The 114,967-nt window shown below is 59.6% G+C and carries 107 protein-coding genes, 3 tRNA genes and 1 pseudogene (1 of these 111 cut by a window edge); 76 read left to right on the forward strand and 35 right to left on the reverse strand.

Features of this window, described 5'->3' with window-relative positions; translation table 11 throughout:
• Positions 1–145 precede the first annotated feature (145 nt).
• Positions 146–736, reverse strand: coding sequence for a hypothetical protein (locus tag EII30_RS02215; RefSeq protein ID WP_124885712.1), 591 nt, complete (start codon positions 734–736; stop codon positions 146–148).
• A 51-nt stretch (positions 737–787) separates the two neighbouring features.
• Between EII30_RS02215 and EII30_RS02220 the strand changes: the two genes are divergently transcribed.
• The 4 genes from EII30_RS02220 (at position 788) to EII30_RS02240 (ending at position 7,702) form a co-directional block, all read left to right on the forward strand.
• A complete protein-coding gene (locus EII30_RS02220; RefSeq protein ID WP_124885713.1) occupies positions 788–1,606 on the forward strand; it encodes a CYTH domain-containing protein in 819 nt (272 codons plus the stop codon).
• 41 nt (positions 1,607–1,647) lie between these two features.
• Entirely contained in the window at positions 1,648–2,955 is a 1,308-nt protein-coding gene (locus EII30_RS02225; RefSeq protein ID WP_124885714.1) for a uracil-xanthine permease family protein, read from the forward strand.
• A 74-nt stretch (positions 2,956–3,029) separates the two neighbouring features.
• A complete protein-coding gene (locus EII30_RS02235; RefSeq protein ID WP_199731546.1) occupies positions 3,030–7,400 on the forward strand; it encodes an AAA family ATPase in 4,371 nt (1,456 codons plus the stop codon).
• Between the two features lie 26 nt (positions 7,401–7,426).
• Positions 7,427–7,702 carry a hypothetical protein gene (locus EII30_RS02240; protein ID WP_124885715.1) on the forward strand — a complete coding sequence of 92 codons (276 nt, stop codon included), beginning with the start codon at positions 7,427–7,429 and terminating at the stop codon, positions 7,700–7,702.
• A 109-nt stretch (positions 7,703–7,811) separates the two neighbouring features.
• Here EII30_RS02240 and EII30_RS02245 read toward each other — a convergent pair whose 3' ends face one another.
• The 4 genes from EII30_RS02245 to EII30_RS02260 form a co-directional block, all read right to left on the reverse strand.
• The gene (locus tag EII30_RS02245; protein ID WP_124885716.1) at positions 7,812–8,258 is read right to left on the reverse strand and encodes a hypothetical protein; all 447 of its coding nucleotides are present in this window, start codon (positions 8,256–8,258) and stop codon (positions 7,812–7,814) included.
• A 13-nt stretch (positions 8,259–8,271) separates the two neighbouring features.
• On the reverse strand, positions 8,272–9,651 hold the full coding sequence (locus tag EII30_RS02250) for a hypothetical protein (RefSeq protein ID WP_124885717.1): 1,380 nt from the start codon (positions 9,649–9,651) through the stop codon (positions 8,272–8,274).
• 158 nt (positions 9,652–9,809) lie between these two features.
• The gene (locus EII30_RS02255; RefSeq protein WP_233569245.1) at positions 9,810–10,166 is read right to left on the reverse strand and encodes a hypothetical protein; all 357 of its coding nucleotides are present in this window, start codon (positions 10,164–10,166) and stop codon (positions 9,810–9,812) included.
• 35 nt (positions 10,167–10,201) lie between these two features.
• A complete protein-coding gene (locus tag EII30_RS02260) occupies positions 10,202–11,782 on the reverse strand; it encodes an acyl-CoA carboxylase subunit beta (protein ID WP_124885718.1) in 1,581 nt (526 codons plus the stop codon).
• A gap of 52 nt (positions 11,783–11,834) precedes the next feature.
• On the opposite strand from EII30_RS02260, the gene EII30_RS02265 reads away from it, so the two are divergent.
• Both EII30_RS02265 and EII30_RS02270 read left to right on the forward strand, forming a co-directional pair.
• Entirely contained in the window at positions 11,835–12,665 is an 831-nt protein-coding gene (locus tag EII30_RS02265; protein WP_124885719.1) for a biotin--[acetyl-CoA-carboxylase] ligase, read from the forward strand.
• 4 nt (positions 12,666–12,669) lie between these two features.
• Positions 12,670–13,350 carry a PH domain-containing protein gene (locus tag EII30_RS02270; RefSeq protein ID WP_124885720.1) on the forward strand — a complete coding sequence of 227 codons (681 nt, stop codon included), beginning with the start codon at positions 12,670–12,672 and terminating at the stop codon, positions 13,348–13,350.
• A gap of 35 nt (positions 13,351–13,385) precedes the next feature.
• On the opposite strand, the gene EII30_RS02275 is transcribed toward EII30_RS02270, so the two are convergent.
• Positions 13,386–13,973: a YqaJ viral recombinase family protein gene (locus tag EII30_RS02275; RefSeq protein WP_124885721.1), complete on the reverse strand. Its 588-nt coding sequence runs from the start codon at positions 13,971–13,973 to the stop codon at positions 13,386–13,388.
• Between the two features lie 144 nt (positions 13,974–14,117).
• Here EII30_RS02275 and EII30_RS02280 point away from each other — a divergent pair, with 144 nt between their 5' ends.
• The 8 genes from EII30_RS02280 (at position 14,118) to EII30_RS02315 (ending at position 19,771) form a co-directional block, all read left to right on the forward strand.
• Entirely contained in the window at positions 14,118–14,831 is a 714-nt protein-coding gene (locus tag EII30_RS02280) for a response regulator transcription factor (protein WP_124885722.1), read from the forward strand.
• A 218-nt stretch (positions 14,832–15,049) separates the two neighbouring features.
• The gene (locus tag EII30_RS02285) at positions 15,050–16,003 is read left to right on the forward strand and encodes a diacylglycerol kinase family protein (RefSeq protein ID WP_158608636.1); all 954 of its coding nucleotides are present in this window, start codon (positions 15,050–15,052) and stop codon (positions 16,001–16,003) included.
• 376 nt (positions 16,004–16,379) lie between these two features.
• A complete protein-coding gene (rplJ, locus tag EII30_RS02290) occupies positions 16,380–16,895 on the forward strand; it encodes a 50S ribosomal protein L10 (RefSeq protein ID WP_124885724.1) in 516 nt (171 codons plus the stop codon).
• A 107-nt stretch (positions 16,896–17,002) separates the two neighbouring features.
• A complete protein-coding gene (rplL, locus tag EII30_RS02295; RefSeq protein WP_124885725.1) occupies positions 17,003–17,392 on the forward strand; it encodes a 50S ribosomal protein L7/L12 in 390 nt (129 codons plus the stop codon).
• Between the two features lie 253 nt (positions 17,393–17,645).
• Positions 17,646–18,038 (forward strand): large conductance mechanosensitive channel protein MscL, encoded by a 393-nt coding sequence (gene mscL, locus EII30_RS02300; RefSeq protein ID WP_124885726.1) that lies wholly within the window; start codon positions 17,646–17,648, stop codon positions 18,036–18,038.
• A 276-nt stretch (positions 18,039–18,314) separates the two neighbouring features.
• A complete protein-coding gene (locus EII30_RS02305) occupies positions 18,315–18,806 on the forward strand; it encodes a hypothetical protein (RefSeq protein ID WP_124885727.1) in 492 nt (163 codons plus the stop codon).
• Positions 18,807–19,184, forward strand: coding sequence for a hypothetical protein (locus EII30_RS02310; protein ID WP_199731547.1), 378 nt, complete (start codon positions 18,807–18,809; stop codon positions 19,182–19,184).
• A 104-nt stretch (positions 19,185–19,288) separates the two neighbouring features.
• Positions 19,289–19,771 (forward strand): hypothetical protein, encoded by a 483-nt coding sequence (locus EII30_RS02315; RefSeq protein WP_124885728.1) that lies wholly within the window; start codon positions 19,289–19,291, stop codon positions 19,769–19,771.
• Positions 19,772–19,948: 177 nt separating this feature from the next.
• On the opposite strand, the gene EII30_RS02320 is transcribed toward EII30_RS02315, so the two are convergent.
• From EII30_RS02320 to pta, 3 genes are read right to left on the reverse strand one after another with little or no spacing between them, the layout of a single operon-like run.
• Positions 19,949–20,872: a DUF808 domain-containing protein gene (locus EII30_RS02320; RefSeq protein WP_124885729.1), complete on the reverse strand. Its 924-nt coding sequence runs from the start codon at positions 20,870–20,872 to the stop codon at positions 19,949–19,951.
• Positions 20,873–20,916: 44 nt separating this feature from the next.
• Positions 20,917–22,110, reverse strand: coding sequence for an acetate/propionate family kinase (locus EII30_RS02325; RefSeq protein WP_124885730.1), 1,194 nt, complete (start codon positions 22,108–22,110; stop codon positions 20,917–20,919).
• 5 nt (positions 22,111–22,115) lie between these two features.
• Positions 22,116–24,251: a phosphate acetyltransferase gene (gene pta, locus EII30_RS02330; protein ID WP_124885731.1), complete on the reverse strand. Its 2,136-nt coding sequence runs from the start codon at positions 24,249–24,251 to the stop codon at positions 22,116–22,118.
• A 125-nt stretch (positions 24,252–24,376) separates the two neighbouring features.
• Here pta and EII30_RS08955 point away from each other — a divergent pair, with 125 nt between their 5' ends.
• The 4 genes from EII30_RS08955 to EII30_RS02350 all read left to right on the forward strand — a co-directional run bounded on the left by EII30_RS08955 (position 24,377) and on the right by EII30_RS02350 (position 30,463).
• The gene (locus EII30_RS08955) at positions 24,377–27,199 is read left to right on the forward strand and encodes a DNA polymerase III subunit gamma and tau (RefSeq protein ID WP_199731548.1); all 2,823 of its coding nucleotides are present in this window, start codon (positions 24,377–24,379) and stop codon (positions 27,197–27,199) included.
• A 138-nt stretch (positions 27,200–27,337) separates the two neighbouring features.
• Positions 27,338–27,934 (forward strand): recombination mediator RecR, encoded by a 597-nt coding sequence (recR, locus tag EII30_RS02340; RefSeq protein WP_124885732.1) that lies wholly within the window; start codon positions 27,338–27,340, stop codon positions 27,932–27,934.
• 95 nt (positions 27,935–28,029) lie between these two features.
• Positions 28,030–29,307, forward strand: a complete 1,278-nt coding sequence (locus tag EII30_RS02345; RefSeq protein WP_124885733.1) for an aspartate kinase — start codon at positions 28,030–28,032, stop codon at positions 29,305–29,307.
• Positions 29,308–29,416: 109 nt separating this feature from the next.
• Complete coding sequence (locus EII30_RS02350; RefSeq protein ID WP_124885734.1) at positions 29,417–30,463, forward strand: aspartate-semialdehyde dehydrogenase; 1,047 nt, start codon at positions 29,417–29,419, stop codon at positions 30,461–30,463.
• Between the two features lie 75 nt (positions 30,464–30,538).
• Here the strand turns inward: EII30_RS02350 and EII30_RS02355 are convergent, their stop codons facing one another.
• Together EII30_RS02355 and EII30_RS02360 are read right to left on the reverse strand one after the other, a co-directional pair.
• Positions 30,539–31,465, reverse strand: a complete 927-nt coding sequence (locus EII30_RS02355) for a metallophosphoesterase (RefSeq protein WP_124885735.1) — start codon at positions 31,463–31,465, stop codon at positions 30,539–30,541.
• Positions 31,462–33,972, reverse strand: a complete 2,511-nt coding sequence (locus tag EII30_RS02360) for a transglycosylase domain-containing protein (RefSeq protein WP_233569246.1) — start codon at positions 33,970–33,972, stop codon at positions 31,462–31,464. The genes EII30_RS02355 and EII30_RS02360 overlap by 4 nt, the downstream gene beginning before the upstream one ends.
• Positions 33,973–34,068: 96 nt before the next feature.
• Between EII30_RS02360 and EII30_RS09155 the strand changes: the two genes are divergently transcribed.
• Both EII30_RS09155 and EII30_RS02370 read left to right on the forward strand, forming a co-directional pair.
• Positions 34,069–34,314, forward strand: coding sequence for a hypothetical protein (locus tag EII30_RS09155; protein WP_370266879.1), 246 nt, complete (start codon positions 34,069–34,071; stop codon positions 34,312–34,314).
• Positions 34,315–34,785 carry a RidA family protein gene (locus tag EII30_RS02370; protein WP_124885736.1) on the forward strand — a complete coding sequence of 157 codons (471 nt, stop codon included), beginning with the start codon at positions 34,315–34,317 and terminating at the stop codon, positions 34,783–34,785.
• A gap of 10 nt (positions 34,786–34,795) precedes the next feature.
• Here EII30_RS02370 and EII30_RS02375 read toward each other — a convergent pair whose 3' ends face one another.
• The 5 genes from EII30_RS02375 to EII30_RS02395 all read right to left on the reverse strand — a co-directional run bounded on the left by EII30_RS02375 (position 34,796) and on the right by EII30_RS02395 (position 38,466).
• Positions 34,796–35,503 (reverse strand): response regulator transcription factor, encoded by a 708-nt coding sequence (locus tag EII30_RS02375; RefSeq protein WP_124885737.1) that lies wholly within the window; start codon positions 35,501–35,503, stop codon positions 34,796–34,798.
• Positions 35,500–35,820: a hypothetical protein gene (locus EII30_RS02380; RefSeq protein ID WP_148090560.1), complete on the reverse strand. Its 321-nt coding sequence runs from the start codon at positions 35,818–35,820 to the stop codon at positions 35,500–35,502. Before EII30_RS02380 ends, EII30_RS02375 begins: the two co-directional genes overlap by 4 nt.
• Positions 35,817–36,611, reverse strand: a complete 795-nt coding sequence (locus tag EII30_RS02385) for a sensor histidine kinase (RefSeq protein ID WP_124885739.1) — start codon at positions 36,609–36,611, stop codon at positions 35,817–35,819. Before EII30_RS02385 ends, EII30_RS02380 begins: the two co-directional genes overlap by 4 nt.
• Positions 36,612–36,643: 32 nt before the next feature.
• Positions 36,644–37,447 carry an ABC transporter permease gene (locus EII30_RS02390; protein WP_124885740.1) on the reverse strand — a complete coding sequence of 268 codons (804 nt, stop codon included), beginning with the start codon at positions 37,445–37,447 and terminating at the stop codon, positions 36,644–36,646.
• Between the two features lie 116 nt (positions 37,448–37,563).
• Positions 37,564–38,466 (reverse strand): ABC transporter ATP-binding protein, encoded by a 903-nt coding sequence (locus EII30_RS02395; RefSeq protein ID WP_233569247.1) that lies wholly within the window; start codon positions 38,464–38,466, stop codon positions 37,564–37,566.
• A gap of 236 nt (positions 38,467–38,702) precedes the next feature.
• On the opposite strand from EII30_RS02395, the gene EII30_RS02400 reads away from it, so the two are divergent.
• The 7 genes and pseudogenes from EII30_RS02400 (at position 38,703) to tmk (ending at position 45,576) form a co-directional block, all read left to right on the forward strand.
• A complete protein-coding gene (locus tag EII30_RS02400; protein ID WP_124885742.1) occupies positions 38,703–39,767 on the forward strand; it encodes a CpaF family protein in 1,065 nt (354 codons plus the stop codon).
• The gene (locus tag EII30_RS02405; protein ID WP_124885743.1) at positions 39,767–40,675 is read left to right on the forward strand and encodes a type II secretion system F family protein; all 909 of its coding nucleotides are present in this window, start codon (positions 39,767–39,769) and stop codon (positions 40,673–40,675) included. The genes EII30_RS02400 and EII30_RS02405 overlap by 1 nt, the downstream gene beginning before the upstream one ends.
• A 307-nt stretch (positions 40,676–40,982) precedes the next feature.
• Positions 40,983–41,132, forward strand: a pseudogene (locus EII30_RS02410) (DUF4244 domain-containing protein); the annotation flags it as partial.
• A 23-nt stretch (positions 41,133–41,155) separates the two neighbouring features.
• The gene (locus tag EII30_RS02415; protein WP_124885744.1) at positions 41,156–41,500 is read left to right on the forward strand and encodes a TadE/TadG family type IV pilus assembly protein; all 345 of its coding nucleotides are present in this window, start codon (positions 41,156–41,158) and stop codon (positions 41,498–41,500) included.
• Positions 41,501–41,531: 31 nt separating this feature from the next.
• Positions 41,532–41,855: an Rv3654c family TadE-like protein gene (locus tag EII30_RS02420; protein WP_124885745.1), complete on the forward strand. Its 324-nt coding sequence runs from the start codon at positions 41,532–41,534 to the stop codon at positions 41,853–41,855.
• A 239-nt stretch (positions 41,856–42,094) separates the two neighbouring features.
• The gene (topA, locus tag EII30_RS02425) at positions 42,095–44,875 is read left to right on the forward strand and encodes a type I DNA topoisomerase (protein WP_124885746.1); all 2,781 of its coding nucleotides are present in this window, start codon (positions 42,095–42,097) and stop codon (positions 44,873–44,875) included.
• Between the two features lie 38 nt (positions 44,876–44,913).
• Positions 44,914–45,576 (forward strand): dTMP kinase, encoded by a 663-nt coding sequence (gene tmk / locus EII30_RS02430; RefSeq protein WP_124885747.1) that lies wholly within the window; start codon positions 44,914–44,916, stop codon positions 45,574–45,576.
• A 68-nt stretch (positions 45,577–45,644) separates the two neighbouring features.
• Here tmk and purL read toward each other — a convergent pair whose 3' ends face one another.
• Positions 45,645–47,957 carry a phosphoribosylformylglycinamidine synthase subunit PurL gene (gene purL / locus EII30_RS02435; protein ID WP_233569248.1) on the reverse strand — a complete coding sequence of 771 codons (2,313 nt, stop codon included), beginning with the start codon at positions 47,955–47,957 and terminating at the stop codon, positions 45,645–45,647.
• A 71-nt stretch (positions 47,958–48,028) separates the two neighbouring features.
• Here purL and EII30_RS02440 point away from each other — a divergent pair, with 71 nt between their 5' ends.
• Positions 48,029–49,135, forward strand: a complete 1,107-nt coding sequence (locus EII30_RS02440; RefSeq protein WP_124885749.1) for a hypothetical protein — start codon at positions 48,029–48,031, stop codon at positions 49,133–49,135.
• Between the two features lie 71 nt (positions 49,136–49,206).
• On the opposite strand, the gene purQ is transcribed toward EII30_RS02440, so the two are convergent.
• The 3 genes from purQ to EII30_RS02455 all read right to left on the reverse strand — a co-directional run bounded on the left by purQ (position 49,207) and on the right by EII30_RS02455 (position 51,154).
• Positions 49,207–49,908 carry a phosphoribosylformylglycinamidine synthase subunit PurQ gene (purQ, locus tag EII30_RS02445; protein WP_124885750.1) on the reverse strand — a complete coding sequence of 234 codons (702 nt, stop codon included), beginning with the start codon at positions 49,906–49,908 and terminating at the stop codon, positions 49,207–49,209.
• A complete protein-coding gene (locus tag EII30_RS02450) occupies positions 49,908–50,159 on the reverse strand; it encodes a phosphoribosylformylglycinamidine synthase subunit PurS (RefSeq protein ID WP_124885751.1) in 252 nt (83 codons plus the stop codon). The genes purQ and EII30_RS02450 overlap by 1 nt, the downstream gene beginning before the upstream one ends.
• 98 nt (positions 50,160–50,257) lie before the next feature.
• Positions 50,258–51,154, reverse strand: coding sequence for a phosphoribosylaminoimidazolesuccinocarboxamide synthase (locus EII30_RS02455; protein WP_124885752.1), 897 nt, complete (start codon positions 51,152–51,154; stop codon positions 50,258–50,260).
• 142 nt (positions 51,155–51,296) lie between these two features.
• Between EII30_RS02455 and EII30_RS02460 the strand changes: the two genes are divergently transcribed.
• On the forward strand, positions 51,297–52,562 hold the full coding sequence (locus EII30_RS02460; protein ID WP_124885753.1) for an SRPBCC domain-containing protein: 1,266 nt from the start codon (positions 51,297–51,299) through the stop codon (positions 52,560–52,562).
• A 147-nt stretch (positions 52,563–52,709) separates the two neighbouring features.
• Here EII30_RS02460 and purD read toward each other — a convergent pair whose 3' ends face one another.
• Positions 52,710–53,963, reverse strand: a complete 1,254-nt coding sequence (purD, locus tag EII30_RS02465; protein ID WP_124885754.1) for a phosphoribosylamine--glycine ligase — start codon at positions 53,961–53,963, stop codon at positions 52,710–52,712.
• Positions 53,964–53,997: 34 nt separating this feature from the next.
• Between purD and EII30_RS02470 the strand changes: the two genes are divergently transcribed.
• Genes EII30_RS02470 through tatA form a run of 3 tightly spaced genes read left to right on the forward strand, consistent with a single transcriptional unit; the run spans position 53,998 to position 55,169 of the window.
• Positions 53,998–54,471 carry a sterol carrier family protein gene (locus EII30_RS02470; protein ID WP_124885755.1) on the forward strand — a complete coding sequence of 158 codons (474 nt, stop codon included), beginning with the start codon at positions 53,998–54,000 and terminating at the stop codon, positions 54,469–54,471.
• A 32-nt stretch (positions 54,472–54,503) separates the two neighbouring features.
• Complete coding sequence (locus EII30_RS02475) at positions 54,504–54,818, forward strand: hypothetical protein (RefSeq protein ID WP_124885756.1); 315 nt, start codon at positions 54,504–54,506, stop codon at positions 54,816–54,818.
• A 30-nt stretch (positions 54,819–54,848) separates the two neighbouring features.
• Complete coding sequence (gene tatA / locus EII30_RS02480) at positions 54,849–55,169, forward strand: Sec-independent protein translocase subunit TatA (protein ID WP_124885757.1); 321 nt, start codon at positions 54,849–54,851, stop codon at positions 55,167–55,169.
• Between the two features lie 111 nt (positions 55,170–55,280).
• Here tatA and purF read toward each other — a convergent pair whose 3' ends face one another.
• Complete coding sequence (gene purF / locus EII30_RS02485) at positions 55,281–56,744, reverse strand: amidophosphoribosyltransferase (RefSeq protein WP_124885758.1); 1,464 nt, start codon at positions 56,742–56,744, stop codon at positions 55,281–55,283.
• Between the two features lie 101 nt (positions 56,745–56,845).
• Here purF and purM point away from each other — a divergent pair, with 101 nt between their 5' ends.
• Positions 56,846–57,946: a phosphoribosylformylglycinamidine cyclo-ligase gene (gene purM / locus EII30_RS02490; RefSeq protein ID WP_124885759.1), complete on the forward strand. Its 1,101-nt coding sequence runs from the start codon at positions 56,846–56,848 to the stop codon at positions 57,944–57,946.
• A gap of 68 nt (positions 57,947–58,014) precedes the next feature.
• On the opposite strand, the gene EII30_RS02495 is transcribed toward purM, so the two are convergent.
• Positions 58,015–58,266: a DUF3073 domain-containing protein gene (locus EII30_RS02495; protein ID WP_124885760.1), complete on the reverse strand. Its 252-nt coding sequence runs from the start codon at positions 58,264–58,266 to the stop codon at positions 58,015–58,017.
• A 120-nt stretch (positions 58,267–58,386) separates the two neighbouring features.
• On the opposite strand from EII30_RS02495, the gene EII30_RS02500 reads away from it, so the two are divergent.
• The 4 genes from EII30_RS02500 to pip all read left to right on the forward strand — a co-directional run bounded on the left by EII30_RS02500 (position 58,387) and on the right by pip (position 64,656).
• Positions 58,387–59,007 carry a hypothetical protein gene (locus tag EII30_RS02500; RefSeq protein WP_124885761.1) on the forward strand — a complete coding sequence of 207 codons (621 nt, stop codon included), beginning with the start codon at positions 58,387–58,389 and terminating at the stop codon, positions 59,005–59,007.
• 242 nt (positions 59,008–59,249) lie between these two features.
• A complete protein-coding gene (locus tag EII30_RS02505; RefSeq protein WP_233569249.1) occupies positions 59,250–61,256 on the forward strand; it encodes a DEAD/DEAH box helicase in 2,007 nt (668 codons plus the stop codon).
• Between the two features lie 221 nt (positions 61,257–61,477).
• Positions 61,478–63,535: an acyl-CoA dehydrogenase gene (locus EII30_RS02510; RefSeq protein ID WP_124885763.1), complete on the forward strand. Its 2,058-nt coding sequence runs from the start codon at positions 61,478–61,480 to the stop codon at positions 63,533–63,535.
• A 149-nt stretch (positions 63,536–63,684) separates the two neighbouring features.
• Entirely contained in the window at positions 63,685–64,656 is a 972-nt protein-coding gene (gene pip / locus EII30_RS02515) for a prolyl aminopeptidase (protein WP_124885764.1), read from the forward strand.
• Here the strand turns inward: pip and EII30_RS02520 are convergent.
• Together EII30_RS02520 and EII30_RS02525 are read right to left on the reverse strand one after the other, a co-directional pair.
• Positions 64,619–65,440 carry a LysR family transcriptional regulator gene (locus EII30_RS02520; RefSeq protein WP_124885765.1) on the reverse strand — a complete coding sequence of 274 codons (822 nt, stop codon included), beginning with the start codon at positions 65,438–65,440 and terminating at the stop codon, positions 64,619–64,621. The genes pip and EII30_RS02520 overlap by 38 nt on opposite strands.
• Positions 65,430–66,152 carry a VIT1/CCC1 transporter family protein gene (locus EII30_RS02525; protein WP_124885766.1) on the reverse strand — a complete coding sequence of 241 codons (723 nt, stop codon included), beginning with the start codon at positions 66,150–66,152 and terminating at the stop codon, positions 65,430–65,432. The genes EII30_RS02520 and EII30_RS02525 overlap by 11 nt, the downstream gene beginning before the upstream one ends.
• Before the next feature lie 82 nt (positions 66,153–66,234).
• Between EII30_RS02525 and EII30_RS02530 the strand changes: the two genes are divergently transcribed.
• The 11 genes from EII30_RS02530 (at position 66,235) to EII30_RS02585 (ending at position 75,171) form a co-directional block, all read left to right on the forward strand.
• Complete coding sequence (locus EII30_RS02530; protein ID WP_124885767.1) at positions 66,235–67,764, forward strand: M17 family metallopeptidase; 1,530 nt, start codon at positions 66,235–66,237, stop codon at positions 67,762–67,764.
• Positions 67,765–67,773: 9 nt separating this feature from the next.
• On the forward strand, positions 67,774–69,081 hold the full coding sequence (locus EII30_RS02540; RefSeq protein ID WP_199731549.1) for a M18 family aminopeptidase: 1,308 nt from the start codon (positions 67,774–67,776) through the stop codon (positions 69,079–69,081).
• A 102-nt stretch (positions 69,082–69,183) separates the two neighbouring features.
• Positions 69,184–69,477 carry a hypothetical protein gene (locus EII30_RS02545; protein ID WP_124885768.1) on the forward strand — a complete coding sequence of 98 codons (294 nt, stop codon included), beginning with the start codon at positions 69,184–69,186 and terminating at the stop codon, positions 69,475–69,477.
• 152 nt (positions 69,478–69,629) lie between these two features.
• A tRNA-Glu gene (locus EII30_RS02550) sits at positions 69,630–69,702 on the forward strand.
• Between the two features lie 38 nt (positions 69,703–69,740).
• Positions 69,741–69,814 (forward strand) — tRNA-Asp (locus tag EII30_RS02555).
• A gap of 56 nt (positions 69,815–69,870) precedes the next feature.
• Positions 69,871–69,943 (forward strand) — tRNA-Phe (locus EII30_RS02560).
• A gap of 189 nt (positions 69,944–70,132) precedes the next feature.
• Positions 70,133–71,038 (forward strand): ABC transporter ATP-binding protein, encoded by a 906-nt coding sequence (locus tag EII30_RS02565; protein WP_124885769.1) that lies wholly within the window; start codon positions 70,133–70,135, stop codon positions 71,036–71,038.
• Positions 71,038–71,838: an ABC transporter permease gene (locus EII30_RS02570; RefSeq protein ID WP_124885770.1), complete on the forward strand. Its 801-nt coding sequence runs from the start codon at positions 71,038–71,040 to the stop codon at positions 71,836–71,838. Before EII30_RS02565 ends, EII30_RS02570 begins: the two co-directional genes overlap by 1 nt.
• Positions 71,835–72,500: an ABC transporter permease gene (locus EII30_RS02575; RefSeq protein WP_124885771.1), complete on the forward strand. Its 666-nt coding sequence runs from the start codon at positions 71,835–71,837 to the stop codon at positions 72,498–72,500. Before EII30_RS02570 ends, EII30_RS02575 begins: the two co-directional genes overlap by 4 nt.
• 106 nt (positions 72,501–72,606) lie before the next feature.
• Entirely contained in the window at positions 72,607–73,518 is a 912-nt protein-coding gene (locus tag EII30_RS02580) for a glycine betaine ABC transporter substrate-binding protein (RefSeq protein WP_370266890.1), read from the forward strand.
• A 318-nt stretch (positions 73,519–73,836) separates the two neighbouring features.
• Positions 73,837–75,171 (forward strand): M23 family metallopeptidase, encoded by a 1,335-nt coding sequence (locus tag EII30_RS02585; RefSeq protein WP_124885772.1) that lies wholly within the window; start codon positions 73,837–73,839, stop codon positions 75,169–75,171.
• A 168-nt stretch (positions 75,172–75,339) separates the two neighbouring features.
• Here the strand turns inward: EII30_RS02585 and ppa are convergent, their stop codons facing one another.
• Entirely contained in the window at positions 75,340–75,831 is a 492-nt protein-coding gene (gene ppa, locus EII30_RS02590; RefSeq protein WP_124885773.1) for an inorganic diphosphatase, read from the reverse strand.
• A 121-nt stretch (positions 75,832–75,952) separates the two neighbouring features.
• Here ppa and tilS point away from each other — a divergent pair, with 121 nt between their 5' ends.
• From tilS to EII30_RS02660, 14 genes are all read left to right on the forward strand, one after another.
• The gene (gene tilS / locus EII30_RS02595; RefSeq protein WP_124885774.1) at positions 75,953–76,987 is read left to right on the forward strand and encodes a tRNA lysidine(34) synthetase TilS; all 1,035 of its coding nucleotides are present in this window, start codon (positions 75,953–75,955) and stop codon (positions 76,985–76,987) included.
• A 33-nt stretch (positions 76,988–77,020) separates the two neighbouring features.
• Positions 77,021–77,575: a hypoxanthine phosphoribosyltransferase gene (hpt, locus tag EII30_RS02600; RefSeq protein WP_124885775.1), complete on the forward strand. Its 555-nt coding sequence runs from the start codon at positions 77,021–77,023 to the stop codon at positions 77,573–77,575.
• Between the two features lie 37 nt (positions 77,576–77,612).
• Positions 77,613–79,670 (forward strand): ATP-dependent zinc metalloprotease FtsH, encoded by a 2,058-nt coding sequence (gene ftsH, locus EII30_RS02605; protein ID WP_233569250.1) that lies wholly within the window; start codon positions 77,613–77,615, stop codon positions 79,668–79,670.
• A gap of 1 nt (position 79,671) precedes the next feature.
• Positions 79,672–80,262, forward strand: coding sequence for a GTP cyclohydrolase I (gene folE / locus EII30_RS02610; RefSeq protein ID WP_124885776.1), 591 nt, complete (start codon positions 79,672–79,674; stop codon positions 80,260–80,262).
• A gap of 23 nt (positions 80,263–80,285) precedes the next feature.
• Positions 80,286–81,647, forward strand: a complete 1,362-nt coding sequence (folP, locus tag EII30_RS02615; protein ID WP_124885777.1) for a dihydropteroate synthase — start codon at positions 80,286–80,288, stop codon at positions 81,645–81,647.
• On the forward strand, positions 81,644–82,183 hold the full coding sequence (folK, locus tag EII30_RS02620) for a 2-amino-4-hydroxy-6-hydroxymethyldihydropteridine diphosphokinase (protein ID WP_124885778.1): 540 nt from the start codon (positions 81,644–81,646) through the stop codon (positions 82,181–82,183). Before folP ends, folK begins: the two co-directional genes overlap by 4 nt.
• Entirely contained in the window at positions 82,173–82,661 is a 489-nt protein-coding gene (locus EII30_RS02625; protein ID WP_124885779.1) for a DUF3180 family protein, read from the forward strand. The genes folK and EII30_RS02625 overlap by 11 nt, the downstream gene beginning before the upstream one ends.
• Before the next feature lie 45 nt (positions 82,662–82,706).
• On the forward strand, positions 82,707–83,243 hold the full coding sequence (locus tag EII30_RS02630; RefSeq protein ID WP_124885780.1) for a PH domain-containing protein: 537 nt from the start codon (positions 82,707–82,709) through the stop codon (positions 83,241–83,243).
• Positions 83,243–85,186 (forward strand): PH domain-containing protein, encoded by a 1,944-nt coding sequence (locus EII30_RS02635; protein WP_124885781.1) that lies wholly within the window; start codon positions 83,243–83,245, stop codon positions 85,184–85,186. The genes EII30_RS02630 and EII30_RS02635 overlap by 1 nt, the downstream gene beginning before the upstream one ends.
• Positions 85,167–85,853 carry a DUF2520 domain-containing protein gene (locus tag EII30_RS02640; RefSeq protein ID WP_124885782.1) on the forward strand — a complete coding sequence of 229 codons (687 nt, stop codon included), beginning with the start codon at positions 85,167–85,169 and terminating at the stop codon, positions 85,851–85,853. The genes EII30_RS02635 and EII30_RS02640 overlap by 20 nt, the downstream gene beginning before the upstream one ends.
• A gap of 62 nt (positions 85,854–85,915) precedes the next feature.
• Positions 85,916–87,457 carry a lysine--tRNA ligase gene (gene lysS / locus EII30_RS02645; protein ID WP_124885783.1) on the forward strand — a complete coding sequence of 514 codons (1,542 nt, stop codon included), beginning with the start codon at positions 85,916–85,918 and terminating at the stop codon, positions 87,455–87,457.
• 9 nt (positions 87,458–87,466) lie between these two features.
• Positions 87,467–87,676, forward strand: a complete 210-nt coding sequence (locus EII30_RS02650; protein WP_124885784.1) for a hypothetical protein — start codon at positions 87,467–87,469, stop codon at positions 87,674–87,676.
• A gap of 26 nt (positions 87,677–87,702) precedes the next feature.
• On the forward strand, positions 87,703–89,190 hold the full coding sequence (cls, locus tag EII30_RS02655; RefSeq protein ID WP_370266898.1) for a cardiolipin synthase: 1,488 nt from the start codon (positions 87,703–87,705) through the stop codon (positions 89,188–89,190).
• Positions 89,191–89,402: 212 nt separating this feature from the next.
• Positions 89,403–91,916 carry an ATP-dependent Clp protease ATP-binding subunit gene (locus EII30_RS02660; RefSeq protein ID WP_124885785.1) on the forward strand — a complete coding sequence of 838 codons (2,514 nt, stop codon included), beginning with the start codon at positions 89,403–89,405 and terminating at the stop codon, positions 91,914–91,916.
• A 224-nt stretch (positions 91,917–92,140) separates the two neighbouring features.
• Here the strand turns inward: EII30_RS02660 and EII30_RS02665 are convergent, their stop codons facing one another.
• Genes EII30_RS02665 through EII30_RS02670 form a run of 3 tightly spaced genes read right to left on the reverse strand, consistent with a single transcriptional unit; the run spans position 92,141 to position 94,752 of the window.
• On the reverse strand, positions 92,141–93,280 hold the full coding sequence (locus EII30_RS02665) for an O-acetylhomoserine aminocarboxypropyltransferase/cysteine synthase family protein (protein WP_370266918.1): 1,140 nt from the start codon (positions 93,278–93,280) through the stop codon (positions 92,141–92,143).
• A gap of 27 nt (positions 93,281–93,307) precedes the next feature.
• Complete coding sequence (locus tag EII30_RS09060) at positions 93,308–93,502, reverse strand: hypothetical protein (protein WP_233569251.1); 195 nt, start codon at positions 93,500–93,502, stop codon at positions 93,308–93,310.
• Between the two features lie 35 nt (positions 93,503–93,537).
• Complete coding sequence (locus EII30_RS02670; RefSeq protein WP_124885786.1) at positions 93,538–94,752, reverse strand: MalY/PatB family protein; 1,215 nt, start codon at positions 94,750–94,752, stop codon at positions 93,538–93,540.
• Positions 94,753–94,802: 50 nt separating this feature from the next.
• On the opposite strand from EII30_RS02670, the gene EII30_RS02675 reads away from it, so the two are divergent.
• Positions 94,803–95,444 (forward strand): class II aldolase/adducin family protein, encoded by a 642-nt coding sequence (locus EII30_RS02675; protein WP_124885787.1) that lies wholly within the window; start codon positions 94,803–94,805, stop codon positions 95,442–95,444.
• A gap of 107 nt (positions 95,445–95,551) precedes the next feature.
• Here EII30_RS02675 and EII30_RS02680 read toward each other — a convergent pair whose 3' ends face one another.
• Positions 95,552–96,253, reverse strand: coding sequence for a CoA pyrophosphatase (locus EII30_RS02680; RefSeq protein WP_233569256.1), 702 nt, complete (start codon positions 96,251–96,253; stop codon positions 95,552–95,554).
• Positions 96,254–96,260: 7 nt separating this feature from the next.
• Positions 96,261–96,932: a 5-formyltetrahydrofolate cyclo-ligase gene (locus EII30_RS02685; protein WP_124885789.1), complete on the reverse strand. Its 672-nt coding sequence runs from the start codon at positions 96,930–96,932 to the stop codon at positions 96,261–96,263.
• A gap of 68 nt (positions 96,933–97,000) precedes the next feature.
• On the opposite strand from EII30_RS02685, the gene galU reads away from it, so the two are divergent.
• The 5 genes from galU (at position 97,001) to EII30_RS02710 (ending at position 102,630) form a co-directional block, all read left to right on the forward strand.
• Positions 97,001–97,909, forward strand: coding sequence for a UTP--glucose-1-phosphate uridylyltransferase GalU (galU, locus tag EII30_RS02690; protein WP_124885790.1), 909 nt, complete (start codon positions 97,001–97,003; stop codon positions 97,907–97,909).
• A 37-nt stretch (positions 97,910–97,946) separates the two neighbouring features.
• The gene (locus tag EII30_RS02695; RefSeq protein ID WP_158608637.1) at positions 97,947–98,519 is read left to right on the forward strand and encodes a GNAT family N-acetyltransferase; all 573 of its coding nucleotides are present in this window, start codon (positions 97,947–97,949) and stop codon (positions 98,517–98,519) included.
• A gap of 73 nt (positions 98,520–98,592) precedes the next feature.
• Entirely contained in the window at positions 98,593–99,615 is a 1,023-nt protein-coding gene (locus EII30_RS02700) for a hypothetical protein (protein ID WP_124885792.1), read from the forward strand.
• 202 nt (positions 99,616–99,817) lie between these two features.
• The gene (locus EII30_RS08855; RefSeq protein WP_158608638.1) at positions 99,818–101,596 is read left to right on the forward strand and encodes a primosomal protein; all 1,779 of its coding nucleotides are present in this window, start codon (positions 99,818–99,820) and stop codon (positions 101,594–101,596) included.
• 23 nt (positions 101,597–101,619) lie between these two features.
• A complete protein-coding gene (locus EII30_RS02710; protein ID WP_124885866.1) occupies positions 101,620–102,630 on the forward strand; it encodes an HAD-IIA family hydrolase in 1,011 nt (336 codons plus the stop codon).
• Positions 102,631–102,752: 122 nt separating this feature from the next.
• Here the strand turns inward: EII30_RS02710 and EII30_RS02715 are convergent, their stop codons facing one another.
• Positions 102,753–103,043: a hypothetical protein gene (locus tag EII30_RS02715; protein ID WP_124885793.1), complete on the reverse strand. Its 291-nt coding sequence runs from the start codon at positions 103,041–103,043 to the stop codon at positions 102,753–102,755.
• A 113-nt stretch (positions 103,044–103,156) separates the two neighbouring features.
• On the opposite strand from EII30_RS02715, the gene EII30_RS02720 reads away from it, so the two are divergent.
• From EII30_RS02720 to xerD, 7 genes are all read left to right on the forward strand, one after another.
• Positions 103,157–103,408 carry a hypothetical protein gene (locus tag EII30_RS02720; protein ID WP_124885794.1) on the forward strand — a complete coding sequence of 84 codons (252 nt, stop codon included), beginning with the start codon at positions 103,157–103,159 and terminating at the stop codon, positions 103,406–103,408.
• Between the two features lie 18 nt (positions 103,409–103,426).
• The gene (locus EII30_RS02725) at positions 103,427–104,302 is read left to right on the forward strand and encodes a TlyA family RNA methyltransferase (protein ID WP_124885795.1); all 876 of its coding nucleotides are present in this window, start codon (positions 103,427–103,429) and stop codon (positions 104,300–104,302) included.
• A gap of 12 nt (positions 104,303–104,314) precedes the next feature.
• Entirely contained in the window at positions 104,315–105,220 is a 906-nt protein-coding gene (locus tag EII30_RS02730; protein WP_124885796.1) for an NAD kinase, read from the forward strand.
• A complete protein-coding gene (gene recN, locus EII30_RS02735; RefSeq protein ID WP_124885797.1) occupies positions 105,217–106,917 on the forward strand; it encodes a DNA repair protein RecN in 1,701 nt (566 codons plus the stop codon). Before EII30_RS02730 ends, recN begins: the two co-directional genes overlap by 4 nt.
• Before the next feature lie 94 nt (positions 106,918–107,011).
• On the forward strand, positions 107,012–108,250 hold the full coding sequence (locus tag EII30_RS02740; protein ID WP_124885798.1) for an AI-2E family transporter: 1,239 nt from the start codon (positions 107,012–107,014) through the stop codon (positions 108,248–108,250).
• Positions 108,251–108,281: 31 nt separating this feature from the next.
• Positions 108,282–109,955, forward strand: coding sequence for a CTP synthase (locus tag EII30_RS02745; RefSeq protein ID WP_199731550.1), 1,674 nt, complete (start codon positions 108,282–108,284; stop codon positions 109,953–109,955).
• 12 nt (positions 109,956–109,967) lie between these two features.
• Positions 109,968–110,912: a site-specific tyrosine recombinase XerD gene (gene xerD, locus EII30_RS02750; RefSeq protein ID WP_124885800.1), complete on the forward strand. Its 945-nt coding sequence runs from the start codon at positions 109,968–109,970 to the stop codon at positions 110,910–110,912.
• Between the two features lie 55 nt (positions 110,913–110,967).
• Here xerD and EII30_RS02755 read toward each other — a convergent pair whose 3' ends face one another.
• Genes EII30_RS02755 through EII30_RS02765 form a run of 3 tightly spaced genes read right to left on the reverse strand, consistent with a single transcriptional unit; the run spans position 110,968 to position 114,250 of the window.
• On the reverse strand, positions 110,968–112,293 hold the full coding sequence (locus EII30_RS02755) for a hypothetical protein (protein ID WP_124885801.1): 1,326 nt from the start codon (positions 112,291–112,293) through the stop codon (positions 110,968–110,970).
• Positions 112,294–113,148: a TIGR03943 family protein gene (locus tag EII30_RS02760; protein ID WP_124885802.1), complete on the reverse strand. Its 855-nt coding sequence runs from the start codon at positions 113,146–113,148 to the stop codon at positions 112,294–112,296. It abuts the gene before it with no gap.
• A complete protein-coding gene (locus tag EII30_RS02765; protein WP_233569252.1) occupies positions 113,141–114,250 on the reverse strand; it encodes a permease in 1,110 nt (369 codons plus the stop codon). The genes EII30_RS02760 and EII30_RS02765 overlap by 8 nt, the downstream gene beginning before the upstream one ends.
• A 137-nt stretch (positions 114,251–114,387) precedes the next feature.
• Here EII30_RS02765 and EII30_RS02770 point away from each other — a divergent pair, with 137 nt between their 5' ends.
• Positions 114,388–114,967: the 5' portion of a ParA family protein gene (locus tag EII30_RS02770; protein ID WP_124885803.1), read on the forward strand. The gene runs 272 nt beyond the window's last position; only the first 580 of its 852 coding nucleotides appear in the window; the start codon lies at positions 114,388–114,390; its stop codon lies off the right edge, out of view.

Here is a 114,967-nt window from a genome sequence, read left to right on the forward strand (position 1 = left end):
TCTGAGTTGCCGGAGTTTCCTTGGTGGGTTGTTGTGCTTGGTGGGGGTGTTGTGGCTGCTGGTGTGTATTTGTGGTGGACCGGACGCCAACCAGTGGGGCCGGCGAAGCCAGCCAAACCAGGCACCGCCGACCGGGGCGGTGAAGCTACTTAAACTCGGTGATTAGCTCGATCCGCTCACGCAAATAGTCTTTAAGCTGCGGCGCGGTTGCTGCGGCGGCGCTCGGGTTCCAAAGCACCCGCACAGTGCCGTCAACAATCACCAGCCGCGACGGCTCCCCACTAGGCACCTGCAACGCTGGCTGCTGCGCTGGATCAAACAGCAGCGGCGCATCGTAGTTCACCTGGGTTCCCTGCGCGAAACCGCTTTTGAACGCGAAACCGGCAAGATCGCGGCGCAGCTCCTGGTCAACCGACTGGATGCCCAGCCGTTCACGTTTGGCAGCGCGGGTGGTTTTCGCGGTCGCCCACACCCTGCCGTCCGCGGCAATCAGCAGGCAGCCGACCCGCCAAACCGGGGCAATCTCGGTGAACTTTGGTGCGATCCGCACAAACAGGCGGCGGCGTTCCGGGGTGAGGGAGGCGAGCTGCTCCCGCGGGATATCAGCGCCGGTCAGCAGGCGCACGGCATCAGACACAGCGCTGGCGACAGCGTCAGACACAGCGCTGGCAACGGTATTAGACACCGCCTCTGAGGCACCTCCCGCGCCCGCTTCCGAGCTGACACTCTGACACATAAAAAATATATTAGTCGCAAAACCACAGCAGCAGGCTTTAGGCTTATTAGTATGAACGAAATGGTTGCAACCAGTCATTTGGAGACAGAACTCAAGTACGAGGTCAGAGCTGACATCAAACTTCCTGTCACGCTGAGCGGTGCAGACAGCGAGACAGAGATCGAGCGGGTGGGCGGATCCACCGAAACAGGCCTGAAACACCACAGCAGCAGCGTTTATGAGCTCGCGGCGCACTACTACGACACACCCCAGCGGGAACTCGCGAAGAACGGGATCGCGCTCAGACTGCGCAGCGGCGGCGCCGACGAGGGATGGCACCTGAAACGGCGGGTTGACGCGCGCACCCAGCACGAAACCACCTGGCCGTATGAGGAGGAGCTGCCGGCGGGCGTGAGCGCGACGGTTGACGAGATTATTAGCGAGGCATCCACGCGGTTGGAGATTATCGCCGCGATTAAAACCACGCGAACCGTGCATCGGATCAGCGACAGTACCGGGCGAATCGTCGCCGAAATCTGTGACGACCAGGTGAGCACCGTTGACAACAGCACCGGCATTAAACGCGTCTGGCGTGAGTGGGAGGCGGAGCTGGTTGAAACCGAAACCGGTGAGGTGTCGGAGCATCTGCTGAAAACCCTTGACGGGCTGCTGATTGAGGCGGGGGCAACGCCGTCGCTCGCCGACTCGAAGATTGCGCGCGCGGTTGGGGCGCTGCTGCCGGGGGCGTTAAAAAAATCGGCACCGCCCGCGACCATTGCGGCGCTGACGCTGCTGGAAACAGCCGATATTTTGCAGGCGGAGAGCCCGGGAGACCCGCGAATTGACCGGATCCGCACTATAATCGAACGGGTTCGAAATATGCGCGGCTAACCCGTTTTGGGTCGGGCGGCGATAACACAGCAAAGGAAAACATGGCGCTCTGGCAAAAGCACGGTAACGGCAAAACTATTGAGCCCGGGGCGATTGTGCTCCCCGAAGAGCGGCTCACCTGGGGTCGCACCATCGGGTTCGGCGCCCAGCACGTTGTGGCGATGTTCGGCGCAACCTTCCTCGTCCCGATCATCACCGGTTTTTCACCGACCGCGACACTGTTCTTCTCCGGCCTCGGGACGCTGCTGTTCCTGCTGATAACCGGCAACCGGCTCCCCAGCTACCTCGGTTCGTCGTTCGCGTTTATTGCGCCGATCGGTGTTGCAACCGCCGCGCACGGGGACCTCTCGGCGGCAAGCTTCGGCCTGTTCGCAACCGGTCTGCTGCTGTTCGCGGTCGGCCTGGTTGTGCACTTCTTTGGCGCGGGGTGGATCAACGCCCTCATGCCGCCAGTCGTTATGGGTGCAATTGTCGCGCTGATCGGTTTTAACCTCGCGCCAGCGGTAAAAACCAACTTCAGCCTGCAGCCGATTATCGGCCTCATCACAATCACCTCGATCCTCGTCATCACCGTTGTTTTCAAGGGTCTGATCGGGCGTTTAGCCATTGTGCTCGGCGTTATGGTGGGCTACATTGCGGCGCTTGTTGGCAACCTGCTGGTGCCGGCGGGGGAGGATCCGCTGGTTAACACGAAAGCGATTGAGGAGGCCGCCTGGTTCGGCCTGCCAGAGTTCCACCTGATGGGCAACCCCTTCGAGACACCCGCGCTGTGGGGGCTTCTGCCCGCCTTCCTACCGGTGGTTTTGGTGCTCATCGCCGAGAATGTTGGGCACGTTAAAAGCGTTGGTCTGATGCTCGGGCGGGATCTGGATCCGCTCACCGGCCGCGCCCTGTTTGCTGACGGCCTGAGCACCATGCTCGCCGGTTTCGGGGGTGGATCCGGCACCACAACATACGGCGAGAACATCGGCGTTATGGCTGCGACCCGGGTGTTTTCAACCGCCGCCTACTGGGTCGCCGGAATTGCCGCGCTGCTTTTGAGCTTCTCGCCAAAGATCGGGGCGGTGATTAACTCGATTCCGCCCGGAGTGCTCGGCGGCGTCACCGTGGCCCTCTATGGTCTTATCGGTTTGATCGGTGTGAAAATCTGGATCGACAACCGGGTTGATTTTAATAAACCGATTAACCAGTTTTCGGCAGCGGTTGCGCTGATCGTCGGTATCGCCGATTTCCTGATTGTGTCAGGCGACCTGCACTTCAACGGCATCGCGCTCGGATCGGTTGCGGCGATCGCTGTTTACCATCTGATGCGGGTAATTCAGAAGCTGCGCGGTTCGTCTGAAGCCTGAAAAACCCCTGGCTAGTGTCTGAAACTCCGGCAATTATCATCGCAAATTCACCAAAGGTCGCGTAGTCTGACGGTGTGTGGAGTGTAGATTGGCGTAAGAACGCAAAAAAGAAAGCAGCCGAGGCGGCCGCTCGGGCAGAGCATGCCGACCAGGATCAGATTGCGACGCAGGCACACTCGGATGTGCGTGACCGGTTAGCGGACGGATACCAGCCGACCGAGCCGGTTAGTCGCGCTGACTCCGCGTCCCGTCACTCCGGCGGCGCAGCCGGTTACGACGACACCAGCGGTGACAACTCCACAGATGATTCAGCGGATCGCGCGGGTGCGCGTCCTGCGGGCTCCCCACACGGCTCAGCGGGCGCGGGTTCGGGCTCCGGCTCGGGCTCGGGCGGCTCCGGCTCCGGCGGTTCGGGCTCCGGCTTCGGCGGCGGATCGGGCTCGGGCTCTGGCGGCCGTCGGAACGGTGTTTCCGCGAGCGACGAGGTTGTCACCGACGACGTTGTTGCGGACGCTCAGGCGCAGGCGGCCGCACACGACGCGGCAAACGTCAAGGCGGCGCACGCAGCCTGGGCGAAAGAGCTGCGAAACATCGGCGGCCGCAACCCGCTGCTGCACTTTGATGACAGACTGCGCAACCGGGTGGACCTATCAACCACCCACCCCGGCGGCCTCGCCCAGTTTATTACCGGTCAAAAGATTCTGCTCTCGGCGCTGATCCGCGACGACCAGGCACTGCGGCACGCAAAAGTTGCCGCCGCCCGCGTCACCGACAAAGCAACCGAGCTGCGTAACGTGCGCGGGCTTGAAACCACCTACCTCGGCGTGGGCATCGCAACCTGGGAGTTTGAGGGCGACAGTTTCTGCGCGCCCGTGCTGCTCAGGCCGCTCGCGCTGCGCCGCTACGGCCGCGACTTCGAACTGAAACTAAAAAACGGCGGCTTCGTCAACCCCGACCTGGTGCGGGCACTGCGCGAACAGTTCGGCATAACCGTTGACGCCCGCGCGCTGCTGCAACTCTCACAGGCGGAGGGCGTCTTCAAACCTCAGCCGGTTATCGACCGTCTCCGCTACATGGCCGCTGGCGTCGCCGACTTCAGCGTGCAACCGCGACTGGTTGTTTCAACCTTCGCCGGTATCTCACACAGCATGCTCAGTGACCTGGTGGATCTCGACACCCCGCTGCTCAACGCGGTTGCAGGCAGCAGCGAGTCCCGCGCGCTGCTGCGCGAAAGCTACCACCCGGTTGACGGTGTGCCACTCAACAAGCGCACCCCCGAAACCGACCGGGTGCTCTACGACACCGACGCAGAGCAGGACGATGTTTTAACCCAGATCAACGCCGGCCACTCACTGACGGTGCGCACACTGCCGGGAACCGGTGGCACTCAGACCGTAGTGAACGCGATCGGGGAACTTGTGCGCTCCGGCAAGCGTGTGCTCGTTGTCTCGCCACGGCACGCCACAATCGAGGGGATCTCTTACCGACTCGCGCGGATCGGACTGCCCGGCCTCGCTGTCACCCCAAACGGCCTGCGTCGCAGCCTGGTTGAGGCGATCCGTCGCAACGAACAGAGCCATAATCGGCTTAGCAGCGAGATTGATCAGGCGCTGGTGCGACTGCGCAGTGTGCTGCTTGATTATCGGGAGGCGCTTGATAAAACCGATGATAGGTTAGGGATCTCGCCGATTCAGGCGCTGCGCGAGCTGGTGAAGCTGTCGTTGCTTGCGGATCCGCCCCAGACAACCGTGCGATTAAGCGAGAAAGCGCTGCTGTCACTCGCGATTGACCGCAGTGATATTGCGCAGCTGCTCACCGAGGTTGCTAGGCTCGGGCAGTTCCAGTACGGGCCGGACGATTCGCCCTGGTACGGGGTCACCTTCAACACAACCGAGGAGGCGCGGGTTGCTTACGCTCGGGCGGTTGATGTTGCTGAAACGAAACTGCAGCGGCTGATTACCAGCGCCGGAGAACTGATTGAGCAAACCTCACTCAGGCCGTTTGAAACGATTGCGGAACTGGGTGTCTATCTGCGACTGCTCGGCGGTATTCGTGAAACCCTCGACCGTTTCAACCCCGAGGTTTACGACCGGTCACTGACCGAGGTGATTGCGGCGCACGCGCCACGGTCGGCCAGTGACACCATGTCGTCAGCGAATCGTCGCCGCCTAAAGAAACTCGCGCGCGAGTATGTCCGCCCGGGCGTGCAGATTGACGACATGTATTCCCGGCTGATGCAGATTCAGCAGCAGCGTGTGCTGTGGCACAGATACTGCACTGTCGCCGGCACCCGACCCGAAATCCCGATCGGGCTGGAAGAGGTAACAACCCAGTTCAAGGCGCTGTTTGATGATATTGAGGCGCTCGATAAAACCCTCGACGTGACGGTTGATGAGCAGCCGATGCGTAATCTGCCGTTGCCGGAGTTGAACAGCCGAATCGCCGCGCTCGCCGAAGAGTCAGAGGTTTTGCAGAATATTCAGGAGCGCACCAGCATTATTGAGCGGCTGCGTGAGGCAGACCTGGAAGCACTGCTCGCGGACCTGTCGAACCGGCATGTTTCGGCGGATCAGGTCGGTCCGGAGCTTGAACAGGCGTGGTGGCAGACCGCGCTAGAGTCGCTGCTGCAACACAATAAGGCGCTGCTCGCCGCCAACATGCCTGTGATTGAGCGGCTCGAATCTGATTTTAGGCTCGTCGATGACGCACACGCTGGCGCCAACGGCACAGTGCTCGCAGCCCAGCTCGCTGACGCTTGGCGGGTTGCGATCCTCGACAGTCGCGCTGAGGCGCAGGCGCTGCGTGACCTGCTGCGGGCTGGCACGCCTAGCCCGGAGGCACTGTTCCAGGTTGCACCAAACCTGGTGAACACGCTCGCGCCGGTGTGGGCGATGAGCCCGTACGAGGTGCCGCTGATGCCTCGCCACCTAAAGTTTGACGCGGTGCTGTTGGTTGACGCCGCCGCGATCAGCACCGCCGAGGCAGCTCCGGCGCTCCGTCGCGCACGGCAGGTTGTTGCCTTCGGTGACCCGGTTATTCAGCATCCCGCGCCATTCGAGGTTGCGGTGCTGGATCCGCACGCCTCAGGCCCGGCGAAGCCGCGTGACAAGAAAGCGGAACCGGTTTCAGCGGTGCGCACGGTCGCAGACCTGCCCAAGCCGGTTAAGCAGGCGGATCCATCAAAGCTCAAGAGCGTTTATGCGGCCCTCACCGACGTGCTGCCGGAGCTACAGCTCACCCACAGCTACCGTGCTGGCGGCGCCGACCTCACCCACCTGGTTAACACTCGTTTCTACGACGGCAAGATTAAATCGCTGCCGTGGGCGGGCACCTTCCTTGGCAGGTCAAGCCTCAGCTACGAGTTTGTGCGTGCCGGGCAGGGGGTTGTGGATCACAGCACCGGCGCCGTAGAAAGCACCGACGCCGAGGTGGAGCGCGTTATCCGACTGGTTTTGGAGCACGCAACCGAGCGGCCAAACGAGTCACTGATGGTTATCACCGCGAGCCACAAACACGCGGTTCGTGTCTGGCAGTCAGTGCTTGCGGCGTTTGCGAAACGACAGGATCTGCGGAACTTCCTACTCGGTGAGCACGCGGAACCGTTTGTTGTTGTAACCCTCGAAGAAGCCACCGCTTTAAGCCGTGACCGGGTTATATTCTCCATCGGGTATGGACGCACTCCGCACGGTCGAGTGCTCTCAAACTTTGGTGCGCTGAGCGAGCCGGGTGGTGAGCGACTAATCGCGGTCGCCATGACCCGCGCGCGCCGGGCGATGACTATTGTCAGCTGCTTCAGGCCAGAACACCTCGACCAGACACGGATTGAGCACGGCGTTGCCGAGCTGTCCGCGGTGCTCGCCGCCGACAGTCCCGAGGTGCTGCCGGAGGTGCTGCCCGAGGAGCAGGAGGCGATGGTCGGTGAACTGGCTGAACGCCTGACCGCGCTCGGTCTGACAACCGCGCTCAACTACGGCGGCGCCATCCCGCTCGCCGCCTCTTATGGCGATCGCGCTGTTGCCGTGGATATTGACTTTAGCGGCGAAGATGACAGCCTGCGCCACACCCTGCGGCTGCGGCCGGCTGTGCTGCGCCGCCTCGGCTGGCACTACCAGCGGGTGCAGAGCTTCGACCTGTTCGCTGACCCGGGCGAGGTGGCTTTGCGGATCGCCCGCATTGTCGGCTACGAACCCAACAGCGTAGACGCGGCTGGCGTGGGTGACCCTGCTGATTCCGCCGACGCTGCTGCTAACGAGACTCGACATGTTGAGGTGGATCGCGCTGCTGCGGGTGCTGATGAGACCGTGCCGGTTGATGAGCGGGTGCGGAAACAGTATCGCGCTAAAGCGGCGGCTAAGGCGAAACAGGCTGGCTCGAACGCTGACACCCGAGCCAGTGCTGAGGCTGAGGATGCCGCAGCTGCCGGTGCTGATGCCGATTGTTGCTGATGCAGGGGACGGCACTGAGGAGACTCGTGACAAGTGATAGTGGCCGGCTGCAGCGGCTTGGTGCTCGGAGAGTGCGCCGCTGCAGTGAGGTTACTGAAACTGCTGAACCAGCGAGCAATATTTTCGACGAGACGGTGAAGGGTGTGGACGCTTCACACACCACCACACCTGACACCGTCTCTCGAACAGTTGGGGGAACAGCGAAGCAGCGTGCAAGACGCACGAGTAAACCTCGTCGGGAGCTAACCCCTGATGAGCAGCGGCTAATTCAGGATGTTCCGCCGCACTGGGGTAAAACCTAACTCGCTCAACGGCGCCGACAGGCTAGAGTTTCCCCTGCGCAGCGGGTAAACAGAAACCGCTTGGGTGACCAAACAGTCGGGCACCCAAGCGACTCTGTCGGGGGGAGTGTTAAGGAAGTTTGTTCGACTTAGTCCATTCCTCTTCTGTTGACTCTTTGAAGATGAATTTTTCCCCTGTCTCCTCGCTAACCAGCTCCGCCTTACCGTCAGGCAGTAGCATCATGGAATTTATATAGAGCGATGCCTCGCTAAAATCGTCGGGGCAGTTTGCAACATATATATCTGTTCTGCCCTGGGAATGCAGGTCAATTATGTCTCCTTTTCTGCTCCATAAGCCAGTGGTAGTACACGGCGAATAAGCATAATATTGTTCGCCACCTTCGTCTACTAAGCGCAAGAACAATTGCGGATAATCCTCAGAAACCCAGAACTCTGCTAGCTCTTTATCCTCAGATACTGCACCCGGGGTTGCTGAACAGCCAACGGCAATCCAACCGACCACAGTGAGCACGACAGCAACCTTGAGAAAACTACGATTTTGCCACTTGCTGAGCATGCCGAATGCCTCCTTATTGTATGTAAATTGTTGCTTGGAGAGCCCTAGAGATTCGGTTTACATCGACGAAAGAAGAGTACCAGCCAATTCCAGGGATCTTTCCCCTGCCGTAATGCATGCCGTGAGCATAGGCGTTATTATACTCATCGGAAGTTATCCATATCCCACCAGAATCCCCTCCGTCCGTGCTCCTAGACCAAGTTGCGGTCAAGCCGCGAACTGTTACCTTACCTACGTATGGTGATGTATAACTCCCCGCTGCATTCAATGATGCTACAGAGGTGACATGAGTTCCTGTTGTAGCACCACTAAAGCCAACAGCGTTGCCGACACTTAAGACCGAAGCTCCGCGTAATGGATAGATTGTGCTGCTATTTGGTGGGCCAACCAACACATAGGTTGACGGTTCAATGCCTGCAGGAGGTGTCAAGAGCATGGCATCGTCAGTAACACTGGTCGTATATCTCGTTCCAAGTAAGGTTCCGTTGTTGTAAAAATTGTTAATACCAGTTTGTGACCAACAATGGGCAGCAGTAGAGTTGTACAATCTGTTGTTACTCCACTTTCTCCAGCCAAAACCAAGCGTGCATTGAGGGGTGCCCGAACCGTCGTAGATTCGTGCACCAGGGCTAAAAGGGTTGGTGTCATGAGTTCTAGACTCTGTTACAAACACAGGTTCATCACTGACAGTAATCGAAATTTGAGCGTTGAATAATTCCGACAGTTTGTCGGACAGGGCTTTAACAGCAGCGCTGTCAGTATCGCTCTCAATGCCAATCCTGATAACACCGTCACCGAGGAAGTCTGGTGCTCCGCTGAGCGACTTAACGGGAACCGGGCTGTCGGACGATGATAGGTAGTCAAGTACCTTATCAAAGACCGCAGTATTGTGGGCGAGTGTGTACGTGGCTGGATTATAAACTACCTCAGCGCCGTTAGCGGCAAACAGTTCGTTTATTTCACCCATGTATCCGGCTACCCGGTCTTTGTCAGCAGTTTGTAGGTAACTCAGCTCATAAACCCCGGCTTCCTCGTTAGCGAACGTTCTCGCGTGAACGTCTGAGTAACGCTCGGTAATGTCAGCTAGCTTTTGATTAACTTGCAGGCCGAGAGCAGAAAGCGGTGTTGCTGTGGCCGCTAGCGGGTTGACGTGGTTTGGGTCAGCCTGTTGAGCCAAGAATTGCGCTTCTTTAGCTTTCTCGCCAAGTACGGGATCCATAACCTCATGCCCCGACAGAGTGGCTGCTGGAGTCCCTGCAATTTGAGACTCTACGTTAGTTGAGTCAAGTAAGTTAGTTTCATCGTGCGCGGTAGCGCTCTGTGCCGAAGTGGTGAAAACAGCTGCCAGCAGAGCAACTGCAGCAGCGGCGGGGAGGGTAAGTTGCTTCCTCATGATTCTCTCCTGTGAGATAGCTAACTTGTGCAATAGAGAGGGGTGATAGCAGTCTAGCTGCCCTTGCTGGTGCGTTGCTGCCTGTCTGCAGCGGTTAGTGTGCAACCAATGCTAAATAGCTAAGTTTAGAAATCTCTGAGAGTTTAATAGTAGACGGACTAGAGCAGATCCTCGATGCGACGCGGAGTGCGCTGTGACCTGCGCCACGGCTCGCGTTCGATCCGCTCAACGTGTTTAACCCGCTGGGTCTCCTCGGTGCGCTCAGCGGTTAAAACAGCAATCACAGCCGCTTTCTCGGTCGCACTCACCTGTTTTGTGACGAACACAAAATCGTCGCCGGAGACGGTGTCATCGGTTTCGATCAGTTGACGCCTGGCTTCGTCGCGCGCCAGCGCGCCAGGCGGTAGTTTGCTCGCCTGCGGATCCACCACCTGCTCAGTAGCTGGAGCCCCAGCAGTATCTTTAACCTCTGGGATAGCATCGTGCCCTGCGCTGCCGTTCTGAGTCTCAGCCATAACGAACCCCTCACACAACCAAAATCGGTATATTCCTAAAGCGGAATATTACCGTGTTTCTTAGCCGGACCGCTGACTCGCTTGCCGCGGAGACCACGCAGCGCCTTAATCACTGCGAGCCTGGTGCCAGCTGGCTCCAGCACATTGTCGATCTCACCACGCTCTGCAGCGAGGAACGGGCTGGTAACCTCGGCAGCGTATTTAGCGGCGAGCTCGGCACGTAGCGCATCAACGTCCTCTCCGCGCTCTGCGGCTGCGGCGAGCTCCTTACGATAGAGAATGTTGATAGCACCCTGACCACCCATAACCGCGATCTCGGCGGTTGGCCAGGCGATATTGAAGTCAGCGCCCATCTCCTTTGAACCCATCACAATGTAAGCGCCGCCGTATGCCTTGCGGGTAATGATGGTGACAAGCGGAACAGTTGCCTCCGCGTAAGCGTAAAGCAGTTTCGCGCCACGACGAATCACGCCGTTGTATTCTTGCTCTGTGCCGGGCAGATAACCGGGCACGTCAACAAGCGTTAGAATCGGGATATTAAACGAGTCACAGAACCGCACAAACCGTGCCGCCTTCTCGGAGGCATAAATGTTTAAGGTGCCGGCCATCTGGTTTGGCTGGTTTGCGATAATACCAACGCTGCGCCCCTCAACACGGCCGAAACCGATCAGAATGTTTGGCGCAAACAGCGGCTGCACCTCCAGGAACTCACCCGAATCGAGGATCGCCTCAATAATCACCTTCATATCGTAAGGCTGGTTCGGGCTGTCTGGGATAACCGAGTTGAGTTTATGATCCTCAGCGGTAATCTGCAGCGCCGTCTCGGTGTCGTAGATCGGTGCCTCCGCCAGGTTGTTGTCAGGCAGATAGCTGATTAACGCCCTCGCGTAGTCGAGTGCGTCATGCTCGTCACTCGCGAGGTAGTGAGAAACACCGCTCGTCTGGTTGTGGGTTAGGCCACCACCCAGCTCCTCAAACCCGACCTCCTCGCCGGTTACGGTTTTAATCACGTCAGGACCGGTAACGAACATGTGGCTTGACTTGTCGACCATAATCACAAAGTCGGTGAGCGCCGGAGAGTACACTGCGCCACCAGCTGAGGGGCCCATAACAATCGAGATTTGCGGAATAACGCCCGAACACATGGTGTTTCGCTTAAAGATTTGAGCGTATTTGCTGAGCGCCACAACACCCTCTTGGATACGCGCACCGCCGGAGTCGAGGATGCCGATAACCGGCACACCGGTTTTCAGTGCGAACTCCATAACCTTCACGATCTTCTCGCCGGCAACCTCGCCGAGTGAACCACCGAAGGTTGTGAAGTCCTGTGAAAAAACCGCCACCTGGCGGCCGTGAATCTCACCCGCACCGGTGATAACGGCATCGCCAAAAGGACGTGACTTCTCCATTCCGAAGCTGTGAGTCCGGTGCCTAACATACTTGTCGAACTCAACAAACGAGCCCGGATCCAAAAGCTCGGTAATGCGCTCCCGCGCAGTCAGCTTGCCGCGCGCGTGCTGTTTAGCGGCGGCGGCAGCGTCACGATCACCAACCGCCTCTTGATACTTACGGCGGTGGTCAGCAATTCTTGCAGCGGTTGTGTTTAGTTCAGTCACGCCCTAAATAATACCCTGGCAGACTTAAAACAAGGCGCATAAACTTAGTGTTGTGAAGTTAGTAGAGACATCAAAATTGTGCAGTGTGCTGTGGGAGACCGAAACCGAGTCAACGAACACGCGACTGCGGGAACTTGCAAACCAGTCATATCTCAGCGATTACACCCTGGTGGTGACGGCAAATCAAACCGCGGGACGCGGCCGGCTGACGCGCAGCTGGGTCACCCCGGCTGGGCAGGCACTTGCAACCTCGCTGCTGTTGCCGAAGTGGGAGAGCACCCAAATCGCTGCCTCCTGGGCGCCGTTGCTGGTTGGTGCGGCGCTGCAACACTCCCTCACAGCGCTGCTGCCGGTTTCGCTGAAGTGGCCAAACGATATCCTGGCTGTTGGCGGATCGGCCAACGGTAAAAAACTCTGCGGCATTCTCTGCGAAACGCTGCCAGACGGGCGGATCATCGCGGGTGCCGGTATCAACCTGTTTATCGGCGAGGCGGATCTGCCAACCCCGCAGGCAACCTCGCTCACAGCCAGCGGGGTTGCGGCAGCGGTGGCGGTGAGCGAGCAGGGGCAGACGGTGGCGGATCCACCAGGAACTGTGCTCGCCGATGCGATCCTCGCGAGCTATGTTGCTGAGCTGAAGCGGCTGTTCACGCTGGCGCGGACGGATCCTGCACGGCTGTACCAAACGGTGACCGAGCGCATGCAGACAATCGGGCAGAGTGTGCGGGCAGAATTGCCCGATGGCACAGCGGTAATTGGCACCGCAACCGGGATCGGGGACGCCGGTGAACTCACAATTAAGGGCGGTGACGGGCTTTTAACGAGTGTTGCCGCGGGCGATGTGTGGCACCTGCGGCCGGTGGCAGAAACTGCAATAGAATAGGGTTATGAGTTTCTTGTCGTCTGGCCCCGCCGGTGGATACCCGTATCCGCCGCAGCAAGAGACTCCTGAACAGATCGTCACCAGGTTTCGCGCGCACGGTCGCAAACTCGCGCTGCCCGTGATTGCGCTGCTGCTGCTTGCCGGGCTCGGCGGCTACTTCATCGGCTTTTTTGAACAGCTGTGGCTGAACATCCTGATCGCGGTTTTGGTTGCCGTGGCGCTAATCTTCGCGGTGATTATGCCGCTGCTCAGTTGGCTTGCGACCCGCACAACCATCACAACTAAGCGTGTCATCGTGCGGTCGGGGTTGATGACGCGCAGTCGCAGCGAGGTTGCGCTGACCAGACTCCGCACGATTAGCAGCCACCGCTCACTCGGGCAGCGACTGGTTGGCGCGGGCGATATTGAGCTGACGGTCGCGGGCGGCGAGCCGGCGCTCTACCTGCTGGACGTGCCAGCGGCGAAAGAGACGGCGGAGCTGCTGCAGTTCCTGCTGGAACGCTGCTACAGCGCAAACGGCTACGGAGCAGCGGGCTACGGCACCGGCGGTTACGGCCCAGCGGGCTACAGCGGCGACTACGGCAGCGGGCCCGCGAGACATACCGGTTTCTATACACAGCCTCCGCAGGCTCAGCAGGCGGATCCGCAGGGGCGGGGTGGTTTCACCGCTCGGCGCCGTATGTAGCGCTGCCCTGCCGTGTTAGCTGCGCCTCTGTCGCGTTAGCGGCGGCCCTGCGTCATCTCGCGCAGCGTCTCCACGAGCTTGTCGGCTAGGAACACAAGCTGTTCGATCTGCTCCTCATCGCGCTCGATCCACTTGTACTGTGGTGCGGCGGTGGGAACAAAGTCCTGATGCTGCTCCCAGACGAGGAGGGTGCGATCCGCCCCCAGCACATACTGCTGCCAGAAAATCTGCCGCATATAGTTGCGTGGGACGGTGCTCCACACCTTGTTGGTGGTTTTAATCTCGGCGAGCACAAGCGATCCGTCACTAGCCTCGGCGATGCCGTCGGGGGTTGCCAGGTGGAAGCGGTTCTCTGCCGCACAAAACAGTGCGTTGGAGGGGTTAATGCCGAAGTGGGTTTGCACCCAGTCAGCGATCAGCGGTTCACGCTGTCTGCCGTAGGCGGTGAAGGAGTTGCCGGTGAACTGCAGCGGGCTGAGTTTCTGTTTAGCAACCGAGGGGATTGACTTCAGGCTTGAAAGCTTCGCAACATCGGTTGCGGTGACACCGCCGGCGCGCGCCTGCAGCCACTGATCTCGATCAGAACCGTCGGAGATAACACGCTGCCACACAGAATTTGCCATAACTCAAACTATTTTGTCAGTTTCGTTTCCTGAAGGCACGAAATTACAGCGATTCGCGGAAATTCCTGAGAAAAAATGAAAATTTATGCGAAAATCTACCGCTTTGTAAGCCTATTCATAGCTAGTGTATTCATAATAATACTTATGGACAACGGACTGAGACAGGTAAACGGCGATAAACTGCGGGCACTGGTGGTCGATGATGAGGACTCGATCAGCACGCTCGTTTCCATGGCACTGCGCTATGACGGATGGGAAGTGGAGGTTGCTGAGCGCGGCTCAGAAGTTCTTGACCTTGTGCGAGACTTCAACCCCAACGTCATCGTGCTAGATATTATGCTCCCCGACTTTGATGGGATGCAGGTGCTTTCACGTCTTCGCTCAGAGGGCTTCTTGGTGCCAGTGCTCTTCCTAACCGCCCTCGATTCGGTTGATGACCGGGTGAAAGGCTTAACCGCTGGCGGTGACGACTACGTCACTAAACCGTTCAGCCTAGAGGAACTTGTTGCTAGGCTACGCAGTCTGGTGAGGCGCTCACAGGTCGTGGTTGAGGCAACGCCCGACCCTGTGCTGCGCGTTGGCGACCTTGTCCTAAACGAGGACAGCTACGAGGTGGAGCGCGACGGCGAACCAATCGAGCTGACCACAACCGAGTTTGAACTGCTGCGCTACATGATGCGTAATCCCCGCCGTGTGCTCTCAAAGGCGCAGATCCTGGACCGAGTCTGGAGCTACGACTTTAACGGCAAACCATCCGTTGTTGAGCTCTACATCTCGTATCTGCGACGCAAAATCGACGGCTCCGGCAAACCAAAGATGATTCACACGGTGCGCGGCGTGGGCTACATGCTGAAGTAGCGGGCCACACCCCAATAATCCAGCACCCCGGTTAATCGCCGGGGTGTTTTGGTTTGTTTACCGAGGTGTTTGAGCTTGTTGACCGAGGTGTTTTGGCTTGTTTAGGCGGGTGCGCGGATCCGTCCAAACGGCGCCGGAGCGAGACGGATCCACGCCCCTGAACACCCCGCAACAGCGGTTTTGGCGCGTCAGCATAGGGATTTTGTTATATTTGTGTGGTGAGCGCGTCCCATACCGAGTCAGACCAAAAGCTTGTGCTTGTGCTCAGTAACCGTAATTCCAAACAGCATCACCACAGCGACACAGTCGGCGCCATCACCGCCTCGGTCACCGCGCTCACCAGCCGTTACGCCTTCCAAGTCCTCACCGCCCCCAGCCGCACCGCGTTGATCGCCGACGCGGAACGGCTGCTTGAACGAGAGGGTGACAGAATCGCCGCCGTGATCGTCTGCGGCGGTGACGGGATGGTCAACATCGGCGCAAACCTCGCGATCAAAGCAGATTTACCCCTCGGTATTGTGCCGCTCGGCAGCGGCAACGATTTTGCGCGAGGGATGCGGATCCGCCGCGGCACGCGAGCAATAAACGGGATCGCCAGGGCGCTCGCCGCCACACCCGAGCCGGTAACAACCGCAGCGGATGCACTGCTGGTGCGCGTTGAAAACCATCAGTTTTACGCGGCAAACTCGGTTAATTTCGGGTTTGACTCGCAGATTAACGAGATCGCAAACGCCCGATTCGCCTGGCTTGGTGGAGCCCGCTACCTCGCCTCGCTGGTGCGTTTAATCCCGCGCTTCAAACCGACGAGGATGCGCGTCAGCTACGAAGGACCCGCCAGAAAAGCGAGCCTGGACGGTAGTTTTACGCTGGTTTCGCTGCTCAACACGGCCGCTGTTGGCGGCGGAATCAGGCTCGCGCCGGGCGCCGCCGCGGGCGATGGTGAACTGGATGCGGTGATTATTCGGGGGATCAGCAGGGCGCTTTTGAGCGCCGTGTTTCCGCTCGCGACCGTGGGGCTGCACCCGTGGCTGTCGCCGGTTAAACTGGTGCGGATCCGCGAGCTCACCGCCACGGGCCCGGCTGAGCTGCCGGTCTATGTTGACGGGGACCTGGTTGGTTTTGGCGGCTACACCGCCGAGGTTGCGCCCGGTGTCCTGCGGTTGTTGATTTAGTGGGTGTAACCCGCCCCCGGGGTATCACTTCCGCGGATCCACTCGCGGGGTTATATCGGCGGGCGCTTAGCCGGGGCGTTGCTGTCGGGATCCACCCCGCGAGAGCGTTTTGGCGTGATATTTGCGAAACGCGAGAATCCGTGGCAGAATAGAACCTGGCCAAAGACCGCCGGTAGTAAGTTTTAACTTTCGTAACGTGCTTTTAGCAGACCTGCGCAGGTACGAGTTTTACTCCGAAATGAGTTTCTAGCTCCGTGCGTGCGCGCCGGGGCTTTTTGTTTTGTTTGAGGGACTCTCTCTGAAGCGGGGCAGATAGCCGAGGGTGTGCGGCCCCCGATGGCAACCGCTATCGGGTCAGACAATCATAGGGAGAGCCATGGCGACGAAGGACGCTACGGTAGCCGACCTTCAAAAACAGTTTGAAGGTTCGACAGCCGTTCTGCTGACCGAGTACCGCGGTCTCACAGTGGGAGAGCTGCGCAAGCTGCGTAACTCTATCCGTGAGCACGCGACGTACGCCGTGGCGAAGAACACGCTTACCAAGATTGCTGCAAACAACGCAGGCATCACCGCCTTCGACGAGCACCTCGCAGGTCCTTCTGCGATCGCTTTCGTACACGGTGATCCGGTTGCTGTGGCAAAGGGTCTGCGTGACTTCGCTAAGGCAAACCCTCTGCTCGTGGTAAAGGCAGGCTTCTTCGACGGCAAGCCACTTACCGCAGCTGAGGTTCAGAAGCTCGCTGACCTTGAGAGCCGTGAGGTACTGCTTGCTAAGGCAGCTGGTGCTATGAAGGCTTCTCTGTTCAGCGCAGCACAGCTGTTCAACGCACTGCCAAGCGGGGTTGCCCGTGCCGCTGGTGCGCTGCGCGACAAGCAAGAGGCAGCAAACTAGTTTTGTTCGCGGTGCCGCACAGGTGCCGCAGCTTAACAGCTTCACAAAACAAAAAACTTTATCGGCCGCGAGCCCGCGACCGGTGTTAAAAACTCAAGGAGATTACAATGGCTAAGCTTTCAACTGAAGAGCTTATTGAGCAGTTCAAAGAGCTGACACTCATCGAACTCAGCGAGTTCGTTAAGGCATTCGAGGAGACCTTCGAGGTTTCAGCAGCTGCTCCAGTTGCTGTTGCTGCTGCAGCTCCAGCTGCTGGTGGCGACGCTGCTGCAGCTGAGGAGAAGACCGAGTTCGACGTTGTGCTTGAGAGCGCTGGCGACAAGAAGATCGGTGTTATCAAGGCTGTTCGCGAGATCATCCCAGGTCTCGGCCTGGGTGAGGCAAAGGCTCTCGTAGAGGAGGCTCCAAAGGCTGTTCTCGAGGGTGCTAAGAAAGAGGACGCTGAGGCTGCTAAGGCTAAGCTCGAGGAAGCAGGCGCAACCGTTAAGCTTGCTTAATTGTGTTGCAGCGCTGACGCTAACCAGTTAGCGTTGATGCTTAATAAATAGTCGCCAGGCCGGTGTATATTTCACCGGTCTGGCACTATTTTTGCCTAGATTACTGAAATAATGTGGCAATTCCCACAAAGATTCACTAGAATATAGTCTGCGGTTTATCAATTGTGCTACCTAAAACACAATCTCGCGGTATCAATCACAGCACACAACCCTAAGCGGGTTGGGCTAAAACAAGAAACAAGGGGGAGGCTTTATGCTTAAGGGCTTTAAAGACTTTATTATGCGGGGTAACGTAATCGAACTCGCTGTTGCGGTTGTCATCGGTGCTGCGTTCAACGCGGTTGTCGACAAGGTTGTTGCCTCAATCTTCAACCCACTGATCAGCGCACTCTTCAAGGCTGACTCGCTCGACAACGCACTCGTTGTGCAGATCGGTGAGGCGAAGCTGCTGTTCGGCGCAGTAATCGGTGCCGTAATCAACTTCCTGATCGTTGCAGCGGTTGTTTACTTCGTTTTCGTGCTGCCGATTAACAAGATGAAGGAGCGCGCAGACCGCAAGCGTGCGGCTGAGCCAGTTGAGCTCGCGCCAAGCCAGGAGGATCTGCTGACCGAGATCCGCGACCTGCTGAAGGCTCAGGCGAAATAACTCGACTGCCTGCGGATCACCGCAGCGGTCGTAACCGACAATGCTGGCTGTGCCGGCACACAAGGTTCGGGAGGACGGGACAATTAAACTCGGCCTCCCGAACCTTTTTCATTGGGCGGATCTTGGAGAAGCGGTAGGGTACGCCGCAAGCTTGCTTTCTGGGCAGCAGGTTATGTATTCTCTCAGTAACACTTATTTTCAAAGGAGAAACAATGAAAATGAGCTTTACCCTACTGGGCGCTACTGCGGCGGTTCTATCAAACAGGATGTCAAGAAATGTCAGACCTCAATAACATAAGCTCGCCGCTTGTTGCCCAGGACGAGTGGCAGGAACCCATCCCCGAGCTAACGGTTGCCGATGCGGCTGTGCCCGCCTACAACTTGAACTGGCGTTCCCTAACCGCGAGCGAAACCGTCGACCGGGGCACGGCTGCGCCCGAAACCGTTGTGACCGCCACCGCTGACTCGTTTAGCGCGCGGATCCAGGCCGATGCGCCGCCTCTCAGCATGCAGGCCACGGTCTTCCCCGGCGGTATCGCGGAACTAGACCCGGCTAGCTCGCCCACACCCGCCCACGTCTACGACTGTCTGAACGAGGGGCTGCTGCGGCAGACGGGCGAGGGTTTCGAGCTTGAGCTGGACAGCAGCGCTTGGGGTGGATCCGCCGTCGTCGCAATCTTCGCAGAATACTGGCGCAACCCCACCGTCGCCCCCGAGGAAGGGCCAACGAACCTGATCAGCTGGGTGTTCGAGTATCGGCAGGCTTAGATGAGCAGTAGGGGTAAAGCAGCAAAGCGGTTGGCGGCCGTGGTCGGCGCGTGTGCGATGCTGTGCGGGTGTGTTAGCAGCGGATCCGCAATGCGCCATGAGGGGATAAGCCACTGGTCGAGCTACGAGGTCACCGGGACACACGAGCTGACTTTCACCGTTGTCACTGGCTCGCCCAGGTGCTATGGCTTACGATCCGTGGTAGAAGAGGACGGCGATACTCTGTGGGTAGCACTGGTTGAGGGCGTTTTGCCTGAAGCAGGGGATGAATGCACTATGGAGGCGATGTACAACAAAATCAAGGTGACCACTGAATCCCCGGCGGCGGATCTGACCGTGATCCCTCTACCAGCGGACGAGGTTGAGCTGAATCGCTAGCCTTCTGAGTGTGGTAGATACGCCTCGAACGCTGGTCACGCACCCGCTAAACATCTCCGCCTGAGTTGTAGAATAGGTAACCTACACTTTTTAAGTTGGGTTTTATGCTTTCAACAGCTGAAGTTATCTCTGACATTTTTGAATCGGCGATGGCCGACGATAGCGGCTGCGTGAAAAGCAACAGGCTCGTGCACACCGCGGTAAGCAACGCGGAGGTGATTACCGAGCTCGCCGGCGATAAAGACGCTCTGAGCCTGGCATGGCGTTTCATCGTGCTGCAAACGATCGACACCTACCGGTTGGCAAAACAGCGGGGCGGGTCCGAGCTTGCTCAGCGGGTGTTTACTGAGGAACCGAAACCAACGGGATACCCCGCCATCGACACAGCTCTCGCGGCGCTGGCTGAGTGGTTCGCAAACCAGGACGGTTGGCAGGTGCCTGCTTGGGCGGCGGATCGGAAACGCACCGTGGTTGGGTGGTTCCCGCTTGTGCTGGAGTTCGAGCGTGCAAGGGCGTTAAACGATTCACCGCAGGAGTTCAAAAAGCGGGGGATTTTTGTTACCCCGGAGGGGTTAGCGAGAGCATGAACCCTAACCCTGCTCGGCTGACTATGCTTGCTGCAGGCAACTCTTAAATAGTGGCTTTGATCGCGGGTTTATCTATTTTACCCAACTTTAACAAAAACGCTAAAGTGTGAATACTTTGATAAACCTGGGTAAAACAGATAAAGTAAGGGCCGGCACCGGCACCCGCAACCGCGATTTTTAGTGGTGAGCGGATCCACCCCGCGCCCGCACAATCGCGTGGTGCACGGCGACGATAATGCCGCCCGCAACAATCCCGAAGAGCAGTGAGCAGAGCGTCTCGATTAGCCAGCTGAGCGGTGCAATATGCACCAGGTGGCTGAGTGTGTGCACGAGCTCGTACGGGGCGTGCCAGCCGAGTGTGTCGGCGCCGGAGATGAGGATGTGGCCGCCAACCCAGAGCATCGCAAAAATACCGACGATTGAGATGATGTTCAGCAGCACCGGCATACCCTTAACGAGGGCGACACCGAGTGAGCGAGCGCCGGAGGATTTGCGGCGGCTAAGGTGCAGGCCGATGTCGTCCATTTTCACGATCAGCGCAACAACGCCGTAAACACCGAGGGTGACGGCAATGGCGACGACGATGAGGGTGCCGAGGCGGATCCAAAACGGCTGCGATGCAACCTCGTTCAGCGAGATAACCATGATCTCCGCGCTGAGGATGAAATCGGTTTTAATGGCGCCGCGCACGAGTTTCTTCTCGGCGTCGGGACCCTCCGCAACAGCGGCGGTTTCGTGTTTAGCGCCGGTCACCAGTTCCCACAGTTTTTCTGCGCCCTCGTAGCAGAGGTAGAGGCCGCCGAGCATCAGCAGGGGTGTGAGGATCCACGGCGCAAACTGGCTGAGCAGAATCGCCGCGGGCAGAATGAAAAGCAGCTTATTGGCGAGCGAGCCAGCCATGATTTTCATCACGATCGGTAGTTCTCGCTTGGGGGTTACCCCGTCGACAAAGCGCGGCGCAACCGCGGCATCGTCCACAACAACACCCGCAGCCTTCGCGGTCGCCTTACCAGCGGCGGCGGTGATATCGTCCACGCTCGCCGCAGCGGCCTTCGCAATCACGGCAATATCGTCTAACAGGGCGGCTAATCCAGATGCCATACGCTTCTTTCTTTTGGTGTGATAGGCGGTTTTATCCGCAAAAACTAGGCCGCGGCGATCAGTGACCGGGTTTGGCGGGAAATCTCAAGCTCCTCATCGGTTGGTATAACAAGAAGCTTAACAGCTGAGTCGTCGGCGCTAATCTCGTAACGGCCCCGCTGCCCGGACTCGTTCCGGTCACTGTCGAGCTTAATCCCGAACGGTTCCAGCCCCTCGCAAACAAGCTTGCGCACCAGGTGGCTGTTCTCGCCAACACCGGCGGTGAACGTGATCACGTCAAGGCCACCGAGAGCGACCATGTAGGCACCAATATAGTGGCGGATCCGGTAGGCATAAGCGTCGAGGGCGAGTTTCGCGTCCGGGTCACCCGCTGCGCGGCGGGCGGTGACGTCGCGCACATCACTGTCGCCGGTTAGCCCGAGCAGGCCAGAACGCTTGTTTAACAGCTCGTCAAGCTGGTCGATGGACAGCCCCGCCTGGCGGTGCAGGTGAAACAGCACAGACGGATCAATGTCTCCCGAGCGGGTTCCCATGATGAGACCCTGCAGCGGGGTCAGCCCCATGGAGGTGTCGACGGAGATGCCGCCGTCAACCGCGCACACTGACGCACCACTGCCGAGGTGCAGGACAATCTGTTTCAGGTCGGTGAGGGGACGTTTTAGGAACTGTGCCGCACGCTCTGAAACAATCTGGTGGGAGGTGCCGTGAAAACCGTAGCGCCGCACCCGGAACTCTTTTGCGAGGTTCGCGTCAATCGCGTAAGTGTGAGCCGCCGCCGGAATTGTCTGGTGAAAAGCGGTGTCAAACACGGCAACGTGCGGGAGCTGCGGGAACATCTGACGTGCCGCAACAATCCCCTGATACTGGCCAGGATTGTGCAGCGGGGCGAGAACCGACAGCTCGTTAATGTCCTCAGCAACCTGGTCGGTTATCAGCGTCGGCGCAAAAAACCTTGAACCGCCCTGCACAACCCGGTGCCCGATCGCAGTCACCTCGAGGGTTGCAAGCGGCTCCCCGGCGTCACTGAACGCGGTCTCCATCGCCTCAAACGCAGCGGTGTGGTCGGTGATTTCACGCTCCAGGGTGACGGATTTGCCGTGCTGACTGTGCGTTAAAATACTGTCTTCATGGCCGATCCGCTCAATAATGCCGCTGGCAATGCGAGACTCGTCTGCGTTGCTGATCAGCTGATACTTCAACGATGAAGAACCGCTGTTAATAACCAGTGTTGCGCTCATTTTTGTTAACCGTCCTCATCGGGGTTGTTTGTTGTCGCATCAGCCATTCCCGCCTGCACCGCGGTGATTGCGACAGTGTTTAGAATATCGACAACCGTCGCACCGCGCGACAGGTCATTAACCGGTTTGTTAAGACCCTGCAAAACCGGGCCGACCGCGATGGCTCCCGCCGCCCGCTGCACAGCCTTGTAGGTGTTGTTGCCGGTGTTCAGGTCAGGGAAAATAAACACGGTGGCGCGGCCAGCAACCTCAGACCCGGGCAGTTTCGCCGCTCCGGTTTGTGGATCGCTCGCCGCATCGTACTGAATAGGTCCCTCAATCAGCAGGTCAGGGCGCGATTTTTGTGCGATCAGGGTTGCTTTGCGCACCTTATCAACGTCGGCTCCGGTGCCGGAGTCGCCGGTTGAGTAGGAGAGCATCGCGATCCGGGGCTCAACCCCGAACTGCTGGCTTGTGAGCGCCGACGAGATCGCAATATCGGCGAGCTGTTCGGCGGTTGGATCCGGATTCACCGCGCAGTCACCATAGACAAGCACCCGGTCAGACAGCGCCATAAAGAACACGCTGGAGACAACGCTAACGCCCGGGCGGGTTTTAATGATCTCGAAGCTTGGGCGGATCGTGTGCGCGGTTGTGTGCGCCGCACCGGACACCATGCCGTCCGCGAGCCCGAGGTGCACCATCATGGTGCCGAAGTAGCTGACGTCAACCATGCGCTCACGCGCCTGCTCAACCGTCACACCCTTGTGGGCGCGCAGTCTCGCATACTCGGAGGCAAAAGAGTCCAGCTGCTCAGAGGTTTTCGGGTTAATAATCGTTGCCGCGCTAATATCGAGGCCGAGCTCACCGGCGCGTTTACGAACACTGGTTTCTTCGCCGAGGATTGTCAGGCGGGCAATGCCGCGAGCGAGAATCGTGTTGGCGGCGCGCAGGATCCGATCATCCTCACCCTCCGGCAGCACAATGTGCGAGTTGGCGGCTTTCGCCTTGTCGAACAGCTCGTGCGCAAACATTGCCGGGGTGCGGACATCGCCGCTGTCAATCGCCAGGTGCTCACGTAGCTCAGCGGTGTCAACGTTGTCGTTAAACATCGCCATAACCGTGTCGTATTTGCGCTGTGTGAACTTGGTGAGCAGCCCGCGAGCGCCCATGATCCGCTGCACGCTCGCGAAGGTTCCGAGGTTGACTCGGATCACCGGCAGGCTCGAATCAATACCGTCAAGCAGTTTCTCAATCTGCGGAGCCAGCTCGAAATGCCCGTTCAACACGATAGCTGAAATGGTTGGGAAGGTTGCAGCCTCGTGCGCCATTGTGATGGCGATCAGGGTTTCGGTGCGATCCGCCGCGATCACAACCATCGCGCCCTCGGTGAGACGAGGCAGCACGTTCTCCATGCGCATGCCAGCAACAATCAGGTTCTGCACCTCACGCTCCAGCAGCTCCTCATTGCCGCGGACCAGGCTGCCTCCGAGCGCCTCTAGAACCGTTGCAACATCGGGGGCGACCAGCAGCGAGTTCTCGGGGATCGTCCACACCGGGTGGCGTGGAATAGCCCGCTCAACCGCTTTTTTAATCTCCTCGGTCGCTTCGGGGTCGGCGCGGTTAACAACGGTTGCGAGGATCCGCGCGTGCTCCTCTTTCAACTGCTGGCGTGCAATATCGGCAACCGAGGCGATCTCGGCGGGGGTGCGGGCAGCTGACTGGCCGAGGCTCTCAACATCGGTGCTGTCTCGTCCACCCAGAATCAACATCACCGGGGCGTTCAGGTTGGCGGCGATTTTAGCGTTGAAAGCCAGCTCGGTGGGGGAAGCAACATCGCTGAAGTCGGATCCAACAATCACAACCGCGTCACACTGTTTTTCAAGCGCCTTAAACCGCTCAACAATCGTGGTGACAGCCTGGTCAGGATCGGCGTGTGCCTCCTCATAGGTGACGCCAATACAGTCATCGTAGTTGATGTCCGCTTTGGCGCGGTAGAGCAGCATCTCAAGTAACCGGTCGTGCTCAGCGCGGGAGCGAATCAGGGGCCGAAAAACCCCCACCTTTGGGGCGTCTTTGAGTAGCGTTTCAACCACTCCGAGCGCGACGGCGCTCTTTCCGGTGCGGCTTTCAGCGGAGGTGAGATAGATTCTAGCGGTCACCCTCCAATCTTAATTTGCGGGTGCACTGTTTTGGCTGTGAGTTGCAAGAAAAGCGTCGCCAAAAATGAGGCTATGCTCAGGCAGTTTCGGAATAAAAACTATCTCATCACGCTACGATGTTTAGTATGGCAACCGCACTCTACCGCAGATACCGCCCGGAATCATTCGCCGAGATGATCGGGCAGGATCACGTGACCGCACCGCTGTCTGCGGCGCTGCGCAACGGCAAAATCGGGCACGCCTACCTGTTTAGCGGGCCACGCGGTTGCGGTAAAACCACCTCGGCGCGAGTGCTGGCGCGCTGCCTCAACTGCGTTAACGGCCCAACCGACACACCGTGTGGGCAGTGCCCGAGCTGTGTTGAGCTGGGGCGTGACGGCGGCGGAGCCATCGACGTCGTCGAGATCGACGCTGCAAGCCACGGCGGTGTTGATGACGCCCGCGACCTGCGTGAGCGCGCAACCTTCGCGCCCGCGCGTGACCGGTACAAGATTTTTATTATCGACGAGGCCCACATGGTGACGCCGCAGGGCTTTAACGCGCTGCTGAAAATCGTTGAGGAACCGCCCGAGTATTTAAAGTTTATTTTTGCGACAACCGAGCCTGAGAAGGTGCTCGGCACGATCCGCTCCCGCACCCACCACTACCCGTTCCGCCTGATCGCACCAGCCGCGCTGATGGATTACGTGCAGCAGCTGTGCGACAGTGAGGGTGTGACGGTGGAGTCTGGCGTGCTGCCGCTGCTGATTCGGGCGGGTGGTGGATCCGCTCGCGACACCCTCTCGATTCTCGACCAGTTAATTGCCGGGTCAGAGGGCACAACCGTGACGCTCGCTCGGGCGACCGCGCTGCTCGGCTACACCAGCAGTGAGATGATTGACGGGGTTGTTGACGCGCTCGCGGCGGGCGATGCGGCGGCGATGTTCCACGCGATTGAGAGTGTGATTCAGACGGGTCAAGATCCGAGGCGCTTCGTTGAGGACCTGCTGCAGCGCTTGCGTGACCTGATCGTCATCAGGGCAACCACTGTGAGCGGTGCGAGCGGGGTGTTCCGCGGGGTTTCTGACGCGCAGCTTGAGGCGATGTATCGGCAGGCGGTGAAGTTTTCGTCGGCTGTGCTGTCGCGGGTTGCGGACACGGTCAGTTCCGGCCTCGACTCGCTCAGCGGCGCAACCGCGCCACGCATCCAGCTTGAGCTGCTGTTTGCGCGGGCGATTAACGTCACCCAGCAGGCGGCCGCGGGGGGCGTGGGTGGATCCGACAGCCCAGCTCTTTCTGCGGGCACCGCCGTAAAAACCGGGATCGCCGCGGTGAGAGAGGCGCGGCAGCAGGCTGCGCCCGCGAACTCGCAGGCTGGTGCCCAGCCGCGGCAGCGGGCAGTTGCGCCGCAAGCCCCGGCGTCACAAGCGCCGGCACCGCAAGCAACTCAGCAGGCCGCGCCGCAAGCGCCTACGCCGCAAGCGCCTACGCCGCAAGCGCCTACGCCGCAGGCAGCGCCTCAGTCGAGCGTGCCGCCGCAGAGTGTGCCTGTTGCGGGAAACCTTTCCGTTGCCGACACCCTCGCAAACGCGAGACAGTTCCTGCAGCAGGGTGCCGCAGGTCAGCAAACCCCACCGGCACCGTCTGCTGAGCAGCCAGCAGCGGCCCCAGGTTCGGAACAATCAGCCGCCGCGCCAAGCGCGGGGCAGCCAGCGCCCCCGGCTCAGCCTGGCGAGCCTGTTCAGCGCAGCGCTCCCGAACTGCGCAGCGAGCTGCAGCAGGCGATGGATAAGATCAGCTCCGCGCCGCCTTCAACTGACTTCCTAAACCAGTCGGCGCAGCAGCGTCCTGCTCCGCAAGCAGCTGGGCAGCAGAGCCCTGGGCAGCAGGGCGCAACCCCGGATCCACAACAGGCCACTCAGCAGCCAGCACCGCAGACCCCGCCACAGGCCCCACAGCAGGCACCGCAGTCAGTAAACCAGGCCGGGCAGCCAGCTCCAAACCCGCAAGCAGGCGGTGCTGTTGGTGCAGTGGGCGGTTCCGTGGCGGAGGCGCCAGCCCCTGAGATTGATGAAGAGGACTTTGAGCAGCTGAAAGAAATCTGGCAGGAGATCGTTACCGAGCTGCAGCACAAAGACCAGAACGCAGCAGCTGCGGCCGCGGCCGTGACACTCTGCGATTTTAGGAACAACCAGCTGCACATCGGGGTTAGCTCCGCCGAACAGCTAAACGCCTTCAAGAACTTCGCGGCAGCACCGGTCAGGGCAGAGATCGCGGACGCAATCGGCGTCACAGTCGGTTTCAAACCGGTGAAGCTCGACGCTACCGGCAGGCCACAAAACAGTCCTGCCGCAGCTGGTCTGCAGCCAAACGGTCACCAGGGTGGCGGCAGGGAAACGCAAGCGGCAACCCCGCCAAAGCGTGACACAGCCGACTCCGAGTCAGAGGAGCCTCACCAGGCATCTGCCGAGGCGACAAAACCGGCGGGCGAGGCGGATCCGCTAGCCCAGAAACTAGCGGGTATCGCGAGTATGCAGAGCGCGGTAGAGGCATCAGCAGCGCAGGCGGCCTCGGCGGCCTCACCAGCGACGGCGGCTCCAGCAACGCCTGCGGGCACGGCCGTTCCGGCGACCTCAGCGGCGGCCCCGGCCGCTCCGACGGCCTCAGCGGTGGCTCCGGTTACCCCGGCGACACCGCCAACCGCAGCAGCTACCCCTGGTGCCCAGGCGGCTCCGGCCGGGCAGGGACGAAACGGCGGTATTCTCAACTCGGTTCGCGCAGCGGTCGCCGAGGCAAAAGAGAAACGACAGCAGGGAACCCCGCTAACGCCCGAGATTGACGAGTTTCAGGCGAGCAGATACGGCGAGGCTGTGATCAGGGAAATCCTAAACCCGATCTTTGTTGAGGAACGGCAGAGCGAGAAAGCGGCGGAGCTGAGCGGATCCGCCCCGAAAAAACCAGCTGGCTGAGGCGCCGCACAACCCAGCGCCGAAACAGTCCCAGCAGAGAAAACTAACCAACCCAGCACCAACCAAACCAAAACCAACCAGACCAGCACCAACCAAACCAAACCAGACAGCGACTAAACAAAACAGGGAAGCACAAACATGTACGACGGCATAGTGCAAGAACTAATCGACGAGTTCGGCAAGCTTCCGGGGATCGGGGCGAAGTCGGCGCAGCGCATCACCTTCTTCGTGCTGCAAACCCAGCACTACGATCCGGCACGGCTCAGTCAGCTGCTTGCGACGGTGCGAGAGCGTGTGAAGTTTTGTGAGAGCTGCGGCAATGTTTCAGAACAAACCCGGTGCACTATTTGCACGGATCCGCGCCGCGATCAAAGCCTGATTTGCGTTGTTGAGGAGCCGAAAGACATTGTTGCGATTGAGCGCACCAGGCAGTATCGCGGGCTTTATCACGTGCTCGGCGGAGCAATCAGCCCGATCGACGGCATCGGGCCGGACGATTTGAGCATTGCGCAGCTGATGCAGCGGGTTGGCAGCAACACCGTCAGTGAGGTGATTATTGCGACGGATCCGAACACCGAGGGCGAAGCAACCGCCGCGTATCTGACACGGATGCTCACCGCCATAGCAATCCCGGTCTCCAGGCTCGCGTCGGGGCTGCCGGTCGGCGGCGATCTCGAGTACGCGGACGAGGTGACGCTCGGGCGGGCGTTCGAGGGACGCCGGAAAATACCGTAAATACGGTGAACAACAAGCTTAGAACCGCTAAAATTAGCTGTTAGCTTCGGAAATTTTATCCGCGCCGCAGCGTTAATCGCAGAAAGGGAATGCGCATGGCCTTGATCGTGCAAAAATACGGTGGATCATCGGTGGCAGACGCCGAGAGTATTAAGCGCGTCGCAAAGCGCATCGTTGAGACCCGTAAAGCAGGCAATGACGTTGTTGTTGCGGTTAGCGCGATGGGCGATACAACCGATGAGCTGCTGGATTTAGCGGCCGCCGTCACCCCGATTGAGGCACCGCGTGAGCTCGACATGTTGATGACCGCGGGCGAGCGGATCTCGATGGCCCTGCTCGCGATGGCGATTAAAGGCCTCGGCGTTGACGCGCAGTCGTTCACCGGCAGTCAGGCTGGTGTTGTGACAAACGCGACCCACGGCGCTGCTCGCATCGTCGAGGTTAGCCCCCGCCGTGTGAAAGAAGCGGTAGCCGCGGGCGCGGTTGCGATCGTCGCCGGGTTCCAGGGCTTCAGCAAAGAAACCGCCGAGGTGACAACGCTCGGGCGGGGTGGATCCGATACCACCGCCGTTGCGCTGGCGGCGTCGCTCGACGCCGACGTGTGTGAAATCTACACCGATGTTGACGGTATTTTCACGGCGGATCCGCGCCAGGTGCCGCTTGCCCGCAAACTCGACGCGATCACCAGCGAGGAGATGCTCGAACTGGCGGCATCGGGTGCGAAGGTGCTGCACCTGCGCGCTGTCGAGTTCGCGAGGCGGCACGGTGTCACCCTGCACGTTCGATCATCATTCTCAGACCAAACCGGCACAATCGTCTACGACCCGGCTAACGGAATCCCAGAAGGAGTAAACATGGAAGAATCAATCATCAACGGCATCGCCTCCGAAAAGAACGAGGCAAAGATTACTGTTGTTGGTGTTCCTGATGCTCCAGGCCGGGCAGCGGCCATTTTCGATATTGTCGGCAGGGCTGACGTTAACGTTGACATGATTGTGCAGAACGTGTCACGCGCAGACACAGCCAGCACCGATATTAGTTTCACCGTGCCGGTTGCAGACGGCCGCCGCGTGATTGAGCTGCTAAAAAACCACGGCGACGTGATCGAATACAGCTCACTACAGTATGACGATCAGATCGCGAAGATCGCGGTTGTTGGTGCGGGAATGCGCACCAACGCGGGCGTTTCCGCGAAACTGTTTAGGGCGCTGTATGAGGCGGGAATCAACATTGACATGATCTCCACCTCCGAGATCAGGATCTCGGTGGTCACCCGCGCAGATGTGCTCGACAAGGCACTACAGGCGCTGCACACCGCTTTCGGCCTCGATGCCGACACTGAAGCGGTGGTGTACGCTGGCACCGGGCGCTAGACTTATATAAATCACTTAAAACCGGGGTTCGCTAACGACCCCTTGGCGGTTAACCGGCCCAGCCGGTCGCTGAAACGCACAGAAAAACAGACAGGAAAAGGGCAAACCAATGAGCTCACAACTAACACTCGCGGTCGTCGGCGCAACCGGTCAGGTTGGCGCTGTTATGCGTCAACTGTTGGCGGAGAGCACAATTGAGATTGCCAAGATCCGCTTCTTCTCAAGCGCCAGGTCGGCAGGCGCAGAGCTGACCTTTAAGGGTGAAACCGTTACCGTTGAGGACGTTGCAACCGCTGACTTCAGCGGCATCGACATTGCGCTGTTCTCTGCGGGCGGTGCCGTCTCCAGAGAGTACGCACCAAAGTTTGCGGCAGCGGGTGCAATCGTCATCGACAACTCAAGCGCATGGCGGTTGGATCCGGACGTGCCGCTCGTGGTTAGCGAGGTCAACCCGGAGGCGCTCGCAGACGCGAAGAAGGGGATTGTTGCAAACCCAAACTGTACAACCATGGCGGCAATGCCGGTGCTTAAGCCACTGCACGACAAGGCAGGGCTCAGCCGTTTGCGGGTTGCTACCTATCAGGCGGTTTCGGGATCCGGTCTCGCGGGTGTTGCGGAACTCGGCGGTCAAATGCAGGCGATCGTTGCCGGTGAACCGGGTGAGCTCGTCCACAACGGCAACGCGATCACCGAACCAGCACCGCACGTTTATGTGAAGCCAATTGCCGCTAACGTGGTGCCGCTCGCGGGCGCGATCGTGGCTGACGGTCTCGCAGAAACTGACGAGGAACAGAAGCTGCGTAACGAAAGCCGCAAAATCCTCGGCATCCCAGAGCTGCTGGTTGCTGGCACCTGCGTTCGTGTTCCGGTTTTCACCGGTCACTCGCTTGTTGTGCACGCTGAGTTTGAGAACCAGATCACCCCGGAGGAAGCAACCGCGCTGCTTAGCTCCGCCCCTGGCGTTGAGCTTGCTGACGTACCAACCCCGCGCGACGCCGCAGGACGCAACCCGAGCCTGGTTGGGCGGATCCGCCAGGATCGTAGCCTGCCAGACAACCGCGGTCTCGTGCTGTTTATCGCAAACGACAACCTCCGCAAGGGCGCAGCGCTCAACACCGTGCAGCTCGCGGAGCTGATTGCGCAGGCAAAGAACTAGCGGTTAGCAGCTGATCGTAAAAAACCGGCCGGGGAGCAGCGCTGCCTGGTCGGTTTTAGTTTAGCGGGCTGCTAACTAGCCTGCGCCGCCGGCGGTGAGTGTTAGCAGGGTCGCCTCGGGACGGCACGCAAAGCGAACCGGTGCGTAGATTGAGGTGCCGACTCCGGCGCTGACGTTCAGGTAGGCGGCGCGGTGCGCATTAAACCAGACATCGAAACCGCGAGCCTGCGCGTGCGGCAGGTCACAGTTCGAGGTGAGCGCGCCCACACCCGGAACTCGCACCTGGCCACCGTGCGTGTGCCCGGCGAGGATCAACTCCGCACCCAGATCCAGCATCCGGTTCAGCGCGTACTGGTACGGCGCGTGCACAACCCCGAAAACAACCGCGTCATCGGGAATCACCTGGTCACTGATCGACTGTGCGAGCGCATCAAAATCATCGTATTTAATGTGCGGATCATTAACCCCCGCCCACACGATGTTTGAGCCACGCAGTGAGGTCACCGCGGCGGTGTTGTTCAGGTCGATTGCGCCAAGCCCGGTGAGCATTCTGGTGAGCTGCGCGTTATCAATGTCGGGAACCCTGGTTGCCAGCCGGGAGGGTGCGCGCAGGTAGCGCAGCGGGCTCTTAAACAGCGGGCCGTAGTAGTCGTTTGAGCCGTGCACGAAGAACAGCTGCGCACCGCTGGCCGCGAGCGGCTCCAGCGCCTCTTTCAGCGCGCCAATCGCTTCCCGGTGACCCAACAGGTCTCCGGTGAAAACAATCGCGTCAGGGGTGCTGTCAGCGAGGCTGCACACCCACTCAATCTTGCGCCACTGCCACGGCGCCAGGTGCAGGTCTGAAATGTGCAGCAGGCGGATCGGCTGCGCACCCGGTTTCAGCACCGCGGCGGTGTGCTGCCGCAGCGTGAACAGGTAGCGTTCAACGCCGATGCCCCAAACGGCAGCACCGGCTGCAGCGGTTGCGCCCGCCGCAGCTAGTTTTGCAGCACTAGACCTCATGAGCACCTAACTATCAGCGTGATCTGTTCGCTCGTTAGCGCTTCCTCACCGGAGGCAGGGGAGCTGCTAACAACCGTCATACCCGCGGCCGGGGTGCCGCTGCCCTCACACTGCATAAACACCTGGCTATAGCCGGCATCTCGCAGCACAGCAGCCGCTTGACTTGCCGTCACCCCGGTAATACCGCTCGGAACCGTGTCTTTTTCACCCTCAGGAGGGTTACCGGTGCTCGGAATAATCGTGATCACAGAACCGGCAGGTGCCGAGTTGCCGCCGAGCGGATCGGTGCGGACAACACTGCCCTTGGCGATGGTTGAATCCTCAGCCTCACCCTCGGTTGTTGTGAAGCCGGCAGCCTCCAGGATCGCTTTCGCCTCCGCAACCGTTTTACCGGTTGTGTCCGGCACGGTCTGTTGCCGCTGCACAGCGCGCAGGTCAGCCTCTGGGAACTTGGATCCGCCATATATGCCATCGGCGGTGTTCTGGATTTGCGTCCACATGCTCAGCGAGCGGTCGTGCAGACCCCAGGTGAGCAGGTTCTGTTTACCAACAACGTTGCCCTGCCAAACAGCGGTTGTGATCTCGGAGCTGCCGCCAACCATCCAGGCGTCTTTCGCGTTGTCGGTTGTTCCGGTCTTACCCATGCGCGGGATGCCGTCGTTTGAGCGGCCAGCACGGGCGAGACCGTTGGTGATGTAGTGCTCAAGCGCGTAACCAACCGTGTTCGCCACGTTCTCCGGGATTGCCTGTTTGCAGCTGGATCCGGTGAACTCGATGTTCTCGCCCTTAGCGTCCTGGATCCACTCAATCGGCACCGGTGAGCAAACCTTGCCGCTCTCAGCAAAACCGGTGTAGGCGGCGGCGATTGTGATCGGCGCGATCTCGTCGTTACCGTTGTAAACACCCGACGGCACAACGTTTAGTTTGCGGGTGCCGAAGTTTGATGCGCCCTCATCGGTCTGATCGGAGGCTCGGTGCATACCCATGTCTTCTGCGAGGGAGTAGATCTTACAGAGATCCATCTGCTGTGTCATCGACACGAAACCACCGTTAACGGACTGGTCCATCGCGTAAAGCACGGTGTTTTGGCCGTTGTAGCGGGCGTGGTTTTGGAACGTCCAGGTGCCGTAGCCGTAAACCTTATCTGGCAGACAGCTACCGGTGATGGTGTTGAAGTTAACCGGGCGAGCACTGATGTTAACGCGGTCGTTAACCGAGTGCCCGCTGCGGATCCACTCCGCGAGCGTGAACGCCTTCATCGTCGAACCATACTGGAAGCCGAGCGAGCCACCGTACTCGTAGTCGGTGTTGAAGTTAATACTCGTGTATTCGGGGTTCGTCAGCAGGTCGGCGTCGTTGCTGAAGTAGCGGTTCTGGGTCATCGCCTTCACGTGACCGGTGCTGTTTTCAACAGACACCGCGGCGGCGCCGTAGTCGATGCCGTCAATGTGAGCCGGGGCGTTCTGTCGTATAACCTCAACCGCGCGCGCCTGCAGGTCGGTGTTGAGGGTTGTCATAATCTTGTAGCCACCGGTCTGGAACTTAAACCAGCGCTCCTCGGCGTTCTTGCCGAACTTTGGATCGTTCTGGATGTAGCGCGCCACATAGTCACAGAAGTTGCCGTAGCCGCTAGCCTCTGCAGCCTCACAGCCGTTTGGTGCGACAGTCAGCTGCACCTCAATCGGTGTGGCAATCGCCTCATCGTGCTCCTGCTGCGTGATCTTACCCTCGCGCAGCATCGAGTCAATGATCTTGTCGCGACGCTGTTTGTTAGCCTCGTGGTTCTCTGCGATGTCAAGCCGCAGCGCACCCGGGTTGTTAACAATCGCGATCAGGCTTGCAGCCTGCGGAATGGTCAGCTCAGCGGCGGTTGTGCTGTAGTAGGCGTGTGCGGCAGACTCGATGCCGTAAACCTGGCCGCCAAAGTTTGCGATGTTGAGGTAGCCGAGCAGAATATCCTCTTTCGAGTGGCTCTTCTCAACCTGCAGCGCGAGCCGCATCTCTTTCAGCTTACGTTCCAGCTTGGTGCTGGTTGCCTCCTTGTATGCGGCTTTACGCTCTTTCTCGTCAGGAATCATCTCAGCTTCCTGAATCAGCACGTTGCGCACATACTGCATGGTGATCGTTGAAGCACCGGAGAAACCGGATCCGGTAACGTTCTGCAGAACCGCGCGGGAGGCAGCGATCACGTCGATGCCGCCGTGCGACCAGAAGCGTGGATCCTCCTCAGAAACAGCTGCGTTCTTAGCGTGGTCAGAGATCTGATCGTAGGCAACCATCTGGCGATTCTGTGACCAGAAGCTTGCAATCTGGATCTCCTCACCGGCCGCATTTTTCGCGTAAAGGTGAGAAGGCTGTGCCAGCTGACCGGGGTTAATGTGGCTGGGGAGGTTCTCAAAGATTGAGATTGCAGAGGACGCTGTGGCACCCGCAACCGCAACAGCGGGGGTGATCGCAGCGGTTACCAGCACACCGGCCACAACGCTCAACGCTGCTGCGCCCAGCAAAGCACCCGCAGCTCCTCCCGGAGTGCGAGGCTTAAAGTTTCGCAAATTTGAACCAAGTGAGTTCGGTGATTTTCCGCTCATAAAATGTAAGCTTAGGTGAAGTACCTGAAAATTTTGATGGTTTTCGCCGATTTCGTGAAAGGAAGTTTCGGTTTGGAGCAGGAAAATAGCCCCTCAGAGGGCATCGAAACCCCGAAGTGGGAATATTTTGTAACCCCGTTGCTGCTGCACAGTGAGGCACAGATTCTAAACAACTGGGGCAACAAGGGTTGGGAGCTCGTGCAGATCATCGAGGGCCCGGCAGGCGGTAATGTAGCTTATCTAAAGAGAAGGAAGGCATAAATGTCAGTTATTGCAGAGCGAATCAGCGAACTCGGTTACGAGATCCCAGAGATTGCGGCACCCGTCGCAGCGTATGTTCCGGCAACCAAAATCGACAACTTTGTTTACACAAGCGGTCAGCTGCCGGTTGTGAAGGGTGAGCTGCCTGAGACCGGCAAGGTTGGTGAGGGCGAGGGGCTGGTGGATCCAGACAAGGCAGCCGAGTACGCGGGCATCTGCGCACTCAACGCGCTCGCGGCAGCACGCGGTGTTTTGGGTGATCTTGACCGCATTGTGCGGGTTGCGAAGGTGACCGTGTTCGTCGCCTCCGATCCTGAGTTCACCGCGCAGGCGAGCGTCGCAAACGGCGCCTCTGTGCTGCTGGGCAAGATTTTCGGTGACGCGGGAATCCACGTTCGCTCTGCTGTTGGCGTTGCGGTGCTGCCGCTGAACGCACCGGTTGAGGCCGAGTTCGTGTTCGAGGTTGCCTAGCCTTTAGCGGCTACAGCCAGCCGGACTCGCGCGCCTCATAGACCGCCTCGCTGCGATTCTTCACCCCGAGTTTGTGAATAATCGACGACAGGTGGTTTCTCACCGTTCCCTGCGAGAGGTGCACACGCTGCGCAATCTGACGCACAGAGGCGCCGTCAGCTGCCGCAGCCAGCACCTCACGCTCCCGTTCGGTCAGCGGGGAGCGGTGGGTTAGTGAGCTGATCGCAAGTTCCGGGTCAATCACAGTTTCACCGCGAACAACCCGGCGAATCGCCTCCGCCAGTTCGGAGGCGGGGGAGTCCTTGACAACAAACCCGTTAACCCCGGCCGCGAGCGCCTTCTCCAGATACCCGGGGCGCCCGAAGGTTGTGACAATAATAATCGGGGTGGTGGATCCGCTCGCCCGCAGCGCTGCAGCAACGGCGATGCCGTTCAGGTGCGGCATCTCGATGTCGAGCAGCGCAATATCCGGGTTGGTGGTTTGGCAGAGCCTGAGTGCCTCCTCCCCGTTTTTTGCCTGTGCAACAACGGTTATGTCTGGTTCCATCTCAAGCAGCGCGGCGAGGGCTTCGCGGACGAGCGTCTGATCGTCGGCGAGCAGCGCCGAAAGCTGCCCGGCCCGCCGCTCGCAGGCGGCTGCGTCCGCTGGTTCTGTCTCCTCGGTCTGCCGATTAGACACTGCCTGGCCGGTCGTTTCTGGGTTTTTATTCGCTGTCATCTAAACTCCACCCTGAGGGTTGTGCCGGTTTCGTCGGAGGTGATTGTGAGACGGTAGCCGGCATCTGCGGCGCGTGCTTTCAGTCCCCTCAGCCCGAAACCACCCCCGCTGTTAAACCCGCTGCCATCGCCGGGCCCGGATCCGCCGCCACTGCCGTTGTCGCTGAAGCTGCAGCCACTCTCGCTAAACCTGATCACGCAGGCGCTCGCGTTTGCGTGGCGGATCACATTCGTCGTCGCCTCCCGCAGCAGCCACACCGTAAACGCCCGCTGTTGCCCGTTCCAACTGTCCCAGGAACCCTTCCTGCTCACGGTCACCCGGCGTGCTTGAGCGCGGTTTCACTGTCTGATAGCTGTCTCTCCAGCGTCGGCAGCCGCAGATTGGTAACGGCATCGCGCACCTCTGTGATTGCGCGATTGGTGAGAACGAGAATGCTGTCGAGCTCGGCCGCGGTCCGTTCCGGGTCGCTTTGCACACTGCGTTTCGCAAGCTGCGCCTTCAGTGACAGCACGGTGAGTGTGTGCCCGAGAATGTCGTGAATATCGCGGGAGATAGCTTCCCGTTCCTGGTTGGCTTTCTCGCGCGCAATAATCTCCCGCTGTTTGGCTTCAAAGTGTTCCACGAAGCGCATCACGAAGATAAACAGCAGACCGATTAGCGGGCCGGTTCCGTAGTAGAACCACCTGTCCCCGAGAGCTGGCACGGTGATTGCCATAACCCCGGCGGCGGTGAGCAGGATCCACCAGATTGAATATTTGAATGGGCTTGCGAAGATGATCGAAGCAACCGGGTAGAGGACCATGCTGCTTGCGCCCACTCCGATTGCTGGAATCGTTAGGAGGATCAGTAGCACCTGCAGCAAAACCAACGCAAGCAGTTGTTTGCGCGGGATCAGGGTTGGATCCGGCGCGGTTGCGAACCAGGTGGAGCACCAGACAAACACGAGCGCGAGGCAGACGATTGCGAGGTAGGCGAGGATCCGCCACCCAGTGTGCACCTCCGGCGGGGATAACCACACCATGCCGACTGGGATTGTCAGGAAGACGGTCCAGATCGAGGCATAGAGGGCTTGTGGCAGGTCTGCCCTGGTGAAACCCCGTGCGATCATATGTTCACCCTAGAGCAATCCAGCAAACGAGCCTATTTTCGGGCGGTGTGTCGTTTCACACCGATCATGCAGCCGATTATGAACACGAGTGTCCAGACCGCAATGTTGAGCAGTGGCTGCCAGAGCTCGTACTGGCCGGCGAATTCCCCGTTTACGGAGTAGTAGCCCTCGGTTAGCGGCCACTTCACCAGCTGGTTGACTCCCCAAATCGGGGTGTAAACCGAAAAGTCCATGAGGAATCCGCTGAGCGGTGTGAAGGCGTTGCCGAGGAACATCAAAACGACGAGACTGCCGGATGCCGCCGAAACCGCGGACTCGCTGCGGAACAGCAGACCGTACATCAGGCCGTAGAGCGCGAAGATAACGCCCGAGCCGATAACCATCAGCGCTGTTAGGATCCACAGCTGAGGTGCCATTTCGGCGTCGCGGAAGTAGCCTGTGACGTAGATCGCAAGCACTGGCAGCAGTGAAATTACCGTTGCAACCAAGATTTTAGAGACGATGTAACCGGCTTTTGACATTGGGGTGAGCGCCAGCTGTCTGCCCCAGCCCTGACTGAGTTCAACGGCGGCGCTGCCCGCGAGGCTAATAACCGCGGTGAGGCTGCCGTAGAGCGCCATCGCAACCATAATTACCGCGCCGACAGTGCCGGCACCGTTGAAGGTTTTCTGGGAGCCGAAGTCGTAGACCATCGAGAAGATGAAGTACATAAACAGCGGCAGCACCACAATAAAAAACAGGGTTGCGAACATTCTGAGGTTGCGCACCAGGTCGTATTTTGTGTACTTCAGGATCCGCAGCGGCCCGGGTGTTTTTTTGATCTGAACGGTTGTCATGATGCTTCTTTTCGCTTGGCTTTGAACGTTTAGGGTGTGAGTGGGAAGTTTGTGAGTGGGAAGGGAGTGATGGGTGCGGGCTTGGAGGCTTAGCGGCTTAGGGCCTAAAGCCTTGTTTACGGCGTCTTGGTTGTGAGGTTCGTAAACGCCTCATCGAGCGAGGCGGTGTGCACCTCAACATCGGTCGCGGGTGTTTCGGTTAGCAGGAACCTGACGAGCGCGTCAGCGTTATCGCTCTTAAACACGAGCTTCTTCTCTGTTGCGGTGTGTGATTTCACGGCGGGCAATTTTGCAAGCAGCAGCGGATCCGGATCCGCCCACCGCACCGAAACAGTTTTCAGGCCTGCGAAACTGCGGATATTCGCGACCGTGTCGTCTGCGATCAGCTGCCCGGCAGCGATCAGGATAATCCGCTGCGCAAACTCCTCAGCCTCGTGCAGATAGTGGGTTGCGAAAACAACCGTGCGGCCCGCGCGAGCCTCCTCCCGCATTGTTTTCCAGAACTCCTGCCGGGCGTTAACATCCATGCCGGCGGTTGGTTCGTCAAGGATAAGCACCTCCGGATCGGGTAAAAGTGCCAGCGCAAAACGCAGCCGCTGCACCTCACCGCCCGAGCACCTGGACACTTTGCGTTTCGCGAGATGGCTAATTCCCGCCCGCTCCAGGGCAGTTTTGGGGTCGAGCCCGCCGCTGTAGAGCGCGCCGATCATCCGCACGGTCTCGCCGACGGTTAAATCTGGCAGCAGGGATCCGCTCTGCAGCACCGCGCTAACGCGACCGGCGCGAGCTGCCTGCTGCGGTTTAACACCGAGCGTTGTGACGCTCCCCGCGGTTGGGGTTGTGAAACCTAAAACCATGTCGAGAGTGGTTGTTTTGCCGGAACCGTTCGGCCCGAGCAGCGCAACAATCTCACCCTGTTTGATCTCAAAACTAAGATCGTTAACGGCCTTAATCGTGTCACCGCCAACACGGAAGTGCTTTGCGGCGTTTTGCAGTTGGATCGCTGTTTTTCTGTTCACACTCCAATCCTCGCAGGCGGGTGGGCCAAAATGGATCTGCCGAAACACCTGAATCCGCTGTGACATTTGTCAGGGGTTGTTGCTGCCTACGGGCGGTTTGGTGGTGGATCCGTGGGTTGCTGCGCTGCTGCCGTAACCGCTGTTGCCGGGTTGTGGAAAACCGCAAAACGGCGAGAGTTATCCACAGTTAGTCGCCCAGCGTCTAAATCACGCTGACCGCCTGCTGAAATTGGGGCATGAAATATCAGACAACCCAAATCCTGACGCCGCACGGTCGTATGCCGGGCGATCCTGCCCCGCGTGATCCCGTGCCGCGAGCCGCGCTGCCGCACCAGGGCGGTGAACTGCGCAGCAGCAAGCTACCCCTTGCCGCGCAGCTCGCCCTCGGCGGTCTGACTGCGCTGCTTGACAGGCCAGAGATGCGGGACCTGTTTATTCACGCGGGCGCTTCCGGGGTGCGGGTTTGGGCTGATAGCGGATCCGGCAACCAGCAGGTAAAAAACCACGGCTTAGACAGGGCGGGCGTTGCTGCTTTGGCGGTGAAGCTGATTGCCTGCGGTGGTAGGCAGCTTGACGAACTGCATCCCTGCCAGGATGTGAAACTCGGGGACGGTATTCGAGTGCACGCGGTTTTAGGGCCCGTCAGCGTTAGCGGGGCGACGATCTCGATCAGACTGCCGCGTGTACACCATCCGAGTTTTGGTGAGCTGGTGGAGGCCGGTTTGTGTGACCATAAGACCGCGAAAATATTGACTGCCGCGGTTAGCCTGCGCAAGAATATTCTGATCACCGGCGGCACCGGCAGCGGCAAAACAACGCTGCTTGCCGCGCTGCTCGACATGGCGGATCCCGCTGACCGGATTATTACGATTGAGGATTTGGCGGAGATTAGGCTGACGCACGAGCACACCGTCTCGCTTGAAGCGAGAACCGCCAACAGTGAGGCCGCCGGCGCGGTCTCTGTGCAGGAGCTGCTGATTCAGGCACTGCGGATGCGACCCAACCGGATTGTGCTGGGTGAGTGTCGCGGCGCCGAAATCGTAACGCTGTTAAACGCCCTCAACACCGGCCACGATGGCGGTGCGGGAACACTGCACGCGAGCTCAATCAGAGACGTGCCGGCAAGACTTGAGGCGCTCGGAGCCAGCGCCGGTATGGAGCCGACAGCGCTCGCTAAACAGGTTATTAGCGCTGTGGATCTCGTCGTCCACCTGCAAGCGGAGCACGGCAGGCACCGGGTTGAGGCGCTTGGCACACCCACTCTGCAGGCGGATCAGCGACTCGGAATCGCGGTGAAATAGTGTTTACGCGCAAAAAACCAACCGAGTATCAGCAGGCGAAAACCCTGTTGCAGAGACAGTCGCTGCTTTTGCGGGGAGGTTTGCCGAGCGCCAAGATTTGGAGCACGCTCGCGGGTGAGGGGCACCGGGTTGCCCAGCGGTTAGAGATGGCTGCGGCAAAAACCAATACCTCGGTTGAGGACGCACTCACAGCACTTCAGCACCCGGTTTGGAGGCTTTACGCGGCCGTGCTCACAGTCGCGAAAACCAGCGGCGCACCGCTAGCTCTCGCCTGCGAGCGACTGGCCGGAGCACTGCAAGAGTTGGAGACGATACGACAAAAACGCGGCGTGCTTTTAGCCGGGCCAAAAATCAGCACAACAATCATCTGCTCACTGCCCATCTTTGCGATCGGGATCGGCTACCTGATGGGGTTTGACCCGGTGAGGGTTTTAACAACCGGCTTCGGGGTGCTACTCGCCGCAGCGGGTTTAACACTGTTGACGATTGGGGCGCTGTGGATCCGGGTGCTGATTAAACGGGTTGAACAGGCAGAAATTATCGCCGGAATCGAGTGTGAACTGTTGATTATTGCCCTGGGCGGTGGGAAACCGATAAGTGAAGCGGTGAGACTCGTGGTTGATAGCCTCGATAAAACTGAAACTGCCTGGTGTGATTTGAAACAGTTCACTCGCGAGGGGGAGGTTACTAAAGCGTTGAACACGGCGGTGCTGGTCGGCACCCCAGTCAGTCAAATGCTCTTGGAGACAGCGCACTCGCAGCGCCAGGAGGTGCAGGCGAAACTAGCGAAACAGGCAGAAAAGCTGGGCGTGAAAGTGCTCCTGCCGATGAGCTGCTGCGTACTACCGGCGTTTATGCTGCTCGGTGTTGTGCCGGTGCTGATGTCGATTATCGGCGAGATGTTTTAACCCCGGGAAACCCGAAAGCCAAAGCTTAGAAACCCAAATCCCAGCCGCGAATCCCACAATCTTTGCCGTAAGCCTCAAAAGCCAAACAACATGAAACAGGAAACCAGAAAGGAAATTAAGGACAATGACTCAAACAGTTATATCTAAGAAACCGAAAACGGGGATTGTTTCCCCGCTGACGAAAGCAAACACTGCGCTTTACACGGTCGCGCTGTGGCTGCTCACCGTCACAACCATGCAGGTGCACCAGCAAAAACAGGACCGGTTAAAACACCTCCGTGCTGGCCCAAACCCCGAGGAAAAACACAACGACAGGGGAGCGGTCACCGCCGAATACGCGATTGTGATTATGGCGGCTGTGGCGTTCGCGGGGCTGCTGGTGGTGATTATGCGCTCCGGACAGGTGCAAGAAATGCTGACACAGCTTGTGCAAAACGCCCTCAACTCAGCGGGGTAAACGGCATCGGCAGAGTGGGGGCAGTGCCTCACCGCATCGCACCGGATAGTGACCGCGGCAGCGTCACCGCCGAGTACGCGCTAGTGTTGCCGCTAGTGCTGGCAACACTCGCTTTTATTATCGCGGCGGTGACACTCGGAGCACACAAAATAGTGCTTACCAGTGTCGCAGCAGACTACGCAAGATTTATGGCAAGAGACGACAGCGCAGCCGCGCAGGCATCGCTCGCGCAGCTCAACTACAAAACAGCGATAACACAACAGCATTACGGCCAAATCAGCTGCTACGACATCAGCGGCAACCCGGGTGTTGGACCACTCTCAATAATTACGATCACCGCAAGAGGTTGCGCGGCCAAAACCGAATAGCGCAGCGACAAAAACAACGGGGGAGGGCGCGTTGAGCACGGTTGGATCAGTCAGCATTATTGCGATCACAGTTGCGATGGGATCCGCCGTGCTCACCGCAGCAGGCGCGGCCGTCACAGTCCACAAAACCGCTGTGGCGGCAGACAGCGCAGCGCTCGCAGCAGCTGAGGCAGCAACCGGGTGGATCCACGCAGACCCCTGCGAGATTGCCGCCCAGGTGGCTGCTGCCTACGGCGCGGAACTGCGCAGTTGCGAGATTGATGAGCTCGGGGACAGCAGGATTAAAACCTCGGGTCGAACGGTGTTTGGTGAGGTTATTAGAGAGTCCCACGCGGGGTTGGGAGACAATTTGTGACCGCTTTTGTTAGGGTAACGATTAGAATGGATGTAAGCGCGAGCCGCTAACTGTGCTCAGATTAACTCACCATGATATTTAGCCACCATGTTGTTAAGGCACCATGTTGGAACGGGTAAGATAACTTGCAGACAGGCCGTGGGCGAATGCTAGAAAATATCGGCGCAGTGGCTTTGCAGTGTATTAAGGTGTTAGAAACTGCAAATTACTGAGTTACAGTGTTTAATTTAAGGAGTTGCGTGTCAGGCACTAAAAAACTCGTTATTGTTGAGTCACCGACAAAAGCGAGGACAATTAGCGGGTACCTCGGGGACGACTACGAGGTTATCGCCTCAGTCGGCCATATTCGAGACCTTGCTGAGCCGGCAGCTCTGCCAGCAGCCATGAAACAGGGTGCGTTCGGTAAGTTCGCGGTTGATGTGGATAACGACTTTAAGCCCTACTACCTGGTTGCTGACAACAAGAAGAAAACCGTAACTGACCTGAAGCGCGCACTGAAGAACTCTGACGAGCTGCTGCTCGCAACTGATGAGGACCGCGAGGGTGAGGCTATCGCCTGGCACCTGCTGGAGGTTTTGAAACCGCAGATCCCGGTGAAGCGGATGGTGTTTCACGAGATCACCAAGGACGCGATAGAGAACGCAAAAAACAACACCCGTGAACTAGACAGCTCACTCGTTGACGCTCAAGAGGCGAGGCGGATCCTCGACAGGCTCTACGGATACGATGTGTCACCGGTGCTGTGGCGCAAGGTTGGCCCGAAACTGTCGGCGGGCCGTGTACAGTCTGCTGCAACCAGGCTGGTTGTTGACCGCGAACGGCAGCGGATGGAGTTCACCGCTGCGGGATACTGGAGCATCACCGCGCTGTTCAGCGAGGCGTCAGCGTTCGAGGCGAAACTGCAGCGACTCAACGGTTGTCGAATCGCGCTGGGAGCAGATTTTGACGACAGCGGTAAGCTGAACGACCGCGCACAGAAAGCGGGCGTTGAGGTTTTAACCGCAGAAAAAGCCGCCGAGATTGTGCGAGCAATCGACGATCAGGCAACGGTTAGCAACCGCGAAACCAAACCATACACCCGTCGTCCAGCAGCGCCGTTCACAACCTCAACACTGCAACAGGAAGCGTCACGCAAACTGCGTTTCAGTTCACGCCAAACCATGTCACTGGCGCAGTCACTGTACGAAAACGGTCACATCACATATATGCGAACCGACTCGCCCGCACTGTCAGGGCAGGCGATTAACGCCGCCCGCACCCAGGCTGCCGAGCTTTATGGCAGCGACAGTGTTGCCGCTAAACCACGCATCTACAAGGGCAAATCGAAGGGTGCGCAGGAAGCTCACGAGGCGATCCGCCCAGCAGGAGCAACCTTTGCAACACCCGAGCAGTTGCGCGGCAAACTAACCCCGGCAGAGTTCGCTCTCTACGAGCTGATTTGGAAGCGCACCGTCGCCAGCCAGATGGCGGACGCTAGCGGATCCACCGACACAATCACCATCGCAACCGTCGCGGGTCAAGACAAACTCGAGTTCGCGGCAAGCGGCACCGTTATCACCTTCCCCGGTTTTATGCTCGCCTACGAAGAGGGTCGGGACGATAAGAAGAGTGAGCAGGACAGTAACGTGCGCCTGCCACAGCTCGCCGTTGGTGCGAGACTGCGCGTGTCAGACGCAGAGGCTAAATCACACGAGACAACCCCACCAGCAAGGTACACTGAGGCGAGCCTGACCAAGCGACTGGAGGAGCTTGGAATCGGTCGCCCATCAACCTACGCCACAATTATGAGCACCATTATGGATCGCGGCTACGTTGTGAAAAAAGGTCAGGCGCTTGTGCCGAGCTGGATCGCGTTCTCGGTTGTCAGGCTGCTTGAGGAGCACTTTAGTGAGCTCGTAAACTACGACTTTACCGCCGAGATGGAGGACGATCTCGACCGGATCGCCGCAGGAGAAACCGACCGCACTCAGTGGTTGCGCGACTTCTACTTCGGCACCAGCACCCACCCGGGACTGCGCGGCGTTATCGACAACCTCGGTGAGATTGACGCGCGAGCGATTAACACGATCAAAATCTCAGACACAATCGCGCTCAGAAATGGACGCTACGGCCCCTACCTGGAGGTTGTTGACGAGCAGTGCGAGGTGGACGCTGACGGCGTTATTAAACCGCGCGCGGTGTCAATCCCGGAGGGTATCGAACCTGACGAGCTGACCCCAGAAAAGGCGGAGGAGATTGCGGGCCAGGCCCCCGCAGAGGACCGTGTCCTCGGCATCCACCCCGAGACCGGGCGTGAGATTGTTGCGAAGAACGGTCGTTTTGGCCCGTATGTTACAGAGAAGCTGCGCGACGATGAGACCCTGCCGAAGGGGCAGAAACTGCTAACCGCGTCACTGTTTAAAACAATGACACCCGAAACAGTGGACTTTGCGACCGCGATGCAGCTGCTGAGCCTGCCGCGCGTGGTTGGTCAGCACCCTGAAACCGGTGCGGATATTACCGCGCAGAACGGTCGATTTGGCCCGTACCTGAAGAGCGGAACCGAAACCAGAACCCTGCCGAACGAGGACGCCATCTTCGGGATCACGCTGGCGGAGGCGGTAGAGATTCTGGCGCAGCCAAAATACGGCGCCAGAAAAGCCTCAACCGCGCTGCGCGAGTTCGACAATGACCCGGTCAGCGGCAAACCGATCAGGGTGAGAGACGGTCGCTTCGGGCCGTACATCACAGACGGTGAAACAAACATCACGGTTCCGCGCGGCGTAGAGATCGAGGAGATCACCTACGAGCAGGCGGTGCAGTTGCTCGCCGACAAGCGCGCCAAGGGCCCAGCAAAACGCGGCCGCGGTGCCAAGCCGACTGCCAAAAAGACAACAGCCAAAAAGACAACCGCCAAGGCGGGGGCTAAGAAGGCGGTGGATCCGGCACGAAGCGCCGCAGCGAAAAAAGCCGCCGCAACACGCAAGGCAAACGCCGCAGCCAAGGCCTCAGCCGCAGCCGCTGCTGAGGGCGCGAACTAGACCAGCGAACTGTCTAACTGCTGCGATAGAATCCCAATATGTCTGACCAAAAAGCCGACACCGCAACCCGAAAAACCCGCGACCGCGGCCTGTTTATCGTGTTTGAGGGAGGCGAGGGCGCAGGCAAAACCACGCAGGCTGGGCTGCTTACCGAGTGGCTAGAGAGCCTTGGCCACACCGTTCTGCAAACCCGTGAACCCGGGGGAACAGAACTGGGGAAGGAGATTCGCGAGCTGCTGCTGCACGGCGGGCAGGTGGATCCACGCGCCGAGACTCTGCTGTACGCAGCCGACCGCGCACAGCACATCAACACTCTCGTGAAACCCGCCCTTGACCGGGGAGAAACCGTTGTGCAGGATCGCTACATCGACTCGTCAATCGCATACCAGAGCGGGGCGAGAGGGTTTGACGCTGCCGAGATCGCGGGTTTTAGCGCCTGGGCGACCGGGGGACTGCTACCGGATTTGGTGATTCTGCACGATATTGATCCGCTCGATGGTGCCAGCAGGCGAGAGCAGCGGGGTGCGGCGGCAGACCGGCTGGAACGGGAGTCGCTGGAGTTTCACCGGCGGGTGCGCGAAACCTTCCTGCAGCGGGCCGGGCAGGATCCGCAACGGTATCTGGTGATCGACGCGATGCAAACCCGCGAGGCGATCGCCGAACAGATTCGGGAGCGCGTCACACAGCTGCTGCAGCGCTGAGCACAAACAACAGCGGGCTGCCGGCTGATCTCTCAGCTTCTTCAGCTGCCCGCGCCGTTGTGTTCGTTTTAGTCGCCGATAACCGGACCGAAGTGCTTCGGCAGGGTGCCACGGTGTGCGGCACGCAGCTCAGCGAGCGGAATAGTGAACTCGCCCTGCACCTCCAGGTTCGCGTCCTCACCAACGCCGGTTGTTACACCGATCCGCAAAACCGGGTAGCCGCGACCCTCGCACAGTCCACGGAACTTCACGTCCTCCTCGCGTGGCACCGCAACCAGCGCGCGCCCCTGGCTCTCAGAGAACAGCGCAGCGGTGCTGTCTACGCCGTCGCGAGACTTGATCTCGTCAAGCCAAACGCGCGCGCCGACGCCGAACCGTAGGCTGGTCTCAACAAGCGCCTGCGCGAGTCCACCCTCTGACAGGTCGATTGCGGCAGAGACGATGCCGCTCTGGGTTGCGGAGTTAAACAGCTCCGCGAGCGCCCGTTCGGTGTCAAGGTCAACGCGCGGCGGGGTGCCGCCGAGGTGGTTGTGCAGGGTCTCTGCCCAGGCGGATCCGTCAAGCTCATCAGCGGTGGTTCCGAGCAGGTAGAGATTCTCGCCCTCGTCCTGCCAGCCGGCCGGGATGCGGCGAGCGACATCGTCGATAATGCCGAGCACACCAACAACAGGTGTCGGGTGGATCGGGGTGTCACCGGTCTGGTTGTAGAGGGACACGTTTCCACCGGTGACAGGCACCTCCAGCGCGAGGCAGGCGTCGCTTAGACCCTCAACGGTCTGCACGAACTGCCACATCACCTCGGGGTTTTCTGGTGAACCGAAGTTGAGGCAGTCGGTGACCGCGGTTGGCACGGCGCCAGACACGGCAACGTTGCGGTACGCTTCCGCGAGCGCGAGCTGCGCGCCAGCGTAAGGGTCGAGCTGTGAGTAGCGACCGTTTGCGTCGGTTGCGATGGCAACGCCGAGTCCGCTGTTTTCATCAACACGGATCATGCCGGCGCTGTCTGGGAAGCTCAGCGCGGTATTGCCGAGCACATAAGAGTCGTACTGGTTGGTGATCCACGAAACATCTGCCTGGTTGGGGCTTGCCGCAACACTGAGCAGCTGTTCACGCAGTTCATCACCGCTGGCTGCGCGCGGGAGTTTTGCGGCGCTGTCAGCCTGCAGCTCAGCAATCCAGGTTGGGTGTGAAACCGGGCGGTCATAGACAGGGCCGTCAACCGCGACGGTGCGCGGGTCAACGTTCACGATCTCCTCACCGTGCCAGTTGATTACCAGGCGGCCGGTGTCGGTTACCTCACCGAGGACGCTGGTTTCAACATCCCACTTCTTGGTGACGGCGAGGAAGTCGTCGAGTTTCTCCGGTGCGACAACCGCCATCATGCGTTCCTGTGACTCGCTCATCAGGATCTCTTCGGCGGTGAGGGACGGATCCCGCAGCAGCACACTGTCGAGCTCGATGAACATGCCACCGTCGCCGTTTGCCGCGAGCTCGCTGGTCGCGCAGGAGATGCCCGCGGCGCCGAGGTCTTGAATACCCTCAACCAGTTCTGCCTTAAACAGTTCGAGACAGCACTCGATGAGCACCTTCTCTGCGAACGGGTCACCCACCTGCACGGCTGGCCGCTTGGTTGGGCCGCCCTCGCTGAAGGTGTCGGACGCGAGAATTGAGGCACCACCGATGCCGTCGCCGCCGGTGCGGGCACCGAACAGCACAATCTTGTTGCCAACACCGCTCGCGTTTGCGAGACGCAGGTCTTCGTGGCGGAGCACACCAACGGCGAGCGCATTAACCAGCGGGTTCTGCTGGTAGACGCTGTCAAACACTGTCTCGCCGCCGATGTTTGGCAGACCGAGACAGTTTGCGTAGGAGCTGATGCCGGAGACAACACCGTGCACAACCCGTGCAGTGTCTGCCTCGTCGATTGCGCCGAAACGGAGCTGATCCATTACCGCGACGGGGCGTGCACCCATTGAGATAATGTCGCGGACGATACCGCCGACACCGGTTGCTGCGCCCTGGAATGGCTCAATGTATGAGGGGTGGTTGTGGCTTTCAACCTTGAATGTGACCGCCCAGCCCTCGCCAACGTCGATAACACCGGCGTTCTCGCCCATGCCGACGAGCAGGCGCTCGCGCATTTTGTCGTTTACCTTCTTGCCGAACTGGCGCAGGTATTTCTTGGATGACTTGTAGGAGCAGTGCTCTGACCACATCACCGAGTACATGGCGAGCTCGCCAGAGGTTGGGCGGCGACCCAAAATCTCGCGGATCTTCTCGTATTCCGAGGTGGTCAATCCGAGCTGATGATAGGGCTGCTGCTTCTCGGGGGTTGCGATTGCGTCTGCTACTGTGTCTGGGGCTGGGATAGATGTGTTCACAATTCTCCAATGTCGTCACAAAACTGTTATCATTCTACCGGTTTTTAAGCTGTCTAGGGTAGAATAGATATATGAACACACATGAAAATCAAACGGCTGTTTCAGACAGTGCCGGGACCGGTTACAACGGGTCTCAGCACTACACCGATGGTGGCGTAACAGTTGCCCCCGCCCAGCAGAACAATAAACCAAAGCTGTCGCTGTTTATGAAGCTCAGCATTGCTCTGCTCGCTCTTTTGGCGATTGTTGCGATCGTCATCATCTTCCTCGATTTGGGCGCGAACACGGTTGATCGCATCGTCCTAACCGGTTTTGTGTTCATCATTTTCGCCGGTTTAACCATGCTTGATCAGCGGTTTGCTCATCAAAATTCCTGGTATCTGCCGGTTGCTCTGTTCACTAATATTTACGCGGTTGCGATCACAATTATTGTCACCTGGGTTGACTACTACACCCCGGCATTCCTGCTTGCGCTGCAGATCATGTTCATCTTCTTCATTATGCGGATCCTGCTGCTGCTTGGGCAAGCGATCAACCTCGGGCTGACGCTGCGCACGCAGCTGGTTCCGCTTATCTCTTTCTCGTCAGCGCTTGCGCTGCTGCTGTTCGGTGTGCTGGTGACCCTGCCGTTTGCGATTGAGGCGTTTGAAGACCTTGAGGTTACTGACTTCTACACCCGCTTCGTGGTTGCTTCCGCGGTGCTGGCAACGCTCGGCGTTGTTGTCTCGGTGCTGCTGCGTTTCGCGCTGCGGCCGAAGCCTGTGGATCCGTTCCCTGGATACCCCGGGGTTACCGACTACAGGGATTACGTCTACGTTAAGAATCAGGAGGCTGCTGCCGCGCAGGCTGCGAGCCAGGCTCATGTGGTGGGTCACGGCACCGCCTACCCGGTTGCTGTGGTGCCTCAGGGCTCACCCGCCCCTGCCGCTGCTGTGCAGGCAGCCCCTGCGCAGGTAGCTTCTGCACAGCCAGCATCAGCACCGGCACCAGCGCAGGCTCCGCAGGTTGCTCCCGCTCAGCCTGTCGCTCAGGCACCTGCCGCTGAGCCTGAGCGTGTGCCTTGGCCAACCCTCGCTGACGGCACACCGCTGCCGCAGCTGCCTAACGGTCTGCCAGATTTCTCTGTTCCGGGTGCGCCAGCCCCGCCAGCTAATCTGCCGCTGCCGCCGCAGGTATAGCGTTAACATCCCATAAAAAGTTTGGGGGTCGCGGTTCCAAGAACCACGACCCCCAAACTTTTTGTTTCTAGCTACTGGTTGGCTTTCACAAAACCGGTGACAGCGCTCTCAAACATGCGCAAACCGTCGAGACCGGAGCGCATCCGCTCCGCAGTGTTTGGACCAAACCCTGGCTCAACCGCGTGCTCCGGGTGAGGCATCAGGCCAACAACGTTGCCTGCCTCGTTGGTGATCCCGGCAATATCGTTGAGTGAACCGTTCGGGTTAACATCCTGGTAGCGGAACACAACCAGACCCTCACCCTCGATCCGCTTGAGTGTTTCTTCGTTGGCGATGTAGCCACCGTCAGCGTTCTTCAGCGGGATAAGAATCTCCTCGCCCTGCGCAAACTGGTTTGTCCAGGCGGTTTGATTGTTTTCGACGATGAGTTTCTGATCCCGTCGAATAAACTGCTGGTGGGCGTTGCGGATAAGACCGCCCGGGAGCAGGTGAGACTCAACAAGGATCTGGAACCCGTTACAGATACCGAGCACGGGCAGACCCTTACCGGCCGCTACAACAACCTCGGTCATAATCGGTGCGATTGCCGCGATTGCTCCGGGACGAAGATAGTCGCCGTAGCTGAATCCACCCGGCAAAACAACGGCGTCTACGCCCTGCAGGTCATGGTCGCCGTGCCACAGTGGCACAGCGGTTGCGCCAGCGCGAACGATTGCGCGTTGCGCGTCACGGTCGTCGAGCGAACCGGGGAAGGTGACAACTCCGACGCGCATTACTCTGCTACCTCAGCAACCGATACAACATCCTCAATCACCTGGTTTGACAGCACCTCATCGGCGATTTTGCGTGCCTGCTCAATAACCTCCGGGGTTACCTCACCGTCATAGTGCAGTTCAAAACGCTTACCGACCCGCACATCGTGGAACTGGGCATTGCCGCCACGCGCTAACGCACCGGAAATCGCCTTCCCCTGCGGGTCCAAAAGCTCAGCTTTCGGCATTACCTCAACAACGATTTTTGCCACAGTCTACTCCTTAAAGACTCTGTGTTCGATACGGTTTTATTTTACATTGTCAGCTTCGCAGTTAAACCCCTTAAAAACAAAGCTGTCTGGTCGATGTTCTATACTGTTTCGCCGGTGAGCAGGTTAAACAGCTCCTGATAGCGCTCCCGAGTCAGCTCCACAATCTCGGCGGGCAGCTCCGGCGGTGTGCCCTTGCGATCCCAGTTCGCAAGCAGCCAGTTACGCACAATCTGTTTATCAAAGCTTGCCAGGCGGGCGGATCCGCTCTCGCTCTCATAGGTGGTTTTATCCCAGTAACGGCTTGAGTCGCTGGTTAGAACCTCGTCCGCGATGGTTAGAACTCCGTCCTCATCAACACCGAACTCGAACTTGGTGTCGGCGAGGATAACACCGCGCTCAGCCGCAATCTCGCGAGCGGCGGTGAAGATCTTGAGCGAGCGCTGTTTCAGGGCGGCAGCGTGATCCGCGCCAACCAGCTCAACAACCTGTTGATAGGTGATGTTTTCGTCATGTTCACCCTGCGGCGCCTTATACGCGGGGGTGAAAATCGGGGTTTCAAGCAGGTCGCCATCGCTCAGACCAGCGGGCAGCTGGATCCCGCACACCGCCCCGGTCTCACGGTATTCGGCATACCCAGACCCGGTGATTGCCCCGCGCACAACACACTCAACCGGCAGCATCGTCAGTTTTTTAACGACGACGGCGCGGTCGCTAACCTCTGCGGGTGGATCCACATCGGTGAGGTGATTTGGCATGTCGATGCGCTTAAACCACCATTTTGAGAGCTCGGTTAAAAGCGACCCTTTGCCCGGAATCTCGGGCTCAAGCAGGTGATCGAAGGCGCTAACCCTGTTGCTCGCAACAAGCAACAGGGTGCTCGCCTCGGCAACGGACTGGCCCGCGGGGGTGTAGAGGTCGCGAACTTTGCCGGACGCGAGGTGTGACCAACCGGGCAGCTGCGGGGTTTCGCTAGAAGCTGTGCTTAGACTATTCACCCTTCTATTTTGCCAGTTTTGCTGGTTTTGTGCTGGCGTCTGCGTGACTTTTTGCTGAGTCTATTCGGTTTTTGCTGATTGCGGTACACGCGAGCGGTTTTGTATCACTAAAATTAGAAATAACTGCTTGTTGGAGGTGTAAATGATCCCTGTTGGACCCGTTGTTGTGCGTGCGCAAATCGCGGCTACCCGCGACAGTGTTTGGGCTGCTCTCGTGCAGCAATCCTGGTATGCGGATCTAAAGTTTGCCCGCGAGCTGTTTGGAGAGGCCACAATCTCGGGATCACGCGAGGCAAGCGGCAAGGTCGACGTTTGGGTTCCCGGGCACGTGCTCGGCTTCAAATGGGCCGGTGAAGGCGAAAAACCAACCGCTGTTTTGGTGACGCTTCGTAGCCGTGGAGACAGCACCGACCTAACCCTCACCGAAACAGGGTTTGACGCCCTCGAAAACGGCGCGCAGGTTGCCGCCGCCGCGCAGCTCGGCTGGGATGCCGCGTTTGCGCGACTGGCTGAGACTGACTTCGCTGCCGCGCTCGCCGGTGATTCCCCGGTGGATGAGGATTCCCCGGTGGATGAGGAAGCTCCTGCTGCAGATGCTGCCGCGGCGGATGCTGTGGCGGATGCTGCTCCAGCGGACGAAGACGCTGACGGCATCGATGATGCCCCGGCGGATGAGATCGCCTCGGTCGCAGAGGTTGAGGCCGAGCCCGCCGACGCTGAAACTGAGCCCGCCGATGATGAGACTGAGGCCGAGCCCGCTGAGGCCGAGCCTGTTGAGGCTGAGTCTGTTGACGCGGTTGTTGAACCTGTTGACGCAGATATAGATGCTGAGCCGATCGAGCCGATTGAGCAGGTCGAAAGCGTCGAGCCAATCGAGCCGAGCGTGACCGCAGAGCCGGTTGAGTCTGCCGCGGCTCCCGAGGCAGAGGACAGCGCTGAGAAGGAGATCGCCGAGAAGGAGATCGCCGAGGAGCAGGTAAACACCGAGCAGCAGGCCAGCGCCGAGGAGTTGAGCAGCGACACTAACCCGATCCCGGTTGTGGATCCGCTGCTGCTGCCACAGCCACCCGCCGACTGGCAGGAGGACAAGGACCCTAGCATTTCAGAACACCCTTCCTCCGGCGCCGCAACCCCTGAGGCCGCAGCGGTAGCAGTCGACAACACCCAAGCGGGCAGCGCCGTCGCAGACCCTGTTGAGGAGGACTACGACGATGGCGACGAGCTGGAAGAAGACGGTCTCGCGGTCTTTGATCAACTGCTGGCGGGTGATCCAGAGGAAGATGAACTTGCAGAGCAGGCAGGCGGCAATGCCGGAAGGCACCGTGCAAAATCACCTCAGCGGACAACCGCCGGAATCTACGACGACGCTGAAACTAAAGACGCCAAGAAGCGCTGGTGGCAGCGCTAACCCGGATTAGCCCGCCGCACTAGCAGGCTTAGCAGGCAGCGCTAAACCGGGTCAGCCAACAACGCTAAACCGGATCAGCCCGTCGTACTAAAAATCTGGGTGCAGGCCGCACGCGCCCCGCACCCCAGATTCTAGCCTCGAAGGGCTTTAAAGATTAGCGGCTTTTGCCGCAATATCGCTGCGGTGCTGTCCGCCCTCAAGTTTGATCTCAGCGAGTGCTTTATAGGCAAGCTCGCGCGCAGCGGCGATGCTTGCCGCCCTGCCGACAACGCCGAGCACACGACCGCCTGTTGCGATCCACCGATTATCGGAGATAGCGGTTGCGGCGTGCACCACGCTAACACCCTCGTGAGCAGCGGCCTCGGCAAGGCCGGTTAGTTCACGGCCGGTGACAGCGGTTGCCGGGTAGCCCTCGCTTGCCAACACAACAATCACGGCCGCGTCATCCTGGAACTGCGGGTTTGGCAGTTTGTCGAGCGAACCGGTTGCGGAGGCGAGCAGGTACTCGCTGAGCGGGCTCTGCAGTCGGGCGAGCACAACCTGCGTCTCGGGATCCCCAAAGCGCGCATTGAACTCGATAACTTTAATACCCTTCGCGGTGACAATCAGGCCGCAGTAGAGCAGTCCAACAAACGGTGTGCCCTGCTCGGCGAGCTGGCGAACGGTCGGCAGCGCGATTGTGTCGGTCACCTCCTGCACAAAATCGTCCGCAACCCACGGCAGCGGTGAGTAGGCACCCATGCCGCCCGTGTTCGGACCCTCGTCGTTGTCGAAGATCCGCTTAAAATCCTGCGCGGGTGACAGCGGGCGAACAGTTTTACCGTCTGAGAAGAAGAACAGCGAAACCTCTTGCCCGTCAAGGAACTCCTCAGCCAGCACCTCGCCCTGCGGAGCCCAGTGCGCAATGTGCTCAAGCGCCGCATCACGGTCGCTGGTTACGAGCACACCCTTGCCCGCCGCAAGCCCGTCAGCCTTCACAACATACGGTGCACCAAAACGGTTAAGCACCTCGGCCGCGTTCTCAACGGTCACCGGCTCGGCAGCACCGGTTGGCACACCGGCGGCGTCCATAACAGCCTTCGCAAACGCCTTCGATCCCTCAAGCTGCGCGGCGGCTTTATCGGGGCCAAACACCGGCACACCGGCCTCCCTGAGCGGATCCGCAACCCCCGCAACCAGCGGTGCTTCAGGGCCGATAACCACCAGGTCGAAGCCCTCAGCGGCAACGAACTCGGCGACGGCGGCCGGGTTTACGTAGTCGAGCTCACGCACCTCAGCGCCGCTCGCTGCGATTCCGGCGTTGCCGGGCGCGCAAACAATCTGGTGGGCGGGAGACTCTTGGAGCAGAGACAGGACGATGGCGTGCTCACGGGCACCTGAACCTAAAACTAAAATCTTCACAGTTTAAGTCTAGCTGGCGCGGTACGCTTGTGTCATGGCGAGACGAAAAATATCGCACCAGCAAGGGATTGCGGCGGTGCAGGCGGTAATCGGCAGCGGCGCACTGGGCTCCGGCGGTGGTGCTGGCGCGGCTGGCTCCGGCGGTTCCGTTGGCTCCGGCGGCGGGGTGGATCCAGCCGCACCGCCCGCGGCTGCCCCCACGCGCCAGGAACTTGCGACCGCAACACGCTACCTGCTTGAGGAGCTCGCGGCGGTTGTTCCGGGCGCGACCGTTGAGGTGCGCGTACCACCGTTTGGTGCGGTGCAGTGTGTCGCGGGGCCGAGACACACGAGGGGGACTCCGCCGAACACGGTTGAGATGGATCCGCTAACCTGGATTGCTGTTGCGACCGGGCTGAGCGCGTGGGGCGACGGCGTGCAGAACGCGAATATTAGGATGTCTGGCGTGAGAGCTGATATTTCAGAGGTTTTACCGCTTGTGAGCGCCGAGCGGTTGCGGGGTGTGTAAACCCGCTCAGCAGAAGATGGCAGAATAGAAGTATGACAGAAAACACCGATAAGCCTGAGCCGCAAGTTACCAGCACCGAGGTGCAGGTAACGGTTGCACGGTCGGTGCGGTACAACCGTTTGCTGCTGGTTGGTGCGGTGTTTGGGGCTGTTATAGCGGTGCTTGTGACCACGCTGTTTCCGGTTGTTCCGGAGGGGCACTACACCCTCTCTGAGGTTGTTGGTTTTATGGGAATCCTGGGTGCCGCCGCGGGGCTTTTGTGCGGTGGTATTTTAGGGCTGATCCTGAACCTGTTTGCGAAGAGAAAACAGGGGACAGCTACTGCTATTCAGGAAGATGTGAGATAATCGGCTGCAGGTAACGGACGGAGAAATAATATGCCTTGGGGAAACATCGGCGGTTGGCACTTCCTTATTATTCTGCTTGTGATTCTGCTGCTGTTTGGTGCTCCAAAACTTCCGCAACTGGCTAAGAGCCTGGGGCAGTCGGCAAAGATTCTGAAGAAAGAGGTTAGCGACCTCACCGACGATAAGGACGCTGGCCAGCAGGTAAACAACGCTGCGCAGGACGGCACCGTGCAGAATAATCCCGTGCAGAACAACGTCGTGCAGAATAATTCCGCGCAGAATAACGCTGCTCCAAATAATGCAGCGCAGCAGCCGACCCAGCAGGGTGGATCAGACAACAACGCTGCCTAAGCGTAAAAGGCTACCGCTTCTGTGGGTTGCTTAAGCGTACACGGATACCGCGCCTGCGGGATGCCAAAGCGCTAATAAGCTAACGCTGCTGGTGCGGTGGTTAGACTGCGCCTAGCTCTGCTGGTTGTTCTCAACCCAGCTGAGGTATTCAGCGTCCACGTTGCCGGCGAGGTAAACACCGGTGAAGCAGCTTTCTTCAAGCTGTTTGATCTCGGTCTGCTCGCCCAGGATGGCGCGGTTCATACCCTCAACGGTCTGGTAGACAAGGTGATCCGCACCGATTGCCTCAGCGATCTCTTCGTAGCTGCGACCGTGTGCGATTAGCTCCTTACTGGTTGGCATGTTGATGCCGTAAACGTGCGGGTGCACAACCGGTGGCGCAGCCGACGCAAAAATAACCTTCTTGGCGCCCGCTGCACGCGCCATATCGACGATCTCTTTTGAGGTTGTGCCGCGCACAATTGAGTCGTCTACGATCAGCACGTTCTTACCCTCAAACTCGTAGCGCATCGCATTGAGCTTCTGCCTGACGCTCTTTTTACGCACTGCCTGACCGGGCATAATGAAGGTGCGGCCGACGTAGCGGTTTTTGAAGAAACCCTCACGATACTGGATACCGAGACGGTGCGCAACCTGCATCGCACTCGGCCGGGCAGAGTCAGGAATCGGCATCACAACATCGATTTCGCTAACGTCTAGCTGCTTCGCGATCTCCTCCGCGAGCACATCGCCGAGCCGTAGCCTGGCGTCATAAACCGAGATACCGTTAACAACCGAGTCGGGCCGTGCCAGGTAAACATACTCGAAAGCGCAAGGCGCATACTCCGGCAGTTCGCTCGCACACTGTTTGCTGTGCAGCTGACCGTCAACGGTGATAAACACCGCCTCACCGGGCGCAACATCGCGTTCGATGGTGTACTCTCCGGACTCTAAAACAAGCGACTCGGAGGCAACAACCCACTCGTCTTTACCTGCCTCGGTTGTGCGCTTGCCGAGCACCAGCGGGCGGATCCCGTGCGGATCCCGGAATGCTAAGAGCCCGTAACCAGCGATCATCGCGATCGCCGCGTAGGATCCCTCAACCCGCTTGTGCAGTTTCGAGACGGCGTTGAAGATCTGTTCCGGGGTGAGCGCCATCCCGTCCACCTGTTTTTGCAGCTCGTTTGCGAGGACGTTGAGAAGCAGCTCGGTGTCACTGTCGGTGTTGAGGTGGCGGCGATCCACCTGATAGAGCTCGGAGGTTAGCTCGCGGGTGTTAACCAGATTGCCGTTGTGTACCAAGATGATGCCGTATGGCGCGTTAACGTAAAACGGCTGTGCCTCCTGCTCCTGGGCTGCGCTGCCGCGGGTGGCGTAGCGGACGTGGCCGAGGCCAACGTTGCCGAGCAGGCTGCGCATATCGCGGGTGCGGTACGCCTCACGCACCTGCCCTGAGGCTTTAACCATGTGAAAATGTTGCCCGTCAGCGGTTGCAATACCGGTTGAGTCTTGACCTCGATGCTGCAGCAACAGCAGGCTGTCATAGATTTGCTGGTTTACTGGCTCGGTTGAGACAATTCCGACAATACCGCACATAGTTTTGGGTCTTTCATCTTGGCGTGGAAGAGCTACTTAATTTTCTCACATTTTTGCTCGATTTAAGAACCTCAATCGGCTAGGTGCTATAGGATGAAACTATGAGCGAAGGCGGACTTTACGCAAAATCTGGTGTTGATACGGCAGCCGGCGATCTCGCCGTTGAACTGATGCGGTCAGCGGTTGCAAAAACGCACGGCCCCGAGGTGTTCGGGGGAGTTGGTGGCTTTGCCGGTTTGTTTGATGCCTCCGCGCTAAAAGACTACAGGCGCCCGCTGCTCGCCAGCGCAACCGACGGTGTTGGCACAAAGGTCGCCATTGCACAGGCTATCGACAAACACGACACAATCGGGCAGGACCTGGTTGCGATGATCGTCGACGACATCGTTGTTGTCGGTGCTAAACCGCTCGCGATGACCGACTATATTGCTTGTGGCAAGCTCGTTCCTGAGCGGATCGCCGACATCGTCCGCGGAATCGCTGAGGCGTGCGCGGCAACCGGCACCGCCCTCGTCGGCGGTGAGACCGCAGAACACCCGGGTCTTTTGGGCGTTGACGAGTATGACGTTGCGGGCGCAGCCTTCGGCGTTGTTGAGGCGGATGAACTGCTCGGCCCTGACCGGGTGCGCGACGACGATGTACTGATCGCGATGGAGTCGTCGGGTCTGCACTCTAACGGTTTCTCGCTGGTGCGTGCGATGCTCGCAGAGCACTCACTCAAATACACCGATCACGCCGCTGATCTGGGAACAACCTACGGCGAGGCGCTGCTCACACCAACCCGCCTCTACACATCACCACTTTTGGAGCTGCTGCAGCAGCATCCCGGCGCTGTGCACGCGCTGAGCCACATCACCGGCGGCGGTCTCGCAGCCAACGTTGCGCGCGTGCTGCCCGCTGGCAGCTGGGCCGAGGTGGATCGTGGCACCTGGTCGCCATTGCCAGTGTTTAGGCACCTGGTTGCTCTGGGTGGCCACAGCCTGGCTGACGTTGAGGGCGCATGGAACCTCGGCGTTGGTATGGTTGCGGTTGTTGCCGAGGATGCAGCAGCGCCTGTTATTGAGTCGCTGAACGGATCCGGCATCAAAGCCTGGCAGTTCGGCACCGTGCAGACCGGTGAGCGTGACCTGACCGGTTTTGAGCAGGGTGCAAAGGGCGTTGACGGCGGCGCAGTGCAGCTGGTTGGCAGCTACGCACAGTAGTTTCGGTGTCGGCTGGCTTGTGCTGCCAGCCGGTTAAAGTCTGCGTGAGCCGCTATTTGCGTGAGCAGCTATTTGCGTGAGCCGCTTGAGAGCGAATCCTCTTGTTCGTCACTCACACGGTCGTCGCCGATGTGATCCTCATCGGAGTATTCGTCGTCATTGTACTTTGCAGCGTACTCTGCCCAGGGATCATCGAAATCATCCTGCGGAGCAGCGCTGTGAAGCTCTCGCTCCAGTTCTGAAAGGTCTGTGTTCGGGCTGAAATACTTCAGCTGACGAGCTACCTTGGTGTGCTTTGCTTTTTGACGGCCGCGCCCCACGCGTGACCCCCTTTACACAACAGGCCGCGGTGCGTGGATCGCGGCGAAACTAGAAACAAAAAAATAGACGTATGGCGAAGAGTATAGCACGGTTCCTGCCTGATTGTTAAACTGGTTAGTGTGAAAAAGAAGCTGTGGATAAGCGTGATCGCAATCGCCGCGTGCGTTGTGATTGGCTTTGTCGCGGCTGTGCTTATTCCGATTCTTACACACCAAAACGGCGGCGCTTCTGGTTACACAGAAACCACCGCTGAGGGCGCGAGACTGGTCGCGAAGGGCGATGACGGTAGGACGAGAACGCTGGAGGCCCGAGACAGTTCCGGTGAGCTGCTCGATGTGACGCGGATCCGCCCCGGAGAGAAGATTGTGGTGCGGGGCAGCGGCTACAATCCAGACATCGGCATCTATGTGAGTTTCTGTCGGATCCCGGAGGCGGAGGGCGCCAAGTTTACGCCCTGTCTGGGGGAGGTGCCGGCGTCGGAGGAGGAGGCTGAAGCGCAAAACAGTGAGGGTGGCGAGGGTTCAAGCGCCTGGATCACCAACGATTTTGTTTGGCGGGTGTTTGCGACCGGGCAGTTTCAGCCGGACGGTAGTTTTGAAGCGCACCTGATAATTCCCGAGAGCAGCGGTAACGGTGTCGACTGCCGGAAAGAGCAGTGCGGGCTGGTGACGAGGGCGGATCACACCGCGAGCGGTGACAGGATTCAGGACATGGCGATTCCGCTGCAGTTCACAGAATAGCGGCGCACCAGTTAAAAAGCTGCTACACTTATAAGGTTGGCTTCTGCGCAATTAACGGGATACGCGGCGGGGGTCATTTTGTTTATTGATCTCCCGGCCAAAGTCGCGGGTTAGACTGCTGTGTGTTTGTGGGTTGGTGCTCCAACTCAACCAGGATTGTGCGTCTAAGGTGTGTATTGCACCAAAGCGCGCTGATTTTTGCTGTGCACAGCATGCGCATTTTAGAAAGAAGCATAAAGAGTATGGCGAAAAAGCCAAAGCGGGGTTTTAAAGCCCCTAAAAACTATGAGCCCAATCGCGGCAAAAAACAGCACCGCAAGGGTGGAAACAGGGCTGCTACCGGCGGCCGCCGAGGCTACGGTGATGACTTCGCGGATCGACGCGAGCAGCGTTTCTCTGACCGTGGCAAGTTCGGGTATCGCGCTGACCGTCAGCCCGGACGCTATGCGGATCACGGCACCCGCGGTGGTTTCCGAGGTGACCACCTTGATGAGCGCCGTGGCAGCGACTACCGCCGGGATTACCGCGGAGAAGGCCGCGGGGAACGTCGTCACGACTTCCGTGGGGAGCGTCATCACGACTTCCGTGGGGAGCGCCGAGAGGATTTCCGTTTCGACAGGCGGGACGACTATCGCGGTGATCGCCGCACCGACTATCGGGGAGAGGATCGCCGGGAGCGCCGCGACGACTACCGTGGTGAGGCTCGCCGGGAGCGCCGCGAGTTTGGGCGCCGGAACTTCGAGCAGCGCGATCGCCAAGGATTCGAGCGTGATAGGGCGGATCGCTGGGGCGGTGAACGCTCAGGCCGTGACCGGGACTTCCGGGAAGAGCGCGACTTTCAACGGCACGAGGCCAACCGCTTCAGCAACGCCCGTAAAAAACAGCGCGGTGACCGCGGCGCCTGGTCAGATTTTAGTCCGAACCGGCACCGTGATGGCGGATCCACCCGCGGCGCAAAACAGGGCGGCTACCAGCCACCCGAGGATGTGGTGCTTGACAGGTTAGAGGCGAAGCAGACCAGCGCGGCCGATGTGGTTGACAGCACCTTCGCCGATCTCGGGCTGGGCGCTGGGATTGTTGAGGCGCTCGCGGAACTGGGCGCGACCAAGCCGTTCCCGATTCAGGCGGCAACTATTCCTGACGTGCTGTCGGGCGTTGACGTGCTCGGGCGCGGACGCACCGGATCCGGCAAAACCATCGCGTTTGGTGCGTCGCTGATTGAGCGGTTGCTACAGCTGAAATCCGAGGGCCTGTTTGATAATGATCCATCCCGCCCGAAGCGTAAACGCGTGGTTAATGAGCGGCGTGAACGCACCCAGGGCCGTGCCCCGAAGGCGCTGATTTTAGCGCCAACTCGCGAGCTTGCCCTGCAGATTGACCGCACTGTGCAGCCGATTGCACGCGCGGTTGGGTTCTTCACAACCCAGGTTGTTGGCGGTGCTCCGATTGAACGGCAGCAGCACGCGCTGCGCCGCGGCGTCGATATTGTTGTTGGCACACCGGGTCGGGTTGAGGATCTGATTGAGCGCGGCGACCTGCAGATTGGGCAGGTGGCGATTGCGGTGCTTGACGAGGCGGATCACATGGCGGAGCTCGGGTTTGTTGAGCCGGTGCAGCGGATCCTGCGGGGCATCGCGCCAAACTCGCAGAAGCTGCTGTTTTCGGCGACGCTTGACCAGCAGGTTGCGAAGCTGGTTAGTGAATTCCTACAGGATCCGGCGGTGCACGAGGTTGCTGGTGAGGCTCACGGCAATATCGACCACCATGTGCTTGTTGTTTTGCGTGAGGATAAAGACGAGGTGCTGCAGGAGCTGGTGCGCGGCGCAACCGGTCCGACGATTGTGTTCACTCGCACACGCGCATACGCTGAAATGGTGCGGGAGTTGTGCGAGGATGCCGGTGTTATGGCGGTTGATTTGCACGGCAATCTCAACCAGAATCGCCGTGAGCGCAACCTGAAACGCTTCACCGACGGCAAGGTTAATGTGCTGGTTGCAACCGATGTTGCGGCGCGAGGCATTCACGTTGATGATGTGGCGCTGGTTGTGCAGGCGGATCCGCCAGACGACTACAAGAGCTATCTTCACCGTGCCGGTCGCACCGGCCGTGCCGGTCGCGATGGCACAGTTGTGACGGTTATTCCGCGCAATCGCAGGCGTCGCACCGAGCAGCTGTTTAAGAACGCGCAGCTTGAACCGGCATACTTCGGCGATTTTGAGCCGGGGGATCAGCAGGACTGGGCAGCCTAGCAGCTAGGCCGCACGCAGCCCGGAATATATTGCAGCAAGCTACAACAAAAAACTGTTTAGTTTGTAGGATTCCTCCAAAATATCTCCGCTGGGGAGTGATAAACTTGTGTCACCCAGCGGAGATATTTGCGTCTTTGGGGTGGGTTGCGTATCGTTTCTAAGCAAAGCCGCAAAGCAGCAACACAACAGCGCAGGTTAGAGCGCAGAAACGACGGTGCAAAATGACACAGCAAAACAGCAAAACCGCTGCTGACAACACTGAAGTTAGCAGCAAAGAGGCAGCAGGATCCGCGCCAAAAATTGATATTGCCGCGGTTAATGACGCGCTCATGGGCAAGTGGAAGAAGGAGCGGCTGGAGTCGCGCGCGGTTGCCTCAGACAGTAAATACCACACGGTTTACGGGCTCAGCCTTGAAGAGAATCGCGATCTGACACTTAAACGCCTGCAGTATCTCGCTGATGCGGGGGCGGTGCAGCGCGCCTTCCCGGTTGAATACGGTGGATCCGACAACCAGGGCGGTAACCTGGCTGCGTTCGGCGAGCTGGTTTTTGCGGATCCGTCACTGCAGATCAAAAGCGGTGTGCAGTGGGGTCTGTTTGGGGCGGCGATTCTGCACCTCGGCACCAAACCACACCACGATAAATGGCTGCCGGATGTGCTCACCCTGAAGCTGCCCGGTGCCTTCGCGATGACGGAGATCGGTCACGGCTCCGATGTTGCCTCCATCGCAACAACGGCGACCTATGATCCTGAGACGGAGGAGTTTGAGATCCACACCCCGTATCGTGCGGCGTGGAAGGAGTTCCTCGGCAACGCAGCACTGCACGGGCAGGCTGCGGTTGTGTTCGCGCAGCTGATCACCGGCGGCGTCAACTATGGTGTGCACGCGTTCTTCGTGCCGATCCGCACCCCGGAAGGGGAGCTGCTGCCCGGAGTTGGCGCGGAGGATGACGGTTACAAGGGCGGCCTCAACGGTATTGATAATGGGCGACTGCATTTTACTCACGTGCGGATCCCGCGCACCAACCTGCTTGACCGCTACGGCACCGTTGCTGCTGACGGCAGCTACAGTTCACCGATTAAATCACCCGGTCGGAGATTCTTTACGATGCTTGGAGCGCTTGTGCAGGGGCGTGTTTCGCTCGACGGTGCCGCAGTTAATGTGATGCAGGCGGCGCTGACAATCGCGATTAAATACGGCAGTGAGCGGCGCCAGTTCCCGGGCGCAGACGGGAAAGAACGGGTGCTGCTGGATTACGGGCTCCACCAGCGACGGCTGCTGCCGCGACTGGCGCAGAGCTACGCGATGCAGTTTGCACACGAGAAACTGCTGCGATTCTTTGACGAGGTGTTCTCGGGTGTTAACGACACCGACACCTCTAGGCAGGATCTTGAAACCTTCGCGGCGGCGCTGAAACCGCTGTCGACCTGGGCAGCGCTCGACACACTGCAGACCGCCAGGGAGGCATGCGGCGGCGCCGGGTTTATTGCGAAGAACCGGCTGACCAGCTGGTATCAGGATCTTGATATCTACGTCACCTTTGAGGGCGACAACCATGTGCTGCTGCAGCTGGTGGGTAAGCGACTGCTGACCGACTTCGCTAAACAGTTCCAGGGTGAGAGCCCCCGTACCGTAGCCGCTAAGGTAGCGCAGCAGCGGGTTGCTGAGGGGATCGCTAAGTTTGGGCTGAGGCAGGTTGCGCAGGATGTTGCGGATCTTGGACAGACCTCCCGTGCGATTGACGCCCTGCAAAACCCTGAAACACAGCATCAGCTGCTGAGCCAGCGCGTCAACACCATGATTTCTGAGATTGCGTTCGCGATGCCAAAGACCAGAGACAAGGCAGCCAAAGAGGCGGCGTTTAACGCGAATCAGGCGAAACTGATTGCCGCGGCTAAGGCGCACGCTGAGCTTTTACAGTGGGAGGCGTTTACTGAGGCGGTTGAGCAGTTTAGCGGTGACACCCGCACGGTGATCACCTGGCTGCGTGATCTGTTTGCTTTCAAACTGTTTGAAGACAACGCCGCCTGGTACCTGCAGCACGGTATCCTCAGCGGACAGCGGGTTTCTGCGGTCACCGCCTACATTGACAGGCTGTGCCAGCGGATCCGCACCCAGGCTCTCGATTTAGTTGACGCCTTTGGGCTCACCGATGAACTGCTGCGCGCCGAGATAGCCACTGGAATTGAGGCGGAACGGCAGCGGGAGGCGCAGGAGTATGTTGAGAAACAGCGGCAGGACGGCAACCTGCCCGTGTCGGAGAAGTCGTTAAGCTAGGCGTGTAAATCCTGCCCCTAGTGCAGTAAAGAAATCCAGGCTCTGCTGAGTATACCCCGCTTAGCAGGGCCTGGTTTTTATATACGCTGTCGCGCCTCCCGCAGCCGCAACGCTAGGCGCTAACCGGCGAAATAGATAGACTGTTAGCTATGACAACGCGTGAACTCTATCCTGAAATCGAACCCTACGACCACGGTATGCTCGAGGTTGGCGACGGCCACAGCCTCTACTATGAGCAGTCAGGCAACCCCGATGGCAAACCGGTTGTTGCTGTGCACGGTGGGCCGGGCGGCGGCTCAACCGCGAGTATGCGCCGCTACTTCAATCCTGAGAAATATCGCATAGTCCTTTTCGACCAGCGCGGCTGCGGCAAATCACGGCCGCACGCGAGTGAACCCGACGCGGACCTGAGCGCCAACACAACCTGGCACCTCGTCGCCGACATTGAGATGCTGCGTGAGCACCTCGGCATCGACAAATGGCAGGTGTTTGGTGGATCCTGGGGCTCAACCCTCTCGCTCGCTTACGCCGAAACCCACACCGACAGGGTCACTGAGCTGGTTTTGCGTGGCATCTTCACACTCCGCGAATCAGAGCTCAGGTGGTTCTATCAGGAGGGTGCCTCACACCTTTTCCCGGATTTTTGGGAGACCTACCTGGAGCCGATCCCGGAGGAAGATCGCGACGATCTGATCGCTGCATACAACCGCAGGCTGTTTAACCCGGATACCGCTATCCACGTTCCGGCGGGGCTTGCCTGGTCCATCTGGGAGGCGAGCACAACCAGCCTCTTCGTTGACGAAAAATTCGTTAAACAGGCCGCTGAGGACGATTTCTGGTCGGTTGCTTTCGCCCGCATCGAAAACCACTTCTTCTTCAACAAGGGGTGGATGGAGGATGGTCAGCTGATCCGTGACGCGGTGAAGCTGAAAAACATTCCGACCGTGATCGTGCAGGGACGCTACGACGCCTGCACACCGCCGCAAACCGCCTGGGACCTGTACCGGCAGATGCCGCACGCAAAGTTTGTGATGGTGCCCGACGCCGGCCACGCCAGCATCGAACCGGGAATCAGAACCGCGCTTATGAACGCGACCGACGAGTTCGCTTCCCGGCAGTAGCCGACTTCCCGCCCTGCCGCCTCTGGTTCTTCTGCGCTGCACGCAAAAGCTGCTCGCCGCGTGAACCGGGCGGCGGGGTTTTCTTTGTGCTCTTTGCGCGCTGCACAGTAACCTTGCGGGCTTTGGGCGCGGATCCACCCACCGGCGCTGCCTGCCTGCTTGAGGCGGCGCGTCTACCTCGAAGAACCCCAACCAGGTTCTGCAGTTCATCACTGTTGTGCCTCTCCAACCAGACCGCCCAGATCGCGGTCTGTGCGAGACCGAGCTCGGAGGCGACGGGAATAACCCGCAGCTGTTTGTGTTTCGCGGTGTGGCGTGCCAGCGGCAGCGGCAGCAGGGCAGCGTCCTCACCGGTGGCGACCAGTTCAGCCAGTTCCGCCGCGGTGCGCGGTTCCCAGCTCGGATCCTGCCACGGCGAAGCCTTCGGCCACAGCGGATTGTGAGCCGGATGCTGGAGTAGTGTGACGCCGCGCAGCAGATTCAGGTCGCTGATCTCGGGAAGCTCACCAAGCTCCGCATCGGCGGTTGTAACGAGCGCAACAGCCTCGTCATACAGGCGAACCGCGTGCAGCGGATCCGCAAACCGCGGAGGTTCTGTGCTCGCGCCACGCACCAGCAGCAACCCGCCGCTCGCAAGCAGTTCCTGGCCGGCGGGGGAGTTGAGCGGTGACTCGTCTAGCGGCACAAGCTCCAAGGGGCTCTCGGGCTGCGCCTCCTGCCACCTTCTCGCCCACTTGGTGGGGGCGGATCCGCGCACAAACCCGAGCCGTAAACTACCCGACACCGCTAACACCCATCAGTTTGCCGATCGCAAACGTGACACCAACCGCGACCGTTCCGAGCACCAGCTGCCGGACAGCCCCGCCCATTAGCTTCCGCTTGCTGAATCTCGCGGCGAGCGCCCCGGCGATGAGCAGGCCGAATCCACCAAACGCTAAAGAAACCCAGACCGAGCTCAGCCCGAACAGGAACGGCAGCACCGGCACCAGCGCCCCGATGCTGAACGCGAAGAAGGAGGCGAGCGCGGCAACCAGCGGAGACTGGCGGTCGTCGAGGCTGAGACCGAGCTCGTTGGCGAGGTGAACACGCAGCGCGCTGTCGTGGTTGGCGTGCACCTCACGAGCCGCCTGTTTTGCGGTAGTTTCTGTCATACCGAGCTGTTTAAACTGGTCAGCAAGCTCCAGCTCCTCGCCGCGCGGGTTGCGTTTCAGCGCGTCACTTTCGACGCGCACCTCCGAGTCGAGCTGTTCGTTTTGGGTTTTCACCGAGGTGTATTCGCCGAGCGCCATAGACACACCGCCCGCGATCATGCCTGAAATGCCGGTTATCACCATGGTGCCTGGGCTGGCACCCGCTGCGGCAATGCCGGTGATTAGGCCGATGTTAGAGACAAGCCCGTCCATAGCGCCAAACACTGCTGGGCGCAGCCACCCCGCGCCAACATCGGCGTGTGAGTGATCGTAGATGTGGGGTTTTGCGATGTTCATTGCGGGCATGTTTTAACTCTAACAACTCTTCACGGTTTAGGGGATACTTTTTACAGCAGAATTTTGGCAACTGGGGGTAAGGTTGAGTGTTATGAACGTAATCATTAATCCAGAATTTAATCCGATTCCGTCTCTCGAGTCACCAGCGCAGGTGGAGCTCAAACCCAAAGCAGATAAAGACGCCACGGTCGCTGTTTTTGTCCCAGCTGAGGGAGATCTGCCCGCCGATGTTGCTGTCACCCGTGAGCAGCTCGCCGCCGCAGGTTTCAAGGGTAAAGCAGAGCAGAGCCTGGTGCTGCCAGGGGAGGTGACAAGGGTGCTTGTTGGTGTCGGCGAGGGTGTGAAAACCGTTGCCGATGCGCGTAACGCAGCAGCCGTTTTCGCTCGCGCGGCAGCAAAGAGCGACAGCCTGGCTCTCAACCTCGCAGAGCTAACCGGTGATCTCACCTCGGAGGCAGCCGCGCAGGCAGCCGTTGAGGGTGTTGTATTGGCACGCTACCGCTACGACGTGCTAAAAACCGAGGCTGACACCGTTTCGCTCAGCAAACTCATCGTTGTTTCTGACGATGAGGTAGCTAAGCAGGGAATTGACCGCGCCGCGGTGCTAACCCGCGCTGCGCTTTTGGCGCGCGATCTGGGCAATACTCCACCGCGCCACCTCAACGCCACACAGCTCGCCAAGATCGCAGAAAAGCTCGGTCCAGAGTTAGGTTTCACAGTTGAGGTGTTCGACCGTAAGCAGATTCAGGAGCTCGGCCTCGGCGGTCTTCTGGGTGTGAACGCCGGATCCGTTGAGGAACCGCGCCTTATCAAGGTCAGCTACAAACCAGCCGACGCAACCGGCCACCTGGGGCTTGTTGGTAAAGGTATTATGTACGATTCGGGTGGAATCAGCCTGAAGCCATCAAACGCTTCACACTGCTCCATGAAAATGGACATGATGGGCGCAGGCGCTGTACTCTCAGCAATGACTGCGCTGCGAGACCTTGGTGTGAAAACCGCGGTCACCGGCTGGCTGATGTGTACCGACAACATGCCCTCGGGTTCATCAACAAAACTTGGTGACGTGCTCATCATGCGCGGTGGTAAAACCGTAGAGGTGCGCAACACTGATGCCGAGGGTCGCCTCGTGCTGGGTGACGGTATCGCTCTCGCGGTAGAAGAGAAAGTTGACGCGGTTGTTGACATCGCAACTCTGACCGGTGCTGCAATGATGGCGCTGGGTGCTGAAACCGCTGCCGTGTTCGCAAACAACGACGAACTCGCTAAACAGCTGAAAACCGCGGCGGTTGCAACCGATGAGGTGGTTTGGCAGCTGCCGCTTGACTCGCGACTGCGCAAATCCATGAAGTCCAAGGTTGCTGACATCGCCAACATCGGAGGCAGCTACGGTGGTGCGATCACCGCGGCACTGTTCCTGCAGGAGTTCGCCGGCGACACTCCGTGGGGTCACCTCGATATTGCAGGGCCGATGGAGGTAGACAGCGATGACCTGTGGCGCAGCGCCGGATCCACCGGTTTCGGTGCGCGACTGCTGGCTGAGTTCGCACAGAACTTCACCAACCCGGGCGACCAGGTTAACGCCGGTGGTGTTCCGGGCGTGGGCGGCGAGTCAAAGTAGGTCGATCGCGTGACAGCAGCACAGAGCACCGCAACAGTTGACGATTATATTGACCGGTACGGCGACTTTATTGCCGCCAGCCCAACCGCTTTTCACGCGGCCGCAAATGCTGCAGAGCAGTTAAAAGCGGCCGGGTTTAGCGAGTACGGGCTGACCGAGGACTGGGAAGAAATCGCCCAGCAAAACAGCTCCGGTATTGCCGACTCTGCGGGCTTTGTGCTGCGCGACGGCGCGATTATTGCATGGCGGGTGGGGGCGGATCCGCTGCCCCACACCCCCTTCAATATTTGGGGCGCGCACAGCGACTCACCAGGGTTTGTGCTGAAGCCGAACCCGAACCGGAAAACCGAGTCGTGGGCGCAGGCAAACGTTGAGGTTTACGGCGGTGTGCTGCTCAACTCCTGGCTGGATCGCGACCTCGAGTTCGCGGGGCGGGTGTTTGACAGCGCCGGTAACTGCCGGCTGATCCGCACCGGGCCGGTTGCCAGGATCGCGCAGCTCGCCGTGCATCTCGACCGTGAGGTGAACAACGGGCTGAAGCTTGACCGGCAGCTGCACACGCAGCCGATTATCGGGGTTGGCGAGGTTGATGTTGCCGAGCTGCTGGCGGACGCGGCGGGAATCCCCGTCACTGAGCTTGCCGCCTGGGATGTGTCACTCGCTGACACACAGCTGCCGGCGCGGATCGGCGCACACCGGGAGCTGTTTGCTGCAGGGCGCCAAGACAACCTCAGCTCAACCTACGCAGGGCTTGCGGCGTTGATCGCGCAGACCCCGGCGCCGCAGAGCATTGCGGTGCTCGCCGTATTCGACCATGAAGAGGTTGGATCCGGCAGCACAACAGGCGCTGGTGGCCCACTGTTGCAGGGGGTTATTAAGCGGCTGCAGCGGCTGATCGGGGCTGACACCGAGGCAGCGCAGCGTTCGCTCGCCGCTTCGTGGGTTATTTCGGCGGACGCGAGCCACGCGGTGCACCCAAACTACGCGGGGCATCACGATCCAGAGACGAGACCCCAGCCGGGTAAAGGGCCGGTGCTGAAGCACAACGCTAACCAGCGCTACGCAACAACCGGTTTGGGGGCCGCCAAATGGCGAGCCCTGTGTGAGGCGGCAGGTGTGGAGTCGCAGGACTATGTGGCGAACAACACAATCCCGTGCGGTAGCACAATCGGGCCGATCACGGCTGAGCGAACCGGCATCAACACGGTTGATGTTGGGGCGCCGCTGCTGTCGATGCACAGCTGCCGGGAGCTCTCACACGTTGATGACCTCTATGGATTAGCAGAGGTGGCGCGAGAGTTCTTTAGGGGGCAGTAATAACTTTGCGCAAGCTTCGCTGATTTGCGGCTGTTTTTGCGGTGATTCTGCGTCTGGATTGCTAGTATTTAGAGTGTTAGCTAAACAATTGTGGGGTGGATCATGAGCAACAGTCAGCAGTCTTCGGGGGCGATAGAACCAATCTTCAGCACGCGCACACTCGTGCCGACCGTGCAGCGGATCGGTGAAAAAGCGGTTGAGGTTACCTATCTTGGGGTTAACGTTGCCGGTGAGCCGACCTGGATCCTGTGGGACGCGAAAGACCCGTTCATGATCGGGATGCTAAGCCAGGGACAGATGGGTTACACCTTTGAGCAGCGCACAACTATGGGGCCGATGGTTCACAGCAACCTGTCAACCCACAGTGTGCAGCGGATGCTCGGCAGCGGCAACTGAGGGGCGTTAGAGCGGCCCTCAGTCGCTGCGACACGCCCATAAAACCCCTGAAATCATGCGGATTTGACCGCCGCCCGCTGAGTCGATTTGCGCTCACCTCTGAATCTGTCGTAATATTTTTAAGGCGAAAAGATAGCGTCCAGGCGCAATCCGGCCCCATCGTCTAGTGGCCTAGGACGTCGCCCTTTCACGGCGGTAACACGGGTTCGAATCCCGTTGGGGTCACTATCGCCAAAAACACAATTGAATAGCATGTTAAGCATGGCCCTGTGGCGCAGTTGGTTAGCGCGCCGCCCTGTCACGGCGGAGGTCGCGGGTTCAAGTCCCGTCAGGGTCGCAGGTAGAGAACCCTTCAATTTGAAGGGTTTCTTTATCCGAGCGGCACGTCTGCTCGGCTCTGTAGCTCAGTTGGTAGAGCGTCCGCCTGAAGAGTGGAAGGTCACCGGATCGACACCGGTCGGAGCCACCGGTTAAACCCCGTGAGTCGTAAAGGATTCACGGGATTTAGTGTTTCTAATCTAACGCCAGATGGTGTGCGGGGTCGGGAGATACTCAAGAAGCTAATGTATCCTCGAACAGTCGGGAGATCCCCGGCCACAGTGAGATCCCCGAGTGCTGCCCGGGGGATCCCGAAAAGCAAGGATGAGAGACAGACATGATCGAGTTCAAATCCGTTTCAAAACACTACGGCGGGGTTGCTGCCGTTCGGGACTTCTCGCTGCAAATACCGGAGGGTCAGACGCTCGTGTTCGTCGGCTCCTCCGGGTCAGGTAAAACCACACTGCTGCGGATGATCAACCGGATGGTTGAACCGAGCAAAGGTCAGGTTTTAATCGCCGGTCAAGACGTGCAAGTAACCGACGCGGTCAAGCTGCGGCGCAGTATCGGCTATGTTATGCAACACGGCGGCCTGCTGCCGCACCGCACCGTACAAGACAACGTTGCAACGGTGCCGAGACTCAACGGAACCGCCAAACAAACCGCGCGCTTACAGGCGCTGGAACTGCTCGAACGGGTGGGATTGGATCCCAAACTCGCCAAACGCTACCCGCGGGAGCTCTCGGGTGGGCAGCAGCAGCGTGTCGGTGTTGCGCGGGCGCTGGCTGCGGATCCTCAGATTCTGTTGATGGATGAGCCATTTGCCGCGGTGGATCCGATCGTCCGCCGAGAATTGCAGCTGGAGCTGATGCGGCTGCAGGCGGAGCTTGGGAAAACAGTTGTGTTTGTCACCCACGATATTGATGAGGCGCTGCTGCTTGGCGACACCGTTGTTGTGCTAAAAAACGCCGGTGAGATTGCGCAAATAGGCACGCCTGAGCAGCTGGTTAGTGAACCGGCGGATGATTTTGTGCGTGACTTTATCGGTTTTGATCGCAGCGACCGCAGGCTAACAACGGTGACGCGCGGCGGTGTGAAATACGTTGTTGACGCAACCGGCAGGCCGCTCGGTCTGCTCGGTGAGGAACAGTCACCGGCAGCCGTGCAGGGGCAGGCAGAGGGCGACTTGCAGGCAGCGCAGGGGCAGGCTAGAGATCAGCTGACCGCGGAGGCGAGCGCCTAATGGAGTGGCTGCTCAACAACCTCGACAGTGTGCTGCGGCTAACCTGGCAGCATCTGCTGTTGAGCGTTCCGGCGGTGCTTTTGAGTGTGCTGATCGCGGTGCCGATCGGTCGGCTCGCATACCGACTACCGCGGGTTGGCGGAGCGCTTTTGGTTTTAACCTCGCTGCTCTACGCGATTCCGGCGCTGCCGCTACTGATTCTGATACCGGTGATTTTTGGGGTGCCACTGCGCTCGGGCGCGGTGATGGTGATCGGGCTGACGGTCTACGGTGTCGCGCTTTTGGTGCGAACCTCCGCCGACGCTTTTAGTGCTGTGCCCGCCGCTGCGCGCGATGCAGCGATGGCGCTTGGCTACTCTAAAACGGCGATGCTGTGGCGGGTTGAGCTGCCGCTCGCCGTGCCGGTGCTGCTCTCCGGGGTGCGGGTTGTTACCGTGTCAACGATCGGGCTGACAACTATCGGTTCGCTGCTCGGGATCCCGAGTCTCGGCAGTCTGCTAACTGATGGATTCCAGCGTGGCATTGCCGCTGAGGTGATAACCGGTATTGCGGCGACGCTTATTTTGGCGCTGCTGTGTGACGCGCTACTGCTTTTGTGCGGGCGGGTGCTCGCGCCGTGGCAGTGGCGGAGTAGGAGAAGCCGCTGTGAGGCCATCGAATCCGCAGAGCAGTCACCCGTGCGATCCGCTATCGCAGGCGAAGGATCCGCAGCACCCACCGACCGAGGTGGTGCGTGCGCGGGATCCGTTGAACATCGCGGTGTGCCAGTGAACACCGCAGACCGAGGGGAGGCGCTGTGAACCTGTTGCTGGACGCGCTCGCCTGGATCAGCGATCCACAAAACTGGCAGGGCAGCTCGGGCATCCCGGTGCGTCTCACCCAGCACCTCGCCATCACAGCGGTGACGGTGCTCTGCGCGAGCCTAATCGCGATCCCGGCTGGTCTGCTGATCGGGCACACCAGGAAGGGTGCCGGTCTCATCGGCGGTGTCACCGGCGCGGCGCGAGCGATCCCCACGCTCGGTGTTTTAACGCTCGTCGGGCTGGTCGTGGGAATCGGCGCCGTTGCACCGGTTATCGCGCTCGTGGTGCTCGCAATTCCGTCGCTGCTGGCGGGAGCCTACGCGGGTGTGCAGGCGATTAACCGTGAACTGCCGCAGGCCGCGAAGGCGATCGGTATGAGCAGCAGCCAGGTGCTGCTGCGGGTTGAACTGCCGCTTGCGCTGCCGATTATTATCGGCGGTTTTCGCGCCGCCGTGCTGCAGGTTATCGCAACCGCAACACTCGCCGCCTACGTCGCCGATCTGGGCCTCGGCAGGTACCTGTTTGCGGGCCTAAAATCGCGTGATTACGCCGAGATGCTGGGCGGATCCCTGCTGGTTGCGCTGCTCGCGTTAACCGCTGAACTGCTGCTTGCGGGGCTGCAGCACCTGGCAAAACGCCGGTTTGCACTCTCAGTTTAAGCCACTAGGCTGGTTAAGCTAACGAACCGTTTTGGGCGGGCGAGCTGGTTTTTCGGCACCGCAGAACGGTTTAGTAAACCCAACAAGCAAAGCGGAGGTAATAACGGTGTCTAACTCAAACATGCGCAGGGTATTTGCGGGGCTGGTTGGTTTTGCTGCCGCGGCTGCTTTATTGACGGGGTGCGGCAGCGGGGATCCGCTCTCAACGGGCAATCAGGGTGACGGTGAAGAAACCATTGTGATCGGCTCGCAGGACTACTACTCAAACGAGATTATTGCCGAGATTTACGCCCAGGCACTGGAAGCGGAAGGTTTCAGCGTTGACCGGCAGTTCCGGATCGGGCAGCGAGAAATCTATCTGCCGGAGATCGAAGCGGGCAAAATCGACCTGTTCCCGGAGTACACCGGTCCGCTCCTGCAGTACTGGGAGGCTGACACCGAGGCGCGGCTGAGCGATGATGTTTATCAGGCGCTGCAGCAGGCGACGCCTGACGATCTGCAGGTTTTGGACCAGTCACCGGCAACCGACCAGGACTCCTATGTCGTTACCGAGGAGTTTGCGAAAACCTGGAATCTGCGGTCGATCGAGGATTTGCAGCGGGTGACGGATCCGCTAACCCTCGGCGCTAACTCGGAGGCGGAGCAGCGGCCGAACGGCCCGAAGGGGCTGCAGGAGAGCTACGGCGTGAGCGTTGGTTTCACCCCTATTGAGGACGGCGGCGGATCGCTGACCGTGAAGGCGCTGCAGGACAACGATATTCAGCTCGCCATTATTTACACCGCTGATCCGAGCATTAAAACCAATAATCTGGTGGCGCTGGAGGACACCGCCGGCCTGTTTCTCGCGTCACACGTAGTGCCGCTTGCCAGTGCGGATCTGGACCCGAAGGCAGCCAAGGTGGTTAATCGTGTCAGCGAGGCACTCACCGCGGATGACCTGGTGCAGTTGAACGCCCGCAGCGTTAACGAGCAGCTCTCCCCGGATGTGATCGCGAGGGACTGGTTGCAGAACCTTTAGACTGACTACAGGACCTTTAGACCGGTTGCAGAACCTTTAAGCGGGTGACGGCCGGGACGACCCGGTTGCTTCCCAGCGGGAAAATCTCGGTGGGAGCGGATCCACCCGCGGTACCTTTGCGCCAAAAACAAGCTGAGTGTCTGGTAACAGACCGCCCATAAACTAGAAAATTCGCGCACATAATGCTAGGTTAGGTCAGTAGCAAAGTCTCATGCACAGCTTTAATGTTGTCTTGACTCTTGGTTTAATTGCGGCGTTTAGGCGTTGCGATTACCGCAGCTAATGGGTGTTTAGCCAGTTTTGGCAGAGGAGAAATGGGTGGCTGAAGCGTTAAAAAAGAAGATATTAAGGGCCGGGGTTGCCGGCGCGCTGGTGTTTGCGATTACCGGAACCGGCGCGGTTGCGCAGCAGTTTAACGCCTCCCCGGCGGCGGCGCTTGATCTGCCGACCTGGGATGATGTGCAGGCGGCGAAGGCTAACGAGGCTGCAGCGGCGCAGAAGGTTACCGAGATTGAGGGACTGATCGAGCAGGTGAAGTCAGAGGTGGCGACCCTGCAGCAGGCGGCTGTTGACGCGCAGGCGAAGGCCGCGGCGGCGATGGAGGAGTTCAACGCCGCCGACCAAAAGACACAGCGTCTGCAAGAGCAGGCGAGCGAGAGCCAGCAGAAGGCTGAGGCGACAGCCCAGTCAGCGGCCTCGATTGTGTCACAGATGTACCGGTCAGGCGGTGTGGATCGGAACCTTGAGCTGTTTATTGACAGCGACGCCGACACCGCCGATGCGCTGCTCGACAGACTCGCGAGCATGTCAAAGGCAACCGAGCGCAACTCGAAACTCTCAGACGATGCAACCCAGGCGATGAACACCGCTGTTTCGCTCGGCAAGCAGGCTGAGGAGGCTGAAGCGGAGCGTGAGCGGCTGTGGCAGGAGTCAGAGCAGGAGTATCAGAACGCGGGTAAAGCCGTTGAAGATGCTCGTGTTAGGCAGCAACAGGCCGAGGATAACCAGCGAGAGTTGGAGGCGCAGCTTGCCGCGCTGAAAGACCAGACAACCACAACGGTTGCCGGCTACCAGGAGCGCCTACGGATTGAGGCGGAGGAGCGGCGTCGCCGTGAAGAAGAGGCTGCCCGCCAGGCAGCCGCAGCGGCTGAGGAAGCCCGGCGCAGGGCTGCGGCCGCAGCAGCCTCCGCAAACAGCGGCAGCCGCGGTGGCGGCGGCGGTGGCGGCGGTGGCGTTGTTGTTGCACCGCCTGCATCATCGGGAGGCTGGTCCGCACCGCTTCCCGCTGGCAGCTACCGCACAACCTGCCCGTTCCTCTGCTACTACGGACACGACGGGCATGACCTGGGAGCGCCAGCGTGGACCCCGATCTACGCGGCAGCATCCGGCAGGGTTTATTTCTCTGGCTGGGACAGGCTCGGCGGTAACGCGGTGTTTATTGACCACGGCGCGGGTGTTCACACCTGGTACGGTCACATGGTTACCGCGCCAGCGGTTGGCTACGGTCAGTGGGTTGGTCAGGGCCAGATTATCGGTTACGTTGGTATGACCGGTCTGGCAACCGGTAACCACCTGCACTTTGCGACCCGCGTTTACGGCGTTGCGCAGAACCCATACAACTTTATGGCGGCCCGCGGCGTTTACTTGAACTAGCAGGAGCCAGCCTGTGCCGGCTAAAGGTCGCTAGCTGCTGCTGGATCCGGCCGCGGCACCCCCAAAGCTGGTTAGGCGTTAGGTTAGGGGCTAGATTAGGGGCTAAGCGTAAAAAGAGCGCGGCCCGGTGAGCTTTTTCACCGAGCCGCGTTTTCGCGTAACTGGCCGTTAGTGGTCTGACGCAGCGAGGCGCTCAATCGCCTCCTGGATTAGCTGCTCAGCGTCAGCTGCGCTGCCCCAGGCGTCAACCTTCACAAACTTGCCAGGCTCGAGATCCTTGTAGCGCTCGAAGAAGTGCTCAATCTCTTTCCGGGTGTACTCCGGGATGTCGTTTACGTCCTGAATGTGCTGCCAGCGTGGGTCCTTGTGCTGCACAGCAATAACCTTGTCGTCACCGCCGGCCTCATCGCTCATCCGCAGCACACCAACCGGGCGCACCTTCACACCAACGCCGGGGAAAACCGGGTAGTCGAGCAGCACGAGCACGTCCAGCGGGTCACCGTCCTCACCCAGGGTGTTCTCAAAGAAACCGTAGTCGGTTGGGTAGACAAAGTTGGTGTAGAGCACGCGATCCAGGTAGACGCGACCGGTCTCGTGGTCAACCTCGTACTTGTTGCGGCTACCCTTGGGGATCTCAATTACTGCATCATAGCTCGCCATTATCTCTCCTAAGTGTGATTAAGTATTATTACAATCCCTAATAGTCTACTGTGCTCAAGCCACCAGGCAAACAACCGGCCGTTAGCTAAACAGCACAAGCAAACAGAACGGGGGGCATGCTATGCAGCCACTCTTGCGACCGAGTCTCCACCCGGCGACCGCGCTCACCCGAAACGCCGTCTATCAGAGTCTCACCCGCTACGCAGACGGCAGCCCCGAGAGACTCGGCACCGTCTTTGTTGGACTCTCCGGCGGCGCGGATTCACTCGCCCTGCTCGCCGCAACCGCGTTTGTGACGCAGCGGCTCGGGGTTAACTGCGCCGCCATTATTGTGGATCACGGACTACAGCCCGACTCGGAGCAGGTCGCCGCCAGAGCGGCTGAGCAGGCACGGGATTTGCTGGTTCGTGACGTGCGAACGGTGCGGGTCACCGTCACAGAGCGTGGTGAGGGGCTTGAGGCGGCAGCCCGCGCGGCACGTTTTGCGGTGTTTAGCGAGCAGCTCGGAGACAACGATGTGCTGCTGCTCGGCCACAACCAGAACGACCAGGCCGAGCAGGTGCTGCTCGGTTTAGCGCGTGGATCCGGGCTCCGCGCAATCGCCGGTATCGCCCCCGCCCGCGGCCAAATCCTGCGCCCCTTCCTGGACCTCGACAGGCCGACGATTGAAACGGCCTGCGCTGCCCAGCAGATTCAGCCGTGGCGGGATCCACACAACGAGGATGAGCGGTTTCTGCGAGTGCGGGTGAGGCGGCGGGTGCTGCCGTTTCTGGAGGAGCAGCTTGGCCCGGGCGTTGCCCAGTCGCTTGTTAGAACGGCGCAGCAGGCACGAGATGACGCAGACTATTTCGCGCAGCTGGTGCCACCGCTCGTCGACGCAGCCGAGATAGTCGCAACCGAGGCGGATCCGCTGCCCCCCGAGGTTAATTACTGTCTGGATGTCAGCAGCATCGAGGGCCAACCGGCGGCGCTTTTGAAGCGGATTGTGCGGGAGGCGGCTAGGCGGTCGGCGGGGGTGAGCCTCAGCGCAAACCACACCGAGCAGGTTGTGCGGCTGATCCACCACTGGCGGGGACAGAAACAGCTGGAGCTTGAGGGTGTTCGCGTGCAGCGAGCGGCTAACAGGCTTTTCTTTAAGCCTGGGGCTATAACATAGAGGAGTATTGGTTTATCTGAGCAAAGGAACAACATGCGCGCGAGCGATCTTGGTGATGAGCTGCAGCGAGTTTTGTACACCGAAGGGCAACTGCATGAGCGGTTAGACGAGCTGGCAAAACAGATTGACGCTGACTACGCAGGTAAACAACCGCCGCTGCTGGTGGGTGTTTTGAAGGGCGCTGTGATGGTTGTTGCTGATCTGTCGCGCAGACTGAGCTTCCAAGCTGAGATGGACTGGATGGCCGTCTCAAGCTACGGTTCGGGCACCAAATCATCCGGTGTTGTCAAGATTCTGAAGGATCTCGACCAGGATGTGACGGGCCGTGAGGTGCTGATTGTTGAGGACATTATCGACTCCGGGCTGACGCTCGCCTGGTTGAAGGATAACCTTTTGAGCCGTGGCGCAAAGGACGTGAAAATTTGCACGATGCTGCGCAAACCGGAGGCATTGAAGGTTGTTATCGACGTCGACTATCTTGGTTTTGATATCCCAAACGAGTTTGTTGTTGGCTACGGGCTTGACTACGCTGAGCGGTATCGCAACCTGCGCGATGTTGCAGTGCTCTCACCGCACGTTTATTCGTAACGAGTTTTTAGCAAGAGTTATTTCATAAGGAGCCTACTTGGCCGAGGCAAAAGCAAAACCAAAGAAGCTGTTTCGCGGTCCCTGGATCTACGTTATTTTAGCGCCTGTTTTGGTGCTGCTCGGGTGGTCGCTGTTGATGAACGGCGCAAACCCGGAGGTGTCAACGCAGCGCGGTTTGGCGATCCTCGCCGGTGACACCGTGAAGCGGGCGCAGGTGATTGACGGTGAACAGCGCGTCAACCTGGAGCTCACCAAGGCGGATAAAAAAACCGGCACAACCGCTGTCCACTTCTACTATGTTGAGCAGCGCGGTGAGGCGGTTGTTGACGCCGTCACCAAGGCAGAGTTGAAAGACGGCTACACCGATAAGGTGCCGCAGCCGAGCGCCTGGTGGTCACTGCTGAGCATTCTGCTGCCGATCCTGGTTATCGGTGGTCTGTTCTGGTGGATGATCAGCTCAATGGGCAGCGGCGGTAACCGCATGATGCAGTTTGGCAAGTCAAAAGCGAAACTGATGAGCAAAGAAACCCCGCAGGTGCGCTTTAGCGATGTTGCCGGAGCGGACGAGGCGGTTGAGGAGCTTGAGGAGATTAAAGACTTCCTGCAGGACACGAAGCGTTTCCAAGCGGTTGGTGCGCGCGTGCCCAAGGGTGTTCTGCTCTACGGCCCTCCGGGAACCGGTAAAACCCTGCTGGCTCGCGCGGTAGCGGGCGAGGCGGGTGTGCCGTTCTATTCCATCTCGGGATCCGACTTTGTTGAGATGTTCGTTGGTGTCGGTGCGAGCCGCGTCCGTGACCTGTTTAAAGAGGCGAAAGAGAACGCGCCAGCGATTATCTTCGTTGACGAGATCGACGCGGTCGGTCAGCGCCGCGGCAACGGCATGGGCGGCGGCCACGATGAGCGTGAGCAGACACTCAACCAGCTGCTGGTTGAGATGGACGGGTTTGACCCGAAGGCAAACGTGATTATGATTGCCGCAACCAACCGTCCAGACATGCTGGATCCGGCGCTTTTGCGTCCGGGACGTTTCGACCGGCAGATCGGTGTTGACGCCCCAGACATGAAGGGCCGCCGCAAGATTCTAGAGGTGCACGCGAAGGGTAAGCCACTGTCCAACAACGTTGATCTTGACGTTGTTGCCCGTAAAACCCCAGGCTTTACCGGTGCGGATCTCGCAAACGTGCTGAACGAGGCAGCGCTTTTGACGGCGCGCTCTAACGCTGACCTGATCGACAACCGGGCCCTCGACGAGGCGATCGACCGGGTGATGGCCGGTCCGCAGCGTCGCACCAGGGTTATGAAGGATCAGGAGCGACTGATCACCGCCTACCACGAGGGCGGTCACGCGCTGGTTGCTGCAGGCCTCAACCACAGTGATCCGGTCACGAAGATCACGATTATGCCGCGCGGTCGCGCGCTCGGTTACACGATGGTGATCCCGATTGACGATAAATACTCGGTGACCCGTAACGAGCTGCAGGATCAGCTCGCCTACGCACTCGGCGGCAGGGTTGCTGAGGAGCTGGTGTTCCACGATCCAACCACGGGAGCAGGAAACGATATTGAGAAGGCGACCGCAACCGCCCGCAAGATGGTTGTTGAGTACGGCATGAGCGCGAAGCTCGGGCCGGTGAAGCTGAGCGAGTCGGAGTCGTCACCGTACCTGGGTGAGTTCGGCACCGCCAGGAACTTCTCCGAGAGTGTTGCGCAGCAGGTTGATGATGAGGTGCGTGAGATTCTGGAGCAGGCGCACAATGAGGCGTACGAGATTCTGACGATGAACCGCGATATTCTTGACCGGCTGGCGCTTGAACTGCTGGAGAAAGAAACGCTGGACCACAACCAGGTTGCTGAGATCTTCAAGGACGTGAAGAAGATTGCGCCGCGGCCGCAGTGGCTGTCGAGCGAGAAGCGTCCGGTTTCGGATCTGCCGCCGGTTGCGGTGCCGAAGTCGGTGAGCGCGGAGGCGCCGGTCGCTCCGGCAGCGCCGGAAGCTGCGGCGGATTCGGCTGTGCCGGGTGCTGCGGGTGCTGCCCCGGATGCTGCGCCTGGTGCTGCGGGTGCCGCTGCGAACCCCGAGAGTGAAAACAACTAGCATGGCTACGCGCGGCTTCGACAGTTCTCGTGCCGCTGCTGCGGTGCGTGAGCTGCTTATCGCAATCGGCGAGGATCCTGACCGGTCCGAGCTGAGGAGCACCCCCGAGCGGGTTGCGGCGAGCTACGCAGAGCTGTGCTCGGGCGTGGGCGTCGACCCGAGCAGTGTGCTCGGGGATCCGCTGCCGGACACAAGCGGCGGCGAGGCGGTGCTCGTGAAAGATATTGAGCTGCTGTCGCTCTGTGAACACCACCTGCTACCGTTCAAGGGTGTTGCGCACATCGCCTATCTGCCGAGCACCCAGATTGTCGGGTTTGGTGCGCTGCCGCGGCTGGTGAGTGTGCTCGCGAGCAGACCGCAGGTGCAGGAGCGGCTCGGTGAGCAGATTATGACCACGCTTGACAGCGCGCTTGCGACGCGCGGTGTGCTGGTTGTGATCGAGGCGGTGCACGGCTGTATGCGCGATCGTGGATCACGGCAGACCAGCGCAACCGCGGTCACCGTTGCTGCCTGCGGGGAGCTGAGGGAGCCGCTGCGGAGGGCAGAGCTGATGGCTCTGATCGGTGAAAAAAGAGAAGGTGCCGCTCACTAGTGTGAGGGGGACGGAGTTTTTCGGTGACGATACTGGTTGGGATTCTAAACACAACCCCGGATAGTTTTAGTGACGGCGGTAACTTCCTCGACGCCTCGGCGGCTGTGGATCACGCCCGCCAGCTGGTCAGCGAGGGCGCCGCAATTATCGACATCGGCGGTGAGAGCACCCGACCCGGATCAATACGGGTAACACCCGAGGAGGAACAGCGGCGGATCCTTGAGATCGTGCGGCGGGTGAAGGATCTGGGTGTCACCGTCTCGGTTGACACCGTTAACGCGAGCACCGCGGCTGCGGCACTGGCGGCGGGAGCTGACATCATCAACGATGTTTCTGGCGGGCTGCATGATCCGCAGATGCTTAAGACGGTTGCAAAACACAACGCCGGATTCATCGCCGGGCACTGGCGCGGGTTCCCCAAGCCGGACAACAGCCGGAGTGACTACATGGACGTTGTCGCCGAGGTTATTGAGCAGCTGCAACAGCGGGCGGCGGCGGCCAGGCAGGCGGGCATTGCGGCGAGCAAAATAGTGCTCGATCCGGGCTTAGGCTTTGATAAAACCCCCGAGCAGTGCTGGCGGTTATTGCGTGCGCTGCCGCGGCTGCAGCGGATCGGATACCCGCTGCTAATCGGTGCTTCCCGCAAGCGCATGGTTGCTGACCTGATCGCACAGCAGCCCGGTCGCGGCGGCGAGCAGGCAGATCGGCAGGGTGGTGGATCCGTGTCCGGCGCTGTTGAGCGCGCGGGGGAGCGTGACCTGGTCACCGCCCTGATCACAGCGGCCTGCGCCAGCTACGGTGTTTGGGGTGTGCGCGTGCACAACGTTGCCGCCTCGCAGCTGGCGTTGGCGGTTGCCCGCGAGACCGGGACGGCGAACGAGACTGAGACTGCCAACGAGGCTGAGACGGTGGCGCGGACTGGGACGGCGAACGAGACCGGGACGGCGGGGCAGACCGCTGCGGGTTCGTGGCCAGCCGAGGAGCTGAGCGGCGATACTATCTCGCTCACCGGGCTGCGGGTTTTTGCCCACCACGGGGTGCTCGCGGAAGAGAAGCGTGACGGCCAAACCTTTTTAATTGACGCGGTTATTCACCTCAACACCGCGGCGAGCGCCGCGAGTGATGAGCTTAAGCAGACGGTGAACTACGCGGATTTGGCGGTTGCGCTAAAAACGGCGGCGGCTGAGGGATCCCTCGACCTGATTGAGACGCTTGCGCACCGGCTCGCGGATGTTGCGCTGAGTTTTAGTGGCGTTGAGAGTGCTCGCATCACGGTGAATAAACCGGATGCGCCGATCCCCGCGGAGTTTTTAAACGTGGCGGTGACCATCACCAAGCACCGGCGCCGGGCTGCCGGGGCTGGGCAGCTGGGGGAGTCGTCGTGATCGCGCAGTTCGCCCCGATTGTGCTTGCCTTCGGCGCCAACCTCGGTGACCGGGAGGCGGTTATTTCCGCGGCCTTTGCGGAGCTGCAAGCGCACCCACAAATCAGCGAGTTCCAGGCGTCACCGCTCAGGCAGAGCGTGGCGTTAACCGTTGCCGGTCGTGACGAGCAGGCACCGCGCTACCTCAACGCGATCGCAACCGCGGTCACAACCCTCACCGCGCCCGAACTGCTGCGGCTCGTGCAGCAGATTGAGACGAAACACGGCCGGGTGCGCGATACCCGCTGGGGAGATCGCACCCTCGACATCGACATTATTGTTTACGCCGGGAAGGTGCAGCGCACCCCGGAGCTGACACTGCCGCACCCCGAGGCGCACCTGCGTGATTTTGTGCTCTCGCCGTGGCTGCTGCTGGATCCGGGAGCGGCGCTGCCGAGGCACGGTCGCGTCCGTGACCTGCTCGCCCAGATCGGGGACACAACAGAACCGTATCTGCCGGATCCACCCCGGGAAGGGACAGTGAGTGATGAACCCTAACCGTTCCATCCCGCCGAGTGTTTTAACGCTGACCGGTGTTATCGGGTTTCTGCTCGGGTTTGCGCTGCAGCTGTTGATTGTCAACAGCGGCTACCCGCTGCTGTTGCCGGCCTGGCTGAGCCTGGCGATGGTCGCCGCAATCGCCGCCGTGATTCTGATCCTCGGGCTGCGGGTGAGAGCCGCGATCGCCTCAAAAGAGCGAACCGTTAACCCCTTTGCGGCTCTCAGGCTGCTCGCTGCCGCCCGCTGCGCACAGCTCGCCGGAATCGGCTTCGCCGCGGCCCATTTAGCCACTGCGCTGCTGCTTCTGCTCCGACCGGTTGGTGTGGGAATTACTCAGTGGTCGGTGGTTTTGGCTGCGATATTGGTGTATACCGCGCTTGCCGTGATTGGTATTATTGTAGAGAGATTCTGCAAACTACCGCCGGTTGACAACGACGAGCTGCCACCACTTGATGAGGAACCAGCAACCGCATAGACCGGGATCGTGTGAAGCTAGAAACTATTTAGATCAGGAGGATATATGTCCGATACCGTAACAAATCTGGCTGCGAATAACAGACGCAATTCCTGGCCTGCCGCCGATCAGGGGCAGTGGCATCGTATCGCCCCCAGCTACATGCTGATTGACCTGGCAACAAACCTGATTTTCGCGGGTGTGGTGCTGGCGATTATGTTCGCCCCGTCAACCAACGAGCTCCTGCACAACCTCGGCCCCTGGAGCTTCTACCTGCTCGGCGGTCTAGCCGGAATCGCAGTGCTGAGCGGCATCTTCTCATTCTGGCGAACCCGCAGCATGGGGTATATGCTGCGCGCCGACGACTTCGTGTTCACCCGCGGTTTTATTTTTAAGCGGATCATCGCAATCCCCTACGGCAGGTTGCAGCTCGTCGATATTGAGCGCGGTCCACTCTTGCGTGCTTTCGGCCTGTCACAGCTGAAATTTGTAACCGCAGCGGTTGGGCTGTCAATTAAACTACCCGGCATCAGGGAAGCTGAGGCGGAGCGTCTGCGCGACACACTGATTGAGATGGCAGAGACGCGACGGAGCGGAATGTAATGAGCACACCCGCAGTAAACCCGGAGAGCGCGGGCTGGCGCAGGCTACACCCGCTCACACCGTTTCTCAACGGTGGATTTATTTTTGTTGTGATCACGGGTATTTTCATCTCGAACTTCCGCGACACACTGTTCGGTCCGATCCTGCGCGGCCTGTTTGGTGCACCTGAGCAGCAACAGGGCTCGGGCAGATACGATCCGGCCGACTGGGTATTTAGTGCCTTGTCGCAGAGCGACAACCTGCTGCTGCGGCTGCTAATTCCGCTGCTTGTGCTGCTCGGAATCGTGCTAATCGCTGTGCTGTTTAGCTGGATCAGCTGGCGGTTCATGCGCTTCCAAATCACCTCCGAGGCGGTGGAGCTGCGCCGCGGTGTCGTCTTTAAGAAACAGTCTCGGGCTCCGCTGAAGCGGGTGCAGGCGATCGATATTGAGCGGCGCCTGTTAGCCCGGGTTTTCGGCCTCGCCGAGCTCAACATCCTAAACGCGGGAGACACCCTCAAACTCGCCTTCGTGCGTTACTCTGAGGCGAAGGCGCTGCGAGACGAGATTCTGCAGTCTGTGCGGATCGCGAAAGGCAGCGACCCTGCTGCAACCCCCGCCACAGCTCTCGGCGCCGAGGCTGTTCCCGGTCAGGGCGCGGTTCCCGGTGCGGTTCATGGCGTTGTTCCTGGCGCTGAAGCTGTAGCTGGTGCTGGCGCTGTTCCTGGCGCTGGCGCGGCTCTTCCCGGTGCTGTAGCTGGCGCTGGCGCTGTTCCCGGCACCGCCGCACAGCAGCCGAGCACCCTGCAGCAGCGACTACAGAGCGGGCTGGAGCAGCGCGCTGGTGAGTTCGCCGACGAGGACATCGACCACCGCGCACTCGCGGGCCAAACCCTTTTCCGGGTTTCACCGGGTAAACTGCTGCTCAGCAGGATTTTTGACATCGGCACGCTGCTCTTGCTCACGATTTTTATTGGCTCGCTGATTGCGATAATCCTCGTCCCCGAACCGGAGGCGAAGCTGATTATGGTCTCCGCGCTGCTCGCGCCCGCGCTGTTCGGCATTATTCCGAGCATCTGGCTCGGCTTCAACAAAAACTTTGGCTTCACGGTCTCAACCGCCGGTGACGAGGTGCGGATCGCGTCCGGTCTCACCAAAACGGTCACCGAGACGCTGCAGATCAGGCGGATCCAGTCGGTGCAGGTGTCGCAGTCGCTGCTGTGGCGACTGTTCGGCTGGTGGAAAGTGGACTACACAATCCCGGCAGCAGCCACCTCGGGGGAGGAGTCACAGCAGATCTCAAAGGTTGCTCTGCCAGTTGGATCCCGCGAGGAAGTGCAGCAGCTGCTCGCCCTGATGCTGCCGGAAATGGTCACCGCTGAGACAGTCAGCGAGGGCATGGACGGCACCGGCGACTGGCAGATCACCCCGCCAGCGCGCGGCGGCATTATCAACCTGTTTAATCAGAAACGCAAGGCAGCCACGGTGCGAGCGGGCGGCGCTGAGCGTTCCCCGCTGCTGCTTTTGCGCTCCGGCTCGGTTGTGCGCTGGTTCTCGATTGTGCCGCTCACCAGGGTGCAGGGGCTGATCTACAGGGTCAACCTGAAGCACGCAATTTTGCGGCTCGCGAGACTCGATGTGTTCTCTTCACGGATCAATGCCAAGTCAAGCATCAGCGGTGTGGATCCAGCCGAACTGCAGCGGTTTATTGACACTCTCTCCGCGGAACTGCTGCGCGCCCAACTGTCAGAGGCATCGCCCGCTCACAACGCCCACGGCCAGCACGGCGCTCATGAACAGCACAGTCAGCACGGTCAGTACGCAGCGCAGGCGGATCCCGCCCACAGCGCCCAGGCTGCCCAGCATGCTATGGCACACGGCGCGCAGCCTATCGCAGGCGGCGCAGCGCCGGGCAACAGCGACGAGTGGCGGAGCTTAAACGGGCATGAACAACAGAGCTGGTAGACTCCGGGTCGGGGTTATCGGCTCCGGCAGGGTTGGGCCAGTTTTGGCGCTCGCGCTCGCTGGCGCCGGCCACGAACTCGTCGGTATCACCGCTGCGGGCGATGAGGCAAAAAGCCGGGTCGCAGCGATGCTGCCCAACCTGCCGATTGCGCAGCCCGACGAGCTGATCAAGAACAGCCAGCTTGTTGTGTTTGCTATCCCGGGATCCGAACTGCCCGCGGTTGTTGACGGCTTTACCCGCGCAAAACTGTGGCAGCCGGGGCAGTTGGTTATGCACACCGCGCCCGAGCACGGCTACCTGGTGTTCGGGCCGGCGATGGCGCAGGGCGTGATCCCGCTGGCGGTGCACCCTGGCATCGTGTTTACCGGCACGAGCATGGATCTGATCCGCCTCAAAGAAGCGGTTTGCGCCGTTACAGCGCCGGATCCGGTGCTCCCGATCGCGCAGGCGCTCGCCGTAGAAATGGGTGCTGAACCGCTGGTTATTGCCGAGGCGGATCGGGCTGCCTACGCAGACAGTGTGCAGGCGGCGTGTGAGCTGGGCCAGGCGGTTGTGAAGAACGCCAAACAGTCGCTCACCGCGCTGGGGGTTGCCGATCCACAAAAGCTGCTTGCCCCACTCTTGCACGCAGCGGTCGACGAGGCGTTGCGCAGCACAGATACCTGAGCAGAACCGTGCCGCGCCCGGTAGACTAGAGTGTAACGCTTTTTTAGAGAGGACAGCCGTAAATGAGTGATCAGGTGCAGCCAGCAGATCAGCACGCAGATTTTGAAGCAGAAGTGCATGAGCAGAAGGCGGTGCGACTGGCTAAGCGCGACAAACTCAACGAGGGGGCTGAACTCGGCGGCGGCGCATACCCAGTGAGTGTGCCGGTGACAACAACAATCGCCGAGGTGCGTGCGAAGTGGGGCAAGCTTGAAGCTGAGCCAGACAACCACTCCGGTGAGATCGTCGGTATCGCGGGCCGCGTGGTGTTCCAGCGCAACACCGGCAAGCTCTGTTTTGCCGCGCTGCAGGCAGGTGACGGCACCCGCATCCAGGCGATGATTAGCTTTGGCGAGGTCGGTGAGGAGTCGCTGAAGCGCTATAAAGAGCTTGTGGATCTCGGCGACCACCTGTTTGTTAGCGGCGAGGTGATTTCCAGCAAGCGCGGTGAACTCTCGGTTATGGCTAAAGAGTGGCAGATCGCCTCGAAGGCGCTCGCACCGCTGCCCAACGTCTACGGTGAACTGAACGAGGAAACCCGGGTGCGGCAGCGCTACCTCGATCTGATTGTGCGAGAGCAGGCGCGGATTAACGTGCAGACCCGTGCACGCACCATGGCTAGTCTGCGTGAAACCTTCGCGAGCCACGGGTTTATTGAGGTTGAGACGCCGATGCTGCAGACCATGCACGGCGGTGCCTCCGCTCGTCCGTTTATCACCCACTCAAACGCTTTTGACCGGGACCTTTACTTGCGTATCGCCCCCGAGCTTTACCTGAAGCGTGCCCTGATCGGTGGTCTTGAGCGGGTGTTTGAGATTAACCGGAACTTCCGCAACGAGGGTGCTGACTCAACCCACAGCCCTGAGTTTGCGATGCTCGAGTTTTATAAGGCGTACAGCGACTACAGTGACGTCGCAGACCTCACCCAGGAGCTGATCCAGAACGCGGCGCTCGCCGCCAACCGCGGGACCGAGCGGGAGGGCACCCACACCGTGAAGTGGGCGGACGGCACCCTGTTCGATCTCGGCGGCGACTGGGATCGCATCTCAATGTATGAAACCCTCTCGGCGGCTTCGGGGGTTAACATCACCCCCGAAACCAGTGTTGAAACGCTGCAGCAGCTCGCCGACAAAGAGGGTGTTGAGGTGAAACTGCCAAACCACGGCAAACTCGTTGAGGAGCTGTGGGAGCACTTCGTGAAGGACGATCTTGAGCGCCCAACCTTTGTGATGGACTTCCCGGTTGAGACCAGCCCGCTCACCAGACACCACCGTTCAATCCCGGGTGTTGTTGAGAAATGGGATCTCTATGTTCGCGGTTTTGAGCTCGCGACCGGTTATTCTGAGTTGGCGGATCCGGTTGTGCAGCGTGAGCGTTTTGTAGAGCAGGCGAAGCTCGCCGCCGCCGGAGATGACGAGGCGATGCGCGTTGACGAGGAGTTCCTGCGCGCTATGGAGCACGGCATGCCGCCCGCGGGCGGTGTCGGCATCGGCATGGACCGGCTTTTGATGGCGCTCACCGGACTCGGTATCCGGGAGACAATTCTGTTCCCGCTTGTGAAGTAGGAGTGAAGTATGGAGTGGTTAGCAAACGCGGCATGGTCGTTGCTTCCGACGGCCGTTGCGGGTGTTTTCTTCTGGCTGATTATTCGCCTGATTTTGCGGGCGGATCGCACCGAACGTCGAGTCTACACAGAGATTGAGGCGCAGGAGCGAGCGAAGGCGGGACTTCCCCCGAAAAAGCAGGCCGGATCCGCCCCAAAAAACGGTTCGGTGAGCGGCTAGCTGCGCACTAGACGGGGTTTTAGACCGTGACGATACCGGTGCTTGATTGGGCGTACAGTAACCCCTGGTTGGTTGCGTTACTGTTCGCGATTGAATCGATTATCCGTATTGTTGCGCTGTTTGTTGTGCCCCGCAATCGCAGACCCTCGTCGGGCACAGCGTGGCTGCTGTTCATTCTGTTTATGCCGATCCCGGGGCTGTTACTGTTCAGTGTGATCGGTGGTAAAGGGCTGCCGAAGAAACGACAGGAGCGGTTTCGGGAGGCACGGGAACGGCTGGCGCAGATCGTCGATGACGCGGTTGTTTCGAGCTTCCCGCTGCAGCCTGAACCCCGCACGGTTGGTTTGCAGAACGCGGTGAGGATCGGCCGCACACTCGGGGCGTTCCCGATGCTGGGCGGCAACCGCGCGAGCCTGCACCTTGACTATCACGAGTCGATCGCGAGGATGGCGGAGGCGATTGACACCGCCGAATCGTATGTGCACCTCGAGTTTTATATTCTGGTTTACGATCAGACGACGGAACCGGTTTTTGCGGCGCTGAGGCGCGCGAGAGCGCGCGGCGTCAAAATTCGGGTGCTAATGGATCACGTTGCCGCGATCCGCAACCCCGGTAAACGCCGCACCCGCGAGATGCTGAGTGAGATGGGCGCCGAGTGGCACTATGCCCTGCCGTTTCGGCCGCTGCGCGCGCAGCTGCAGCGACCAGACCTCAGGAACCACCGCAAGATCCTGGTCGTCGACGGCAAAATCGCGTTTATGGGGTCGCAAAACCTGGTGGATTCCAGCTATAACAAACTCTCCAACCGGCGCCGCGGTCTGCACTGGAAGGACCTGATGGTGCGCGTCTCCGGCCCCGCGGTGCTGTCACTTGACGCGGTGTTTGTTAGCGACTGGTATGAAGAGACCGGTCAGATGCTGGCTGAGCCGAATCTTGACGCGATGTGCATCTACGAGGATTCGCAGCTGGAGATGCAGGTGCTGCCGTCCGGCCCGGGGTATGCAACAGAGAATAACCTGCAGGTGTTTGTTGCGCTGATGTACAACGCGGTTAACCGGATCAGCATCACCAGCCCCTATTTCGTTCCCGACGGTGCGCTGATGTCGGCGATTAAAGCGGCGACCGCGCGCGGTGTAGACGTTGAACTGTTCGTGTCAGAAACCGGCGATCAGTTCGGGGTTTATCACGCACAGCGGTCATACTATGAGGAGCTGCTCGCGGCCGGTGTCAAAATCTACCTGTTTAAGCCGCCGTATATTCTGCACTCTAAACACTTCACAATCGACGATGACGTTGCCGTTATCGGGTCATCAAATATGGATCAGCGCTCATTCAACCTGAACTATGAGATCTCGCTAATCGTCCACGGCGCCGGATTTGTTACCGAACTCGACAAAATCAGCTCCTACTACCGCGTCAACTCACGGCTGCTCACCCAGGAGGAATGGGCCAGGCAGCCGCTCAGAAAACAGCTGTTTGACAGCCTGATGCGGCTCACCAGTGCGCTGCAGTAAAGCGGTTTAGCGGGGTGGATCGGGCCGCTCCCGCAGCTGCCCTGGGCGCCGTCGCGGGGTGGATCCGTGTGATCCGCTCGGTCGAGCGTCACGCCACTGGCGAACAGCGCCCAATTTTTAAGCATAACGCTCTAGTCTTGAATCATTAGCAATCGCGGTTGTCTCGCTGTGTGCCAAGGCGTTTGGCAGGCGACTGTTTGGAGGGAAACGGAATGTTTGAGAGATTTACTGATCGCGCTAGACGTGTGATTGTGCTTGCCCAAGAGGAAGCGAAAATGCTCAACCACAACTACATCGGCACCGAGCACATGCTGCTCGGTCTGATTCACGAGGGTGAGGGCGTTGCCGCGAAGGCACTTGAGCAGCCAAACATCACACTCGAGTCGGTGCGCGAGCAGGTTGCTGAGATGATCGGCACCGGTCAGCAAACCCCGGCCGGGCATATTCCCTTTACCCCGCGCGCTAAGAAGGTGCTAGAGCTGAGCCTGCGGGAGGCACTGCAGCTCGGCCACAGCTACATCGGCACCGAGCATCTGCTGCTCGGGCTTTTGCGCGAGGGCGAGGGCGTTGCCGCGCAGGTGCTGGTGAAGCTCGGAGCTGACCTGGCAGAGATCCGCCAGACCGTTATGCAGCTGCTGTCCGGCTACCAGGCTGGTAAAGAACCTGTTTCGGTTGGTGCGCCAGAGACCAAGAGCAACGAGAAGGGCTCCCAGGTGCTCGACCAGTTCGGGCGCAACCTCACCCAGGCTGCGCGCGAGGGCAAGCTGGATCCGGTTATCGGCCGTGAAAAAGAGGTTGAGCGGGTTATGCAGATCCTGTCACGCCGCTCAAAGAACAACCCGGTTCTGATCGGTGAGCCGGGCGTCGGTAAAACAGCCGTGATTGAGGGGCTCGCGCAGGCGATCGTTAACGGGCAGGTGCCTGAAACCCTGAAGTCGAAGCAGCTCTACGTGCTTGATCTCGGCTCCCTGATCGCGGGCAGCCGCTACCGCGGTGACTTCGAGGATCGCCTGAAGAAGGTGACCAAGGAGATCCGCACCCGCGGCGACATTATTATCTTCATTGACGAGATCCACACACTGGTTGGTGCCGGATCCGCTGAGGGTGCGATGGATGCCGCCAACATTCTGAAGCCGCTGCTTGCGCGCGGTGAGTTGCAGACCATCGGTGCGACAACGCTTGACGAGTACCGTAAACACTTTGAGAAGGATGCGGCGCTGGAGCGTCGTTTCCAGCCGGTGCAGGTGAACGAGCCGTCGATTCCGCACGCGATTAACATTCTGAAGGGTTTGCGCAAGGCCTACGAGGATTTCCACCGCGTAAAGATCACCGACTCCGCGATTGTTGCGGCGGTTAACCTGTCTGACCGGTATGTGCAGGATCGTTTCCTGCCAGATAAGGCGGTGGATCTGATGGACGAGGCCGGTGCGAGGCTGCGTCTCTCGGTTCTCTCCAGCCCACCTGAGCTGCACGAGCTTGACGAGAAAATCGCGGTTGTGCGAGCCGAAAAAGAAAAAGCGATTGAGGCGCAGGACTACGATCTCGCGGGAGCAAAGCGCGATGAGGAGAAAGAACTGACCGCTGAGCGTCTCCGCCAGGAGAAGAAATGGCAGGCGGGCGATGTTGAAATCAACGCGATCGTTGACGAGGGTCTGATCGCTGAGGTGCTCGCGAACGCAACCGGTATCCCGGTTTTCAAACTCACCGAGGAAGAAACCAGCCGTCTGCGCCACATGGAGCGGGAGCTGCACAAGCGTGTTATCGGCCAGGAGGCTGCGATTGCGGCGCTGTCAAAGACCATTCGCCGCCAGCGCGCGGGGCTGAAGGATCCAAAGCGCCCATCAGGCTCGTTTGTGTTTGCCGGACCGACCGGTGTCGGTAAAACTGAGCTGGCGAAAGCGCTCGCCGAGTTCCTGTTTGACGACGAGGACGCGCTGATCTCGCTCGACATGTCAGAGTACGCTGAGAAGCACACGGTTTCACGCCTGTTCGGTGCCCCTCCGGGCTTTGTCGGCTTCGAGGAGGGCGGTCAGCTCACCGAGAAGGTGCGCCGTAAGCCATTCAGCGTGATCCTGTTTGACGAGATCGAGAAGGCACACCCTGACATCTTCAACTCGCTGCTGCAGATCCTGGAGGAGGGTCGCCTCACAGACGGTCAGGGTCGCGTGGTTGATTTCAAGAACACCGTCATCATTATGACCACCAACCTTGGTTCGAAGGGCATCGCTGGCGGACCGGTCGGATTCCAGCTGGAGGGCGACTCAAGCGTTGGCTACGAGATGATGCGCAGCAAGGTTAACGAGGAGCTGAAGAAACACTTTAAGCCCGAGTTCCTCAACCGTCTCGACGAGGTTATTGTGTTCCCACAGCTGAACAAGGCTGAGCTGCTGCAGATCGTTGAGCTGTTCGTGAAGAACCTCGCGGAGCGTCTGCTCGACCGCGATATGACCCTCACCGTGACTGACGCGGCGATGGAGCGCCTGTGCGAGATCGGTTACGATCCATCAATGGGTGCGAGGCCGCTGCGCCGTGCTGTGCAGCGGGAGCTGGAGGATCCACTCTCGGAGCGAATCCTCACCGCCGAGCTGCAGTCCGGTGACCGCGTCACAGTGGACTATGTTGACGGAGAGTTCACCTTCACCGCTGAGGGTGGTGAGCGCAGCCACGCGGCAACCTCCGCGACCGCGGCCGCAGCGGTTGCGTCCGCGGCGCCAACCCAGGACTAGCGGCGGGGTTTAATTAGACCGCAAACGGGCGGGTGGATCAGCCGGAACGGTGATCCGCCCGCCCGTTTGGGCTAAGCGCGAAAACCCGAGCCGGGTTAACGCTAACCCGGTAATGTCACTATCCCGGTAATGTCACTATCCCGGTAATGTCACTATCCCGGTAACGTCGCTATCCCGGTAACGTCGCTATCCCGGTAACGGTGCTAACTGCGTTTGCGGCAGCGCTAGCCGATCTTTGCGACGGCGTCGAGCCCTGTGCGGAAGTCCTTAATCAGGTCAGCGGTTGTTTCGAGGCCAACCGAGAGACGCAGCAGCCCCTCCGAGATCCCGAGCCGCTCGTTAGTCTCCTCATCAAACGACATGTGGGTTGAGGTGCGCGGGTGGATCACCATCGAGCGGGTGTCACCGATTCCGGTCATGTGCGACCACAGGGTGAGATTGTTAACCAGCTCGCGCACACCTTTTTTGCCGTGTTTAATCTCGACGCCAAAGACTGAGCCGGTGCCGCGCGGGTAGTCGCGCAGCGCCAGTGAGTGGTACGGGTTTGATTCCAGTCCGGCGTAGGCGACGGCGGTCACCTCGGGCTGCTCCTCAAGCCACCGGGCAATCTCGAGTGATGACTCGGTGTTACGCTGCATCCGCAGCGACAGTGTTTCCAGACCCTGGTGGATCAAAAAACCGGTCAGCGGGGAGACCGCAAACCCAATGTCGTTAACAACCGCCTCGCGCACCGCGCTCGCGTAGGCGCGGTTACCAAAGCGTTCAATCTGGGTGCGTTTCCCGGCGGGTGCGGTTTGGATTAGCGGGTAGCTGCGCTTAGAGTTCGCCCAGTCGTAGGTGCCCATGTCAACCACCGCGCCGCCAACAGCGGTGCCGTGACCGGTCATAAACTTTGTTGTTGAGTGCACAATAATGTCTGCGCCGAGCTGACCGGTGAGCACCAGCGCCGGTGTTCCCACAGTGTTGTCAACAATCAGCGGTAGATTGTGACGCTTCGCAACCTCGGAAACCTTCCGCAGGTCGGTTATGTCGTTGAGCGGATTCGGCAGTGTCTCCGCGTAGATCGCTTTAGTCTCGGGAGTGATCGCCGCATCCCACTCGGCGTCACTGTAGAGATCCCAGACATAGTCAACGTCGATTCCCATGCGTTTAAAACTGCGGCCAAACAGGATCCGCGTGCCGCCGTAGATTGAAGCGGTTGAAACGATCTTGTCGCCGGAGCCGGCGAGCACGAACAGTGCCGCGGTGATTGCGGCCTGCCCGCTGGAGGTGAGCACGGTTTCGGCGGCGCCCTCCAGTGAGGTGATGCGTCGCTCGGCGACGGTGTTGGTTGGGTTGCCCTGCCGGGAATAGATCCGGTCGATGCTGCCGCCGTTGCTGAAGCGCGTTGCTCAGTCGTCGAAGTCGTTGAAGATGTAGCCTGCCGACAGCGCGAGCGGCGGCACACGCAAATCATTGTTGAGATCGCGGTATTCGCCGGCGTGCACCTGCCGTGTCTCGAACCCGAATCCCTCCCAGTCAAAAATCTCGGTTTTACCGGGCTGTGTGCTCCTTGGCACCGTACAGTCAGTCTCTTCCGCAGTCATCTTCCGCCCCTTTTCGCGTAACAGTCTATTCAAGACTAGCGCGCGACCGGTGCATTTTTCACAACTGTTACGATTCGTGACACAGCCTCACGCACTGTCTCGGGGGAGCAGGCGAGATTAACCCGAATAAATCCCCTTCCCGCCTTTCCAAAGTGTTTACCATCGCCGAAGGCAACATGGCCGTGATCGTAGAGTGCCTGCCACGGGTTTTCAGCAATCGCGGTGTTCCGCAGATCCACCCAGGCGAGATAGCCCGCCTTTGGCGGCACGAAACCGGCCTCGGGCAGCTGCTCGCTGAGCAGTTCGTGGAACAGGGCGACGTTCGCCTCGATCCGCTCAATTGCCCGGTCAAGCCAGGGAATCCCGTCGCGGAACGCGGCAATATTGGCGTGCAGGCCGAGGATGCTCACCCGGGTGGTAACCTCCGGCGGTAGTTTATCTAGCAGGCGGGCTGATCGCTCGTTTGCACCAACAACAACGGCGCATTTAGCGCCCGGAATACTCCACCCCTTGCTCGCTGAACAGCCAACAAAGCAGACGGTGTCAGCGGCCTCAGCAATCGGCCCAAACGGCACAAACTCAGTATTCTTATAGACGAGCGGGGCGTGGATCTCGTCAGCGATAATCGCAACATCGTTCGCCGTCGCCAGCTGGGCAAGCTCGGTCAGCTCCTCGGTGGTAAAAACGGCGCCGTGCGGATTGTGCGGGTTGCAGAGAATAAACGCGTTCAGGGTTTTAAACTCGGCGGCGATCGCAGCGAGATCGAGGTGGGCGGATCCACCCGCGTCAAACCGCAGCGGAATCTCAACAACCTCAGCGTCAAACTCCTGCAGCATCTCAAAGAAGCCGGGGTAGGCCGGGGTTGACAGGCCGATTTTGCCGCCGGTTTTTGGCATAACCAGTCGCAGCGGCTCAACCACACTAACGCTCACATCGGTTGTGATGCGCACCCGCTCAGCCGGAAACTCCCAGTCCCAGCGGGTTTTCGCAAACTCGCTAAACGCGGGACCGAGCTCCCCAGGTTCGGAAAGATACCCGAAATCGCTCGCGTCAACACAGCGACTAACCGCGTCACGTACCTCCTTGGCGACGGGGAAATCCATCTCGGCAACAAACATCGGCAGAATATGCTCAGGGAAGCGACTAAATTTGATGCTTGTGCGAATCTCGCGCAGCTTCGCGGGAGAGATGCTCTCCCAGCTGTGAAAGCCGGGCTCTGGTGCCTCAGGGTTTGGGTAGCTAGCAGTCATACATATTATCTTGGCACAGATGGATTAGTGCTGCTCTAAAATTAATATCTATGACGGCAAATAACGCAACAGCAGACTGGGAGCCGGCCGCGGCCGCTCTCCTCGACGAGCTTATCGCGGTTGGAAAAGACGCGGTCGATCGGGGTTTAGTGCTCGCCTCGGCGGGTAATATGTCGGTGCGGATCGGCGCAGACCGGTTTGCTGTTACCGCGAGCGGCACCTGGTTTGACCGGCTCACCCGCGACGATTTTGCGGTGCTAAACCTTGCCGGGGAACAGCTTAGCGGTCCAGCCCCGTCAAGCGAGTGGAAGCTGCACCAGCGCGCCTACCAGGCTAGAGAAGACATTAACTGCGTGCTGCACCTGCACCCGCACACGGCGACCCTGCTGGCGTCGCTGGGTAGGCGGATCCGCCTGATAACTCTCGATCACGCTTTCTATGTTGGGTCGGTTGGGGTTTCGCCGTTCTACCCGAACGGTTCTGACGAGTTGGCGGCTGCCGCGGCCGCGCAGCTTGCCGAGCACAACTGTGTGATTATGCAGCATCACGGTTGCTCGGTTGTTGCCGACACCGCCCAGATGGCGTTTCGGCGCGCAATGAACCTGGAGGACGCGGCGAAGATGACGCTCAGCGCCCTAACAATCGGTGACGAGACAACAGAGTTCCCGGCCGGAGCGGCATTCCACGCCTAGCGCTCGGGCCCCAAGCGGCGGGTGCGTGTGTTTTGGTGATGCTTCCCGGTTAGCCGGTGACGCTGACGCTGCGGCTGCTAACACCCGGGGCAGCCCAGCCGAAACCCTCAAACAGGCTCGCGAGCACGGTGCCGGTAAATCCCCACACCAGGTGCGGATCTGCCGCATCTCCCGCCCCGTAAAACCTCCCGGTGAGCTAAAAACGCCGGGGTTTTAATGCGCCGGTTTCCTGCGCTAAACACGGCGGTGACCCGGTTTTCTGGGAGCAGCAGCTGGGAAACCCGGGGCAGCAGAATCTCGGGCGCCTCAGCGGCAACCGGGGTGAGCAGCCGCGGCTTCTGCCACCACCCGATAACCGGCGTCACAATATTGTCGCTGACCGGGATATAAACATCGTGCAGGGTTTTTAAAACCTCGATCTCGGCCGAGGGAATCCCCGTCTCCTCGTGGGTTTCACGCAGCGCCGCGGCGACTGCATCGCGGTCTTGTGGATCCACCCCGCCGCCCGGGAAAGAGATCTGCCCGGGGTAGTGCCGCATGGTTTCGGAACGCTTGGTGAGCAGCAGCTGTAGGCTACCCGACGGATGCTGCAGGCTGCTCGCGGATTGCTCTGGGCTACCGGCCGCGGGTGCGCTAACAGGCTCAGAGTCGGTAAAGAGGATCAGCACTGCCGCGCGTCGCGAGTCCGGTTTTGGGGTGCCGCGCAAAACCGAGTGCAGGTTAAAGGCGGCGTTGCCTGCGAGAGCAGCCTCCAGGCTCTGTCTGCTGAGCCCGCCGGGGGGTGCGCCGAAAGCGTTGTCTGGCTGCATCACAAACCTAGCGCCTTCTGTGCTGCGGGATGGTGATAACCGCCCGCGGGGTGACGATTCCGTCGAGCAGGTAGTCGTGTTCCTCCTGCGGCAGCCTGTCAGCTATCTCCGGGTCATATAGCACCGCATAGACCTTGGGCATTGGGCGGTTAGGCAGCGGCTCGGTGAGGGAGGCCGCGGTTGCCGTGTTTTCTGTGGCGGCGTCGGCAGCCGCTGCGAGTGTCCGGTCATAGTAGCCGGCACCCCAGCCGAGCCGAGTGCCTGTGCGGTCTGCCGCGCAGGCTGGAATAAAGGCAATGTCAACGTCCGCCAGCGCCGCGGGTGGCAGCCGTTCACCCCGTACCTCGGTTATGCCGTAGCGACCGGATTCAAGGGTGCTGAGGGGTGTGTAAACAGTCCAGTCGAGCAGCATATCTGGGCGGCTGACCGGTGTTAAAACTTGCACGCCGGCGGTGAAACACCAGCGCATAAACTCTCGGGTGTCGGGCTCGTTGTTGATTGGGAAATAGCAGGCGATGCGGGCACAGCGGTTTGCTCGGGTGAGGCTGACCAGCTGCTCAGTCAGCTGCGCGGTCATCTCGGCCCGCTCCTCGGGGGTTAGCAGTGATCGATTCTCGCGGACCACTTCACGCAGCCGCTTCTTAGCTATGGTCAGAAACGGGCTTGGTCGATTGCTCATATAGCTAGTCTCTCAAAAGTGACTGGTAATCGGCTAATTTAAAGCGAACACAGGGTAATGTAGCGGTTATGGTTAATTCACAAAATGCGAAACCACAGGTTACTAAGGCCGTTATCCCGGCCGCGGGTCTTGGCACACGGTTCCTGCCTGCAACGAAGGCGATGCCGAAAGAGATGCTGCCGATTGTAGACAAACCGGCGATCCAGTATGTTGTTGAGGAGGCAGCCGCAGCCGGACTGCAGGACGTGCTGATTATTACCGGTCGTAACAAGGTTAATATCACCAACCACTTTGATAGTGTGCCGGAGCTGGAGGAGGCTCTCGAAAAGAAGGGTGATGAGAAGAAGCTAAACCGGGTCCACCGCGCCAGCGATGTTGCTGATGTGCACATGCTCCGGCAGGGTCAGCCTCTCGGCCTGGGTCACGCCGTTGGGCGAGCACAGCAGCACGTTGGCGAGAACAGTTTTGCGGTGCTCTTGGGCGACGATTTGATTGATGAGCGGGATCCGCTGCTGCCGAAAATGATCGCTGAGCATGATGCACGCCAGGCAACGATTATTGCGCTGATGGAGGTGCCGGAGGAGTCGATTCACCTTTACGGCTGCGCAGCAACCGAGGCGACCGACGACCCAGACGTTGTGCGGATCACCGGCCTGGTGGAAAAACCGGATCCCGCCGACGCCCCATCGAATCTCGCTGTGATTGGGCGCTATGTGCTGCGTCCAGAGATTTTCGAGATTTTGGCGGTGCAGCAGCCGGGACGCGGTGGCGAGATCCAGCTAACCGACGCACTCGACACTATTGCGCGCGGTGAAAGCGGTGAGGTTTACGGCGTTATCTTCCGTGGCCGCCGCTACGACACGGGCGATAAAGCGGACTGGATTAAAGCGAATGTGCGTCTCGGCGTTGATAACGCTGAGCTGGGCGCTGACCTTCGGCAGTGGCTGATCGAGTTCGCCGACAAGCTTCGAGGCTAAACTGGTTGCCGTCAGTCTCGCACAGTATGCGCTGCGGTTGTCACTGCCGAACGGTGAAGAGATTTTACTGCGGCAGCTTAACCGCGGCGACGCGAAAGCGCTGAGGCGTCTTTACCAGCAGGAGCGCAGCTGGCTTGAACCCTGGGAGGTGACAACCCCCGGTGTGGAGCTCGCACCGCTCGGCAGTTTCCCGCTCTACCGGGCGATTAAACAGTTTAATCGTGCCGCGCGGGCGGGTCGCGGAGTGGTTTTTGCAATCTGTTTAGAGGAACAGATAATCGGGCTGGTGAGCGCTGCAGAGATTATGCGCGGCGGGCTGCAATCATGCCAGCTCGGCTACTGGATCGCGGAACAGTACGCCGGTCGCGGCATTGTGCCGCACTCGGTCGCCGCCGTTATCGACTGGCTGCTGCTCGACGTCGGTCTGCACCGCGTCGAGATCGGAATGGTCCCAGAAAATCTGCGATCCCGCAGGGTCGTAGAGAAACTCGGGCTGCGCTTTGAGGGTAGACGGCTGAACTATATCCACATTAACGGCCGCTGGCAAGATCACGATTTTTACGCGGTAACCGTGGAGGAGGCGTCGGACGGGATCCGTTGCCGACTGTAGTTTTTATAGAAATAATTCGATTGTTTGCGTGGTTTACTGCAGTTTTAGATAAAACCACCCTAGAGTGAATAACATGGGTGTAACTTTTGGTGGTGGAGTTTTATTTGTGGTTGCGGCGGTGATCATCGCCGCAATTATTGTGCCCCGGGTGGTGCGCAGGCGTGAAGAGTCTGAAACACTAAAGCACCAGGAGCGGCTGGAACGCGCAATCGCAGCGCTCGCCGCAACCGAGCACGAGATCGCTGACGCGCGCGTTGTTGAGAGCGCCAGGGACGCGGTAACGCGGGAGAAGGTGCTGCAGCAGCAGCGCAAACGTGAGGCGGCTGAGCGCCGCGCCAGGATCGCACGCGCTAAAGCCGAGGTTGCGGAGGCACGCCTGAAGGCTCGCCAGGCTGAGATTGAGCGTCGCGCAAAACTGCGTGCGGCGAGACTGCAAACCGTTTTTGTGAGGCGACTGCGGGGACTGGCAGCGCTCGGATTCCTGCTCGCCGTGCTCGGTGTGCTGGTCGGCTTGGGTGTTGTCATCGCAGGCAACGGCGCAACCGTGCTGCTGTTTAGCGCGCTGTCCGCGGTTATCACGATGGGTGTTTTGATCCTTCTCGCCCCCGGTAAGGCCGCCGTTCCAAGGCAGGTGACGGTGTCGTTGCCACCGCGGCAGCAGGTGGTGGATCCGCCCGCGGTCGCCACACAGGCAGAGCCGGTTGCGACCGAAACCTCGATGGAGCGTCACCGCCGCGCCCAGGCAGCGGCGGCAGCGAGAATCGCGCGAGCTAAAGCAATCGCGGCAACCCGTTCCCGGGTTACCACGGCCGCAGCGAACAGTGGTGCGCGGGAGAACCTGCCCGGTTCCATCCTGCTGCAGTCTCCGGAACAGAGCAGAGCCTCGCGAGCTCAGCAGCGTTCAGCTGCGCAGACACAGCAGCAGGGTGTTTCTGCGCGCGCGGTTCCGCAGTTGCGTGCTGTTTCGCAGCGGCCAGAGGAGGCTGCGGCGGTGGCGGCGGTTGCGCAGCTGCAGGCTGATGGGATCCTACAGAACCTGCCGGATTCGGGTGTCGATATTGAGTCGGCGCTGCGCCTGCGTCGGAAGAACGCTTAGGTAAATCTGCCGTTCCCCGAGTTTAGCGGCGATAAAGCATACTAGCCTTCGCCTTGGGATTCTGCAGGCTTTCTGCTCCCAGAATCGGTGTTGCTATCGTGAGCTGGCATGTTTCTTGCAACTGCGGCAAAATAGAATGTACTCCACTTCGTTTGGCTGACAAACACCCGATTAACACCACAATAAAACAGAGGACTCGCCCGTGGGCTATAGAGAATCAAATAATCGTAGTTTCGACCGTAATAACAGATCAAATTCTGGTCGCGGCGGATCCTCGCAACGGCGTGGCTTCCGAGCCGATTCAGGCGGGTCTAATCGCGGCTCTGGGCGTGGATCCCAGCGCTCAGGAGAGCGTGACTATCGAGACTCAGCGGGTCGCGGTGAGCGCCGCAGTTTTGATCGTCGTTCCGGTGAGCACGGCGGGTATCGTGCTGATGAACGCCGCGGCGGTGACCGGGGCGGATCGCGCGGCTACGGTTCTGGCGGTGAACGCGACGGCGGTCGAGGCAAAGCTCGGGGGTTTAGCGGTGGAGCAGGCCGCGGGGACGGACGCGGAAGAGGCTACAGCGACGAGCGTCGCGATTCACGTCGGGACAACCGTCGTGGCGAGTCACGGAGGGGTGAACGCTGGCAGAGCGAACGCCGGGAAGACCGCTGGCGGGGCGAACGCGGGGAGAACCGGCGGCAGAGCGAGCCAAGGAAATTTGAGCGCAGGGATGGTGAGCAGCGGGAAGACCGGCGGCACAGCGAACACCGGGAAGACCGACGGCAGAGCGAGTCACGGCAGGGCGAGCGGCGATCCACTCACCGCCGTGACGAAAAGCAGGGTCGCCGTGAGCGGAACACCCGCGACAACGTTTCACGGTTCGCGCGGGGTGGCACCCGCGGTGCGGGGCGCAGCGACCGGGCTGGCAAGTCGCGAGAGTTTACCGAGCAGGAGCGGCTGCAGCATGAGCTGCGTCCTGTGCGCGCCGAGCACAGGGATCCACAAATTCCCGATGAGATCACAGAACGGGATATTCCCGCGGGCGCGCGCAACGAGCTGAAAACGCTGCAGAAGGATAACGCGGCGCAGGTTGCGAGGTATCTCGCGGCGGCGGCGCAGGCGATTGCCTACGACCCGGAGCTGGCGCACCAGTTTGCGATCTCGGCATCGCGGCGGGCTGGGCGGATCCCGGTGGTCCGCGAGACTCTCGCGATTACGGCGTATGCGACCGGTGATTTTGCTGCGGCGCTGCGCGAGTTCCGCACCTACCGTAGGCTGAGCGGTCGCGAGGACCACTTCGCGCTCATGCTCGACTGTGAGCGTGGACTAGGCAGGCCAGAGCGGGCGATTGAGCTCGCGGCGGAGGCACCGCAGCAGCTAACCGAGGAGCAGCGGGTTTACACAGCGATCGCACTGTCCGGGGCGCACCTCGACCTGGGGCAGACAGAGCAGGCGCTTGCGGCGCTGGAGATTCCGCAGCTGACACCGCAGCGGGTGCTGACCTTCAGCCCGGAGCTGTTCAGGGCTTACGCCGCCGTGCTTGAGGACCTGCAGCGTGACAGTGATGCCGCTAACTGGTATGCAATGGCGGATCGCGCCGCCGCCGCTCTCGTCGAGCACTCCGGCGGTGATCGGGTTGAGGTCTTTGAGGTGCCGATTGACACCAGCTATGTGGAGCCTGAACCAGAACCTGCACCAGAACCGCAGTCGGAGCCCGAATCTGCCTCGGAGGACAAGGCCGATGCTGAAGCAGAATCCGCGACTGAGCCCGCCCCGGAGGCTGAGGTTGACGCAGAACCCGACGCTGTGGCTGAGGTAGTGCCAGAGCCAGAACCGCAGTCCGAGCCTGAGCCTGAACCAGAGCCCGAGCCAGAACCAGCGCCGGAGCCGGAGCCGGAATCAGAACCTGAGCAGGAGCAGCAGGATCCACCCACAAAGCCCGCAGCCGACAGCGGGGCAGCGGCAGGCCAGGACGAGGAGCTGACACTGTGGTAAACCTGTTTAGACGCGAAACCGAGATGCTGCCCGCGCCGATTGCCGGCGTCGAGCTGCTGTTGGCGGACCTTGACGGCGTCGTTTATAAGGGTGACGGGGCGATTCCCGGGGCCGTTGAGGCACTGAACCTCGCTGCGCAAACCACGCAGATTGGTTACCTCACCAACAACGCTTCGCGCACCGATTCGCAGGTCGCCGAGCACCTGAACTCGCTCGGGTTGACGGTGGATCCGCAAAACATTGTCACCTCGCCACAGGCCGCTATCGGGCTGCTAAAAAAGTTGGTGCCGCAGGGCGCGAAAATTCTGGTTGTTGGAGGTGAGGGCATAACCTACGAGCTGGAAAAGCACGGTTACCAGTGGACCAGGAAAGCCGCCGATAACCCCGACGCGGTTCTGCAGGGGTTCGCGCCGCATGTTGGTTGGGAGCATCTCGCGGAGGCATCGTTTGCGCTGCAGGAGCGTCCCGGAGTGCCTTTAATTCCGTGGATCGCAACAAACACGGACTGGACAATCCCGGTCGCTGGCGGGATCGCGCCCGGCAACGGCACGCTGGTTTCGGCCGTACACACGGCTGTGCAGCGGCTCCCAGAGTTTGCTGGAAAACCAGAGCAGCCGATGTACGAAACCGCGTTTGACCGGTTTAAAACGCGGTCGGCGTTGATGCTCGGTGACCGTCTCGACACCGATACGCGCGGCGCGGTCGCGGCGGGCATTCCGGCGCTGCACGTTCTAACCGGGGTGGATCGCCCAAAACAGCTGATTGCGGCATCGCAGGACATGCAACCAACCTACATTGTTGAGTCGCTCGCGGACCTGCATCGTCCATACCCGTCAACGAAGATTGTGCGGAACGGCGCCCACCAGGTTGGCGACGCACGGGTGCGCATGGAGGGTCATATTGTGGAGGTGCTGGCGGAGGGATCCAGCGAGATTAACCTGCTGCGCGCTGCCTGCTCGGCGATCTATGCGTCAGGTCTCGCAATCTACGGGCTGAAGGTTCCAGAAATCCTGGTTGAGGACCACTGGCGTTAGGAACTGTGGCGGCAGCAGCGCCAGACCGGCTAGCGCTGAGAGGTTAAGGGAAGAATAGCAAAAGTTTGGGGTGTGGCAGAAAAATTTTGCCACACCCCAAACCGTTTAAACCTAGTGGTTGATTATGCCGCTTCTTTATCTTCTGGTTTTGCTAGCAGCTGGAAGGCGATGAAAAAACCGATGGTGTCAAGCACGATCGCACTGAAGAAGGTGACAATCGCCGGGTGCAGGAACCAGGTTGGGCCCTGATCGGCATCTGTGAAGTTAAAAGCGATGGCCATCAGGTAGAAGCCACCAAAAACCAGACCGGCAGAAACAATGAACAGAATGATTGTCAGAATGCTCGGGCGTGGTCGTGGACTACCCGCAAAGAGTGACTCATTTGGGTCGCTAAGGTTTTTTTGTGCGTTCACGCTTGCCTCCGTGTTTAGAACATAAGCTGCTGCCCAGTTTACCAGTTCCTGACCGGAAGCTGTGAATCTGCGTGAGAAACAAAACGTCCGCAGGTCAGGCTAAACTGAATAGCATGGATCAGGAGAAGCAGGAGCCCGTCTCACCTCTCTCAAAGGACGCCTCTAAAGAGTCTTCCACCTCGATCTCACAGGAGGTTTCCCCGGCTAGTGAGGGTGAGAGCGAGAACACAGGGCTTGATGCGGAGTTAATGGCAAAACTAAAAAACGCCGAGCTTACTGAGCAGATAGAGATTTTGAACACTGTGTATGACGATTTGGTTGCTGAGCTGCAAAGCTCCGATAAGGCTCAGGGCGGCGCGGCATAACAACCGGTCAGGAGCATTGTGAACGAATCAGAGTCACCTCCCCAAACAACCGCCGTCTGGCAGGGCACACCGGAGCGACTGGATCGCGCCATCGCCGCGCTTGCGCTTAGCAGGTCGCGCTCCCACGCGGCAACGCTTATCGCCTCTGGCAGAGTATTAATCAACAACCGGGCGGCGAGCAAATCGAGCTGCACGGTGCAGGGTGGCGATGAGGTGCGGATCCGCCGCGACACAACAGACAGCTACGTCAGCAGGGCGGCAACAAAACTGCTTTATGCGCTAGAGCAGTTCGAGGTTTCAGCAAAGGATAAACACTGCCTAGACCTTGGCGCATCAACCGGCGGCTTTACGCAGGTGCTAAAAAACCACGGCGCTAAAACCGTTATCGCGCTCGATGTCGGGCACGGGCAGCTCGCGCAGAGCGTAGCAGAGATGCCCGGGGTTGTTAAGGTTGAGGGGTTTAACGCCAGGGAGCTCACCGCGGCAAAGCTCCAACAGGTCAGCGGGCTTGCGGATCCACCAACCCTGGTAGTAGGGGACCTCTCGTTCATCTCCCTGAAGCTGATCCTGCCGGCGATAGCGTTAACCGCACCAGCGGCGGCAGACCTGGTTATGCTGATTAAACCGCAGTTCGAGGTGGGCAGACAAAACCTACAAAACGGCATAGTAAAAGATGAAGCGATAGCGCAGCAGGCTGTCAGAGAAGTTTTAACAGCTGCCCATAAAATCGGTTATACAGCGGTAGCGTTAGCGCGCTCACCAATCACCGGAACACACGGCAACACCGAATACCTGGTGCACTGGCGAGCACACAGCCACCCGGCCGTGCAGGCTGAAACGCAGCAAACAGCGGCGGGGCAGCTAGAAATCCTATTCAAAAGCGAAAATCCGTAAGGCGGTACAACCATGACAGACAGCACAGCGCGCAGCATGCTTGTTGTTTCACACACTGCCAGGCCGGAGGCGATAGAAGCAACAATCGCAGTCACCACATCACTCGCAGAACGCGGAGTGAGAGTGGTGATGACAGCAGAAGACGAAACAGAATTCGCGCCCTACCTGCCAGCGGCGCAAATCCACGTCCTCGACAGCAGTGTGCCGCTCAGCGAAATCGAAATCGCAATCGTCTTAGGAGGAGACGGCACAATCCTGCGCGCGGCAGAAATCGTCAGAGAATCCAGCTGCCCAATCATCGGAGTAAACCTCGGCCACGTCGGATTCCTGGCAGAAAAAGACAAACACGACCTGGCAGAGTCAGTGCAGCGAGTGCTCGACAAAGACTACACGGTGGAAGAACGCGCAACACTTGACGTGCTAGTCACACAAGACGGCAAACCAGATCACCGCACCTTCGCGGTCAATGAAGCAACCGTAGAAAAACGCGAACGAATGATTGAGGTGACAATCGGCGTCGACGGTAAACCACTCTCAACCTTCGGGTGTGACGGTGTCGTCATGTCAACACCGACAGGATCAACCGCCTACGCCTTCTCCGCGGGAGGGCCAGTAATGTGGCCGAGCGTGCAAGGGCTACTCTTGGTACCCCTCGCGGCACACGCGCTATTCAACCGACCAGTGGTTGTCGGCCCTGACTCGGTGCTAGAAACCCAAGTATCACCAACCAGCAGTGCAATCGCGGCACTGTGGTGCGACGGCAGACGCAAAGTCGAACTAGACCCCGGCGCAAAAGTCGAAGTGCGAACCTCAACCCGAGCTATCCGGTTAGCGCGACTAGACAGGGCAGTGTTCACCGACCGACTCGTAAGCAAATTCCGACTACCAACCTCCGGCTGGCGGGAGCACCAAAAATGATCGAAGAGCTGACAATCAAAAACCTCGGCGTAATCGCCAGCAGCACACTGCCACTCGGGCCCGGCTTCACCGCCATCACCGGCGAAACCGGAGCCGGAAAAACCATGGTTGTGACTGCGCTCGGCCTGCTCATGGGAAGCCGCAGCGACGCAAACCTTGTGCGCCACGGCACCGACGCCACTCGGGTCGCAGGCGCGATCCACATCGGCGACAACACGCTCACTGAAGTAGCCGAAATCGTGAGCGACGCAGGCGGAGAAATCGAAGAGGGTGAACTCTTACTATCCCGCACCGTCGCTGCAGCAGGCAACAGCCGCGCAACCGTGGGCGGGGTCAGAAGCCCCATCGGCGTACTCTCAACCCTCGCAAGCAAACTATTCTGCGTACACGGGCAAAGCGACCAGCTGCGTCTGCGCAGCCAAAGCGCACAGCGAGAAACTCTCGACCGCTTCGGTGGATCCGCCATCGCCGCCGCGCTCGCCGAATACCAGCGGTCATACACCAGGCAGCAGCAGCTACAGCAGCAGCTTGCAGAAATAACCGAAAACCGGGAAGCGCGCGCCCGCGAAATCGAGCGGCTAAAAACCGAGACAGAAGAAATCAGTGAAGCTGAGCCGCAGCCGGGAGAACTGGAAACACTCCGCACAGAAATAGACCGGCTCACCAACATCGAAACACTCAGAGAACAGGCCGCAACAGCGCAAAACCTGCTCGCCGCAGAATCACCAGACCCCTACCAGAGCGACGCAACAGCGCTTATGGCAGAAGCAGAAAAAACCATCACACAGGCCAGCCAAACCGATAAAACACTCAAGCCAGTCCAAGAAAACCTGGCAGCCATCAACAGTCAACTAAACGAAGTCGTGCGGGAACTCTCAAACTACCTCGACAGTATTGAGGGCAGCAGCCAAGCAGAACTCGACAGCGCCCAACAGCGATACGCAGAACTAACCCAGTTAGTGCGCAAATACGGGCCAAACATCGAAGACGTACTCGAATACCTCGAAACCGCTGGCGCAAGACTACTGCAACTAGAAAACGACGACACCAGCATCAGCACACTGACCGCAGAACTCGCACAAACGACCGAGGCAGTAGACACCGCAGCAGCAAAGCTGACCACGCTACGGCAAAACGCCGCAACAAAACTCAGCAAAGCCGTCAGCGACGAACTACAACACCTGGCACTCGGCAGCACCCAAATAGTTGTCACCGTCGAACCAGCACAGCAGGGAACAAACGGTGCCGACAGTATCGAATTCCAGATCAAAACAAACCGTGACGCCCCAGCGCGAACCCTCGCCAAAAGTGCCTCCGGCGGAGAACTCTCACGCATAATGCTCGCAATCGAGGTTGTGCTCGCTGCAACAGACCCCGTACCCACCTTCGTGTTCGACGAAATCGACGCGGGAATCGGCGGATCCGCCGCCATCGAAGTGGGCAAACGCCTCGCCGCGCTCGCAAAACACTCACAGGTGATCGTCGTCACCCACCTCGCACAGGTGGCAGCATTCGCGAACAACCACCTGAAAATCACAAAAGACGCCGATGGTATCTACACCGAAAGCAGCTGCGAACAGCTAACTGGTGACACGCGCGTCCAAGAAATCGCGCGACTGCTCTCAGGACTAGACGACTCCGCAACCGGGCTCGCACACGCCAAAGAACTACTCGAAATGGGCAAACAGCAGACATAACAGACAGCGACCAAAACAGCCCCCGGAGTAACACAGTGTAACGAATCTGACCGGTCTCTAGGACAAAAACAAGACAACAGGGTAACCTCAATATATGGCTTCAAAACTAACCAAAATCCTGCGTGAAAAACGGGTCACGCTGCCGGAGAGGATCCGGCAAGATCTCCACCCCGACGTCAAACGGGTAGATCAGACACGCCTCGACAGTGCCACCCGAGAGCTCTACCACGAGGCAGAACTCGCCGCAGCAGAAGCCGAAGAAGAAAACAGCAGCAAACCAAAACAGTGGCGGATCAGCAGTCCCTTCCAGCTCGGATTCGTGGCAACCCTCGGTGTGCTCACAGCCCTCCTACTCGGCGGACTAATCAGCCAGGTAACAACCGTCCTGCTATACATCACAGGAGCACTTTTCATTGCGCTCGGCCTCGACCCGATAGTGCGATTCCTAGAACGCAAAGGTCTCGCCCGCGGGCTCAGCATCGCAATCGTCTACCTCAGCCTAACCGCGGTACTCGCGCTCGTACTCAGCTTCATCATCCCAACGCTTGTAGAACAAATCAACATGCTGATCGTGTCAGCGCCAAGCTTCTTCGTCGACGTCTCACACCAAAACTGGTACCTCGACATCAGCGAACGCTTCGAAGGCATAATCGACTTCGACGAAATCCTAAGAATCGGACGCGAATTCGTTAACGATCCACAAAACTGGCAGCGAGTAGCAGGCGGAGTCTGGCAGGCAGGACTTGGAATCCTCAACGCCACAACCGCGACAATGATCGTGTTCATCCTCAGCCTCTACTTCCTCGCCTCACTGCGCAGCCTAAAACGCGGCTTCTACCAGCTGACACCAAAATCAAAGCGTGCCCGCGTAATCGACATAACCGAGCAGATCACCGACTCAGTTGGTGGCTACGTTAGTGGACAAGCAATGATCGCGCTCGCCAACTCCCTCTGCGGATTCATCGCCATGAGCATCATCGGGGTGCCGTTTGCTGCAGTGCTCGCCGTTGTTGTCTTCGGCCTCGCGCTCATCCCACTCGTGGGGGCGCTCAGCGCCACCGTGCTCGTCAGCCTCGTCACACTGTTCGACTCGCCTACAAAAGCACTCATCGTGCTCATCTACTACCTCATCTACATGCAGATCGAAGCCTATGTGCTAACCCCAAGAATCATGAACCGCGTCGTCTCCGTACCCGGCGCGTTCGTCGTAATTGGTGCGCTCACAGGCGGAACACTGCTCGGCCCAATGGGAGCGCTAATCGCCATCCCAGTAACAGCGAGCCTGCTAATGATCATGAAGCAGGTTTGGTACCCGCTGCAAGACAAACGATAAAACACTGCCAAAACTGATAGGATTAAAGCCCGTGGGTGCAAACAAAGTAACTAAGCATATATTCGTTACCGGCGGTGTTGTTTCGTCGCTCGGCAAAGGACTAACAGCAGCTAGCCTCGGCAACCTGCTCACCGCACGCGGGCTGCACGTTGTCATGCAGAAACTCGACCCGTACCTCAACGTCGACCCGGGCACCATGAACCCATTCCAGCACGGCGAGGTATTCGTTACCGACGACGGCGCAGAAACCGACCTCGATATTGGGCACTACGAGCGTTTCCTCGGCCTCAACCTGTCAGGCGCAGCAAACGTGACAACCGGTCAAGTCTACTCAACCGTGATCGCAAAAGAACGCCGCGGCGAATACCTCGGACAGACCGTGCAGGTGATCCCACACATCACCAACGAGATCAAACGCAGAATGCGACTGCAGGCGGAACAGGATCCACAACCCGATGTTATTATCACCGAAATCGGTGGCACCGTCGGCGACATCGAATCACAGCCATTCCTCGAATCAGCACGCCAAGTGCGACACGAACTCGGCCGCAACAACGTTATCTTCGTGCACGTCTCACTCGTGCCATTCATGGGCGCGTCAGGGGAGCAAAAAACCAAGCCGACACAGCACTCGGTTGCCGCACTGCGATCAATCGGCATCCAGCCAGACGCGCTAGTGCTGCGCAGCGACCGTCCAGTAACCGACGAAAACCTGCGCAAAATCGCGCTCATGTGTGACGTCGACGAAGACGCCGTCGTCAACGCCATCGACGTGCCAAGCATCTACGACCTGCCGCGACTGCTCAACGATCAAGGACTCGACAAAACCATCGTAGACCACCTGCTGCTCACCGAGCAAGCAAACGATGTTGACTGGACCAGATGGCAGCCTGTGCTCGACGCGGTCCACAACCCGAAACACGAGGTGACCATCGCGCTCATCGGCAAATACATTGACCTGCCAGACGCATACCTGTCAGTCGCCGAAGCACTGCGTGCAGGCGGCTTCGCCCACGGCTCAAAAGTCAACATTAAATGGGTAGTATCAGACGACTGCGAAACAACAGAGGGCGCCCACGCACAACTCGCTGACGTAGACGCGATCTGCGTCCCAGGCGGATTCGGTGTGCGCGGCGTAGACGGCAAAATCGGTGCCCTACGATACGCCCGTGAAAACAAGATCCCAACCCTCGGACTCTGCCTCGGCCTACAGTCAATGGTTATGGAATACGCCCGCAATGTTGCAGGGCTAGAGGGCGCATCCTCAACAGAGTTCGACCCAGACACCGCAGTACCGGTTATTGCGACAATGGACGAGCAGGTTGATATCCTCGACGGCGGTGACCTCGGTGGCACCATGCGCCTCGGACTCTACGAAGCACAGTTCGCCAGCGGATCCCTCGCCGAAGAACTCTACGGAGCCGCAAGCGCCAGCGAACGCCACCGCCACCGCTGGGAAGTAAACAACCGGTATGTTGAACAGCTCGCAGACGCGGGCCTGCGATTCTCAGGCACCAGCCCAGACGGCAAACTCGTCGAGTATGTTGAACTGCCTAAAGAAGTACACCCGTTCTACATCTCAACCCAGGCACACCCCGAACTGCGGTCACGGCCAAGCGAGCCACACCCGCTGTTTTCGGGACTCGCTGGCGCCGCAATCGAGCGGAAAAAAGCGCAAAGCCTGTTTGACGTGAACGAGGACTAACCACGGGCAGCGATGAGTGCCAAGATTGCGGAAGCAACCGCAAAATTTATACAGCACTTAGCGATTGAGCGAAACATCTCAAAAAACACGCTGCTCGCATACCGGGCAGACCTGGAAGCCTACACTGCCTGGTTAGCGCAGCAGCAAATAACCGACCTGGGAGAAGTCACCAAACAGCAGCTGTCAGAGTTCGTTGTCAGCCTCTCCGAAACACAAAAACTCAGTCAGGCATCAATCACCCGCCGAGTCAGCACCGTCAGAAACCTCCACCGGTTCCTCTACCGGGAAGGCATAATCGAAAACTACCCGGCAGCCGCACTAAAAACACCAAAACCCGTGAAACGGCTACCGAAAACGCTCAGCATCACCCAGGTAGAGGCGCTGCTCGACGCCTGCCGCAGCGACGACCCGGTACAAATCCGCAACCTCGCACTGCTCGAACTGCTCTACGCGAGCGGGATGCGGATCAGTGAGGCAGTCAATCTCGACGTCGACGACCTGTTCGACGGCGCGGGAGACACCGTCGATGCATCCCAATTAGCAGCCGGCGGATTCATTAAAGTCACCGGTAAAGGCAGCAAACAGCGGTATGTGCCGTTCGGTGGTTACGCGGGGGAGGCACTTGTTGCGTACCTGGTGCGGATCCGCCCACAATTCGTGTTGAAAGGCAAAGGCACACCGGCTCTGTTCGTCGGGCCGCGCGGGGCACGCATGAGCAGACAGATGGCGTGGCTCGTCATCAAAGCAGCAGCAGAGCGGGCCGGCCTCGGAACCGAAGTCTCACCCCACTCGCTGCGCCACAGCTTCGCAACCCACCTGTTAAACGGCGGCGCCGACCTCAGAACCGTCCAAGAACTGCTCGGCCATGCTTCTGTGACAACAACCCAAATCTACACACACGTATCCGTCGAAGCACTCCGCGACCACTACATCAACTCGCACCCGCGGGCGCTCTAGCCAGCGCAGCCGTGCGGCCAGGCGCGCGAAAACAGAGAAGCGAGCCAGAGCAGCGCTAACCAGACACGGTGTTCAGGCACCAGGAAATCCAGCTGCCCGGCATATTCTGCACCACAAGACCCGTGCCAATTTCTACGATCGCGACCTGTTTTTCGCCGGTCGACGCGGTAATAATCACCGCAATATACTGCTCGTTCGGGGCGAGACAGAAACCGTCAACCGTTGTCGACTCAGCTGCGGGCTGAAACAGCTGCGTATCCCCCGTGCCGAAATCCGCGCTGGGCTCCGCACCAGCTGCCGCGCCTGAGTCTGTGCCGGGCTCCGCACCAGCTGCCGCGCCTGAGTCTGTACTGGTTACCGCGGTTAACAGCAGTGACCTGTCGCTGATGCTGAGGCTCTGCCCCGAAACCAGCTTCACACTGTCTCGTGGTGCGCCGATGTCTCGCGGTGTGCCATCGTCTCGCTGCGGCCACGGGCGCTCATCCGCGGCGGCGGTGCCTCCGAGCGGGGCGAGCAGGGTTTCACCGGCGGGTGTCAGGATCCGCACATTTGCTGTTCCGGGTTCAAAGAACCAGTCAGCAACCGGCACACTGCTGCCATCGGGATAGCGCACCGGCACCCCGGAACCGTTGCTGATGTTGTTGGTTGTGAACAGGTAAAGCGCGTCAAAATCGTAGTCCTCGGCGAACTTAATCCCCAGCTGGCTCGCATCGTCACTAAACATGGGCTGCCTGAGTCCGCCAATATTCGGCATCAGAACGGTTTTCGGCTCGCCGCCAGCCTTCCCAACAAGCAGCCTGCTGTCCTGCTCGTTAAGCTGCTGCACCGCCGCAAACCACTCGCCGGCGGAGGCAAACTCGTGAAGCTGCTGCTCTGCAAGCCAGACCGTCGGGGATCCGCCCCGCACCGGAAAAGAGGTGATTTTATCGTCGTGGATCGTCGCCTCATCGCCCGGGTTAGCGATTTGGCCGCCATGCTGGGTGAGGATCTCAGCTCGCATTGTGGGGGTTTTCACCTCGTAGCTGGTGGATCCGCGCGCGCCCGTCGCCTGCGAAACAGTGTCAACCTGGAATCGGTAAACCGTGTCCGCGAGCAGCGGCCGCTCAAAGGTTATTGTGACGGTGCGGGCATCACTGCGCACACTGTGGGGGACGTTCGGGGTTATCTTAACCGCCTCAGCGCTCACCGGCTCAGTCGCCTGATTCAGCTGTAAAACCAGCCTTTGATTGGGTAATTTTATGAGCCTTTCAGGGCTGGCGGTGCTGCCGGTGATGCGCGGCTGCTGCTGCACCCCCAAAACCGCTAAAATAACCGTCGCAAACAGCAGCGCCGCCACCGTCAGGGCTGCTGTGATCCGATGTTTTCTGTTCTTTGCGCGCATCTAGTCCACCGGCACATAGGGGTCTTTGGGCTCCGGGATCGCGGTGATCTCGCCCGGGATCACAACCGCCTCCCAGGTGCTTAAAGCAGACGGATTCTGGCTAAAATAACCGGTGACGCTGTACCACTTACCCTGTTTATACTGCGACTGCCAACCCGGCAGATACACCGGCACCGCGCGCGGCGCAGCATCAACAACACAGCAGGTGACGGTGTAGCGGGTAACCTGCATAATATTCTCGGGGTCGTTAGCGTCGGCGGTGATAAACCCGCTCAGCTGCGGTGTGCGGCCGCTCAGCTCAACCGGGTCGATACCGCTCTGTAGCAGTGCGGACCAGTCAGGAACGGTCATTTTTGCGTCCGCCTCAGCGCTGGCCGGGCTCTCCGCGGCAGGATTCGCCGCGCCGGTTAGCGCGCCGCCGCTGGCACCCCCGCCCGGTGCGCTGCCGGGTGTGCCGCCGGGTGCGCCGCTCCCGCCTCCCGCACTGCTCGCGGCTGCCGCGCTGGTGGCGGCGCTGCTCGCTCGCTCAGTTGACAGGCTCACGGGCGGCAAAACAGCTAGCGGTAGCAGCAGCACAGCGGCAAATACGGCGCCGAGCTTCGCCCAGACGGTGCTGCTTGGTGGATCCACCAGCTCACCATGCGAGGCGGCCCTCGGCCGTAACAGCGCCAGCAGCGTCAGTGTCAGGCAGACAACCGCCATTGCGACGGTGAACACAAAATAGCGGGGGTGGATGTAGAGCCCGAGCTTGCCGGTTGCGGCGAGGCAGAGGGTCGCGGTTGCAGCGACGAGGGCGAGGGCGGATCCGAAGGAGAGGCCGCTTCGGGGTTCGGATGTTTTGCTGGTGTTAGGCATTTAGCAGGTTCACCCCGAATCCGATTGCGGCGGTGCTGAGCAGCGCTATCAGTGTTGCCAGCGCGAGGGTTTTGGCGCGGAAGGTGGTGCGCAGCAGGATCAGCAGTTTCACGTCGATGAGCGCGCCGAAGATGAGGAACGCGGTGATTGCGCCGGGCATGAAAACGCTCGCGAAACCGAGAATGAAAAAAGCGTCAACGGTTGAGCAAACCGAGACGATCGCGGCGAGGCCGATAAGCACCAGCACACTCCACAGTGGGTGGCTGCCGAGCGGCAGCAGACTGTCCTGGGTGAGTAGGATCTGGAATACTCCGGCGAGCAGTGAGCCGATTGCGAGGGCTGGCATCAGCAGGGTTATTTCTGCGGCGAAGGTGCCGCCGAAGCGGCCTAGTTTACCACCGGACACGTCGTCGTGGGTGTGAGCGTGATTGCAGCTCGCGGCAAAGTCTGGCTGCAGCAGCCGCTCGGGTGAATTGGCGGTGGCGAACATCGCGCCGATCAGGTTTGCGATGCAGAAACCGCCGATGATTCTGGCGAGCAGGATCCCGTGGTCAAAGCCGAACGCCTGATAGGTTGTGATGATTGTCACCGGGTTTAACAGCGGCGCGGCGAACACGAAGGTGAGCGCCTCGGCGGGGGAGAGCCCGCGACGGAGCAGACCGCGCGCGAGCGGGACGTTGCCGCACTCACAAACCGGCAGCAGCACACCCAGCAGCGACAGCACCGCGCGGCGCAGCACCGCCGATTTTGGGAGCAGCCGGAACAGTAGCCGCTGTGGCACCCAGAGCTGCACCGCCGTGGACACCAGGGTTCCGAGCACAACAAACGGGAAAGACTCAACAAAAACCCCGACCGCGAGGGTTCCGGTGTCTTGCATAATCGCGGGCAGCGGGTTTGCTGGCAGCACATCGGCCGCGAGCTTAAAGGCGATAACCGCCGCGATGATCAGCAGCGCGAGCGCCAGGCCGCGGTGCTTGCTGGCGTTGCCTGCGGTGCTGGGGTTGGTGGATCCGCCGCCGCTGTTGCCGCCGCTGTTGCCGCCGCGCCGAATTGCGGCAGCGGTCGCTGCCTGGGCTGTGGCGTTGGGCGCGGATTTTTGCATCACCTAATACTCTAAAACAGGGCACTGAGTTTCGGCTGTTACGGATCGCGTGCTCGGTCGATCCTGTTATAGCTCTACACAGCTGCGGCCGGTAGAATGGATTGGTCTGTTTTGGTTTTTCTAGAAAGGTGCGCTGTATGGCTCGTGAGCAAAAACTTGGCCCAACCGGTAGGCCGCAGCGAGTTTATCCAGCCCCGCAACCGCTTAACAGTCACGGTCCGGCACGGATTATTTCGCTCTGCAACCAAAAGGGTGGGGTTGGCAAAACCACAACCTCGATTAACCTTGGTGCGTCGCTCGCGCAGTACGGCAGGCGGGTGCTCGCGGTTGATTTTGATCCGCAGGGAGCGCTGTCAGCGGGGCTCGGGGTTGCCGCGCACGATGTGCCAACCATCTACGATCTGATGCTCGGCAGCATTAAAGACCCGCACGAGGTTATTCAAAAAACCGATACCCCGGGGCTTGATGTGATCCCCGCCAACATTGACCTCTCTGCCGCCGAGGTGCACCTTGTTACCGAGGTTGCCAGAGAGCAGATCCTCGCCGGTGTGCTCAGAAAAATCAGCGGTGAATACGATGTTATTTTGATTGACTGCCAGCCATCGCTCGGACTTTTGACGGTTAACGCGCTGACCGCGAGCCACGGTGTTTTGATTCCGCTCGCCTGCGAGTATTTTGCGCTGCGCGGTGTTGCGCTGCTGGTTGAAACAATCGAGA

Origin of the sequence: Leucobacter sp. OH1287 (assembly GCF_003859945.1) — a bacterium.
Taxonomy (GTDB): domain Bacteria; phylum Actinomycetota; class Actinomycetes; order Actinomycetales; family Microbacteriaceae; genus Canibacter.

What these genes read in the sequence shown, in the direction of transcription:
- EII30_RS02215 (WP_124885712.1), bottom strand. Translation starts at nt 736, where the DNA reads ATGTGTCAGAGTGTCAGCTCGGAAGCGGGCGCGGGAGGTGCCTCAGAG.
- EII30_RS02220 (WP_124885713.1), top strand. Translation starts at nt 788, where the DNA reads ATGAACGAAATGGTTGCAACCAGTCATTTGGAGACAGAACTCAAGTAC.
- EII30_RS02225 (WP_124885714.1), top strand. Translation starts at nt 1,648, where the DNA reads ATGGCGCTCTGGCAAAAGCACGGTAACGGCAAAACTATTGAGCCCGGG.
- EII30_RS02245 (WP_124885716.1), bottom strand. Translation starts at nt 8,258, where the DNA reads ATGCTCAGCAAGTGGCAAAATCGTAGTTTTCTCAAGGTTGCTGTCGTG.
- EII30_RS02250 (WP_124885717.1), bottom strand. Translation starts at nt 9,651, where the DNA reads ATGAGGAAGCAACTTACCCTCCCCGCCGCTGCTGCAGTTGCTCTGCTG.
- EII30_RS02255 (WP_233569245.1), bottom strand. Translation starts at nt 10,166, where the DNA reads ATGGCTGAGACTCAGAACGGCAGCGCAGGGCACGATGCTATCCCAGAG.
- EII30_RS02270 (WP_124885720.1), top strand. Translation starts at nt 12,670, where the DNA reads ATGAGTTTCTTGTCGTCTGGCCCCGCCGGTGGATACCCGTATCCGCCG.
- EII30_RS02275 (WP_124885721.1), bottom strand. Translation starts at nt 13,973, where the DNA reads ATGGCAAATTCTGTGTGGCAGCGTGTTATCTCCGACGGTTCTGATCGA.
- EII30_RS02280 (WP_124885722.1), top strand. Translation starts at nt 14,118, where the DNA reads ATGGACAACGGACTGAGACAGGTAAACGGCGATAAACTGCGGGCACTG.
- rplJ (WP_124885724.1), top strand. Translation starts at nt 16,380, where the DNA reads ATGGCGACGAAGGACGCTACGGTAGCCGACCTTCAAAAACAGTTTGAA.
- rplL (WP_124885725.1), top strand. Translation starts at nt 17,003, where the DNA reads ATGGCTAAGCTTTCAACTGAAGAGCTTATTGAGCAGTTCAAAGAGCTG.
- mscL (WP_124885726.1), top strand. Translation starts at nt 17,646, where the DNA reads ATGCTTAAGGGCTTTAAAGACTTTATTATGCGGGGTAACGTAATCGAA.
- EII30_RS02305 (WP_124885727.1), top strand. Translation starts at nt 18,315, where the DNA reads ATGTCAGACCTCAATAACATAAGCTCGCCGCTTGTTGCCCAGGACGAG.
- EII30_RS02310 (WP_199731547.1), top strand. Translation starts at nt 18,807, where the DNA reads ATGAGCAGTAGGGGTAAAGCAGCAAAGCGGTTGGCGGCCGTGGTCGGC.
- EII30_RS02315 (WP_124885728.1), top strand. Translation starts at nt 19,289, where the DNA reads ATGCTTTCAACAGCTGAAGTTATCTCTGACATTTTTGAATCGGCGATG.
- EII30_RS02320 (WP_124885729.1), bottom strand. Translation starts at nt 20,872, where the DNA reads ATGGCATCTGGATTAGCCGCCCTGTTAGACGATATTGCCGTGATTGCG.
- EII30_RS02325 (WP_124885730.1), bottom strand. Translation starts at nt 22,110, where the DNA reads ATGAGCGCAACACTGGTTATTAACAGCGGTTCTTCATCGTTGAAGTAT.
- EII30_RS08955 (WP_199731548.1), top strand. Translation starts at nt 24,377, where the DNA reads ATGGCAACCGCACTCTACCGCAGATACCGCCCGGAATCATTCGCCGAG.
- recR (WP_124885732.1), top strand. Translation starts at nt 27,338, where the DNA reads ATGTACGACGGCATAGTGCAAGAACTAATCGACGAGTTCGGCAAGCTT.
- EII30_RS02345 (WP_124885733.1), top strand. Translation starts at nt 28,030, where the DNA reads ATGGCCTTGATCGTGCAAAAATACGGTGGATCATCGGTGGCAGACGCC.
- EII30_RS02350 (WP_124885734.1), top strand. Translation starts at nt 29,417, where the DNA reads ATGAGCTCACAACTAACACTCGCGGTCGTCGGCGCAACCGGTCAGGTT.
- EII30_RS02355 (WP_124885735.1), bottom strand. Translation starts at nt 31,465, where the DNA reads ATGAGGTCTAGTGCTGCAAAACTAGCTGCGGCGGGCGCAACCGCTGCA.
- EII30_RS02370 (WP_124885736.1), top strand. Translation starts at nt 34,315, where the DNA reads ATGTCAGTTATTGCAGAGCGAATCAGCGAACTCGGTTACGAGATCCCA.
- EII30_RS02375 (WP_124885737.1), bottom strand. Translation starts at nt 35,503, where the DNA reads ATGACAGCGAATAAAAACCCAGAAACGACCGGCCAGGCAGTGTCTAAT.
- EII30_RS02385 (WP_124885739.1), bottom strand. Translation starts at nt 36,611, where the DNA reads ATGATCGCACGGGGTTTCACCAGGGCAGACCTGCCACAAGCCCTCTAT.
- EII30_RS02390 (WP_124885740.1), bottom strand. Translation starts at nt 37,447, where the DNA reads ATGACAACCGTTCAGATCAAAAAAACACCCGGGCCGCTGCGGATCCTG.
- EII30_RS02400 (WP_124885742.1), top strand. Translation starts at nt 38,703, where the DNA reads ATGAAATATCAGACAACCCAAATCCTGACGCCGCACGGTCGTATGCCG.
- tmk (WP_124885747.1), top strand. Translation starts at nt 44,914, where the DNA reads ATGTCTGACCAAAAAGCCGACACCGCAACCCGAAAAACCCGCGACCGC.
- EII30_RS02440 (WP_124885749.1), top strand. Translation starts at nt 48,029, where the DNA reads ATGAACACACATGAAAATCAAACGGCTGTTTCAGACAGTGCCGGGACC.
- purQ (WP_124885750.1), bottom strand. Translation starts at nt 49,908, where the DNA reads ATGCGCGTCGGAGTTGTCACCTTCCCCGGTTCGCTCGACGACCGTGAC.
- EII30_RS02460 (WP_124885753.1), top strand. Translation starts at nt 51,297, where the DNA reads ATGATCCCTGTTGGACCCGTTGTTGTGCGTGCGCAAATCGCGGCTACC.
- EII30_RS02470 (WP_124885755.1), top strand. Translation starts at nt 53,998, where the DNA reads ATGGCGAGACGAAAAATATCGCACCAGCAAGGGATTGCGGCGGTGCAG.
- EII30_RS02475 (WP_124885756.1), top strand. Translation starts at nt 54,504, where the DNA reads ATGACAGAAAACACCGATAAGCCTGAGCCGCAAGTTACCAGCACCGAG.
- tatA (WP_124885757.1), top strand. Translation starts at nt 54,849, where the DNA reads ATGCCTTGGGGAAACATCGGCGGTTGGCACTTCCTTATTATTCTGCTT.
- purF (WP_124885758.1), bottom strand. Translation starts at nt 56,744, where the DNA reads ATGTGCGGTATTGTCGGAATTGTCTCAACCGAGCCAGTAAACCAGCAA.
- purM (WP_124885759.1), top strand. Translation starts at nt 56,846, where the DNA reads ATGAGCGAAGGCGGACTTTACGCAAAATCTGGTGTTGATACGGCAGCC.
- EII30_RS02505 (WP_233569249.1), top strand. Translation starts at nt 59,250, where the DNA reads ATGGCGAAAAAGCCAAAGCGGGGTTTTAAAGCCCCTAAAAACTATGAG.
- EII30_RS02510 (WP_124885763.1), top strand. Translation starts at nt 61,478, where the DNA reads ATGACACAGCAAAACAGCAAAACCGCTGCTGACAACACTGAAGTTAGC.
- pip (WP_124885764.1), top strand. Translation starts at nt 63,685, where the DNA reads ATGACAACGCGTGAACTCTATCCTGAAATCGAACCCTACGACCACGGT.
- EII30_RS02525 (WP_124885766.1), bottom strand. Translation starts at nt 66,152, where the DNA reads ATGCCCGCAATGAACATCGCAAAACCCCACATCTACGATCACTCACAC.
- EII30_RS02530 (WP_124885767.1), top strand. Translation starts at nt 66,235, where the DNA reads ATGAACGTAATCATTAATCCAGAATTTAATCCGATTCCGTCTCTCGAG.
- EII30_RS02545 (WP_124885768.1), top strand. Translation starts at nt 69,184, where the DNA reads ATGAGCAACAGTCAGCAGTCTTCGGGGGCGATAGAACCAATCTTCAGC.
- EII30_RS02565 (WP_124885769.1), top strand. Translation starts at nt 70,133, where the DNA reads ATGATCGAGTTCAAATCCGTTTCAAAACACTACGGCGGGGTTGCTGCC.
- EII30_RS02570 (WP_124885770.1), top strand. Translation starts at nt 71,038, where the DNA reads ATGGAGTGGCTGCTCAACAACCTCGACAGTGTGCTGCGGCTAACCTGG.
- ppa (WP_124885773.1), bottom strand. Translation starts at nt 75,831, where the DNA reads ATGGCGAGCTATGATGCAGTAATTGAGATCCCCAAGGGTAGCCGCAAC.
- tilS (WP_124885774.1), top strand. Translation starts at nt 75,953, where the DNA reads ATGCAGCCACTCTTGCGACCGAGTCTCCACCCGGCGACCGCGCTCACC.
- hpt (WP_124885775.1), top strand. Translation starts at nt 77,021, where the DNA reads ATGCGCGCGAGCGATCTTGGTGATGAGCTGCAGCGAGTTTTGTACACC.
- folE (WP_124885776.1), top strand. Translation starts at nt 79,672, where the DNA reads ATGGCTACGCGCGGCTTCGACAGTTCTCGTGCCGCTGCTGCGGTGCGT.
- EII30_RS02625 (WP_124885779.1), top strand. Translation starts at nt 82,173, where the DNA reads ATGAACCCTAACCGTTCCATCCCGCCGAGTGTTTTAACGCTGACCGGT.
- EII30_RS02630 (WP_124885780.1), top strand. Translation starts at nt 82,707, where the DNA reads ATGTCCGATACCGTAACAAATCTGGCTGCGAATAACAGACGCAATTCC.
- EII30_RS02635 (WP_124885781.1), top strand. Translation starts at nt 83,243, where the DNA reads ATGAGCACACCCGCAGTAAACCCGGAGAGCGCGGGCTGGCGCAGGCTA.
- EII30_RS02640 (WP_124885782.1), top strand. Translation starts at nt 85,167, where the DNA reads ATGAACAACAGAGCTGGTAGACTCCGGGTCGGGGTTATCGGCTCCGGC.
- lysS (WP_124885783.1), top strand. Translation starts at nt 85,916, where the DNA reads ATGAGTGATCAGGTGCAGCCAGCAGATCAGCACGCAGATTTTGAAGCA.
- EII30_RS02650 (WP_124885784.1), top strand. Translation starts at nt 87,467, where the DNA reads ATGGAGTGGTTAGCAAACGCGGCATGGTCGTTGCTTCCGACGGCCGTT.
- EII30_RS02660 (WP_124885785.1), top strand. Translation starts at nt 89,403, where the DNA reads ATGTTTGAGAGATTTACTGATCGCGCTAGACGTGTGATTGTGCTTGCC.
- EII30_RS09060 (WP_233569251.1), bottom strand. Translation starts at nt 93,502, where the DNA reads ATGACTGCGGAAGAGACTGACTGTACGGTGCCAAGGAGCACACAGCCC.
- EII30_RS02670 (WP_124885786.1), bottom strand. Translation starts at nt 94,752, where the DNA reads ATGACTGCTAGCTACCCAAACCCTGAGGCACCAGAGCCCGGCTTTCAC.
- EII30_RS02675 (WP_124885787.1), top strand. Translation starts at nt 94,803, where the DNA reads ATGACGGCAAATAACGCAACAGCAGACTGGGAGCCGGCCGCGGCCGCT.
- EII30_RS02680 (WP_233569256.1), bottom strand. Translation starts at nt 96,253, where the DNA reads ATGCAGCCAGACAACGCTTTCGGCGCACCCCCCGGCGGGCTCAGCAGA.
- EII30_RS02685 (WP_124885789.1), bottom strand. Translation starts at nt 96,932, where the DNA reads ATGAGCAATCGACCAAGCCCGTTTCTGACCATAGCTAAGAAGCGGCTG.
- galU (WP_124885790.1), top strand. Translation starts at nt 97,001, where the DNA reads ATGGTTAATTCACAAAATGCGAAACCACAGGTTACTAAGGCCGTTATC.
- EII30_RS02700 (WP_124885792.1), top strand. Translation starts at nt 98,593, where the DNA reads ATGGGTGTAACTTTTGGTGGTGGAGTTTTATTTGTGGTTGCGGCGGTG.
- EII30_RS02710 (WP_124885866.1), top strand. Translation starts at nt 101,620, where the DNA reads ATGCTGCCCGCGCCGATTGCCGGCGTCGAGCTGCTGTTGGCGGACCTT.
- EII30_RS02720 (WP_124885794.1), top strand. Translation starts at nt 103,157, where the DNA reads ATGGATCAGGAGAAGCAGGAGCCCGTCTCACCTCTCTCAAAGGACGCC.
- EII30_RS02730 (WP_124885796.1), top strand. Translation starts at nt 104,315, where the DNA reads ATGACAGACAGCACAGCGCGCAGCATGCTTGTTGTTTCACACACTGCC.
- recN (WP_124885797.1), top strand. Translation starts at nt 105,217, where the DNA reads ATGATCGAAGAGCTGACAATCAAAAACCTCGGCGTAATCGCCAGCAGC.
- EII30_RS02740 (WP_124885798.1), top strand. Translation starts at nt 107,012, where the DNA reads ATGGCTTCAAAACTAACCAAAATCCTGCGTGAAAAACGGGTCACGCTG.
- xerD (WP_124885800.1), top strand. Translation starts at nt 109,968, where the DNA reads ATGAGTGCCAAGATTGCGGAAGCAACCGCAAAATTTATACAGCACTTA.
- EII30_RS02755 (WP_124885801.1), bottom strand. Translation starts at nt 112,293, where the DNA reads ATGCGCGCAAAGAACAGAAAACATCGGATCACAGCAGCCCTGACGGTG.
- EII30_RS02760 (WP_124885802.1), bottom strand. Translation starts at nt 113,148, where the DNA reads ATGCCTAACACCAGCAAAACATCCGAACCCCGAAGCGGCCTCTCCTTC.
- EII30_RS02765 (WP_233569252.1), bottom strand. Translation starts at nt 114,250, where the DNA reads ATGCAAAAATCCGCGCCCAACGCCACAGCCCAGGCAGCGACCGCTGCC.